The organism is Roseomonas indoligenes, assembly GCF_017813365.1.
GTDB lineage: Bacteria > Pseudomonadota > Alphaproteobacteria > Acetobacterales > Acetobacteraceae > Roseomonas > Roseomonas indoligenes.
Genome location: NZ_JAGIZA010000005.1, coordinates 53,311 through 165,612, shown reverse-complemented (window position 1 = coordinate 165,612; position 112,302 = coordinate 53,311). Strand labels below are relative to the sequence as shown.

Here is a 112,302-nt window from a genome sequence, read left to right as displayed (position 1 = left end):
GGCGGCGATGCCACCATTGCTGATCCAGGTCTTGCTGCCGTCGATGATCCAGCCGTCACCGTCGCGCAGGGCCGTGGTGGCCAACGCCGCCACGTCGGACCCCGCCTCGGGCTCACTGAGGGCGAAGGCGGCCAGGGCGGTTCCGGCGCGCGCGGCGGGAAGGTAGCGGGCCTTCAGTTCGTCGCTGCCGAAGAGGGTGATGGAACCGGTGCCCAGGCCCTGCATGGCGAAGGCGAAGTCGGCGAGGCCGGAATAGCGGGCCAGGGTTTCCCGCGCGATGCAGAGGGCGCGGACATCGAGCCTTCCGCTCTCCGGCGCGGCCATGCGGAGTAGCCCGGCCTCTCCCATGGAGCGGGCGAGGTTGCGGCAGGCCTCGTCGGTCTCTCCTTCGGAGAGGCGTTCGGCATGGGCGGCGGCCCAGGCTTCCACCTCCGCCGCCCATTCCCGGTGGCGGGGTTCGAGGAAGGGCCAGGAGAGGAAGTCGCGGTCGGGCATCAGTCGCCCTCGAAGACCGGGCGGCGCTTCGCGGCAAAGGCCTCGTAGGCGCGGCGGAAGTCCTTCGTCGTCATGCAGAGGGCCTGGGCGACGGCCTCGGCCTCAATCGCCTGCTCCACCGACATCGACCATTCCATGGCGAGCATCCGCTTCGTCATGGCGTTGGCGAAGCCAGGACCTTCCGTGATCTGCCGCGCCAGGTCCTGTGCGGTTTCCATCAGCGCCTCCGGCTCGACGGCGCGGGAGAAGAAGCCCCAGTCCAGGCCCTCCTGCGCGCTCATGGAACGGCCGGTGTAAAGGAGTTCCGAGGCACGGCCCTGGCCGATGATGCGGGGCAGGATGGCGCAGGCGCCCATGTCGCAGCCCGCGAGGCCGACCCTGTTGAAGAGGAAGGCGACCTTTGCGCGCGGAGTAGCGAGGCGGATGTCGGAGGCCATGGCGATAATGGCGCCGGCCCCGGCCGCGATGCCATCCACGGCAGAGAGGATGGGCTGCGGGCAGGCGCGCATGGCCTTCACGAGATCGCCCGTCATGGCCGTGAACTGCATCAGGCCCTTGGTGTCGCGGTCCAGCAGCGGGCCGATGATCTCGTGCACGTCGCCGCCGGAGCAGAAATTGCCGCCCGCGCCGGAGATGACGAAGGCGCCGATCGTGTCGTCCTGCACCGCTTCCCGGAAAAGGCGAACGAGCTCGGCGTAGGATTCGAAGGTCAGCGGGTTCTTCCGCTCCGGCCGGTCCAGCAGGATGGAGGCGACCTTGCCCTCCACCCTCAGGCGTACGTGCTGGGCGTTGAAGTCCTTCAGGCTCATGCGCCTGCCTCCGTGATTGCGGCGCGCACGCCGCGGCGGGTACGGTCCAGCAGGCGCAGCAGGGCGGCGCGGTCCGTGGCGGAAAGGCCGCCGAGAAGCTCGGCTACCCAGTCCTCATGCGCCTGGGTCTGTCGGGCGAAGTCGCGGCGGCCCTGGGGGGTGAGGCGGAGCGTGACGGCGCGGCGGTCCTGCTCCACCACGCGGCGTTCGATGAGCCCCTCCTCCTCCAGCCGGGCGGCAAGGCCGGTGACGTTGCCGCCCGTGACCATCATGCGGCGGCTGATCTCGCCAGGGGTCAGCCCGTCCTCGGCGCGCTCCAGCTGGGCGAGGAAGTCGAAGCGGGGGAGGGTGGTGTCGAAGTTCGCGCGCAGACGGCGCCGGATCTCGGCCTCGATCAGCCGCGCGCAGGAGAGCATGCGGAGCCAGAGGCGGAGGTCGTCCTTGTGGCCGGCGGGGGCGTCCGCCAGCGCCGTCTCGGCGTCGATGTGAAGGCTCACGGCACTTCGCCCCCGTCCACGGCCAGGGCGCGGCCGTTCACGGCGCTGGCGCCATCGCTGCACAGGAAGAGGACGGCGGCGGCCACCTCCTCCGGCTGCACCAGGCGGCCCTGGGGGTTGTGCTTCGCCAGCTCGGCGCGGGCCTCCGCCTCACTTCGGCCGGTCTTCGAGACGATCCGCGCGACGCTCTCGGCGACGATGTCGGTCTCGGTGAAGCCGGGGCAGACGGCGTTCACCGTGATGCCCTTGGCCGCCACCTCCAGCGCCAGGGCTCGGGTGAGGCCGAGCACGGCGTGCTTGGAGGCGACATAGGCCGAGACGTAGGGATATCCCCGCATCGCAGCGGTGGAAGCGATGTTCACCACCCGGCCCCAGCCCCCGGCCAGCATCCCCGGCAGGGCCGCCCGCGTGGCGGAGACGGCGCCGAGCAGGTTGACCCGCAGCATACGGTCCCAGAGCGCGTCGTCGGTCCTCAGGAAGGGGGCGCTCTCGGCGGCGCCGGCGGCGTTGACGAGGATGGCGGGGGTGCCGGCGCGGGCGATGGCAGCCGCTACGGCGCCTTCGGCCGTCACGTCCGCCACCTCGAAGCCTGCGGCCTTCCCGGCGGCCGTGGCGGCCTGAAGCGGGCCTTCGCGCCGGCCAAGGACGGTGACGCGGGCACCGGCGGCCGTCAGGGCAGCCGCGATCTCCAGGCCGATGCCCGTGCCGCCCCCCGTGACCATTGCGTGCCGACCGGCGATACCATCCATGATGCTTGAAGCCTAAAATGTTTTCCGGGCGGCCCGCAAGCGTGTTGAAAGCGCCTTTGCTTGAAGCCTAAACTATTTCCGGTTCGGTCATCCAGGAGGCTCCCCATGCGGATAGCAGTCATCGGCGGCGGGCCGGCCGGCCTCTACTTCGCGATCCTGATGAAGCGGGACCGGCCGGAGGCGCGGGTCACGGTGGTGGAGCGCAACCGGGCCGACGACACCTTCGGCTTCGGCGTGGTCTTCAGCGACCAGACCCTGGACACCTTCGAGCGGGCCGACCGCCCTTCCTACGAGGCGATCCGCGATGCGTTTGCCTACTGGGACGATATCGAGATCCACGCCAAGGGCGAGGTCCACCGGATCGGCGGCAACGGGTTCTGCGGCTGCTCCCGCCGCACTCTTCTCCTGCTGCTGCAACAGCGCGCGCGGGAGCTGGGGGTAGAGCTGGAGTTCCAGCGCGACGTGACGCCAGCCGACTTCCCCGATGCGGACCTGATTGTGGCGGCGGACGGCATCAACAGCGCCGTGCGGAACAGCGACCCCGTCCATTTCGAGCCCTCGGTGGACCTGCGCCCGAACCGCTTCACCTGGATGGGCAGCACCCGGCCCTTCGACGCCTTCACCTTCTTCTTCAAGGAGAGGCCGGAAGGCATCTTCATCGCCCATTGCTACCAGTACGAGGCGGGGGCGAGCACCTGGGTGCTGGAGGCGGACCCGGAGACCTTCGAGCGGGCCGGACTGGAAGGGAAGAGCGAGGCGGAGAGCGCGGCCTTCCTGGAGGAGGTCTTCGCGGAGGAACTGCAGGGCCATCGCCTGATCACCAACCGTTCCATGTGGCGGCAGTTCCCGATGATGCGCTGCAAGCGCTGGTCCAAGGGGAACGTGGTGCTGCTGGGGGATGCCAAGGCGACGGCGCACTTCTCCATCGGCTCCGGCACGAAGCTCGCCATGGAGGACGCCATCGCGCTGCATGGCGCCTTCATGAAGGGCGGCACGGTGGAGGAGGCGCTGCGGCGCTTCGAGACCGGGCGGCGCGTGGACGTTGAGAAAATCCAGCACGCGGCGGATGTCTCGCTGGTGTGGTTTGAGCACGTGGATCGGTTCTGGCACATGCCCGCCACGCGCTTCGCCTTCGGCGTGATGACGCGCGCCAAGGCGATCACCTGGGACAACCTCGCGCTGCGCGCGCCGGAGTTCGTGGAGGAGTCGCGCGAGTTGTTCGAGGAGGAGGTGCGTGCGGAGGGGCTTTCGCCGGCCGCCGGCGCGCCACCGATGTTCCAGCCGTTCAAGTTGCGCGACATGACCGTGCCCAACCGCGTGGTCGTTTCCGCCATGTGCCAGTACTCGGCAAAGGACGGCATGCCGGATGACTGGCACCTCATGCATTACGGCGCCCGCGCCACCGGCGGGGCGGGGCTGATCTTCACGGAGATGACCTGCGTCTCGCCGGAGGCGCGGATCACGCCGGGCTGCGCGGGGATCTGGAACGACGAGCAGGAAGCAGCCTGGAAGCGGATCGTGGACTTCTGCCACGCGCATGGTGCGGGGAAGGTGGCCCTGCAGCTCGGCCATGCCGGGCAGAAGGGTGCGTCCAAGCTGATGTGGGAGGGGATGGACCAGCCGCTGGAGGAGGGGGCTTGGCCCATCGTCTCCGCCAGCGCGCTGCCCTACTTCCCGAACAGCCAGGTGCCGCGCGAGATCACCCGCGCGGAGATGGACAAGGTACGGGACGACTTCGTGGCGGCGGCCAAGCGCGGCGCGCGAGCGGGCTTCGACATGCTCGAGTTCCACTGCGCCCACGGCTACCTGATGGCCAGCTTCCTCTCCCCGCTGACGAACCGCCGCACGGACGAGTATGGCGGCAGCCTGGAGAACCGGCTGCGCTACCCGCTGGAGGTGTACCGGGCCATCCGGGCGGTGTGGCCGGCGGACCGGCCGATGAGCGTGCGCGTCTCCGCCACGGATTGGGCGGAAGGCGGCACGACGGATGAGGACACGGTGGCGATCGCCCGGGCCTTCGCGGAGGATGGCTGCGACCTGCTGGACGTCTCCACCGGCCAGACGGTCGCGCGCAGCGCGCCGCAGTACGGGCGCATGTTCCAGGTGCCCTACTCCGACATGATCCGGAACGAGGCGAAGGTGGCCACCGTCGCGGTCGGCAGCATCACCAGCGCGGACCAGGTGAACACCATCCTGGCGGCCGGGCGCGCGGACCTTGTGGCTCTGGCGCGGCCGCATCTGGTGGACCCCGCCTTCACCATGGAGGCGGCAGCCCGATACGGCGTGCGGACCTTCTGCCCCCCGCAGTATCGCTGGGGTCAGGAGGCGCTTCTCCGCAACGCGGCGCGGGAGGAAGCGGACCTGATGGAACTGCGCCGCAAGGCCCGGCCGAAGCGCCACGCCAGGTAAAGGCGCCCGCTCCTCCGGCAACCCCGCCGCGACTCGGCCGTTTGTTGGGCGGGTCCATGATGAGGATGACATGCCGGACGAGGCGGGTGCCGAGACCGTGCTTCCCCTCGTCGAGGAAGTGCTCCGGATCGAGAAGCGCGCCGTGGAAACAGGGCGTGTCCGTGTCTCCCTCTCCACCGAGACGGTGGAGGAGGTGTTGCGCGAGACGCTACTGACGCGCGAGGCCGAGGTGGAGCGCCGGCCTGTGGGACGGACGGTGACCGAAGTCCCGAAGGTTCGCCAGGAGGGAGATGTCCTCATCATTCCCGTCGTCGAGGAGGTCCTCGTCGTCGAGAAGCGCCTTGTCCTGCGGGAGGAGATTCATCTCCGGCTCAGCAATGCGGAGCGGACTGTCGAGCATCCCGCCACGCGGCGCGTGCAGCGCGCCGTTGTGGAGCGCGTCCCGCCCGCGGCGGACTCCGCGGAATCCTGAGTCCGCAATTCGGAAGGCAGGGGCGGCTTTTCAGCCCCTGTCCACCCATCACGTCACGACAGGAGAGCACGCATGACCCGTACGATCACCGGTCTTTTCGACACGCGCGCCGAGGCCGACGCCGTCGTCGAGCACCTGCGCCAGCATGACGGCGTGAACCCCGGCAAGATTTCTGTCCACGGGGCGGCCACCACGGCTACGGGGGCAGGGGCGGCAGAGGATCGCGGCTTCTGGGCCTCGCTCCGCGATCTCTTCATCCCCGACGAGGATCGTTACGCCTATTCTGAAGGCATCCGCCGCGGCGGCTACGTGGTGACCGCCGAGCTGGATGACGCGCTGGTCGACCACGCCCTCGATATCTTTGAGCAGCACGGCGCGGTGGACCTGGACGCCCGCGAGGCCGAGTGGCGCGCCTCCGGCTGGAACGGCTATGAGGCCGACGACTCCGCCGGAACCGGCGTGCCGATGAACACCTCCGCCGCCGTGGGCGCCGCCACGATGGGCGGCACCTCCACCCCGGCCGTGGCTGGCACGCCGCTGCCGGTGGCCGGCGGAACGACGGCCGGTGGCGTGGGCACGAGCAGCACCGCGATGGGCGCAGGCGCCGCTGGGATGGGCAGCACCGCGATGGGCACGGACGCCGCTGGCATGGGCGCGATGGGTGCGAACGGCACGCGGGAGGAGCGCATCCCCGTCGTGGAGGAGCAGCTCCGCGTCGCCAAGCGCGAGATGAACAGCGGCCGAGTCCGTGTGCGGTCCTACATCGTCGAGACGCCGGTGAATGAGTCCGTGACGCTGCGCGACGAGCACGTGCAGGTGGAGCGCCGCCCGGTGGATCTGCCGCTCTCCGCCGCCGACGACGCCTTCCGTGAGCGGACCATCGAGGCCGTGGAGCATTCCGAGGAGGCCGTGGTCTCCAAGGAGGCGCGGGTGAAGGAGGAACTGGTCATCCGCAAGCAGGTGGAGGAGCGCACGCAGAACATCTCCGACACCGTGCGTCACACCGAGGTGGAGGTGGAGGACGACCGCAAGGCCGGCACCACTGCCGCCGGCACGACGACCACCGGCACGGGCCGTACGCCCGGCGTCTGAAGAGTTACCGAAATGGGGCAGGGGCCGTGGCCGAAGCCACGGCCCCTTCTCTATCCCAGCCCCGTGGCGCCCAGTACGGCGCGGGCGGCGGCCTCGCTGGGGCTGCCACCCTCGGCAGGGGCGAGCTGGTGCATCACGCGCCGAAAGCCCTCCCGCTGGGCCAAGGCCTCGGGACCGTCGGCGAGCAGGGCTTCGAGCCCGGCGGCCAGCGCGTCGGGGCGGCAATCCTGCTGGATGTATTCGGGGATGACGGCGGTGTCCGCCAGCAGGTTGACGATGCTGGCAAAGCGCACCTTGACCAGGCGCCGCGCAATGGCGGCGGTGATGGGGTTCACCTTGTAGCCCACCACCATCGGCACCCCCGCCAGCGCCACCTCCAGGGATGAGGTGCCGGATTTGATGAGGCCGACCGATGCGGCAGCATAGGCATCGTGCTTCTCCGCCACGTCACGGATCAGGATCGGACCGGGGGACCAGCCTCTTGCAGCCTCGCGCACGGCCTCCTCGACCGGACCGGCGAGGGGCACCACGGGGCGCAGCCCGGGGACGCGGGCGGAGAGCTGGCGCAGCGCCTCGCCGAAGACTGGCAACAGGCGGCGGATCTCCGTGCGGCGGCTGCCGGGCATGACGAGAATGACCCGCTCCTCCGGCCGCAGCCCATGGGCGGCGCGGAAGCGGGCGGCCTCACCCCGGTCCGCGCCGCTTTCCAGCACGGGGTGGCCGACGAAGGTCACGGGGATGCCTGCGCGCTCGAAGAAGGGCGGCTCGAAGGGGAGCAGGGCGAGGATGCGGTCCAGCCGGTGCGCCATCTCCTTCACCCGCCCCTGGCGCCAGGCCCAGACCTGCGGCGCGACGTAATGGATGACGGGGATGCCCAGCGGCTTCACGCGCTTCGCGAGCCGAAGGGCGAAGCCGGGGCTGTCGATCGTCACCAGAGCGGCCGGGCGGCGGGCGGTGATGTCCGCGACCGTCTCATTCATGCGGCGGGCGAGGCTGCGGAGGTTGGGCAAGACCTCCAGCAGCCCCATCAGGGCCAGTTCCCGCATGGGGAAAAGGCTCTCAATCCCCTCCTCGGCCATGCGGGCCCCGCCGACGCCGGCGAAAGCGAGTTCCGGCCGCATCTGCCGGAGCGCCGCGATCAGGCGGGCGCCGAGCACGTCGCCGGAGGCTTCCCCGGCGACGAGGTAGAGGAGGGGAGGCGGGGTCTCCGGCATGGCCGGATGCATAGGCGGCCCGGCGCGGCGGCGCGAGCCCCTACATGATCGGCGTGTAGCGGGCCATCTCGATGAAGATGTCGCGCACGGCATTCCCGAGCGAGCGGCTCAGTTCCTCCATGTTCGCCACCTGCTGGATCCGCGGCTCAGCCTGCTCCAGCGACTCCTCCGAGAGGATCAGCGGCAGCAACCCGGCGGCACGGCAGAGGCCGATGAGGAGGGAATCGCGCGGCTCGGGGATGTCGTCGTTGAAGATCACGCCGGTCAGGCGGGCCTTCACCTCACGCTCCTCCTTGTCGGAGATCATGGGGTAGCGGCGCTCCGGGAAGATCCAGAGGAAGCGCCCCTGCTCCTGTCGGAGGATGCCGTGGGCGACCAGCCGGGCGAAAATCTGGTCCCGATAGGTTTCCGCCTCGCGGCCGAGCGTCTCGATCCAGTAGCGGCTGTTATGGGGCATGTCCGCCTCCTCCGCGCCCGGGCCCGCATCCGCGGCGATCCGGGAGAGGACGGGGTCGAGAAGCGAATCGCCCGTGGGGGTAGGGTCGGCCACGAAGAGGCGCTGCGGGTCCGTGTCGATCCGGTTCCGCAAGGCGAGCTCCGCCAGGATGGCGCCGGCGACCGCGTACCCTGAGGCTGGGCCTGCCATCTCATGCAGGCGGCCGCTCCGGTCGTCGAGCATCAGGAGGATCAGCTCCTCCGGCATAGTGAGCGGCATCGGCCTTCCTTCCCGTCGGGTGGCGGAAGGAAGCCCCCGCCACCCGGGATCGTCAACCGGCGCTGCCGTAGAGCGCGGCGGGATCGGCCAGAACGGGTTCCAGCGGGCGGACCTCCTCCTCGGCCAGCCCCCAGGAGAAGCAGGAGCGGCGGCCGGTGTGGCAGGCCACGCCGTCCTGGTGGACGGTGGCGAGCAGCGCGTCCCCATCGCAGTCCAGGCGGAGGTCGATCAGGTGCTGCACCTGGCCGGAGGTCTCGCCCTTTCGCCACAGCCCCTTGCGGGACCGGCTGTAATAGGTGACCCGGCCCGTCCGCAGCGTCTCCTCTACCGCCTCCGCGTTCATCCAGGCGAGCATGAGCACCTCACCGGTGCCGTGGGCCTGGGCGATGGCGGCGACGAGGCCGTTCGAATCGGGCTTCAGCGCGGCCTGGAAGCGTGACCGAGCCTCGGGGGAGGGTGGGTTCCAGGCGGGAAGTCCGGCGGGGCGCAACGGTGATGCACCGGGCGCGCGGTTTGGCGGCGTGGTCATGGCGCCTATATAGGGCGGGCCCGCGCGGAAAGCCCGCGCGCGCCCGAGGACCGGATGCCCCACGGCGACCACCACCATCATGCCCCTTCGGACCCCGCCGGCGCCCTACGCGAGGCGGAAGCGGCCTGCCTGCGCCGCGGTGCCCAGCTGACCCCGCTGCGGCGGCGCGTGCTGGAGATGGTGCTCGAGGCGCCACAGCCCGTGGGTGCCTATGCGCTGCTGGACCGGTTGCGCGCCGAGCGGCCGGGCGCGGCGCCGCCCACCGTCTATCGGGCCCTGGACTTCCTGATGGCCCAGGGGCTGATCCACCGGATCGAGCGTCTGAACGCCTTCATCTCCTGCACCGAATCCGCGCATTCAGGAGGCGAGGAGCACCCGCACCAGTTCCTGATCTGCCGGAGTTGCGGGCGCACTGCGGAACTGTCCGACGATTCGGTGGTGGCGGCCGTGGCGGCCGCGGCGCTTGCCGCGGGCTTCAGCCCGGCACGGACCACGGTAGAGGTGGAAGGCACCTGCGGGGCTTGCGCGGCGTCGGATTGATCCAGGTGCAAGACGAGGTGTCGCCGAATTCACCTCTTCGCAAATATCACGGAATCGTGCGGATTGTTACCGTCTCCACCCGGCCGAAACGCGCCGGACATATCGGAGACGCTTATGAACTGTCGCATCCTCCCCACGCTCGGGCTTGCTCTGGCGCTCGGGGTTCCTGCCGCCGTGCAGGCGCAGACCCAGCTCGACTTCAGCCTCGTGAACCGCACGGGCGCCCAGATCGACGAGGTTCACCTCAGCCCCGTCAGCTCCAACTCCTGGGGCAGCGACGTGATGGGGCAGGACGCCCTGGCCGATGGCGGCTCCGTCGACATCCAGTTCAACCGCGGCGCGAACACCTGCAACTGGGATCTCAAGGTCGTCTACAATGACGGCGACCAGGCCGAGTGGCGCGGCCTGGACCTCTGCAGGATCTCCCGCGTGACGCTGTTCTGGGACCGCCAGGCAAACAGCACCCGTGCCGTGACGGAGTAAGAGGCGGGCGCCCCGCGCGCGGGGCGCCAATCCCGGATCGCGGCAGGACTCTCGAAGGCCATTCCTGCGGCTTCCCATTCGCGCAACAATCCCCATCGAAGAGGCTACGACGCCGTCCCGCGCCGCATTCCGCGGCAAGCGGGGCCCTTTCTGGGGAAACGACGCCATGCACGCGACCCGCCGCACCTTCCTTTCCCTGGCCGGAACCGGCCTGGGGGCCGGCATCGCCGCCTTGGCGCTGCCACAGGAGGCGGGGGCGCAGCCCACCGTGGCGGGCGCGCTGATCCGCAAGCCCATTCCATCCTCCGGCGAGATGATTCCGGTGATCGGGCTCGGCTCCGCCCGCCGCTATGAGGAGGTGAAGCCGGGCGAGGACGTCTCGCCGCTGCGCGACACCTTCCGCCGCTTCCACGAGCTGGGCGGGACGGTGGTGGACACCGCCCCTTCCTACGGCCAGGCCGAGGCGATCATGGGGGGGCTGATGGACGACCTGAAGATCCGGCCCTCCCTCTTTGTCTGCACCAAGGTCGGGGTGGACAACATCGAGCAGGGGCGGGCCCAGATCGATGCCTCCTTCAAGGCGCTGAGGACCGACCGGATCGACCTGCTGGCCGTTCACAACCTGCGCGACATCACCAATGAGCTGGCCTACCTGCGGGAGCTGAAGCAGGCGGGCTGGATCCGCTACCTCGGCGCCACCACGAGCTTCGACCGGCAGTACGAGGCCTTCGAGGCCATGATGCGCCGGGAGACGCTGGACGCCATCCAGATCGACTACGCCCTGGACAACCGCAACGCCGCCGAGCGGATCATCCCGCTGGCGAAGGAGCGGGGGATGGCGGTGTTCATCAACCTTCCCTTCGGCCGCGGCAGCGTGTTCCGCGCGACGCAGGGTAAGCCGCTGCCGGAATGGGCGGCGGAGATCGACGTGACGACCTGGGCGCAGTTCATGTTGAAGTACCTCGTCAGCCATGAGGGCGTGACCTGCGCCGTGCCGGGCATGGCCCAGGCCCGCTACGTGGACGACAACTTGCGCGCGGCCCAGGGGCGGATGCCGGATGCGGCGATGCGGCGCCGGATGGAGCAGTATGTCGATGCCCTCTGACAGCGGGGCCGGAGGGGACGGGATCGTCTACCGGGGCCTCAGGCGGATCATCGACCTGCGGCCGGAGGAGGCGGGCGCGCTGGCCTGGTCCTGGCTCTACGTCTTCGCGCTGTTCCTGGCCTATTCCGTGCTGCGCCCCATCCGCGATGAGCTTGGCGTGGCGGGCGGAACGGCAAATCTCGGCTGGCTCTTCACCGGCACGCTCCTCGCGATGCTGCTCGCCAACCCGCTCTACTCCAGCCTCATGCGGCGGATGTCGCGGGAACGGTTCATCGCCATCTCCTACCGCTTCTTCATGGCGAACCTGCTGGTCTTCTTCGTTCTGCTGCAGGTCGCGACGCCCGATCAGCATATCTGGATCGGGCGGGCCTTCTTTATCTGGATCTCGGTCTTCAACCTGTTCGTCGTATCGGTGTTCTGGTCCTTCGTCGTGGACTTCTTCGGCACGGAGCAAGGCAAGCGCCTCTTCGGCTTCCTGGCGACGGGCGCGACGGTCGGCGGCATCGCCGGCGCGAGCGTCACCTCCCTTCTCGTCGGCCTCATCGGACAGAACTGGCTGCTGCTCGTCTCGGTGCTCCTCATAGAGGTGAGCGTGCTGGCCGTGCATCGGCTGTCACGCTTCGGCACGGCACGCCGGGCCGCGGACGGATCCCCGGGCGAGGAACGGATCCCCGGCGGCATCTTCGCGGGGCTCACGCACACCCTCCGCTCGCCCTACCTGCTGGGGATCGCGGTCTTCATCCTGCTCTACTCCGTGACCTCCACCTTCCTCTACTCGCAGCAGGCCATCGCGGCGGCCGCCTATCCGAGCCGTGCGGCGCGGACCGAGTTCTTCGCGAACATCGACCTCATCGTGAACGTGCTGACGCTCGTGGCGCAGGTCTTCCTCACGGGCCGGGCGATCGCCTTCATGGGCGTGGCCCTGACCCTCTCGGTGCTGCCGCTCTTCAGCGTGATCGGCTTCGGGGCGCTGGCGGCGGTGCCCTCCGTTGCCGTGCTCGTGGCGGCCCAGGTCTCGCGCCGGGTCAGCAACTTCGCCCTGGCCCGGCCGACGCGGGAGGTGCTGTTCACCTCGCTTCCTCGGGAGGACAAATACAAGTCGAAGAACTTCATCGACACGGTGGTCTATCGCACGGGGGATCAGCTGGGCATCTGGACCGCCTCCCTCCTCACCTGGTCGGGCCTCGGCATGTCCGGCGTGGCGGTCTGGGCGGTGCCGATCTCGGTCGTCTGGCTTGTCGTCGCCTACTGGCTGGGCCGGCAGCAGGAACGGCGTGCCGCTCTTCCGCCCGCCATCGTCCCGGAGCACGGATGAGGCGGCCGGCGGCTATCCGATCGACTGGGAACGGATGCGGCCGACGCCGGCGGCCGCCATCTCCGCCCAGGCCTTGTCCAGGCTGCCATTGAGGTCGATGGCGCGGCAGGCGTCCTCGATCACGGTCGCTTCGAAACCGAGGCGGCGCGCGTCCAGCGCCGTCCAGGCCACGCAGAAATCGGTGGCGAGTCCGGCGACATAGAGCTTCCGGATGCCGCGGCTGTTCAGGTAGCCGTCCAGCCCTGTCCTCGTGGTCCGGTCGGCCTCCAGGAAGGCTGAGTAGGAGTCCACGCCGCGGTGATAACCCTTGCGGATCACCAGCTGCGCGTGCGGGATGGAGAGGGCCGGGTGCAGCGCTGCGCCCTCCGTTCCCATGACGCAGTGGTCGGGCCAGAGCACCTGGGTGCCATACGGCAGGCTGACCGTGCCGAAGGGCTGCTGCCCCTGGTGCTGGGAGGCGAAGGAGACGTGGTCCGGCGTGTGCCAGTCCTGCGTCAGCACCACGTTGGCGAAGTGCCGGGAAAGGGCGTTGATGACGGGCACCACGGCGTCCCCGTCCTTCACCGCCAGCGAGCCGCCGGGGGTGAAGCAGTTCTGCACGTCCACCACGATCAGGGCGGAATCGGCACCGGGGGTGATCGCGTGTCCCTTCGTGGTCAGCAAGGGAAGCCCGGCCAGGGCCGCGAACAGGGAACGGCGCCTCAGGGCCATGGAGGGCTTCCACTCGATCCGGTGCACGCCACGTGGCAAGCACGCGGCGTGCCGGATCAGCGCGGCAGGCGGTCCAGCGCCTGGGCGAGGTCGGCGATCAGGTCCTCCGGCTCCTCCAGCCCGATATGGATGCGGATGGCCGGGCCGCCGAGATTGGGGTCCTTCGCCGTGCGGGAGATGGAAGGCGCGGTGGGCAGGGCCAGGCTCTCATAGCCGCCCCAGGAGGCGCCGATGCCGAAGAGCCGGAGCGCATCCACCACCCTTTCCGCATCCGCCTCCGTGTAGCGGGGCTGCAGCACCATGCCGAAGAGCGAGCAGGCGCCGCTGAAGTCGCGCGTGAAGAGGGCGTGCTGAGGGTGGGAGGGCAGGGCGGGGTGCAGCAGGCGCAGCACCTCGGGCCGCGTCTCCAGCCAGCGCGCAACCGTTAGCCCGTTCTCCGCCTGCTGGCGCAGCCGCACGGGAAGGGTGCGAAGGCCGCGGAGGCAGAGCCAGCAATCATCCGGGCTGGCGAACTGGCCGAGCTGGCTCGCGGCGCCCTTCACGATGTGCCAGTCCTCAGGGTTGTTCACCGTCACGCTGCCGAGCAGCACGTCGGAATGGCCGCCGGCATACTTGGTCAGGGCCTGGATGGAGACATCCACGCCGTGCTGGAAGGGCTGGAAGGTGTGGAAGCCCCAGGTGTTGTCCATCAGCACCTTCGCGCCGGCCGCATGGGCGGCGCGGGCGATGGCCGGGATGTCTTGCAGCTCGAAGGTGTGGCTGCCCGGGCTCTCCGTATAGACGACCTTCGTGTTCGGGCGGATCAGCGCGGCCATCCCCGCCTCGTCCACGGTCGGGTCGTAGTAGGTGGTCTCGATCCCGAAGCCGGCCATCAGCCCATCCGCGAGGTTGCGGACCGGGCCGTAGACGCTGTCCGGCACCAGGCAGTGGTCGCCGGCCTTCAGATAGGCGAGGAGCGGGACCATGCAGGCCGCGAGGCCGGTGCCGACGATCAGCGCGCGGGTGCCGCCCTCGATCTCGGCGACCATATCCTCCAGCATGTGGTGCGTGGGGCCGCCGGCGGTGCCGTAGGTCAGGACCTGCTCGTAGCGCTGCGCCGCCGCGGACTTGCGGGATTCGCAGTCCGGGAACAGCACGGTGGAGCCGCGATGGACGGGCGGGTTGACGAAGCCGTGCGCCTTCGCCCCCGCGCGCCCGTGATGGGACATGCGGGTGGCGAAGCCGAGGTTCTGGTCCTTCGGATCGGCCATCAGGCGGTTCCCTTCGCGGCGTCGGGCGTCACCTTCGGCGTCTCCGGCCGAAGCCCCCACTCCGTCCAGGACCCATCATAGACGGAGCCCTCCGGAAGCCCGGCCTGAACGAGGCCGAGGGCCAGGACCGTCGCGGTGACGCCGGAGCCGCAGGAGAGGATCACGGGCTGCTCCCGCTCCACCCCGGCCTTCTCGAAGCGGGCGAGGAGCTGGTCCGGCGGCAGCATCGTGCCGTCCTCCGCCAGAAGCTCGGTGAAGGGAATGTTGGCGGCGCCGGGGATATGCCCGGCGACGAGGCCGGGGCGCGGCTCCGGCGCGGTGCCCTGGAAGCGGGCGGCGGCGCGGGCGTCGATGATCAGCGCCTCGCCGGAACCCTGGCGGACGATGCGCTTGATGTCGCCGATGCCGCGCAGGCGGTCGGCGCGGAAGTCCGGGACGAAGGTGGCGGCCGGGGCAGGGGCGGCCTCGCCGGACTCGGTCGGGCGGCTCTCCCGCTTCCACTTGGGCAGGCCGCCATCGAGGACGAAGGCCTTCTCATGCCCCATCAGCCGCATCAGCCACCAGCCGCGCGCGGCGGAGCGCAGCCCGTGCGCCCCGTCGTAGAAGACGACGCGGCTCTCATTCGAGATGCCAAGGTCACCCGCCAGCTTCGCGAAGCGCGCGGGGGTGGGAACCATATGCGGCAGCGTGCTGTCGGGGTCGGCGAAGACGTCGATGTCGAAGAGCCGCGCGCCGGGGATGTGCGCCTCGGCGAAGGCGGCCTTCTTGTCGCCGGGCTCGCCGGGCAGGACCAGGGAGCAGTCCAGCACCACGAGATCGGGCTTGCCGAGCTCGCCGGCCAGCCATTCCGTGGAAACCAGGGTGTTCTTCGCTTCGGTCGTCACTTGTCTTCCTCCACCAGCACGATGTGGATGCGCCGGTTCTGCTTGCCCTTGCTTTCCATCTTCGTCACCTCCACCCGGCCGATCTCTCCGGTGCGGCGGACATGGGTGCCGCCGCAGGGCTGGAGATCGACGGGGGCGTCCTCCGCGCCGATCCGCACCAGCCGGATCTGGCCGGCGCCGCGCGGGGGCTGGACGGAGAGGGTGCGGACGAGGCCGGGATTGGCGTCCAGCTCCGCCTCCGTGATCCAGCGCTCGCCGATCGGGTGGTCGCCCGCGATCAACTCATTCAGCCGCTCCGTCACCCATTCCTTCGTCGGCGGCTCGGGCAGGTCGAAGTCCAGGCGGGACTTCTCGGCGCCGATCTGGTTGCCGGTGGCGTAGATGCCGGGCATCGCCGCGCAGAGGAGGTGCAGCGTGGTGTGCATCCGCATGTGCCGGTGGCGGCGGTTCCAGTCCAGCCGCGCCGCGACCCTGGTGCCCGCGGGCGGGACCGTGGCGCCGGGGGCGGGCACGTGCAGCGCGGAGCCGTCCGGGCCTTTCACCGTGTCGGCCACAGCCATCTCGCCGCCGTCCCAGACCACGGTGCCGGTGTCGCCGGGCTGGCCACCGGCACGGGGGTAGAAGACGCTGGAGTCGAGGATCACCCCGGCCTCGGAGGATTCCAGCACGGTGGCCGGGTTCTCCGCGGCGTAGGCATCTTCCCGGAACAGGGGCTGTGTCGGCATCAGCGGGTCCATTCGTCGCGCAGCCGCGCGTGGTTCACCTGGAGCCAGAGAAGCGCCAGGGCGGTGGGGGCGTTCCGGATGCGGTTCTCCGCCACCATGGCGAAGGCTTCGGCGGCGTCCACCACCTGCACCGCCGTCTCCTCCTCCTCGCTGGCCAGGCCGCGCGTGCCGGCGGGGCCCTTCTCCAGCGAGACGCAGGCGAGGTGGAAGTGAACCCGCTCATCCGCATAGCCCTGGTGGAGCATGAAGGTGCCCATCGGCTCCAGCCGGGTGGGGGAAAGGCCGGCCTCCTCCTCCAGTTCGCGCCGCGCGGTGTCCGGCACGCTCTCGCCCGGCTCCACCAGGCCGGCGGGAAGCTCCACCATTCGCGGCTCCTCGCCGGCGGCGAGGGCGGGGAGGCGGAACTGCTCGATGAGGGCGATGCGGTCCGTCACCGGATCCCAGGGGAGGATCATCGTGGCCTCGCCGCGCCGGGCCAGTTCCCAGGTGAGGGGGCCGGAGAGGGTGCCGTCCCGCCGCCGGTAGCGGAAGCGCACGCGCTGCAGCGGGAAGCGCCCGTTCCAGACCACCTCGTCCGATTCCGGGTGATAGAGCGGGTGGGGCGGTACGGGCGGGGCCGTCTTCGGCCGCTCAGGGGGGCGTTCGGCGGGCCGGTCGGGGGCGGCCGGGCCGTCACTCTCGGTCTTGCGGGCGGTCATGCGGCGCGGAGGCTACAGCGGATCGGCAGCGGGCGTAATCACCCCCGCCCCGGGGCTTGCCCCCCGCGCCAGGGGACGTGAAGAGAGCCCTGCGGCCGCGCGACGGCCCTTTGGAGGCCCGTCCTGGAAGAACGTCCGATGACCCCCGCCCCCTCGGCACGCGCCGTGCGGCTGCGGGCGATCCTCTGCGTCACGGGCTCGGCCGGGTTCTTCGCCCTGGCGGCGGCGGCGGTGAAGGCGCTGCAGGGCGGCATCCCGCTGGCGGAGACGGTCTTCTTCCGCAACGCTCTGACCCTGCCCTTCCTGCTCGCGCTGGCGCACTGGACGGCGCCGGGCGGGCTGCGGAGGGCCTTCCGCACCCGCCATCCGCGCCGCCACCTGGAGCGGCTGGCGGGCGGGCTGTTGGGGATGTTCGGCTCCTTCTACGGCTACGTGCACCTGCCGCTCGCCACGGTGACGGCGCTGAACTTTACCATGCCGCTCTTCCTCATCCTGCTCTCCGTCCTGCTGCTGCGGGAAAGGGTGGGGGCGGGCCGCGTGGCGGTCATCCTGGTCGGGTTTCTCGGCGTGCTCCTGATGGTGCAGCCGGGCGGCGGGGGCGGGCTGCATCCCGGCGCGGTGGCGGCGGTGCTCGCGGCGGCGCTGGGCTGGGCCTATGCCATGGTCTCGATCCGCCTGATGGGGGAGACCGGGGAGCCGGGGATCACGATCGTGCTCTGGTTCGCGATCGGTGCCGCATTGGTGTCGGGGGTGCTCGCCCTTCCGGGCTGGGTGGCACCCACGCCCAGGCAATGGGGATTGCTGGTGGTGGTGGGGCTGCTCTCCGTGGTGGCCCAGCTCTTCATGACGGCGGCCTATCGCGCAGCGGAGACCACGCTGCTCGCGCCCTTCGAATATTCCGCCATCCTCTGGACGACGGCACTCGGCGTCGTCCTGTGGGGCGAGGTGCCGGACGGGTGGGACCTTGCGGGGTTCGCGCTGCTCGTCGGGGCAGGGCTGGCGATCTGGCGCATGGAGCTGGGCGGCAAGGGCTGACTGGCGGGCAGCCTACTAATCAGGGGTGGTGAGGTGGCTCGTCGGCACCGCCAAGGCCGATCGCGCCGCCCAGGCCCAGACCCCCGCCCATCGCCATGCCGCCGCCCATCCCGCCCCCGCCGCCCCCGGACCTGCCCTCGCCGCGGCCCTCGCCCTTTTCGCGGCCGCCCGCAGCGGAGGGACGGGCCGGGCCCTGCCTGGGAATCTGAAGGCTCGCCGGGATGGGATCGAGGTCCAGGGCCTCCCGGATGAAGTCGCGGAGCGCCACGACCAGCTCATGCGTGTGGACGGGCTTGCCGGCCACCAGCTCGCGCGCGGCGCGCTCGGCAAGGCGGACGTGCTGATCCGTGCCGAGGAGGATGATGTCCGACAGGGCGGCCTCCACCGCGTCCCGGATCCGTCGGGCGCGGTCCGAGCCCGCGGCCTCCAGATCGATCGCCGGGGCCGCTTCCCCGTCCCCGCGCAGGTCGCGCCGATGGCGGGGATCGACGGCCAGGTCGCCGGTAAAGGAGCCGCCGAGGGTCTTGTAGGCAGCGATCAGAGTCCGCAGCCGCTCGTTGATCTGGCGGTTCATCCGCTCCCGCCGCTGCTGGATCGTGGACATCACCAGCAGGCGGATGCCGACGCCGATCAGGGTCACGAGCGCCAGGCCGAGCAGCGTGCCGAGCAGGCCCTGCCAGGAGGTCAGGTCGATGTTCCGCAAGACCCGTCCTCCGGAGGTGGTCGCCTCCTCAACGCCGCCGGAGGAGGAAGTTCCCTACGAAGCTTCTCGCTGGATCGCCTCCGCCAGCGCGCGCGCCTCGACGGCGGCCTGGCCGCGGGGCGCGGATTCCACCACGCCCAGCCCTTCCGCAAAGGCGGCGGCGAAGGCGGTGCGGTTGCCGAAAGGCGAGGGGAGGAGGGGCAGCTTCCGTCCGACCAGGGCGGCCGCCACGTCCTGCGCCGCCCGGCCCTGGGCCGGCACGCGGTTGAGCATGAGGGCCACGGCCCGGCCTTCCGCCGCGGCCACTTCCAGCGTGGCCTCCATGGCCCAGACATCGGGCATGGAGGGCTGCAGGGGGATAAGGACGAGGTTCGCGGCGCGCATGGCGACGCGGCTGTCCGTATCCGCATGGGGCGGGGTGTCCAGGACGACAAAGTCCGCCTCCTTCCCCAGCCGGGTGACGGCCTGGGGCACGCGCCAGCCGGAGGGGCTCTCGAAGGCCAGGGGCGCGGCGTCCTTGGGGCGGAGCCCGTGCCAGCGGGTGAGGGTGGCCTGCGGGTCCGTGTCGGCCAGGGCGACCCGGGCGCCGGCTTCCACCAGGGCCACCGCCAGGTTGGCGGCGACGGTGGACTTGCCTGCCCCGCCTTTGCGCTGTGCCACTGCCACCACGAAGGCCATGATCCGACCCTTGCCGATTCCGGCATCACCCTAGACCTGTTTCGTCCGCGGCATGCATCCCGCGTTCCGGATGCGTTAGAGGGCCATGATCTCTCCTGCCCCAGCCCGGCCGGAATGGCCGCTCGATCTGCTCTCCCCTGCTGCCATGGCGCGGGCCGATGCCGCTTCCTCGGTCCCGGTGGGGGCGCTGATGCTGGCGGCCGGCCGGGCGGTCGCCCGGGCGGCCATGGAGCGTTTCCGGCCCTGCCGGACGCTGGTGCTGGCGGGGCCGGGCAATAATGGCGGGGATGGCTACGTGGCCGCACGGCTGCTGATGGAAGCCGGCTGGCCCGTGGCCGTCGCGGTGCTGGCGCCGCCCCGGCCAGGCGGGCCGGCCGCGGAGGCGGCCGCCCGCTGGAAGGGGCCGGTGGTTCCGGTCCGCCCAGAGGAGACGTCCCGGGCGGGGCTGGTGATCGACGCCCTGCTGGGTGCCGCCCCCACCCGCCCCTTACCGAAGGCGGTGGTCGAGACGCTGCGCGCGGCTGGAAGGCCGGTCCTGGCCGTGGATGTGCCGAGCGGGCTGGATGGCGGCACCGGGCAGCCACTTGGCGATGTGGCCCGGGCGGCGCTGACCGTCACCTTCGCGCGGCTCAAGCCCGGGCACCTGCTCATGCCGGGGCGGCTGCTCTGCGGTGAGTTGCGCCTCACCGATATTGGTCTTCCCGAGGCGGCGCTGGCGGCTGGACTGGAAGGGGAGGCGGCGCGGACCTTCCGCAACGCGCCCGGCTTGTGGGGGCTGCCGGCCGAGGACCCGGCCGGCCACAAGTACCGGCGCGGGCACCTCGTGGTGGCAGGTGGGGCCATGCCCGGGGCGGCCCGGCTGGCGGCTGCGGCCGGGCGCCGGGCCGGTGCCGGGCTGGTGACCCTGGCCGCGACCGAGCCGGAGGCGGCAGCGGCCTTCCGGGCCGGGGAGCCGGGGATCATCGTGGCCGGGCCTCCGGTGGAGCCCCTTTTGGAGGATGCGAAGCGCGGCACATGGGTGATCGGGCCCGGGCTGGCGCCGGATGGGACGGCGCGCTCCCTCCTCGCCGGCGCCCTGGCCGCCGGGCGGACGGTGGTGGCGGATGCGGGGGCGCTGGGCGCCTTTGCCGGAACTCCTGACGACCTGCGGGGTGTTGCCGTCCTGACACCGCATGAGGGGGAATTCGCCCGGCTCTTCGGGCCGGTCGGGCCGGATCGGGTGGCGGCGGCCCGGGGCGCGGCGGCGCGGCTCGGGGCCGTGCTGGTGCTGAAGGGCCCGGACACCGTGGTGGCGGCGCCGGACGGGCGGGCCGCAATCAACCATAACGCCCCGCCGAGCCTCGCCACCGCCGGCACGGGCGATGTGCTGGCAGGGATTCTCGGTGGGCTGCTCGCCCAGGGAATGGCGCCGTTCGAAGCGGCCTGTGCGGCGGTCTGGCTGCAGGGCGAGGCGGCGCCGGAAGGGCCGGGGGTGGTGGCGGAGGACGTGGTGGCCGGCCTCCCGGCCGCCTTGCGGGCAGCCGGGGAGGCGGCGCGCCGCGCGGCATGTTTCAGCGCGCCGCTTGGAAAGCGGGCGCCCTTGGGGTAAGGGCGCGCAATTCGGCGCTGCGCTATGCGGGCGTGGTGGAATGGCAGACACGCTGGATTTAGGTTCCAGTGGCGCAAGCCGTGGGGGTTCAAGTCCCTCCGCCCGCACCAATAGGCCCGGCGCCGACCTGAACGACCTTGATGTGGAACTGAGCGAATGCAGGTGACGGAGCTCTCGGCCGAGGGGCTGAAGCGGTCCTTCTCGGTGGTGGTGCCGGCGGCGGATATCGAGGCGACGCGCGACAAGCGGCTCGCCGCGCTGGGCCGCGACCTGCGGATCCCGGGCTTCCGGCCGGGCAAGGTGCCCATGTCCGTGGTGAAGAAGCGCTACGGCACCGCCGTGACCGGCGAGGTGCTGGAGGAGCAGGTGCAGACCGCCACGCGGGACCTGCTGACCGAGCGCGGCCTGCGCCCGGCCCTCCAGCCGAAGGTGGAGCTGGTCGGCGACTTTGCCGATGGCGCGGACCTGGCCTTCAACATCGAGATGGAGGTCCTGCCGGAGATCCCGATGCCGGACTTCTCCGGGATCGAGGTGGAGCGCCCCCGCGCCGAGGTCTCCGATGAGGAGGTCCAGAAGGCCGCGGACGGCCTGGCCGTGCGGAACGCCAAGCTCGAGGACGTGACCGAGGAGCGCCCGGCGACCAAGGGCGACGTCGTTGTGTCCGATTTCGTGGGCCGGTTGGTCGAGGGCGAGGGCGACGACGCCGTTGTCGGCGAGCCCTTCCCGGGCGGCACGGCGAACGACATGCCGATCGAGGTAGGCGGCGAGGGCTTCATCCCCGGCTTCACCGAGGGTCTGGAGGGCATCCGCCCCGGCGAGACCCGCAAGGTGCGCGTGAGCTTCTCCGAGAGCTACGGCTCCGCCGAGCTGGCGGGCAAGCCGGCGGAGTTCGAGATCACGGCCAAGGCGCTGAAGACCCGCGCCCCGGCGCCGGCCGACGACGAGTTCGCCAAGTCCTTGGGCCTGGAGAGCGCCGAGAAGCTCCGCGAGGAGCTGCGGAACTCCATCCAGGGTGAGTATGACGGGCTGGCCCGGCTGCGGGTGAAGCGCGCCCTGCTCGACCAGCTGGCCGACCGCGCCGACTTCGCCGTGCCCGAGGGCATGGTGGAGGCCGAGTTCGGCCAGATCTGGCAGCGCGTGGAGGAGGACCGCAAGGCGGGCCGTCTGGACGCCGATGATGCCGGCAAGGACGAGGAGACGCTGCGGGCCGAGTACCGGAAGATCGCCGAGCGGCGCATCCGGCTGGGCCTCCTGCTCTCCGAGATCGGGCGGACGAACAACATCCAGGTCGGCCAGGACGAGCTGTTCCAAGCCATGCGCCGGGAGGCCGGCCGCTACCCCGGGCAGGAGAAGCAGGTCTTCGAGTTCTTCCAGAAGAACCCCCAGGCCCTGGAGAACCTGCGCGCCCCGATCTTCGAGGAGAAGGTCGTGGACTTCATGCTGGAGCTGGCCAAGGTGACGGACAAGACCGTGACCGTGGAGGAGCTTCAGGCGGCCTGATCAGGCCTGCTTCCTCACCCCGCTGAATCCCGCGCCGCCCCCCTTTCGCAGGGGGGCGGCTTGCACCATCTTCGGGAGACATTGCCGGCAGAGGGAGCCGGAGGGGTGCCGCGGCATGACCGGGCGCCTATCCGGGCGGTGCCACTGGGGACGCGCTTCTCCGCCGGCGGGGAAGGAAGAACTGATGACCCGTTCCGTATTCGTCGATCGCGACCCGGTTGATGTCTACAACAACTCGCTGGTCCCGATGGTCGTCGAGCAGACGGCCCGGGGCGAGCGTGCTTTCGATATCTATTCCCGTCTCCTGAAGGAGCGGATCATCTTCCTGACGGGCCAGGTCTTCGACCAGGTCTCGTCCCTGATCTGCGCCCAGCTGCTGTTCCTTGAGAGCGAGAACCCCAACAAGGACATCGCTTTCTACATCAACAGCCCGGGCGGCGTGGTCTCGGCCGGTCTCGCGATGTACGACACGATGCAGTACATCCGCTCCCCCGTTTCCACCGTCTGCCTGGGCATGGCGGCCTCCATGGGCTCGCTGCTGCTGACGGCCGGTGAGAAGGGCAAGCGCTTCGCCCTGCCGAACAGCCGTATCATGGTCCACCAGCCCTCCGGCGGGGCCCAGGGGCAGGCGACGGATATCGAGATCCAGGCCCGCGAGATCCTGGACCTGCGCAAGCGGCTGAACCAGATCTACGTGCACCACACCGGCCAACCGGTGGAGGAAATCGAGCGCAAGCTGGAGCGCGACACGTACATGTCTGCCGAGGAGGCGCAGGCCTTCGGGCTGATCGACCAGGTGGTGGCGAAGCTGCCGGCAGGGGCCGCCGTGGCCGCGCCGGCGGTGGAGGGGCCGCGGGCCTGATGGGCGTGGGGCCTGCCGGACCCGTTGCGGGGGCACCCCCGTCCAGGGGTCCGGTAGCCTGCCTGTCACAAATTCTGGCCCAATCTTCCCCCGAGGGGGGAGGGGGGCTATCTTGCCTTCTTGACGCCCCGGATGGGCCGTGGTGCCCGGCCAGGGGCGAGGAGCGCGCATGAGCAAGTCCGGCGATTCCAAGAACACCCTTTACTGCTCGTTCTGCGGCAAGTCGCAGCACGAGGTCCGCAAGCTCATCGCCGGTCCGACGGTGTTCATCTGCGACGAGTGCGTCGAGCTTTGCATGGACATCATCCGCGAGGAGCACAAGACGCACCTCGTGAAGACCCGCGACGGGGTGCCGACGCCTAAGGAGATCTGCAAGGTCCTCGATGACTACGTCATCGGGCAGGAGCACGCGAAGAAGGTGCTCTCGGTGGCCGTGCACAACCACTACAAGCGGCTGCACCACGGCGCCAAGACCGGCGAGGTGGAGATCGCGAAGAGCAACATCATGCTCGTCGGGCCCACCGGCTCGGGCAAGACGCTGCTCGCCCAGACCCTGGCCCGCATCCTCGACGTGCCCTTCACCATGGCGGACGCGACGACGCTGACCGAGGCCGGCTATGTCGGCGAGGATGTGGAGAACATCATCCTCAAGCTGCTCCAGTCCGCGGACTACAACGTGGAGCGGGCGCAGCGCGGCATCGTCTATATCGACGAGGTGGATAAGATCAGCCGCAAGTCGGACAACCCCTCGATCACCCGCGACGTGTCGGGCGAGGGCGTCCAGCAGGCGCTGCTGAAGATCATGGAGGGCACGGTGGCCTCCGTCCCGCCCCAGGGTGGCCGGAAGCACCCCCAGCAGGAGTTCCTGCAGGTGGACACCTCCAACATCCTCTTCATCGTGGGCGGCGCCTTCGCCGGGCTTGAGAAGATCATCGCGGCCAAGGGCAAGGGCTCCGGCATCGGCTTCGGCGCCGAGGTGAAGGGGCCGGACGAGCGCCGCCAGGGCGCCATCCTGCGCGAGGTGGAGCCGGAGGACCTGCTGAAGTTCGGGCTCATCCCCGAGTTCATCGGCCGCCTGCCCGTCATCGCGACGCTGGAGGACTTAGACGAGAAGGCGCTGATCGAGATCCTCACCAAGCCGAAGAATGCGCTGCTGAAGCAGTACCAGCGCCTCTTCGAGATGGAGGGGACGAAGCTGACCTTTACGGAGGACGCGCTGAAGTCGGTGGCCACCCGCGCCATCCAGCGCAAGACCGGCGCCCGCGGGCTGCGCTCCATCATGGAGGGTATCCTGCTCACCACCATGTTCGACCTGCCCGGCCTGGATGAGGTCGAGGAGGTGGTGGTGAACAAGGAAGTGGCCGAGAACCGGGCGCAGCCGTTGTTCATCTACGGTGAACGCCCGGCGGAGCAGACGAGCGCCTGAGCCGGCGCTCCGGGCTCTAACCCCCGGAATGGGGCAGGGCCGGGGCCCTTTTATTGCATGGCCCCATTTGCCCGGGGCGCCCCTCCGCCGTTGTGGGAGAGGCGCCCCGGCACCACATAGGGTTCAATCCCGTGGCGACGGGGGCGTGCCCGATCGGGGCGCTTCCGCGCCGACTGTCTGAGCGAGGTCCCCATGGCGGATACTGGTAATCAGGGTGGAGCGGAGCTGGTCCGGGGCGAGGCACTGCCTGTCCTTCCCCTCCGCGACATCGTCGTCTTCCCCCACATGATCGTCCCCCTCTTCGTGGGGCGCGAGAAGTCCGTGCGCGCGCTGGAGAGCGTGATGCGCGAGGACAAGCAGATCCTCCTGCTGGCGCAGCGCAACGCGGCGCAGGACGACCCCGGCGCCGAGGACCTGTTCGAGGTCGGCACCGTCTCCACCGTGCTGCAGCTCCTGAAGCTGCCGGACGGCACCGTGAAGGTGCTGGTCGAGGGCGGTCGCCGCGCGAAGGTGGTGGGCTGGAAGGAGACCGGCAGCCATTTCGAGGCTTTTGCCGAGACGGTCGAGGAGGCCGCTCCCGAGGCCGCCGAGCTGGAGGCGCTGAGCCGCTCCGTCGTCGGGCAGTTCGAGGGCTACATTAAGCTCAACAAGAAGATCGCGCCTGAGGTGCTGGTCTCGATCAACCAGATCGAGGAGCCGGGCAAGCTGGCCGATACCGTGGCCGCCCACCTGAACCTCAAGATTGCCGAGAAGCAGGAACTGCTCGAGACGGTCGGCGTGACTGCCCGCCTGGAGCGCGTCTTTGGGCACATGGAGAGCGAGATCGGCGTCCTCCAGGTGGAGAAGCGCATCCGGAACCGCGTGAAGCGGCAGATGGAGAAGACCCAGCGCGAGTACTACCTGAATGAGCAGATGAAGGCCATTCAGAAGGAGCTGGGCGAGGGCGAGGAGGGCAAGGACGAGATTGCCGAGCTCGAGGCCCGGATCAAGAAGACGTCCCTCTCCGCCGAGGCGCGGGAGAAGGCGACCGGCGAGCTGAAGAAGCTGCGGGGCATGTCGCCCATGTCCGCGGAAGCCACGGTGGTGCGGAACTACCTGGACTGGATGCTGACGATTCCCTGGAAGAAGCGCACGAAGGTGCGGATCGACCTGGAAGAGGCCCAGCGCGTCCTGGATGCCGACCACTATGGCCTCGAGAAGGTGAAGGAGCGAATCATCGAGTACCTGGCCGTTCAGAGCCGGTCCAAGAAGATCCGTGGCCCCATCCTGTGCCTCGTCGGCCCGCCCGGCGTCGGCAAGACCTCGCTCGGCAAGTCGATCGCCAAGGCGGTGAACCGGAACTTCGTTCGCATGTCGCTGGGCGGCGTGCGTGATGAGGCCGAGGTGCGCGGCCACCGGCGGACCTATATCGGGTCCATGCCCGGCAAGGTCATCCAGGGCATGAAGAAGGCGAAGACGTCCAACCCGCTCTTCCTGCTGGACGAGATCGACAAGCTGGGTGCCGACTGGCGCGGCGACCCGTCCTCCGCCCTGCTGGAGGTGCTCGACCCCGAGCAGAACGGGACCTTCGCGGATCACTACCTGGAGGTCGATTACGATCTGTCGGACGTGATGTTCATCACGACCGCCAACTCGCTGAAGATGCCTCAGCCCCTGCTGGACCGCATGGAGATCATCCGCATCCCCGGCTACACCGAGGATGAGAAGATCGGCATCTCCCGCCGGCATCTTGTCGGCAAGGTGACAGAGGCCAACGGTCTGAAGCCGAACGAGTGGAGCGTCTCCGACGAGGCGATCCGCGACCTGGTCCGCTACTACACGCGGGAGGCCGGCGTTCGGAACCTGGAGCGCGAGATTGGTGGTCTGGCCCGCAAGGCCGTTCGCGAGATCGTCTCCGGCAAGGCGACGAAGGTGGAGATCACCGCCGAGAACCTTGGCAAGTATGCCGGCGTGCGGAAGTTCCGCTACGGCGAGGCCGAGGCCGAGGACATGGTGGGCGCCGTCACCGGCCTCGCCTGGACCGAGGTGGGTGGCGAGATCCTGACGATCGAGTCCGTGCTGCTGCCCGGCAAGGGCGCCGTGAAGCACACGGGCAAGCTCGGCGACGTGATGCAGGAGAGCGTTTCGGCGGCGGTGTCCTATGTCCGCAGCCGCTCGACCGCCTTCGGCATCAAGCCGACGATCTTCGAGAAGCGGGACATCCACGTCCACGTGCCTGAGGGGGCGACCCCGAAGGACGGGCCTTCCGCGGGCATCGCGATGGCGACGAGTATCGTCTCGATCCTGACGGGCATCCCCGTCCGCAAGGACGTGGCCATGACCGGCGAGATCACGCTCCGCGGGCGGGTCCTTCCGATCGGGGGGCTGAAGGAGAAGCTGCTGGCGGCCCTGCGGGCCGGCGTCGGCACGGTCTTCATCCCGAAGGAGAACGAGAAGGACTTGGTTGATATCCCGGAGAGCGTGACGAAGGTCTTGAAGGTGATCCCCGTCTCCCATGTGGACGAGGTGATCTCACAGGCCCTGGTCCGGCGGCCGGAGCCTATCGACTGGATCGAGCCGGAGGAGGTGCCCCCGACCAAGCCGGCGGCGGGCGACCCGGCAGGGGCCGGTCTCCCTCACTGATCGGTCGCAGGTTGCGGAAACAGGGGCGTCGGCGAGAGCCGGCGCCCCTTTCTCATGAGGTGATTGACGCCGCCAGGGGCGGCCCGGCATAGGTCGGGCCTTGGACCGGCCATGAGGGCGCTTAGCTCAGCGGTAGAGCGCCTCGTTTACACCGAGGATGCCGGGGGTTCGAATCCCTCAGCGCCCATTCCCCAGTCCGTTTTGTCTAGCAGAACCGGAGCGTGGCGATTTAGGGCCGGAACGTTCCGGAAGGTTGCGGTAAAAAGAAGCGGGTGAATAATCCCTCGACCGGCCTGATTCGGCCGCTGGTTCCGAGGGAAGCCGTCACATGAAGTTTCGCCATGGCCTGCTGGGCGCCGTCTCCGCTTTCGCGCTCGCGGGGTGCATCCAGCAGGGAACGGCCAGTGGCCCCGTGACCGGCGCCGCCGGGGGCGGCACGAGCGTCGGGGCGAGTAGCCTAGTTCGCTGCCCGGAAACGCTGGGCACGATCGCCGTCGACGATGGCCGCGCGGCGAGCTGGTTCGGGCCCTTCACCCAGGCCACCCAGATCACCACGATCGAGCCGATGGTGCGGCTGATTATTCAGCAGTCCAACTGCTTCGTCATCACGGCCATGGGCAATGACCGGCTGGAGGGCCGGATGCGTGGTATGATCGGCGACATGCGGAGCAGCGGCGAGTTCCGCGCCGGGTCCAACATGCAGCGCGGGCAGCGCGTGGCGGCCGACTACTTCATGGAGCCGGCCATCCTATTCTCGAACCAGAACATGAGCGGGCTTGGTGCGGGAATCGGCGGCTGGGGCGGCCTGGCAGCCGGGCTGGCCGGGGCGGCCATGTCCACCTCCGGTACGCAGGTCACGCTCTCGGTCTTCGACATCCGTGCCGGCGTGCAGATCGCGGCTTCGGAGGGGTCCTCCACAGCCTCCAACTTCGGCGCCGTGCTGGCCGGCTTCGGCGGCGGCGCGGCCGGTGCCCTGGGCGGCTATCAGCGCACGCCGGCTGGGCAGGCGACGGTCGCCGCCTTCGTGGACTCGTACAACAAGATGGTCGTGGCACTGCAGAACTACCGCGCGCAGGAGGTCCGGGGCGGTCTCGGCACCGGCGGCCGGCTGCGCGTGAACTGAGGCGGGCATGACGGCGCTCCACCGGGCCGCGCTGGCGTCCCTTCTGGGGCTGGGTGCCTGCGCCCAGTCCCAGCCCATGATGGCCCAGCCAGACGTGGTCGTGTGCCATCCCGGCATGCCCTGCCACGTCCAGCCGATCGGCGCCGTGACCGCGGAACTGGACGGGGATCGGCGAGGGCCGTCGATGGAGGCGCCCGAATCGGCGCGGGGCCTTGTCGCCGCGGCCGAGAGTGGATCGCCGGGGGCCGCGTATCGCCTGGCGACCTTGCTGTTCCGGGGCGGGGAGGGGTTCCGGCGCCAGCCCTACGCCGCCCTGCAATGGATGCGCCGCGCCGCCGAGGCCGGCGACGTCAGGGCGCAGCGCGCCGTCGGGCGCCTTTACATGACCGGGCTGGAGGAAATGGGCCAGGACCCGCGGGAAGCGCGCAACTGGCTTTCCATGGCCGCGTCGCGCGGCGATCGCCAGGCCGCGCGCGACCTCGCGGAGATCGATCGTGCGGAGCGATCCGAGCGGGATTTCCTTCGGGCCCTGGCGCTGCGGCAGGCGGAAACCCGCACGCTGTGGGTCGTCGTCGTTCGGTGATGCTTCCGTGAATGGCCCGTATTGACGGGTGCGGCGCCAGCCCATATACGGCGCCCACGTCGCGAGCGGGTGTAGCTCAGTTGGTTAGAGCGCCGGCCTGTCACGCCGGAGGTCGCGGGTTCGAGCCCCGTCACTCGCGCCACGACGCGATACAAGACGCCGTCCCTCGGGGCGGCGTTTTGCGTTTCAGGGATCCGTGGCGGCCCGCCGACGCATTCCGTAACACAGGTTGCAATCCGCTTGCGAACGGCTCGCAAGCATTGATTAAGCTGCATTCATTGTGCGAGGCTAGGTGGGGAGCCCTATGGCGAACCATCACTCTCGGCTATACATACTGCGTTGCGCTGCGGCATGGCCTCGGCGCCAATGGGCGCATCCGGCGGTCGCCTCCGGCCCGGGATGCCCGTAGCTCCGAGGGCATGATGACCCAGCCGCTGCTGGCCAACTACTTTCCGATCCTCGTCTTCCTGGGCATCGCTGCAACGATCAGCATTGCCATGGTGGGCGGGTCCGTGCTGGCCGCGCGGCAGAAACCGGACGCAGAGAAGAATTCGACTTACGAGTGCGGATTCGAGCCTTTCGAGGACACCCGGCACCGCTTCGACGTGCGTTTCTACCTCGTCGCGATTCTCTTCATCATCTTCGACCTGGAGGTGGCTTTCCTGTTCCCCTGGGCCGTGTCGCTCGGCGGGATCGGCTGGCTGGGCTTCCTCTCGATGATGGGGTTCCTGGGTCTGCTGACGGTCGGCTTCGTGTACGAGTGGCGCAAGGGCGCGCTGGATTGGGAATGAGCCGCGGCACTCGCGGCGAGACGGGCCCCGTGGCCCGCAAGAACATGACGCGCGATGACGCGCGGAGGGTGATGCGATGAGCGGCACCGGCAGCGAAATCTTCGGCCACCCGCATGTGGCCGACGTGTCGGCCAACGAAAAAGTGGCCTGGAACAAGCAGGCGCTTCCCCCGGGGCCGGATCAGGACGCGGTCCTGAACGGCGTGACGGGCGAGATCGAGGAAAAGGGCTTTGTCGTCGCCAACCTGGACAAGGTGGTGAACTGGGCCCGCACGGGCAGCCTCTGGCCGATGACCTTCGGCCTGGCCTGCTGCGCCGTGCCGATGATCCACGCCTATATGGCGCGCTACGACCTGGACCGCTTCGGGGTCATCCCGCGCGGGTCGCCGCGCCAGTCGGACGTGATGATCGTCGCGGGCACGCTGACCAACAAGATGGCTCCTGCTCTGCGCCGCGTTTACGACCAGATGAGCGAGCCGCGCTGGGTGATCTCGATGGGCAGCTGCGCCAATGGGGGCGGCTACTATCACTACTCGTACAGCGTGGTGCGGGGCTGCGACCGGATCGTGCCCGTGGACATCTACGTGCCGGGCTGCCCGCCGACCGCTGAGGCGCTGGTTTACGGAATTCTGCAGCTGCAGAAGAAGATCCGGCGGACGGGGACGATCCTTCGTGGCTGAGCACCTCGACATTCTTGGCGCCCAGGTTGCCGCCAGCCTTCCGCCCGGCGCGGTGACCGAGGCCTATGTGGCCCGGGGCGCCGAGCTGGTGATCCGAATCCGCCGCGACCAGGTGCGGACCGTGATGGCGATCCTGCGGGCCGATCCGCGCTTCGCCTTCGAGCAGATGATGGACCTCTGCGGCGTGGACTTCCCGGAGCGTGCGGAGCGCTTCGAGGTGGTGTGGAACCTCCTCTCCCTCACGCACAATCACCGCATCCGCGTGGTGACCACCACCGACGCCGAGACGCCGGTGGCGAGCGTGACCGCCATCTGGCCCGTGGCCGGCTGGTGGGAGCGCGAGGCCTGGGACATGTACGGCATCTCCTTCGACGGCAACGAGGACCTGCGCCGGATCCTGACGGATTACGGCTTCCAGGGTCATCCGCTGCGCAAGGACTTCCCTCTGACCGGCCATGTCGAGGTTCGCTACGACGCGGAGCGGCGCGAGGTGATCTACGAGCCGGTGAACCTGCCGCAGGACTTCCGCAACTTCGACTTCCTCTCCCCGTGGGAGGCCATGACCACCCTGCCGGGCGACGAGAAGGTGCACCTGAACCGCATCGCGCCGCCGCCCGCATCGCTCCTCGAAGGGCCCAAGGCCCTGCCGGACGCGGAGAAGCAGCCATGAGCCTAACGACTGGCGATGCCATCCCCGTGGACACCAGCACCGCCGACGCGCAGACGCGCCGGGTGGAGCTGGACAGCCACACCCTCAACTTCGGCCCGCAGCACCCGGCCGCGCACGGCGTGCTGCGCCTCATCCTCGAGCTGAAGGGTGAGGTGGTGGAGCGTGCCGACCCGCATATCGGCCTATTGCATCGCGGCACCGAGAAGCTGATCGAGTACAAGTCCTACCTGCAGGCCAATCCGTATTTCGACCGGCTCGACTATGTCAGCCCGATGTGCATGGAGCACGCCTTCGCGCTCGGCACGGAGCGGCTGCTGGGCATCACGGTGCCGGAGCGGGCTCAGTACATCCGCGTGATGTTCAGCGAGATCACGCGGCTGGCGAACCACCTGCTGAACATCACGACCTACGCGCTGGACTGTGGCGCCATCACGCCTTCCCTCTGGGGCTTCGAGCAGCGCGAGCATCTGCTGGAGTTCTACGAGCAGGTCTCCGGCAGCCACTACCACGCGAACTACTTTCGTGCCGGCGGCGTGTCCCGCGATCTGCCGCCGGGCCTGGCGGAGCGGATCCGCGCCTGGGCGAATCAGTTCCCGAAGTTTATCGACGAGCTGCACGGGCTGCTGACGGACAACCGCATCTTCAAGCAGCGCACGGTGGACATCGGCGTGATGTCGGCCGAGCAGGCTATGGAGTGGGGCTTCTCCGGCCCGTGCCTGCGCGCTTCCGGCGTGGCCTGGGACCTGCGCCGGCAGCAGCCCTACGACGTCTACGACCGCATGGAGTTCGAGGTGCCCGTGGGGCGCCACGGCGACTGCTACGACCGCTACCTCGTCCGCATGGCCGAGATGCGGGAGAGCCTGAAGATCATCCACCAGTGCCTGGACCAGATGCCGGCCGGGCCGATCAAGGTGGACGACAATAAGATTGCGCCGCCGAAGCGCGGCGAGATGAAGCGCTCGATGGAATCGCTGATCCACCACTTCAAGCTCTACACCGAGGGGTACCACGTGCCCCCCGGCGAGACCTACACGGTGGTGGAGGCGCCCAAGGGCGAGTTCGGGGTGTATCTCGTGTCCGACGGAACCAACCGGCCCTATCGCTGCAAGATCCGCGCGCCGGGCTTCGCGCATCTCCAGGCGATGGAGGTGCTGACCAAGGGCCACATGCTGGCGGACGCGGTCTCGGTGATCGGCAGCCTGGACATCGTCTTCGGGGAGATCGACCGGTGACCGACGGCGCGAAGGACCATCTCGACTCTAACCCCGACAACCCGCGGGAGGAGCCCACCAGCTTCGAGTTCGACGTGGAGAGCGAGGCCCAGATCGCGAAGATTCTGGCGCGCTACCCGGAGGCGAAGAAGGCCTCCGGTGTGATCCCGGTCCTCTACGTCGCGCAGAAGCAGATGGGTCGGCAAACCGGCTCCGCTTGGGTGCCGCGGATCGCCATGGATCGCGTGGGCGAGCGCCTGGGCATGGCGCCGATCCGCGTCTACGAGGTCGCCACCTTCTACTTCATGTTCAACACCAAGCCGATCGGGCGGTTTCACCTCCAGGTCTGCGGGACGACGCCCTGCATGCTGCGCGGGTCGGACGACGTGCTGCGCGCCTGCAAGGACGCCGGTGGCCTCAAGGGGTATGGCGACACCAGCGCCGACGGCCTTTTCACCATGTCCGAGGTCGAGTGCCTCGGCGCCTGCGTGAACGCGCCGATCCTGCAGGTGGACGACGACTACTACGAGGACCTGGACTACGGCCGCACCGTCCAGCTGATCGAATCGCTCAAGCGCGGCGAACGCCCGCAGCCCGGCAGCACCATCGGCCGCGAGACGAGCGCGCCGGAGGGTGGCCGCCTGACGCTGCTCGACGTTCCCGGAGGCAACTGACATGGCGCTTCAGGACAAGGACCGCATTTTTACCAACCTCTACGGCACCCAGCACTGGGGCCTGGAGGCGGCGCGGAAGCGCGGCAACTGGGACCGCACGGCGGAGCTGATCGCCAAGGGGCGGGACTGGATCATCGAGGAGGTGAAGCAGTCCGGCCTTCGCGGCCGTGGCGGCGCGGGCTTCCCGACCGGCCTCAAGTGGTCGTTCATGCCGAAGGCCAATGCGGATGGGCTGCCCTCCTACCTCGTCGTGAACTGCGACGAGTCGGAGCCGGGCACCTGCAAGGACCGCGACATCATCCGGCATGACCCGAGCACGCTGATTGAGGGCTGCCTCTACGCCGCCGTCGCGATGAATGCCTCGGCCGGCTACATCTACTGCCGGGGCGAGTACTTCAACGAGCAGAACATCCTGCAGGCCGCGATCGACGAGTGCTACGCGGCCGGGCTGCTGGGCAAGAACGCGGCGGGGTCGGGCTACGACTTCGATCTCTACGTCCACCGCGGTGCCGGTGCCTATATCTGCGGCGAGGAGACGGCCCTCATCGAATCCCTCGAGGGCAAGAAGGGCATGCCGCGGCTGAAGCCGCCGTTCCCGGCGGCGGTGGGCCTGTATGGCCGCCCGACGACCGTGAACAACGTCGAGACGATCGCGGTGGTCCCGGAGATCCTGCGGCGCGGCGCGAGCTGGTTCGCGGGCTTCGGCCGGCCGAAGAACTCGGGCACGAAGATCTTCTGCATCCAGGGCCACGTGAACAAGCCCTGCAACGTCGAGGAGGAGATGAGCATCCCGCTGCGGGAGCTCATCGAGCGCCATGCCGGCGGCGTGCGCGGGGGCTGGGACAACCTGCTCTGCGTCATTCCCGGCGGGTCCTCCACGCCGCTGTTGCCGAAGCACATCTGCGACGACGTGCTGATGGACTTCGACGCACTGCGCGAGCACAAGTCCGGCCTCGGCACGGCGGGGGTGATCGTGATGGACAAGTCCACGGACCTGATCCGCGCCATCGCCCGCCTGTCCAAGTTCTACAAGCATGAGAGCTGCGGCCAGTGCACGCCCTGCCGCGAGGGCATGGGCTGGGTCAGCCGCATGATGGACCGCATGGTCGAGGGGCGCGCCGAGCTCGACGAGATCGACGTGCTGGAGAATGTGACGCGGCGGATCGAGGGGCACACGATTTGTGCGCTCGCCGATGGCGGCGTCTGGCCCGTGCAGGGGCTGATCCGGCACTACCGGCCGATGATGGAAGAGCGGATCGCTGCTTATAAGCGCGATCATGCCGCACGGGTCTTCCCGATGGCGGCGGAGTAAAACCATGAGCGACGTGAAGCTCATCAAGGTCACGGTGGACGACGTCGAGGTCGAGGTGCCGCTCGGCGTCACGGCCCTTCAGGCGGCGGAACTGGCGGGGAAGGAGATCCCCCGCTTCTGCTACCATGAGCGCCTGTCCATCGCCGGCAATTGCCGCATGTGTCTCGTCGAGGTGGAGAAGGCGCCGAAGCCCGTCGCCTCCTGCCACTTTCCGGCGGCTGACGGCATGAAGATCATCACGGACAGCCCGGTCGTGCGGAACGCGCGCCGGGGCGTGATGGAATTCCTGCTGATCAACCATCCACTGGACTGCCCGATCTGTGACCAGGGCGGCGAGTGCGACCTGCAGGACCAGGCGATGGCCTACGGGTCCGACACCACGCGGTTCCACGAGAACAAGCGGGCGGTGAAGGACAAGTATCTTGGCCCGCTGGTGAAGACGATCATGACGCGCTGCATCCAGTGCACGCGCTGCGTCCGCTTCGCGACCGAGGTGGCGGGTGTGCCGGAGCTCGGCGCGGTGGGCCGCGGCGAAGGGATGGAGATCACCACCTATGTCGAGAAGGCGCTGTCCACCGAGCTCTCGGGCAACCTGATCGACATCTGCCCAGTGGGCGCGCTGACGAGCCGGCCCTACGCCTACGTCTCCCGCCCCTGGGAACTAGCGAAGACCGACAGCGTGGACGTGCTGGACGCGAACGGCACGAATATCCGCGTGGACAGCCGCGGGCCGGACATCCTGCGCATCATCCCCCGCGTGCATGAGGACGTGAACGAGGAGTGGATGGCCGATCGCGGCCGCTTCTCCTTCGACGCGCTGAAGAAGCGCCGCCTGGACCGGCCGTGGATCCGCGAGAGCGGCAAGCTGCGCGCGGCGACCTGGCCGGAGGCCTTTGCGGCGATCGCGGCGAAGCTGAAGGGCCTGCCAGGTGAGCGGATCGGCGCCGTGGCCGGCGGGCTTGCGGATGCGGAGAGCATCCTGGCGTTGAAGGAGCTGATGGCGGGGCTGGGTTCGCAGAACCTTGACTGCCGTGAGGACGGTGCGGCGCTGGATGCCTCGAACCGCGCCTTCTACCTGTTCAACACCAGCATTGCTGGGATCGACCAGGCAGATGCGGTGCTGATCATCGGCAGCAACCCGCGCGTCGAGGCGCCCGTGCTGAACGCGCGCATCCGCAAGCGGGCTATGGTTCGCGTGCCCGTGGGCGTGATCGGGCCGGACGTGGACCTGACTTATCCCTCGCAGCACCTGGGCAACGGACCGGATGCGCTGAGCGGCCTGATGGACGGCGCCTTCGGCGACGTGCTGCGGAACGCGAAGCGGCCGCTGATCCTGCTGGGGCGTGGCGCGCTCGCCCGGCCGGACGGCGCGGCGATCCTCGCCGCGGCCTGGGGGCTGGCGCAGTCGCTGAATGCTGTCTCGGCGGAGTGGAACGGCTTCAACCTGCTGCATCTCCAGGGCGGCCAGGTGGCTGCGCTGGATCTCGGCTTCCTGCCGGGGCAGGGGGGCAAGGACCTGGGCGCCATGCTCGGCGGCGGCGTGGATGCGCTGTGGCTGCTGGGCGCGGATGGGTTCGACCCCGGCCTGATCGCGCCGGGTACCTTCGTGGTCTACCAGGGCCATCACGGTGACCGTGCCGCGGCCCGGGCCGATGTTATCCTGCCGGGCTGCACCTACCTGGAGAAGGACGGCACCTACGTGAACACGGAGGGGCGGGTCCAGCGCGGCCGTCGCGCCGTCTTCGCGCCGGGTGACGCGCGGGAGGACTGGCGCATCCTGCGCGCCGCCAGCGAGGCGCTCGGCGTGACCCTTTCCTATGACGATCAGTTCGCGCTCCGCGCGCGGATGCAGGCGGTGAACCCGATTTTCCAGCGGTTGGACGAGACGCCGGCTCCGGCGCCGGTCTCCGCCAGCCCGGCGGGCGATGCCGGCGCGGTCGGTACTGCGGTGTTCTCCCTCGCCATCACCAACTACTGGCAGGCCGACGCGATCAGCCGCGCCAGTGAGGTGATGGCCGACTGCGCCCGCGCCCAGGCACCCACCCCTGCGATGGCGGCCGAGTGATGGCGGATTTCCTCAACACCCCGGTCGGCATCCTCGCGCTGACGGTTGCGCAGGCACTGGCACTCCTGGTGCCGTTGCTGATCGCGGTCGCCTTCATGACGCTGGCCGAGCGCAAGATCATGGCCGCGATGCAGCTGCGGAAGGGGCCGAACGTCGTCGGACCCTTCGGCCTGCTCCAGCCCTTCGCCGATGCCGGCAAGATGCTGATGAAAGAGACCATCGTGCCCACGGGCGCGAGCAAGGTCCTCTTCATCATGGCACCGATGCTGACCTTCGTGCTGGCGATGATCGCCTGGGCGGTGATCCCGGTGAACGAGGGCTGGGCGATCGCCGACATCAATGTCGGCGTGCTCTACCTCTTCGCGGTCTCCTCACTCGGCGTTTACGGCATCATCATCGCGGGCTGGGCGTCGAACTCGAAATACGCCTTCCTCGGCGCGCTCCGTTCCGCGGCGCAGATGGTGTCCTACGAGGTCTCGATGGGCTTCGTGATCGTCACCGTCCTGCTCTGCGTGGGATCGCTGAACCTGACGGATGTCGTGCTGGCGCAGAAGGGCCTGTGGTTCTTCATCCCGCTTTTCCCGATGTTCATCATCTTCTTCATCTCCACCCTGGCGGAGACGAACCGGGCGCCCTTCGATCTGCCCGAGGGTGAGTCGGAGCTGGTCGCGGGGTTCTTCGTAGAATACTCCGCGATGACCTTTGCCCTCTTTTTCCTCGGCGAGTACGCGAACATGTTCCTCATGTCCGCGCTCACCTCCACCCTGTTCCTCGGCGGCTGGCTGCCCCCTCTCGACGTGGCGCCGCTGAACCTTGTGCCGGGGCCGATCTGGTTCATCCTCAAGATCTGCTTCTGCATGTTCGTCTTCGTCTGGGTGCGCGCCACCCTGCCGCGCTACCGCTACGACCAGCTGATGCGGCTGGGCTGGAAGGTGTTCCTGCCCTTCAGCCTCGTCTGGCTGGTGCTGACGGCATTCGCGCTGAAGATCTTCGGGTGGCTGCCCGCATGACCCGACTCAACACTGCAATCGGAAAGGTCCGTCCCTGATGGCGACGCTCGACCGAGTGGCGCGAGGCTTCTTGCTCGGGGAAATCATCTCCGGGCTGGGGCTGACGCTGAAGGCCTTCTTCTCGAAGAAGGCGACGATCAACTATCCTTATGAGCGCTCTCCGCTGAGCCCGCGCTTCCGGGGCGAGCACGCGCTGCGCCGCTACCCGAACGGGGAGGAGCGCTGCATCGCGTGCAAGCTCTGTGAGGCGGTCTGCCCGGCCCTGGCCATCACGATCGAGGCCGAGCCGCGCGAGGACGGGTCCCGCCGGACCACGCGCTACGACATCGACATGACCAAGTGCATCTACTGCGGCCTCTGCGAGGAGGCCTGCCCGGTGGATGCTATCGTCGAGGGGCCGAACCTGGAGTTCGCCACCGAGACGCGGGCGGAGCTGATCTACCAGAAGGAGAAGCTCCTCGATAACGGCGACCGGTGGGAGCCGATCCTGGCCGCGCGCCTCCAGGCGGATGCGCCCTTCCGATGATCACTGATTCCGCAATCGCGGGCCTGGCCTTCTACGCCTTCTCGGCGGTGCTGATCGCCTGCGCCGTGATGGTCGTGACGAGCCGGAACCCCGTCCACAGCGTGCTGTTCCTGATCCTGGGCTTCTTCAACGCCGCCGCGCTGTTCCTGATCGCCGGCGCCGAGTTCCTGGCGATGATCCTGGTCATCGTCTATGTCGGCGCGGTCGCGGTGCTGTTCCTCTTCGTGGTGATGATGCTGGACATCGACTTCGCGCGGTTGCGCGAGGGCTTCCAGCGCTATGCCCCGATTGGGGCGGTCATCGGTGGCATTCTGTTCCTGGAACTGGTCTTCGTCCTCGCCACCTGGCAGTCGAGCGGCGAGGCGGGCGGGCTGCGCCTGAACCCGACGCCGTCGACGGTGAGCAACACCAGGGCGATCGGCCAGGTGCTGTACACGGACTACGTTTTCCTCTTCCAGGGCGCGGGGCTCATCCTGCTCGTTGCGATGATGGGCGCCATCGTCCTGACCCATCGCGACCGCGCGCGCAGTCGGCGCCAGGATATCCAGGCGCAGATCCACCGGCGCACGCAAATCGAGATGGCCGATGTCCCCGTCGGTGCCTCCATCGGCCAAATGGGCATCCTCCGCCCGCTGCCGCCCGAGGAGCCGAAGCCGAAGGCCGTCGCGCACGGACACGGGGCGCATGACGACCACGGGCATGGGGGAGGGCACCACTGATGCTCACCATCGGGCTGAGTCACTACTTAACCGTGGGCGCGATCCTCTTCGTGCTCGGGATCTTCGGCATCTTTCTCAACCGGAAGAACATCATCGTCATCCTGATGTCGATCGAGTTGATCCTGCTCTCGGTGAACCTGAACCTAGTGGCATTCTCCTCCACCCTGGGGGACCTCACCGGGCAGATCTTCGCGATGTTCATCCTGACCGTCGCGGCCGCGGAGGCCGCGATCGGTCTGGCGGTGGTCGTCATCTACTTCCGCAACCGCGGCAGCATCGAGGTGGAAGACGTGTCCACCCTGAAGGGTTAGGGCGCCATGTTCGTCGGTGCCGTTTTCTTCCCGCTCCTGGGCGCGACCCTCGCGGGCTTCTTCGGTCGCTGGCTGGGCGACCGCCTAACCATGTGGGTCTCTGTGGGCTGCATGGTGCTGGCCGCCATCTGCGGCGTATCCGCCTTCGTCCAGGTCGGGCTGCACGCGCAGCCGCAGACCGTCACCATCCTGAACTGGATCGATGTCGGCGGGCTGACCGTCGACTGGGCGCTGCGCTACGACACGCTGAGCGCCATGATGGTGGGGATGGTGACCTTCATCTCCACCTTCATCCACATGTACAGCGTCGGCTACATGTCCCATGACGAGACGCCGCCGCGTTTCTTCGCCTATCTCGGCCTCTTCACCTTCGCCATGCTGATGCTGGTGACCGCGGACAACCTGGTCCAGCTCTTCTTCGGCTGGGAGGGCGTCGGTCTCGCGAGCTACCTGCTGATCGGCTACTGGTACGAGCGCGAGAGCGCGAACCGCGCGGCGATGAAGGCTTTCATCGTGAACCGCGTCGGCGACCTGTTCTTCATGCTCGGCATGGCGCTGACCTTCTGGACTTTCGGCGCGCTGAACTTTGCGGACATCTTCCCGCGCGTGACGGAAATGCAGGGCGTGACCTTCGCCGGCATGCCGGTGCTGGAGGTGATCGCCGTCCTTCTCTTCCTCGGCGCCTGCGGCAAGTCGGCCCAGCTCGGTCTGCACACCTGGCTGCCGGACGCGATGGAGGGCCCGACGCCCGTCTCCGCCCTCATCCACGCGGCGACGATGGTGACGGCGGGCGTGTTCCTGCTGGCCCGCATGTCACCGGTCTTCGAGTACGCCCCGAACGCACTGACCCTGGTGACGATCGTGGGCGCCTCCACTGCCCTCTTCGCCGCCACGATCGGCTGCGTGCAGAACGACATCAAGCGGGTGATCGCCTACTCGACCTGCTCGCAGCTCGGCTACATGTTCTTCGCCATCGGTGTGGGCGCGTATCAGGCGGCGGTCTTCCACCTTTTCACCCACGCCTTCTTCAAGGCCCTGCTATTCCTGTCCGCCGGCTCCGTGATCCACGCGATGTCGGACGAGCAGGACATCCGGAAGATGGGTGGCATCTGGACCAAGATCCCCGTTACCTACGCGGTGATGTGGATCGGCAGCCTTGCCCTGGCGGGCGTGCCCTTCTTCGCCGGCTACTATTCCAAGGACATGATCCTGGAGAGCGCCTTCGCTGCGCATACGGGCGCGGGGATGTACGCCTTCGTGCTCGGCCTGATCGCCGCCTTCCTCACCGCCTTCTACTCCTGGCGCCTGATCATCATGACCTTTCACGGCAAGCCGCGGGCGGATCACCATGTGATGGAGCATGTCCACGAGAGCCCGGCGGTGATGCTGATCCCGCTGCTGGTCCTCGCGGTCGGCGCCATCTTCACCGGCGCAGTGTTCTACGAGTACTTCGTTGGTCACGACCAGGCGCACTTCTGGAATGGTGCGATCTTCAACGCCGAGCACAACCACGTGCTGCACAACGCGCATGAGGGACCGGAGTGGGTCGGGCTGGCGCCGACGGTAATTGGCGTGGTCGGGATCGTGCTGGCCTACGTCTTCTACATGTTCTTTCCAGCCATCCCGGCGCGCATCGCCGCCACCTTCCCGGGGGTGCACAAGTTCCTGCTGCACAAGTGGTACTTCGACGAGCTGTATGACTGGCTCTTCGTCCGGCCTTTCCGCCGCCTCGCGCAGGCGTTCTGGAAGACGGGCGATGCCACCATCATCGACGGCGTGCCGAACGGCGTGGCCGCGCTCACGGTCGATGCGGCGCGCGGGGTCGCGCGCTTCCAGACCGGACGCGTGGCGAACTACGCCTTCACCATGATCGCGGGCCTCGTGGTCTTCGTCTCGGTCATCTTCCTGGGCTTCACCCGATGAACGCCGCCGGCTTTCCGCTGCTCTCCCTCCTCACCTTCCTGCCTCTGGCCGGCGTGGTGGCGATCCTCTGCATCCGCGGGGACGAGGCGACCGTCGCCTCGAACTCCCGCTGGACAGCGCTCTGGACCAGTCTGATCGTCTTCGTCCTCTCGCTCATCCTGTGGTTCCAGTTCGACTCCTCGGTCGTGGCGCCGCAGTTTGTCGAGAACCTGAACTGGCTGCCGGATTTCGGCGTGAACTACCACATGGGTGTGGACGGCATCTCCGTGCTGTTCGTCCTGCTCTCCACGCTGCTGACGCCGATCTGCATTCTCGCCTCCTGGGAGGCGGTGCAGACCCGCGTGCGGGAGTACATGATCGCCTTTCTCGTCCTGGAGACGATGATGGTCGGCATGTTCTGCGCGCTCGACCTCATCATTTTCTACGTCTTCTTCGAGGGCGTGCTGATCCCGATGTTCCTCATCATCGGCATCTGGGGCGGGCAGCGGCGCGTCTACGCGGCCTTCAAGTTCTTCCTCTACACGCTGCTCGGCTCCGTGCTGATGCTGCTGGCCATCCTGGCGCTCTGGTACAATGCCGGCAGCACGGACATGGCGGTGCTCGTCCAGAAGGCGGTTCCCTCCTCCTGGCAGTACTGGATGTTCCTGGCCTTCTTCGCTTCCTTCGCCGTGAAGGTGCCGATGTGGCCGGTGCACACTTGGCTGCCCGACGCGCACGTGGAAGCGCCGACGGCCGGTTCCGTGATCCTGGCGGGCGTGCTGCTGAAAATGGGCGGGTACGGGTTCCTCCGCTTCTCCATCCCGCTGTTCCCGGAGGCGTCGCAATTCTTCGCGCCGATGATGTTCGCGCTTTCGGTCGTGGCGGTGATCTACACCTCCATGATCGCCTTTGCGCAGCAGGACATGAAGAAGCTGATCGCCTACTCCTCCGTTGCCCATATGGGCGTGGTCACGGTGGGTCTCTTCACCTTCAACCAGCAGGGTATCTCCGGCGCCATCTTCACCATGCTGGCGCACGGCGTTGTCTCCGGCGCGCTGTTCCTCTGCGTTGGCGTGGTCTACGACCGCCTGCACACGCGTGAGATCGCGCGCTACGGTGGGGTGGCGAAGGTCATGCCCTCCTACGCTCTCGTGTTCATGCTCTTCACCATGGCCAGCGTGGCGCTGCCCGGCACGGCAAACTTCCCGGGTGAGTTCCTGGTGATCACCGGTGCCTGGAAGTCCAACGGATGGGTCGCTCTCGGCACCGGCATGGGCATGATCCTTGGCGCAGCCTACATGCTGTGGCTGTACCGGCGCGTCGTCTTCTCCCGCATCACGCGGGATGAGGTGCGCGGCCTGCTCGACCTCTCTCCGCGTGAGATCGCCATCTTCGCGCCACTGATCGTCCTCACCCTCTGGATGGGGATCTATCCTTCTTCCTTCACCCATGTCTGGGAGGCCTCCGTCGCCGCGCTGATCGAGCGGCACGAGGCAGCCCTGGCGGTGCCGCGCGTGGCGGGGCTTTGAGACGATGAACTGGACCCTCGCCCTTCCTGAGATCCTCCTCGCGGTCTCGGGCCTCGTTCTCCTGCTCGCGGGTGTGATCCCGAAGCGGGACACGACCTTCCCGATCACCATGGGCACGCTCGGCGCGCTGCTGGTGGCTGCGGTGCTGGTCATGGCCACGCCGGATGGCCAGGCCTTCGGCAACCAGTTCGTATCGGACAGCTTCTCACGCTTCGCGAAGGTGCTGATCCTGCTGGGTGCCGCCTCCGGTCTGATGCTGGCGCTCGACTGGAACGTGCGGCAGGGCATCGCCCGCTTCGAGTTCCCGATCCTCGTGCTGTTCAGCACGATCGGCATGCTGGTGATGGTCTCGGCCTCCGACCTCATCACTCTCTATCTCGGGCTGGAGCTGCTCTCGCTCTCGCTCTACGTCATCGCGGCCTTCGACCGTGACAACGCGCGCTCCGCCGAGGCCGGGCTGAAGTACTTCGTGCTCGGGGCCCTGGCCTCGGGCCTCTACCTCTACGGCGCGAGCCTCACCTACGGCTTTTCCGGCTCCACGAACTTCGCCGCGGTTGCCAGCGCTGTATCCACCACGGAAGGGATCTCGCTCGGGCTGATCGTTGGCGTGACCTTCGTCATCGCCGCGCTTGCCTTCAAGATTTCGGCCGTTCCCTTCCACATGTGGACGCCCGACGTTTATGAGGGCGCGCCGACGCCGGTTACGGCCTTCTTCGCGTCCGCGCCGAAGGTGGCGGCCGTGTCCCTTCTCGTGCGCGTGCTGGCCGACCCCTTCGCCGACCTGGCGGAGCAGTGGCAGGGCGTGATCTGGCTGGCCTCGCTCGGGTCCATGCTGCTCGGCTCCTTCGCCGCCATCCGGCAGCAGAATATCAAGCGGCTGATGGCCTACTCTTCCATCGGCCATATCGGCTATGCCTTGATGGGCCTCGCGGTCGCCACCGATGTCGGGCTGCGCGGCGTGATGCTTTACATGGCGATCTACCTCGTGATGAACGCGGGCGTCTTCGCGGTGCTCGTCTCCATGCGCCGCCAGGGCAAGTCCTTGGAGCGGGTGGAAGATCTGGCTGGTCTTGGCCGAACCGATCCGGGCATGGCCGCAGCGATGACGGTCTTCATGTTCTCCATGGCCGGCATTCCGCCGCTCGCCGGGTTCTTCTCGAAGCTCTATGTTTTCCTCGCGGCGGTGCAGGAGGGCTTCTGGGTCCTGGCGACGGTCGGCGTGCTGACCAGCGTTGTGGGCGCCTACTACTACCTCCGCATTATTAAGGTGATGTACTTCGACAATCCGGCCGGTGCGCTGGATCAGCGGCCGGCGGCCGTCTCCATGGTGCTGGCGGGGGCGGGGCTGTTCAACGTGCTCTTCTTCCTCTTCCCGGCACCGATCGTCGCGGCGGCTGCGGCGGCGGTGGCCGCCCTGGCGGGATGAGCACGGCTCCGGCGGGCTGGCGGCTGCAGGTCCATGACCAGCTCCCCAGCACCGCCGACCTGATCCGGCGAAGCGCGGAGGATGGTGAAGCGGAACGCCTCGCCATCCTCGCGCGCCGCCAGACCGCCGGTCGCGGGACGCATGGCCGATCCTGGGAATCGCCGATCGGCAACCTCTACCTCTCTGTCCTGCTCCGCCCGACCGCTCCTGCGCGGGAAGTGCCGCAATGGGGACTGCTGGCGGCCGTGGCCCTGTACGATGCCCTGGCGCCTCTGGCCGGGCCCGACCTGACCCTGAAATGGCCGAACGACGTTCTGATCAGGGGGGCGAAGTGCGCGGGTATCCTTGCAGAAGCCAGCCTGGACGCGAGGGGCTGGTTGGACTGGCTGTCCTTTGGCTTCGGGGTAAACTTGGCACACGCCCCTCAGCTGTCCGGCCGCCGGACGGCAGCGCTGCCGCAGCCCGCGCCGGAGCCAGAAGTTGCTGCCGCGGCGGTGCTGGCTTCCTTGGATCGCTGGCGCGCCGTCCGGGAGACGGAAGGCTTCGAGCCGATCCGTGTGGCCTGGCTCGCGCGCGGCCATCGGCCTGGTGTGGCACTCACCGTCACGGCGGCCGGGGCACCTCTGGCCGGATTGTTCGATGGTCTGGACGATAGCGGCGCCCTGCGGCTCCGCACGGAGAGGGGACTGGAAACCGTCATCGCCGGGCAGGTGGACGCCTGAGTGCAGCCATCCCTTGCGGCCAGGGTGACCGGAAGGTGATCGTCTGCCGCCGTTCCGCCCCTTGTTACGCCCCGCGGGTCCCGGCATTCGAAGGATTGGCCTCGGATAGCGGCGCCGGACCGGGACGCCCCGTTGGCGACCCGCGGCGCACCCCCCATCTGTCACGAAACGATCGAAACCTGACTTCCTCAAGAACGAGAACGAATGACCTTCGATACTTCCGACGACCTCGCCTTCCTCCCGCTTGGGGGGACGGGGGAGATCGGCATGAACCTCAACGTCTATCGCCTGGACGGACAGCTTCTCGCCGTTGATTGCGGCATCGGCTTCGGCGGCGCCGAGGCACCCGAGGCCGAGATCCTCGTCCCCGATCCGGCCTGGCTGTCAGAGCGCCGGGACCGGCTGGTGGGGCTGGTGATCACCCACGCGCATGAGGATCATCTTGGCGCGGTCGCGCACCTCTGGTCCTTGCTGCGCTGCCCGCTTTACGCCAGCCCCTTCGCGGCCGCCGTGCTGCGCCGGAAGCTGGGTGAGGCCGGCCTGCTGCACGAGGTGACGATCCACACCGTGCCGCTCTCCTCCCGCGTGAAGATTGGGAACTTCGACCTGCAGTTCCTGCGCGTGGCGCATTCCGTGCCGGAATCGCAGGCCCTCGCCATCCGCACCCGCCACGGCATCGTGCTGCACACCGGCGACTGGAAGCTGGACCCAAATCCCCTGATCGGTCCGCCGACCGACGAGGCCGCCTTTGCCAAGCTGGGCGAGGAAGGGGTGTTGGCCATGGTCTGCGACAGCACCAATGCTCTCGTCGACGGGCATTCCGGCAGCGAGGCCACCGTGCTGGAGGCGCTTACGGCATTGATCGCGACGCTGAAGGGCCGGGTCGCCGTCTCCTGCTTTGCCACGAACATTGCGCGGGTCGATTCCATCACGCGGGCCGCCATGGCCGCCGGCCGGCGGGTGGCGCTATTCGGCCGGTCTCTCCGCAATGCCGACGCGGCCGCCCGCGAGACCGGGTACTTCAGCGACCTTCCGCCCTTCCTGGACGAGGAGGAGGCCGGCTACTTGCCGGATGACGAGTTGCTGATCATCTGCACGGGCAGCCAGGGCGAGCCCCGGTCGGCGCTGGCGAAGATCGCGGCGGACACCCATCCCCAGATTTCTCTAGGCGAGGGGGATACGGTGGTCTTCTCGTCCCGCATGATCCCCGGGAACGAGAAGGCGATCATGAACGTCGAGGCCGCGCTCTATCGGGCTGGGTGCCGCGTGATCACTCCGGATTCCGAGCATCCCGTGCACGTCTCCGGTCACCCCGCGAAGGACGAACTTCGCCGGCTCTATGACCTTGTGAAGCCGCGGCACGCCGTGCCCGTCCATGGTGAGTGGCGCCATCTGCAGGAGCACGCCGCCCTGGCCCGCGAGTTCGGCGCCGAGCCGCACCTCATTGAGGACGGGGACATGCTCCGCCTCGGCGGCGGTCCGGTCGAGGTGTGCGAGACCGTGCAGAGCGGCAAGCTGGCCGTGGACGGCACCCGCCTGCTGCCGCTCGACGGCGGCGTGCTCGGCGCGCGGCGTCGCATGCTGTTCAACGGCGTCGTCGTCGGCTCGCTCGCGGTGGACGAGAACGGCCGGGTGCGCGGTACGCCGCAGGTGTCCGCTCCCGGCCTGTTCGAGCAGGGCGAGGACGCGACCGCGCAAATTGCATCCGACCTTGCCCGGCTGGTCAATGACCTGCCGGCGCCGCTACGGCGGGAGGATTCGGCCTTGCGGGAGGCGGCGCGCACCGCTCTTCGCAAGGCCATCGGCCGCCGCGTGCGCAAGCGGCCCCTCGTAGAACTCCACCTGCTCCGGGTCTGAACCCGGAGCAGGCGGGGTGCTCAGCGGAAGGGAATGGCAATTGTCAGCCCAGGCTGGGCATAGGCAACCGGCGGCCCGTAGCCGTAACCCTGGCGGTAGGCACGGCGCTCATAGCGGTCCCGCCGCCAGGCCTGCTCGCGGCGCCACTCCCGGCGCTCATGCCGCCGCCAGGCCTGCTCCCGGCGGAACTCATGGTGCCGCCAGGCCCGCTCGCGCTCCCAGCCACCATGGGCGTCGGCAGTCTGGGGAATAGCCGGGACAGCCGCGAGGGCGAGTCCGGCGAGAAGAATGAAGCGACGCATCTTCGTCTCCCTTCGGATCGACATGGCGTAGAAACGCCGAGGACCCCGCCGGGATTACGGCGGATCCCGGGCAAGTGAGGGCAAGGTTGGGGCAGGATGGGCTGGGTCACCGGGATCGTCGTTTTCTTCCTCGTGTGGTGGACGGTGCTCTTCGCCGTTCTGCCCCTGGGGGTCAGCCCTGACCCCGAGGGCGCAGGCGCTGGGGGGTGGCGCGGCGCGCCACGCCAGGTCCGCGTTCTGCGGGTAGTCGTGCTCACTACGCTTCTGGCCATCCTTGTCTGGTTCGTTATCGAGTGGCTGGTTCGGGCGGACTGGCTATCCTTCCGGGAAGGCTGGCTTGCAATGCCTAACGATTAGCCAAAACGACGGAATCATGGGCATCGACGATGAAAATTGAAGCGCTATACGCACGATCAGCTCAATATTTCATCTTTCGCGAGCATAAACTGCTTCGCTTCCCGGCCGCACTGCAGCATCATCGGGACATGGAAGAGGGCTTTTCCTCTTCCGCCGTGTGACTGGCGTTTCCTCCCTAAACTCGGGCCGTCCCTTCGGGGCGGCCCTTCTTTTTTGCGCCGTCGCCGGGCGGATTGCGCCGCCCGCGCCATGCTCTAGGTTGCGCGCCTCTTCCCATCCGGAGCCCGCCGCCTTGCGCCTCTCTCGCGCCTTCCTGCCCACGCTCAAGGAAACGCCTGCCGAGGCGCAGATCGTCTCGCACCGGTTGATGCTGCGCGCGGGGATGGTTCGCCAGACCAGCGCCGGCATCTATGCCTGGCTGCCGCTGGGGCTGCGCGTGCTGCGCAAGGTCTCCGATATCGTGCGGCAGGAGCAGGATCTGGCGGGGGCGCAGGAGATCCTGATGCCCACCATCCAGGCCGCCGAGCTGTGGAAGGAGAGCGGGCGCTACGACGGCTACGGCAAGGAGATGCTCCGCATCATCGACCGGCACGACCGCGAGATGCTCTACGGCCCGACCAACGAGGAAATGGTCACCGACATCTTCAAGACCTATGCGAAATCCTACCGGGACCTGCCACGCAACCTCTACCACATCCAGTGGAAGTTCCGGGACGAGATCCGCCCCCGCTTCGGCGTGATGCGCGGGCGCGAGTTCCTGATGAAGGACGCCTATTCCTTCGACCTCGATGCCGATGGCGCACGGGAATCCTACCGGCGCATGTTCCGTGCCTATCTCCGTACCTTCGCGCGCATGGGGCTGAAGGCCATCCCGATGCAGGCGGATACCGGCCCGATCGGCGGCAATCTCTCCCACGAGTTCATCATCCTCGCGGAGACCGGCGAGAGCGTTGTGTACCTGCACAAGGACCTGCTGGAGTTCGACGTGCTGGCGCAGGACCCCTCGGGGACGGGTGAGGCCTCGGCGGTCATGGACTTCTGGACCAGCCGCTACGCCGCCACCGACGAGAAGCACGACGAGGCCGCCTGGGACGCCATTCCCGCCGAGAGCCAGATCACCGCGCGCGGGATCGAGGTGGGACACATCTTCTACTTCGGCACGAAGTACTCGAAGCCCATGGGGCTGACGGTCGCGGGGCCGGACGGCGCGACGGTGGTGCCGGAAATGGGGTCCTACGGGATCGGCGTCTCCCGCCTGCTGGGCGCGATCATCGAGGCGAGCCACGACGAGGAAGGCATCATCTGGCCGGACGCGGTGGCGCCTTTCGCCTGCGCCATCCTCAACCTCAAGCCCGGCGACGCGGCGGCGGACGCGCTCTGCGAGCAGATCTACGCCGCCCTGCCGAACGAGGCGGTCCTCGACGACCGCGGCGAGCGCGCCGGAGCCAAGTTCGCCGACGCCGACCTGATCGGCTACCCCTGGCAGGCCATCATCGGCCCGCGCGGCGCCGCCAAGGGCATCGTGGAGCTGAAGCGCCGCGCCACCGGCGAGCGGCTGGAGCTGCCGCTGGACGAGGCGATCGCCCGTATCAAGGCCACCATCGCCTGATGTTCTCGCCCTTCGAGCGCGCCGTCGCCTTCCGGTACCTGCGCGCCCGGAAGGGCGAGCGCTTCGTCTCCGTCATCGCGATCTTCTCCCTCGTCGGGATCGCGCTGGGGGTGGCGACCCTCATCATCGTCATGTCCGTGATGAACGGCTTCCGGCAGGAGCTGCTGGGCCGCATCCTCGGGCTGAACGGCCATCTCGGCGTCTACTCGCAGACGAACGAGGGGCTGCGCGACTACGACGACATTGCCGCCCGCGTGCGGCAACTGGCGGGCATCGTGTCCGCCACGCCGATCGTGGAGGGCCAGGTGCTCTTCACCAGCGAGAATGGTGGCGCGACCGGTGGCCTCGCGCGCGGCATCCGGCCGGAGGACCTGCGCGCCCGCCCGCTGATCGCGGAGAACATCCGCGCCGGTAGCCTGCAGCGCTTTGGGGAGCAGGACACGATCGTCGTCGGCACCCGCCTCGCACGGCGGCTTGGCCTGCGGATAGGGGACAAGATCACCCTCGTATCCCCCCAGGGCCGCGCCACCGTCGTCGGCACCGTCCCGCGCCTCAAGGCTTATGAGGTGGTGGCGATGTTCGAGGCGGGGATGCAGGAATACGATTCCAGCTACGTCTTCCTGCCGCTCGACGCCGCCCAGGTCTATTTCCAGCACCGCGACACGGCGACGCAGGTGGAGGTCTTCGTGGCGAACCCCGATCGCGTGAACGACGCGACCCGGGCCATCTACGCCGCCCTGTCCGGCCGCCCCGTGCGCGTGTTGGATTGGCAGGCCTCCAACTCCTCCTTCTTCGCGGCGGTGCAGGTGGAGCGGAACGTGATGTTCCTCATCCTCACCCTCATCATCATCGTTGCCGCCTTCAACATCATCTCGTCCCTGATCATGCTGGTGAAGGACAAGGGGCGGGACATCGCGGTGCTGCGGACGGTGGGCGCCACCAGCGGCGCCATCCTGCGGATCTTCCTGCTGGCCGGCGCCTCCATCGGCGTGGCGGGCACGCTGATCGGCTTCGGCATCGGCCTCGTCTTCTGCCTGAACATCGAGAACATCCGTCAGGCCCTGCAGTCCCTGACGGGCACGGAGCTGTTCAACGCCGAGGTCTACTTCCTCACGCGCCTGCCGGCGGTGGTGGAGCCGATGGAGGTGGCGCAGGTCGTGGGCATGGGCATGGGCCTGTCGCTGCTGGCAACGATCTACCCGGCCTGGCGCGCCGCGCGGCTGGACCCGGTGGAGGGTCTCCGCAATGGCTGATCCCGTACTGGCCCTGAGGGGCGTGGAGCGCCGCTACCGCACCGAGGCCGGCGAGCTTCCGGTACTGCGCGGCGCGGCGCTGGAACTGCATGCCGGGGAAATCGTGGCGCTCGTCGCGCCGTCCGGCACCGGAAAGAGCACGCTGCTGCACGTGGCCGGGCTGCTCGAAAAGCCTGATGCCGGCGCCGTGCTGGTGGAAGGGCGGGACTCCGGCGGCCTGGGCGACGATGCCCGCACCGCCCTGCGGCGGGAGACGATCGGCTTCGTCTACCAGTTCCACCACCTGCTGCCGGAGTTCACGGCGGAGGAGAATGTGGTGCTGCCCCAGCTCGCCGCCGGCAAGCCGCGCCGGGAGGCGGAGGCGCGGGCGCGGGAGCTGCTGGCCTCCTTCGGCCTGGAGAACCGCGGCGACCACCGCCCGAGCCGGCTTTCCGGCGGCGAGCAGCAGCGGGTCGCCATGGCCCGCGCCCTTGCCAACGCGCCGAAGGTTCTGCTGGCGGACGAGCCCACCGGCAACCTGGATGCCGGTACGGCAGACCGCGTCTTCGCCGAACTGCTGGCGGCGGCGCGGGGCAGGGGCCTCGCCGCCCTGATAGCCACCCATAATCCGGAATTGGCAGCGCGAATGGACCGCACCGTCACGCTGCGGGACGGGATGGTCGTTCCGGCCTGATCCCGCCGGAGGGCCTCAGCCCGGCCTGCGCTCGCCGGGGAGGGGGGTGATGAAGCTCATTCCCTCCTCCGCATCCCCCACCAGCTCGGCCCGCAGCCAGCGCTCTACGATGGCTTCCCGCGCCGGCTGATCGGCCCATGCGGCGCGCCGGTGCACGCCCATCACCCGGATTTTCGGCCGGTCAACGGAGCGCAGGAAGCCCTCGATGCTGTCGCGGGCGCCGAAGAAGGTGACGAAGTTCGGTTCCTGCATGCTGTGCAGCGCCTCCCAGTTCCGGCCGCAGGCCAGCATGAAGGCGGAGTAGAGGCGGAACTCCGTGAGGCCGACCGACTTGTCCAGCAGCACCCGGCCGACCCCGGCCTCGCCACGGGTCCGCATGGCCTGCTCCAGCGCGAGCACTTCTTCGCGCCAGAGCGGGAAGGGGGTGATGATGTTGAAGATCGTTTCCGGCCAGCGCTCCTCGGAGAGACCGAACCAGACCAGCTCCGCCGTCTGGCGGGGCAGCAGCCGCCGGGGCGCGGTGATGAGGCGGCCGTCCTCCGTCGCGAAGGCGTCGAGCCCCGTGGGCCGGATGAAGTGGTTCTTGCAGTCGAGGACGATGTAGGCAGGCGTCTCGATATGCCGCGCCACCGCCAGCTTCAGCACCTGCTGGCGGCGCCAGCCGGTGCCCCGCCAGAAGCTTTCACCGTCGGAGAACAGCGCCTCCGCGGGCAGCATCGAGACCTTGTCGCGGAAGGGGCCGTATTCTGGAAGGATCTCCGCCTCGAAGCGGCGGGCGAAGGAGTCCTGGTCCGGATCGTTGTTGATCACGAGAAACCGGCCGCAGATCGCCGGGTCGAGATAGCGCGCGATGGACCGGGCTTGGAGGCGCAGGAGGCCGGCGTCGCGGTGAAAGCCGACGGTCACGAAGTCCAGGATCATCCGCGCCATGCCCCGTTTCCGCCACCCGGCCATCCCTGCCACAACCGGTCTGGGCTTGCCATGGGGCCGGGGCGGACGCGCCCGCTACTCCTCCGGCTCGGTCGTGAAGCGCAGCGGATAGCCCTCCTTCACCGCCATCTCGGTCGCCCGGGTCGCCTTCTCCTCCGCGATCTCCCGGGTGAAGACGGCGACGACGCAGGATCCGCGCCCGTGCGCCGTCATCATCACCCGCAGCGCCGAACCCTCGTCCATGCGGAACTCGGCCTTCAGCACGCGCACGACGAAGTTGCGCGGCGTATAGTCATCGTTCAGCAGAATTACCTTGTGCAGGGGCGGGCGCGCGGGCTTCAGCGCGTCCTCGACGCGCGGCGGGCTGACGGTTTCCGGCATCCTGGTGGCCCCCCTCGCGCAATCCTGGAATCTGCTGCGGCGGGGCGACCGAGGGCCTATATTCCCCCGATGACCGGCAGCTTCGTCCATCTCCATGTCCATTCCGCCTACTCCCTGGCGGAGGGTGCCATCAAGGCCGACAAGCTCCCCGGCCTGGCGAAGAAGGCGGGGATGCCCGCCCTGGCGCTAACGGACACGGCCGTGATGTTCGGCGCGCTGGAATTCAGCCAGTACGCCATGAAGGAAGGTGTGCAGCCCATCGTCGGCTGCCAGCTCTGGCTCGCCCGGCAGAAGGAGCCGGAGCGGCCGGAGGCGGCGCGCCTTCCGCCCGACCCGGTGGTGGCCCTGGCGATGGACAGGCCGGGGCTGGAGAACCTGCAGCGCCTCTCCTCCCTCGGCTGGCTGGGGGAGGACCCCTCGGGCAAGCCCGCCATCTCCCTGGACCAACTCCAGTCCCACGCCTCCGGCATCTTCCTGCTGACCGGCGGCACGCTGGGTCCGCTGGGCCGCCTCCTGGCCGAAGGTCGGCGAGCTCAGGCCGAGGCGTTGCTGGCCGCGCTGCGCGAGGCCTATGGCGACAACCTGGCGGTGGAGCTGACCCGCCACGGCACGGAGCGGGACCGGGCGGTGGAGCCGGGGCTGCTGGCCATCGCCGATGCTGCCGCCCTGCCGATCGTCGCGGCCAATGACGTGTACTTCAAGGATGCGTCGGGGCACGAGGCGCACGATGCCCTGCTCTGCATCGCCGAGAGCCGGACGCTGGCGGAGCCCGACCGCCGCCGCCTGACGGCCGAGCACTGGTTCAAGCCGCCCGCCGCCATGCGGGCGCTGTTCAAGGACCTGCCGGAAGCCTGCGACAACACGCTGGCCATCGCTCGGAAATGCTCGGTGATGGCGGAGACGAAGAAGCCGGAGCTTCCCGTCAGCCGGAAGGTGCAGGAGGGGCTGACCGAGTCCGACATCGTGCAGGACATGGCCCGCAAGGGCCTGGAGAAGCGCCTGGACGCCCAGGCCACCCCCGACGAGGCCCGCCCCGCCTATCGCGAGCGCCTGGAGTTCGAGCTCGGCATCATCGATAAGATGGGCTTCTCCGGCTACTTCCTGATCGTGGCCGACTTCATCCAATGGGCGAAGGCGCACGATATTCCCGTCGGCCCGGGCCGCGGATCGGGCGCCGGATCGGTGGCGGCCTGGGCGCTGACCATCACCGACCTCGACCCCATGCGCTTCGGGCTGCTCTTCGAGCGCTTCCTGAACCCCGAGCGCGTGTCGATGCCGGACTTCGACATCGACTTCTGCCAGGACCGGCGCGAGGAGGTGATCGACTACGTCCGGCAGGAATACGGGCCGGACCGGGTAGGGCAGATCATCACCTTCGGCCGGCTGCAGGCGAAGGCGGTGGTGCGCGACGTCGGCCGCGTGATGGGCATGCCCTTCGGCCAGGTGAACAAGATCGCGGAGCTGATCCCCTTCAACGCCGCCAAGCCGCCCACGCTGCAGGAGGCGCTCGACGGCGAGCCGCGCCTGCGGGAGATGCGCGAGACGGACGAGAACGTGGACCGGCTGATGGAGACGGCGCTGCAGCTGGAAGGGCTGTACCGCAACGCCTCCACCCACGCCGCCGGCGTGGTGATCGGGCGCAAGCCGCTGATCGAGATCGTGCCGCTCTACCGCGATCCGCGCTCCGAGATGCTCGTGACGCAGTACTCCATGAAATACGTGGAGAGCGCGTCGCTGGTGAAGTTCGACTTCCTCGGCCTGAAGACTCTCACGGTAATCCAGCGCGCGCTGGACATCCTGAAGGAGCAGGGGGTGGAGATCGACATCACCACCATCCCGCTGGACGATGCCAGGTCCTACGAGATGCTCGCCAAGGGCGACGCGGCCGGCGTGTTCCAGTTCGAAAGCCAGGGCATGCGGGACGTCCTCCGCATGATGCGGCCGGACCGGTTCGAGGATCTGATCGCGGCGGTGTCGCTCTACCGCCCGGGCCCGATGGCGAACATCCCCGCCTACTGCGCCCGCAAGCACGGCCAGGCCTGGGAGCCGGTGCACCCGGCCATGCGCAGCCTGGTGGAGGAGACCTACGGCATCCTGGTCTACCAGGAGCAGGTGATGCAGATCAGCCAGGAGCTGGCGGGCTACTCGCTCGGCGGCGCCGACCTGCTGCGTCGCGCCATGGGCAAGAAGATCCGTTCGGAGATGGAGGCGCAGCGCAAGATCTTCACCGACGGCGCCGTGAAGAACGGCATCCCCGAGGACAAGGCGGGCGAGATCTTCGACCTGATGGAGCGCTTCGCGGAATACGGCTTCAACAAGTCGCACGCCGCCGCCTACGCGCTCGTCTCCTACCAGACCGCCTGGCTGAAGGCGAACCACCCGCACGAGTTCCTGGCAGCCATCATGTCGTTGGACATGACCAACACGGACAAGCTCGCCTCCCACCTCCAGGAGGCGTCGCGGCTCAACATCAAGGTGCTGCCGCCGGACGTGAACCGCAGCGACGCGGAGTTCGCGGTGGAGCCTCGAACCACGGAGGATGGCGCCGTGGTGAAGGACATCCGCTTCGCCCTGGCGGCAGTGAAGCGCGTCGGCCTCGGTGCCATGCAGGACCTCGTGCGGGCGCGGAAGGAGGGCGGGCCCTTCAAGTCCCTCACGGACTTCGCGGACCGCATAGACCCGAAGCTGTTGAACAAGATGCAGGTGGAGAACCTGGCCCGTGCCGGTGCCTTCGAATGCCTGGACCCGAACCGGGCGAAGGTGACGGAGGGCGCGGAGGCGATCATCCGCCGCGCACAGGCGGCGGCCGAGGACCGCTCCAGCGCCCAGATCGGCCTGTTCGGCGCGCCCGGCGCCTCCGCCGACATGCCGCCCCTGCGCCTGCGCGACATGCCGGATTGGCCGCAGCTGGAGCGGCTGGAGCGCGAGGCGGAGGCGATCGGCTTCCACCTCTCCGGCCACCCGCTTGACGCCTATAAGGACGCCCTCGCCAAGCTGCGCGTCTGCCCCATCGCCCGCATGACGGAGCGCGCCCAGGCCGGCGCCGGGCGCCTGAAGCTGGCCGGCACGGTGATCGGCACGAAGGAGCGCACGACGAAGACCGGCAGCCGCATGGCCTGGATCCGCATCTCCGACTTCTCCGGCAGCACGGAGGTGACCTGCTTCTCCGAGGTCCTCGGCAAATGCCGGGACATGCTGACGGAGGGGAACGCCGTTCTCTTCACGGCCGAGGTGAAGGTGGACGGCGAGGCGGTGCGGCTGACCGCGCTGGACTGCGAGCCGCTGGAAGCCGCCGCGCAGTCCCTTCCGGCCAGCCTGCGAATCGAGTTCGCCTCGATGGAGGTGCTGGAGACCCTGCGCGGCATTCTCGAGCGCGAGGGGCGGGGGAGGGGCGAGGTCGTCCTCATCCCCCGCACCGGGCCGGGGCAGGAGGTGGAACTGGCCCTGCCCGGGCGGTGGAACGTCTCCCCCCGGCTTGCCCAGGCGCTGAAGGTATTGCCGGGGATCGAGGCGGTGGATCTGGCGGCCTGACCGGCCCTACTTCAGCGGAAAGCCCATCGCGCGCAGCGTCTCCGTCATGGTGTGGCGCCCGCTGAGGGACTCGGGGCCGGCGACGCGCTTCAGCATCCGGCCCGTCCAGTCCGAGCGGCCCATGCCGTTCGCCTCGGAGAACTCGGCCAGGACCTGGTCGTAGCCCGCCACGGCGGTTTCCTCGCCCGCCGTGGCGTAGGTCTCGCGGTGAAGGACCAGGGACTGCGGCAGACGGGGCTTCACCTCCGCCCGGGCCTCGGGATCGGGCCAGCCGATGGCCAAGCCGAAGGCGCCGAAGGCCTTGGGCGGCAGGTTCAGCTCCGCCGCGACCTCGATCGGCTTGTTCCGCAGCCCGCCGACATAGACGCCGCCCAGCCCGATGGACTGCGCCGCCACCAGGGCGTTCTGGGAAGCCAGCGCGGCGTCCACCAGCGCCACCATGAAGCTTTCCAGGTAATCCAGCCCCGCCAGGCGCTGCTGGTGCGCTTCCCCCAGGCGTTCCAGCCGGGAAAGGTCCGCGATCCAGCACAGGAAGAGCGGGGCATGCCGGATGAAGCCCTGGTTCCCCGACAGCGTCGCCAGCCGGTCCTTACGGGCGGGGTCCTGCACGGCCACCACGCTCCAGGTCTGCATGTTGGAGGAGGAGGGAGCAGAGGAAGCGGCCGCCACGATGGTCTCCAGCGCGCCCGGATCCAGCGGCCGGTCGAGAAAGTTCCGGTAGGAGCGATGGGACAGCATCGCCTCGATCACCGGGCTGCTCGGCCCCGCGGGCAGGCCGGGGGCGCCGTAGCGGAGATCCAGGGCGGAGAGGGTGGCCTCGGAAGGGTCGGTCATCGTCGTTGTCCTATCGGCGCGTCGTGCCGCACCCTGCCACCGCACCCTTCGCGGGCCTACCCATTGGCAGCCGGGAGCCGCTGACCCAACCTCTCGTTTGTTAAGGGCACCTCCAGGAGGTGTCAGCCACGAGGGAGAGGGCCATGAGCAAGGATTTCCTGGACGACCGACGCCGCGCGCTGGAGGAGGCCTTCTTCGCCCAGCAGAGCGACGAACTGATCCGCCGCCTTCACGCCAAGGACCCGGCCAAGCCGGAGCGGGACCGGCTGGCCGAGGTTTCCGGGCTGAAGGAGACGGCGCTGCTGGACCGGCTGGAGGCCCAGGGCATCGGCAGCGGCACGGTTGCGGCCCTCTCCATCGTGCCGCTGGTCGTCGTGGCCTGGGCGGACGGGATGATGGGCGACCGGGAACGCCGGGCGGTGCTGGACGCGGCCCATGCCGTGGGACTCGATACCGGCAGCGACGGCCAGGCCCTCCTCGCCCGTTGGCTCGCCGAACCGCCGCCGCCCGCGCTGTTCGCCGCCTGGAGCGACTACGTCCATGCCCTGGGCACAGAGGCGCGTGGGGCGCTGCGGAAGCGGGTGATGGACCGGGCGCTGCACCTCGCGGAGGCCAAGGGTGGCCTGCTCGGGCTGCTGGGTGGGATCTCCGCGCCGGAGAAGGCCGCGCTGGCGCGGCTGGAGGCGGCCCTGGCCTCCTGAGGCCCCTCTGGGAGGTCTTGTCCGCCCGCGCCCTGCGTGCCATATGCGGCCCGCCGGGCGCGGGATCTTCCTGCGCCCGGCAAATCCGCACGCGGCGCGCCCTTCCGAGACAAGCGGCAAGGGTCCGGTCCCCCGGTTTTCCATAGGAAAATCCCGAGGGCGTAGCGCCGCGGAGGCCCAACCGGATCTGATCGGAAGGAAGGACACGCCCGATGGCGATGCCTGAGGTTACCCTGCGCGGCCTGCTCGAGGCCGGCGTTCACTTCGGCCACCACACCCGCCGGTGGAACCCGAAGATGGCCCCCTACATCTTCGGCGTGCGCAACCAGGTCCACATCCTGGACCTGCAGCAGACCGTGCCGCTGATGGACCGCGCCCTGCGCACCGTGCGCGACGTGGTGGCCGGCGGCGGCCGCGTGCTCTTCGTGGGCACGAAGAAGGCGGCAGCGGACTACGTGGCCGAGGCGGCGACCCGCTGCGGTCAGTACTACGTCAACCACCGCTGGCTGGGCGGCATGCTCACCAACTGGAAGACGATCACCGGCTCCATCAAGCGCCTGAAGCAGATGGACGAGCAGCTCGCCGGCAACACCACGGGTCTCACCAAGAAGGAGATCCTGATGCTGACCCGTGAGAAGGAGAAGCTCGACCGCGCGCTCGGCGGCATCCGCGAGATGGGCGGCCTGCCCGACGTCATCTTCGTGATCGACACGATCAAGGAGAAGCTGGCGATCGAGGAGGCCAACAAGCTCGGCATTCCCGTTATTGCCGTCTGCGACTCCAACGCTGACCCGAGCGGCGTGGCCTTCCCGATCCCGGGCAACGACGACGCCATCCGCGCCATTAACCTGTACTGCGACATGATGGCCGCAGCCGTGTTCGACGGCATCTCCGCCGAGCTCTCCGCCTCCGGCATGGATGTCGGCGCCCAGGCCGACCTGCCGACCGACGTGATGCCGGACGACAGCGGCCTGCCGGGTGCCGGCGCCGTCCCGGAGACCCTCGGCGGCGCCGAGGTGGCCGACGTGCCGGTGCTCGAGGGCGCGGTGCAGTCCTCCCCGACCTCGGGCGTGGATCGCGAGAGCCTGGAGCAGATGGTCCAGAACAACCGCGACGACGGCAACAACGCCGGCTGATCGCCCGCGGGCCGGGCGGGGATTCCCGCCGGGCTCGCAATGACATGAACGCGCCGGGGTGGCCTCGCTGCCCCGGCGTGTCGCATACAGCGGCGGCACGATTCGCCCGGGGCCGCCCCGGGTCAGCCGCCCCACAGACGGGAAGACGAGAGATGGCCGAGATCACGGCAGCCATGGTTCGCGACCTGCGCGAGAAGACCGGCGCGGGCATGATGGACGTCAAGAAGGCCCTGGTGGAGAGCAACGGCGACGCGGAGGCCGCGATCGACTGGCTGCGCAAGAAGGGCCTGTCCGCCGCCGCCAAGAAGTCCGGCCGCGTGGCCGCCGAGGGTCTGGTCGGCGTCGTCGCCGCCGGCACGAAGGCCGCGATGGTCGAGGTGAATGCCGAGACCGACTTCGTGGCCCGCAACGAGGCCTTCCAGGGCCTGGTCGAGGCGGTCGCGAAGGTCGCCCTCGAGGTCGGCCAGGACGTGGAGGCCATCAAGGCCGCCCCCTATCCCGGTGCCGGCCATACGGTTGCCGACGAGGTCACCCGCCTGATCGCCACCATCGGCGAGAACATGTCGATCCGCCGCGCCAAGGTGCTGTCGGTCTCCTCCGGCGCCGTCGCCACCTATGTCCACTCGGCCGTGAAGCCGGGCCTGGGCAAGATCGGCGTGCTGGCGGCCCTTGAGGGCCCGAACGGCGACGACACCGTGCTGACGCTCGGCCGCCAGATCGGCATGCACGTGGCCGCGACCCGCCCGGAGGCGCTGGACGTCTCCGCCGTGGACAACTCCGCCCTGGAGCGCGAGCGCGCCGTGCTGACTGAGCAGGCCCAGGCCTCCGGCAAGCCCCCCGCGGTCATCGAGAAGATGGTCGAGGGCCGGATCCGCAAGTACTACGAGGAAGTGGTGCTGTTGGAGCAGGTCTGGGTGCATGACGGTGAGAGCCGCGTGAAGGCCGTGGTCCAGAAGTCCGGCGCCACGCTGGTGGGCTTCGCCCGCTTCCAGCTCGGCGAGGGCATCGAGAAGGAGGTCTCCGACTTCGCCGCGGAGGTGGCTGCCGCCGCCGGCACTGCCGGCTGACCTGCCGGCGACCCAACGCGCCCGGATGCTTGCCGGGACCTTGTCGCCGGGCGCTGCTGCGCCCGGCGATCGCTTGCCGGCCGGTGCTTGCCGCGGCCGGCGGCGCCTTCTAATTTCGTCAGCCGCCCGGGACCGCAGAGAAGAATGACCTCCCCTCGCTACAAGCGCGTCCTGCTGAAGGTTTCCGGGGAGGCCCTGATGGGCTCCGGCCAGTATGGGCTGGACAGCGGCACGGTGAGCGCGATCGCCGAGGACATCGCGGCCGTCGCCCGGTTGGGAATCCAGGTCGGGCTCGTGATCGGCGGGGGCAACATCTTCCGCGGGGTCTCCGGCGCCGCGGCCGGGATGGACCGTGCCCAGGCCGACGGCATGGGCATGCTCGCCACCGTTATCAACGCCTTGGCGATGCAGAACGCGCTGGAGAAGGCGGGGGTGCCGACGCGCGTCCAGTCCGCTATTCCTATGGCCAGCCTCTGCGAGCCCTTCATCCGCCGCCGCGCCGTGCGGCACATGGAGAAGGGCCGGGCGGTGATCTTCGCCGCCGGCACGGGCAACCCGTTCTTCACCACCGACACGGCGGCCGCCCTCCGCGCCGCGGAAATGGGATGCGACGCCCTGCTGAAGGGCACGCAGGTGGACGGCGTCTACACCTCCGACCCCCGCAAGAACCCGGATGCGGAGCGCTATGACGCGCTGACCTATTTGGACATGCTGTCCCGCGACCTGGCCGTGATGGACGCCGCCGCCATCTCCCTGGCCCGTGAGAACAAGCTGCCGATCATTGTCTTCAATATCCACGAACCCGGTGCCTTCACCGCCGTCATGAAGGGCGAGGGCAAGTTCACGACGGTTCACGAGAGCTGAGGGACACGCCATGGCCGCCCCGCCGAACTTCCCCGACCTCCGGAAAGACCTGGTCCGCCGCATGGACGGCGCGATGGAGACGCTGAAGAAGGAATTCTCCGGCCTTCGCACCGGCCGCGCCAGCCCGGCGCTGCTGGAACCGATCCGGGTGGAGGCCTACGGCACGAACCAGCCGCTGAACCAGGTGGCCGGCATCTCCGTGGCCGGTCCCGGGCTCCTCTCCGTGCAGGTCTTCGACCGCTCCATCACCAAGCAGGTGGAAGTCGCGATCCGCGATGCGAATCTCGGCCTGAACCCGCAGGCCGAGGGGCAGGTGATCCGCGTGCCCCTGCCGCCGCTGACCCAGGAGCGCCGGAACGATCTTGCCAAGCAGGCCGCGCGGTACTCCGAGGCGACGAAGGTCGCCGTCCGCGGCGTGCGCCGCGACGGCATGGAGACGATCAAGGGCTGGGAGACCAAGTCCGAGATCTCCAAGGATGACGCAAAGCGGTGGTCCGACGACGTGCAGAAGCTGACGGACGAGTACGTGAAGAAAGTAGACGTGGCCTTGGCCGACAAGGAAAAGGACATCAAGGCCGTCTGAGCCGTCCACCTCCATGAGCGCCGCGACACAGCCCGTCCTGACAGCCGGGGGTAACACCCCGCCCGCCCCCGTCCATGTCGGGATCATCATGGATGGCAACGGGCGCTGGGCCGCGGCCCGTGGGGTACCGCGCGCCCTCGGCCACAAGGCCGGGGCGGAGGCGACCCGACGCGTCGTGGAGGCGGCGGCGGGGCAGGGCGTGTCCTGGCTCACCCTCTTCGCCTTCAGCAGCGAGAACTGGCGGCGCCCTGCCGACGAGGTGCGGGACCTGACGGGGCTGATGCGCCACTACCTCCGCCACGAGGTCCGGCAACTCGTAGAGAACGGGGTGCGGCTGCGCGTCATCGGTGACCGCACGGCCTTCGGCCCGGGGATGCTGGCCGAGATCCGGCGCGCCGAGGCCGAGACGGCGGGGAATACCCGGCTGAACCTCAACGTCGCCCTGTCCTATGGCGGGCGGGCGGAAATCACGGCGGCGGCTCGCCGCCTCGCCCTGCGCGCCGCGGCCGGGGAGATCGCCCCGGAGGCCATCGACGAGGCCGCCTTGGCGGGCGAGCTGGAGACGGCCGAGATGCCGGACCCGGACCTGATCATCCGCACCTCCGGGGAGAAGCGGATCTCCAACTTCCTGCTCTGGCAGGCCGCCTATGCGGAACTGGTCTTCCAGCCCGTGCTCTGGCCGGATTACGGCGCCGAGCACCTGCGAGAGGCAATCACCGAGTTTCATCGCCGCGATCGCCGCTTCGGCGCGCGGAATGGCTGACCCGGCACCAGGTCCCGGCCCGCAGCCGGGCACGAGGCCCGGAAAGGACTGGCGCGACCTCCGCAAGCGAGTCCTCTCCGCCCTTGTGCTGGGGCCGGCGGCGCTGCTCTGCGTCTGGCTCGGCGCCAATGCCTATACCCTGCTCCTGGCCGTAGCGGCGGCGATCCTGACCTGGGAATGGGTGCATCTCTGCGGGCTGCGGACCGCGCGCCTGCCGGGGGCCGGGGTGCCCGCGGCCGTCTTCGTCGCGGGCGCCCTCTCCGTCGCGGAGCATCCGCTGGCCGCCGCGATCGTGCTGGTGGGCGGCTTCCTGCTCACCTGGGCCTGGGCGGAACGGCTGCGCGGGCGGGACCGGCCGCACCAGCCGGCGCTGCGGCTGGCCTTGGGCGTGCTCTATATCGGCGTGGCTTTCCTCTGCCTCATCGAGTTGCGGCACGAGAACGAGGCGGGGCGGGCGAACCTTCTTTTCCTCCTGCTCACCGTCTGGGCCAGCGACATCGGCGGCTATGTGGCCGGCCGCGCCTTCGGCGGGCCGAAGCTCTGGCCGCAGGTCTCCCCCGGCAAGACCTGGACCGGTGCGGCTGGCGGGCTGTTGCTCGCGATGGCGATCGGCGCGGCGGCGGCGCCCTTCCTCGCGCCGGGCAGCGCTTGGCGCGCGGCGGCCGTGGCCGCTGTCCTCGCCGTTGCCACCCAGGCCGGCGATCTCTTCGAATCCGCCATCAAGCGCCAGTTCAAGGTGAAGGACACCTCCAGCCTCATCCCCGGCCACGGGGGCTTGCTGGACCGGCTGGACGGGCTGCTCGCCGCAGCGCCTGCCGCCATGCTCCTCGCCATTGTCCTGGGCTACGGTGGCGCCCTCTGGCGGTAACATGACCAAGACAGTCACCATCCTCGGCGCCACCGGATCGGTCGGGCGCAGCACCCTGGCCCTGCTGGACGAGGCGGCGGAGGGCGAGTTCGCCGTGGAGGCGCTGGTCGCCGGCCGCGACGCCGCCGCCCTGGCCGCCTGCGCCAGGAAGCACCGCGCCCGCGTGGCCGTGCTCGCCGATCCCGCCGGCCTGCCCGCGCTGCGGGAGGCGCTCTCCGGCAGCGGAATCGAGTCTGCGGCAGGCGAGGAAGCGGTGCTGGAGGCGGCGTCCCGCCCCGCCGACTGGACCATGGCCGCCATCGTCGGCGCGGCCGGTCTTGGCCCGACCCTGGCAGCTATCCGCCGCGGCGGCACGCTGGCCCTGGCGAACAAGGAGGCGCTGGTCTGCGCCGGCGAGATCGTGCTGGCCGCCGTGCGGGATGCAAGCGTCACGCTGCTGCCCGTCGACTCGGAGCACAACGCGGTCTTCCAGGCGCTCGATGCCCGCGACCCCGCGATGATCGAGAAGATCATCATCACTGCCTCTGGCGGCCCCTTCCGCACGGCGAGCGAGGCGGAGATGCGGGCGGCGACGCCCGAGCGCGCCCTGAAGCACCCGGTCTGGTCCATGGGCGCCAAAATCAGCATCGACAGCGCCACCATGTTCAACAAGGGGCTGGAGGTGATCGAGGCCGCCCGCCTCTTCCCGGTCGATCCCGCGCGAATTGAGGTGCTGGTCCACCCGCAATCCAGTGTGCACGGGATGGTGCAATACGCGGACGGCTCGCTGCTGGCCCATCTGGGTTCCCCGGACATGCGGACCCCGATCGCCCATGCCCTGGCCTGGCCCAATCGAATGCGGGCCGACGTGCCGCGCCTCGACCTTGCCGCGTTGGGCCGGCTGGAGTTCTCCGCCCCGGACGAGTTGCGCTTCCCCGCCCTTCGACTGGCGCGGGAGGCCTTGCTGGCGGGGGCAGGGGTCCCCACCATCCTGAACGCGGCGAACGAGGTGGCGGTGGAACGGTTCCTCTCCCGGCGTCTCGGCTTCCTGGACATCGCCCGGGTGGTCGAGGCGACGATGGAGCGGCTGGGGGCGCCCGCCCTGCCCACGCTCGAAGCCGTGCTCGCCCTCGATGCCGAGGTGCGGGCCGAGGCCGGCCGGATCGCCGGCCGGCTCGGCCTCGCCGCCTGAACCGCCCCTCTCAGGCCCGCCCTTCTTAGGACCGACCGTGGAATTCCTCCCCGACCCCTTCCGCACCGTGCTCGCCTTCGTGGTGGTGCTGGGCGTGCTCGTTTTCTTCCACGAGCTCGGCCACTACGCCGCCGCCCGCTGGCGGGGGATCTATGTGGAGCGATTCTCCATCGGCTTCGGCCGCTCCATCGCGGCCTGGACGGACCGGCGCGGCACGGAATGGCAGATCGGCTGGCTGCCGCTGGGCGGCTACGTCAAGCTCTATGGGCAGGACGGCGCCGGGGACGTGACCGATTCGGGCGATGTCGCCCCGGCGCATGACCCGCGTGGCCCGCGCTACCACGACAAGCCCGTGCTGGACCGCGCCATCGTCGTGGCGGCCGGGCCCATCGCCAATTTCATCCTGGCTGCGGTGCTCTTCTCCGCCCTGTTCATTGCGGTGGGGCGCCCGGTGGGGAACACCACCGTCGCCTCCGTGGTAGAGGGCGGAGCGGCGCAGGCGGCGGGGATCCTGCCCGGCGACCGGATCGTGGCGCTGGACGAGCAGCCCGTGACCCGCTTCGAGCAGGTCCAGGCCTACATCCAGCCACGCGCCAACCAGCGCGTGACCATCCGCGTGCTGCGCGAGGGCGAGGAGCGCAGCCTGAGCGCCACTCCCGCCCCGCGCCCCGGCACCGCGGAAGGGGCCGCGCCCGTCGGGATGCTCGGAGTCGGCGGCGGCGTGCCCTCCTACGAGAAGACGGATCCCTTCTCCGCGATCTGGGGCGGCATCGCCTACACCGGCGAGGTCACGGCGCAGACCTTGGGCGGGATCTGGCAGATGATCTCCGGCCAGCGCGGCACGGAGGAGATCGGCGGGCCGCTTCGGATCGCGCAGCTCTCCGGCCAGGTGGCGACTCTCGGGCTCGCCAGCCTCATCTCCTTCATGGCGATTCTCTCGGTGAACCTGGCCCTCATCAACCTCTTTCCCATCCCCGTGCTGGATGGCGGGCACCTCGTCTTCTACGCGCTGGAGGCCATTCGTGGCCGTCCCCTCCCGCCGCGCGCCGTCGAGTACGGTTTCCGGGCCGGGCTCGCCGTGCTGGCCACCCTGTTCGTCTTCGCCACCTGGAACGACCTCTCCAGCTTCGGCCTGTTCCGCTGGGTCCACGGGCTGTTCAGCTGAAGGGTTCCCAGCCTCCCGGACCGAAAGGCCACATTTTCCGGGAGATGTGACTGAAACCTTCGCGGGGGTGGCAACAGGTGGCCCCCTCCGCTAGGTTGCGGCCCCGCGAACCGGAACCGCCGGCACAGGATCACGCCTTGCACGCCTCGCCTTTCTCCCGGGCCCTCCTCCTGGCCGCCACCTGCCTTGTGCCGGTCCTCTCCATTGCTGAGGCCGAGGCGCAGACCCGCCGCGCCGCCCAGGCGCCGCAGCGTCCTCCTGCCAGGGCGGTGCGCGCCGCCTCCGGCACGGTCCAGGGCATCGACATCCAGGGCAACCAGCGGATCGAGGCGGATACGATCCGCTCCTACATGCTGCTGCAGCCTGGCGACGCCTTCGAGGGCGACCGGCTCGACCGCTCGCTCCGTACCCTCTACGCCACGGGCCTGTTCAAGGACGTGCGCGTGGCGCGGCAGGGCGACCGCATCCTGGTGACGGTGGAGGAGAACCCCATCGTCAACCGCGTTGCCTTCGAGGGGAACAGCAAGCTCTCGGACGACAACCTGCGCGACGCGACGCAGCTCCGCTCCCGCGCCGTCTTCACCACCCAGGCCGCGCAGGCCGACCGTGCGCGGATTCTAGAAGCCTATGCCCGTCGCGGCCGCCTTTCCGCGACGGTCGAGCCGAAGATCATCCAGCTCGACCAGAACCGCGTGGACATCGTCTACGAGATCAACGAGGCGGATGTGGCGCTGATCAGCCGCATCAACTTTGTCGGCAACCGCAGTGTCTCCGACAGCCGGCTGAAGGAAATTGTCGCCTCGCGCGAGGGGGCCTGGTACCGGCCCTTCTCCTCCAGCGACACCTACGACCCCGAGCGGCTGAACTTCGACCGCGAGCTGCTGCGTCGCTTCTACCTGCGCCAGGGCTACGCCGACGTGAACGTTACCGGCGCCGCGGCCGAGCTGGCGCCCGACCGCTCCGGCTTCTTCGTGACCTATACGATCAACGAGGGGCGCCGTTACCGGCTGGGCAAGGTCGAGACGACCTCCTCCCTCCGCAACGTCACCGCGGACCAGCTGCGCCCGACCGTCGATGTGTCGTCCGGCGATTGGTACGACGGGGACTCGATCGAGCGCATCTCCGAGACCATGTCCGACCGCGCCAACGCGCTCGGCGCCCCCTTCGTCGAGGTGACCCCGCGCATCGTCCGCAACACGGATGCGGGCACCGTGGACATCACCTTCGAGGTGAAGGAGGGCAACCGCCTCTACGTCGAGCGGATCGACATCACCGGCAACGTCCGCACGCAGGACCGGGTGATCCGCCGCGAGTTCCGCCTTGCGGAGGGCGACGCCTTCAACGCGGCCCTGGTCCGCCGCTCCCGCCAGCGCATCCGCGACCTCGGCTACTTCAACGACGCCACCATCTCCACCACGCCCGGTTCCGCGCCGGACCGCGTCGTGCTCGGCACCAGCGTCTCGGAGCGGGCGACGGGCGAGGTCTCGCTCGGCGGCGGCTACTCCACGGATGCCGGCGCGCTGGCGGATATCGGCCTGCGCGAGCGCAACCTGCTCGGCACCGGCATTGACAGCCGCATCAACGGCGTGATCGCGCAGAAGCGCAGCCAGCTCGACCTCTCGGTGACCGACCCGTCCTTCCAGGACCGCAACCTGGCCGTGGGCGCCGACATCTTCTACATCAACCGCAACCTGACGACCTATTCGGGTTATGAGGAGCGCCGCTACGGCTTCTCGCTGCGTGCCGGCTACGAGTTCAACGAGTACCTGCGCCAGTCCTGGGCCTATACGCTGTCCCACCGCAACATCTACAACGTGGACACCAACTCCTCGATCTACATCAAGGAGCAGGCGGGCGAGACGCTGCTCTCGCAGATCGGCCAGACCCTCACCTACGACCGCCGCGACAGCCGGCTGGACCCGCATAGCGGCTACCTGCTGCGTCTCGGCACCGACGTGGCCGGCCTCGGCGGCGATGTGAGCTACGTGCGCGGCCGCGTGGACGGGTCCTACTACATCCCCTTCGAGCGCTGGCTCGGCGACCCCAACTACGTGCTCGCGATCCAGGGCTCCGTCGGCTACCTGGAGCCCTTCGGCGGCAAGGACGAGCGCATCGTCGACCGCTTCTTCCTCGGCGGCGAGAACCTGCGCGGCTTCGAGGTGGCCGGCGCCGGCCCGCGGGACCTGAACACGCGGGACAGCCTCGGCGGCCGTCTGCTCTATACCCAGACCACCGAGTTCCGGTTCCCGTTGCCGATCCCGGACGAGATCGGCATCACCGGCCGCGCCTTCGTCGACGTCGGTGGGCTGAGCGGGAGCAGCAGCGGGAGCAACATTGCCGACACCTCCACGCCGCGTGTCGGCGCGGGCGTCGGCGTCTCCTGGCGGAGCCCCTTCGGCCTGATCAACCTCGACTTCGCTCAGGCCGTGGTGAAGGAATCCTATGACAAGACTCAGGTGTTCCGCTTCGGCTTCGGCACGCGGTTCTGAGAACGAGAGGACTGGAGTTCGCATGATGTCCGCGCGCCCCGCGCTCGCCGCCCTTGCGGCGCTCCTGATCCCTGCCGGCAGCGCACTGGCGCAGAGCGACCCGGGCTTCTTCATTCCGCCCCAGGGTGGCGGCGGTGGCGGGCAGGCCCGCCCGGCGCAGCAGCAGCAGCCGCAGCGCCCGCCGCAGCAGCGGCCCCCGCAGCAGGCCCAGCAGCGCGCCCAGCCCAACCCGGCGCCGCTTCCCCCGGGCCAGCCGCCGCCGGCGGCCGTGGTCGGCATCGTCGACGTGCCGGAGATCCAGCGGAACTCCACCGCCTTCAATACGGTGCGTGAGGAAATCGAGAAGCGGCGCCAGAAGCTGAACGATGACCTGCAGCGGGAGCAGACCCGCTGGCGCGAGGAGCAGCAGGCACTGGCTAACCAGCGCGCCACGATGAACCCCGAGCAGCTCCGTACGAAGGAGCGCGAGCTGCAGGAGCGCATCACGGACAGCCAGCGCGTCTTCCGCGACCGTTCCCGCGCGATCGAGCAGGTGGCCCAGGCCGCGCTGCAGGAGATCGAGCAGGCCCTGGCCGTGGTGATCCGTCAGGTGGCGGCCAGTCGCAACGTGAACCTCGTGCTGCCCCGCCCGCTGGTCATCTTCAACGATGCTCCGTTCGACCTCACGGACGAGATCAGCCAGCAGGTGAACCGCGTTCTGCGCAACGTGACCCTGCCGCCCGAGGGCCAGGCCCCGGCCGCCGCTCCGGCCACGGCCCAGGGAGCCGGGCAGCCGGCCTCGGCGCGTCCGGCGCAGCAGCCCCCGGCGCAGCAGCAGCGCCGCTAAGGGCGTGGCGGCGGATCCGCGCTTCCACGCCGTAGCCGGCCCGCTGCCGCTCTGGCGGCTGGCCGAGGTGGCCGAGGTGGAGGTGCCGGAGGGGGCGGGGGACCGCCTCTTCACGAGCGTGGCCACTCTCGGCGCCGCGGGGCCGGAGGATGTCTCCTTCCTCGACGCGCGCCGCTGGCTCGACAGCTTGCGGGAGACCCGGGCCGGCGCCGTCGTGCTGGCCGCGGAGAACGCCCGCGCGGTGCCAGAAGGCTGCATTGCCCTCGTCTCGCCCACGCCGGTGCTGGCCTTCGCCCGCATCGCTGCGTTGCTGCACCCGCCCGCTACCGCCAGCGGAAAGCGGCACCCGACCGCCGTGGTGGGTGAGGGAGCGACGATCGGCGAGGGCTGCGAGATCGGCGCCTATGCCGTAATCGAGGACGGGGCCGTGATTGGCCCCCGCTGCATTATCGGGCCCCACGCTCATATCGGCCGGAACTGCGTTTTCGGGGCGGATTGCCGCATCTTCTCCCATGTTACTGTCACCCACTGCCTGGCGGGCGACCGGGTGACGCTGAATCCGGGCTGCCGAATCGGGAGCGAGGGCTTCGGGTTTGCCACCACGCCCCGGGGTGGGCACGTCACGGTGCCTCAGCTCGGCCGGGTGATCCTCGGGGACGGGGTGGAGGTGGGGGCGAATGCCTGCATCGACCGCGGTTCGGGCAATGATACGGTGATCGGGCCGGGAACGCGGCTGGATAACTTGGTGATGCTGGGGCACAACGTCCGGACGGGGCAAGGCTGCATCATCGTGGCGCAGGCCGGCATCTCCGGCTCGACCACCCTGGAGGACTATGTCGTCGTGGCGGCACAGGCGGGGATGGTCGGGCACCTGACGATCGGCGCGAAGGCGCGGATCGGGGCGCAGGCGGGCGTGATGGCGGATGTTCCCGCCGGTATGGACGTTGTGGGCAGCCCGGCCCTGCCGGTGCGCGACGCGATGCGCGGCTTCAACGTCCTGCGGAAGCTGGGCCAGTCGAAGGCGGCGGCCACGGCGGAGAAGAAGACGGGCGATTGAAGATGGCGGACAGCGAAGACAAGGCGCCGGAGAGCGCGGGGGGCGAGACCCTCACCACCCTCGACGTCGGGCGGATCATGCAGGCGATCCCGCATCGCTTCCCCTTCCTGCTGGTCGACCGCGTGGTGGATCTCGTCCGCGGCCAGAGCTGCACGGGAATCAAGAACGTCACGATCAACGAGCACGTCTTCCAGGGCCACTTCCCCCGCCACCCCGTGTTTCCCGGCGTGATGATCATCGAGAGCATGGCCCAGACCGCGGGCGTGCTGGTGGTTGAGACCCTGGGGCCGGAGGCGCAGGGCAAGCTGGTCTACTTCATGTCCGTCGAGGGCGCGAAGTTCAGGAAGCCCGTGGTGCCCGGCGATCAGATGCGCGTGCATGTGACAAAGCTGCGCCAGCGCGGGAACGTCTGGAAGTTCTCGGCCGAGGCGAAGGTGGATGGCGCGGTCGTCGCCGAGGCCACTTATGCCGCCATGATCCTGGACAGCTGACCGTGCCGCAGATTCATCCCACCGCGATCGTCACCCCCGGGGCGACCATCGCGGAGAGCGTGACGATCGGCCCCTATGCCACCGTCGGTGCCGATGTGGTGCTGGGCGAGGGCGTGCAGATCGCGGCGCACGCGGTGGTGGACGGCATCACCACCCTGGCGGAGGGCGTGCAGATCCTGCCCTTCGCCTCGGTCGGCCTGCCTCCACAGGACCTGAAGTACCATGGCGAGCCGACCCGGGTGGAGGTCGGCCCTCGCACCATCATCCGCGAGCACGCGACCGTCCACCGCGGCAGCGTGGGCGGCGAGGGCGTGACGCGGATCGGCGCGGACTGCCTTATCATGTGCGTGGCCCATGTCGGCCACGACTGCCAGCTCGCGGACAAGGTGATCCTGGCGAACAACGTCATGCTCGGCGGCCATGTCCAAATCGGGGACAATGTCTTCGTCGGCGGCGGCACGGCGATCCACCAGTCTGTCCGCATCGGCCGGCAGGCGGTGATCGGCGGCATGAGCGGGGTGGAGCGGGACGTGATCCCCTTCGGCTCCTGCATGGGCAACCGCGCCCGACTGATCGGGCTGAATCTCATCGGTCTCAAGCGCCGCGGATTTAACCGCGAGGCCATTAACGCGCTGCGCCTTGCCTATCGCAGCCTCTTCCTGGGGCGCGGCACCTTCGATGCGCGTATGGCGCTGGTGCTTCAGGACCAGGGCACCCAGCCGCAGGTGGCGGAGGTGCTCGCCTTCATCGAAGCGTCTAGCCGCCGCGGCCTCATGCGGGCCGGCCGGCAGCTCGACGAATCGGCCGAGACCGAGGCGGCCTGACGCCTGTGTCGCAGGAGCCCGTCGCCATCATAGCGGGGGGCGGCGACATGCCGCTCCGCGTCGCAGCGGCCTGCCGCGCCACGGGGCGGCCCTTCGTGGTCGTGCAACTGGACGGCTTCGCGAACCCTGCCGATTGGGTGGGCGAGAAGACGATGACCTTCCGCCTGGGGGCGGCGGGCGCCGCCTTCGACTGGCTGAAGGCTGCCGGCGCGCGACAGCTCATCCTCGTGGGCAATGTGAAGCGTCCCTCCATCTTCTCCCTCCGGCCGGACGCGAAGGCGGCGAAGTACCTCGCCCGCATCGGCATGAAGGCCTTCAGCGGCGACGACTCCCTTCTCTCTGCCCTGCGCCAGGTGATGCGGGAGGAGGGGTTCGAGCCTATGGGCCCGACGCGCTTCCTGCAGGAAGCCCAGTCTCCCCCGGGGCTGTTGACCCGCACCGCGCCCGATGCGGGCGCTCTCGCCGATATTCGTCGCGGGATCGAGGTGGTGCGCGCGATCGGGGCGACCGATGTGGGGCAGGGCGCCGTGGTCCAGCAGGGCCTCGTCCTCGCCGTCGAGGCAATCGAGGGCACGGACGCCATGCTCGCCCGCGCCGGCGGCCTGCGGCGCGAGGGACCGGGCGGCGTGCTGGTGAAGCTGGTGAAGCCCGGCCAGGACCGGGAAGTGGACCTGCCTGCACTCGGCCCGCGCACGGTGGAGGGTGCCATCGCTGCCGGGCTGGCGGGGATCGCCTTCGAGGCGAATGGCGCGTTGCTGATGGATCGCGACGAGATGGTTTCGAAGGCGGATTCCGCCGGATTGTTCCTTCTCGCCATCCGGCCCGATGACCATGTGGGGCCGGAACCAGCAGGAGCCGCCACATGAGCGACGCAACCCCGACCCAGCCGACAGGCAAGTTCCTCCACACCATGATCCGGGTCGGTGACCTGGAGCGGAGCATCGAGTTTTACACCAAGATGTTCGGCATGCGGGAATTGCGCCGGAACGACGTGCCCGCCGGCCAGTACACCCTGGCCTTCCTCGGCTATGGCGAGGGAAACAAGGAAGGCTTCGGCGAGATCGAGCTGACCTACAACTACGGCGTCGAGAAGTACGAGATCGGCACCGCTTTCGGCCATCTCGCCATCGCCATGCCGGATGTCTACGCCGCCTGCGAGCGCATCAAGGCCCAGGGCGGCAAGGTGGTGCGTGAGGCCGGGCCGCTGAAGCACGGCACGACGATCATCGCCTTCGTCGAAGACCCGGACGGCTACAAGATCGAGCTGATTCAGCGCAGCTGAGGCCGGACGCGTGCCGCCCGACCCGCTCCGCCTCGTCGCCGACGTCGTCTCCCGGAGCGGGGAGGCGGCGCTGGCGCTCGCGGGGCGGGAGAGGGTGCGTCTGGCAGTTACCGGCCTGTCCCGTGCGGGCAAGACGGTGTTCCTCACCTCCCTCGTCGCCAATCTCGTGGCGGCGGGGCAGGGGCGGCGCACCCTGCCCGGGCTGGCCGCCGCCGATGGACGCCTGCGCGCCGTCCGCACAATCCCGCCCGGGGTGGAGGCGACGCCGCGCTTCGACGCGGAGGCGCATCTGGCCGCCCTGGCCGCCGACCCGCCGCACTGGCCGGCGCGGACGGAGGACCTCTCCACCCTTTCCCTTGCACTTACGCTGCGGCGAAGCGGCTTCTACGGGCAGGTGCTGCCGGACCGCGAGGTGACGCTGGACCTGCTGGACTATCCCGGGGAGTGGCTGCTGGACCTTCCGATGTTCGGCCAGGGCTTCGCCGAGTGGTCGGACGAGACCCTGGCCCGGCTGCGCCGCGGCGTGCGCGCCTCATCGGCCGCCGAGTTCCTGGCCTTCGTCAACGCCCTGCCCGCCACCGCGCCGGCCGAGGACTCCCTGGCGCGTCGGGGGCATGCCCTCTATCGCCGCTTCCTGCTCACGGCCCGTGACGAGTTGGGGCTGCGCTTTCTCCAGCCCGGCCGCTTCCTCAATCCAGGCCCGGGCGGCGACGCGCCGCTTCTCTGGTTCTTTCCGATGCCCGAGGCCATGCGCGCCTCGCCCCTGGGCGAGCTGATGGCGCGCCGCCACGGGGCCTATCTGCGCGACCAGCGCGACCGCTTTCTCGACCCGGTCTTCCGCCGTTTCGACCGGCAGGTGGTGCTGGTGGACGTGCTGGGCGCCCTCCATGCCGGGCGGGAGGCTTTCGAGGACACCGCGGAGGCATTGGCCGCGATTTCCGCCACCCTGCGCTATGGCCGCGGCTGGCTAGACCTGCTGACGGGCGGCGGCATCGCGCGGGTTGCCTTCGCGGCCACGAAGGCGGACCACGTGCCGGAGGTGAGCCGCGACAGCCTCGCCTCCCTCCTCTCCGATCTCGTCGACGCGCCGCGGCGCCGCGCGGAGATCGGGGGTGCTGCGGTTACCGTCCATCCCGTCGCAGCCATCCGTTGCACGCAGGAGGCGACGGCAACCCATGAGGGCCGCCCTTCCCCCGCCGTGCGCGGCATCCTGCTGGAGGGCGGGCGTTGGGCCACGGTGGATCCCGGCCTGGTTCCCGCCCGCCTGCCGCCGGAAAGCTTCTGGAACGCCGCCTATTTCGAGATGCCGGTCTTCCGCCCGCCGGGGCTGGAGGCGCAGGGGCGCGGCGGGGTGCCGCATCTCGGGCTCGATCCTCTGCTGCAGGCGCTGCTGGGCGACGCGCTGTAAACGGATCGCTTCCGGGCCATATGCCCGGCCATGAGCCAGACCGCCCCCCGCCCGCCCCGTATCCTCCTCGAGGAGGAGGCCGGCGCCGCCACGCGGCTGGACCACGGCTGGGAGGAGGGCACGCTGCCCGCCACCATCCCCTCCGCCGGCCTTTCCACCCTGTCCCTTCTGGGGTTCGGCGTCGCCACCCTGATCCTTGGTTTCGCGGCCCTCGCGGCCGCCAATTACGTGGCGGAGCAGTTCGCGCGCTCGGCGCCGCTGGGTTGGCTGACCCTTGCCGTCGCGGTCGCCGGCTTCGGGGCGATCCTCTGGGCCGTGGCGCGGGAGTTCGGCGCCCTGTTTCGCCTGCGCACGGTGGATGCGGCCCGGGCAGCCTTCGCGCGCGGCGACCTTCAGGCGGCGAAGGTTCGTTGCCTGGAATGGGCCGCCCCCATCCCTGTCGCCGAGCCCTTCATTCCCGCCCTCCGGGAGGCGCCGGACCTGCCGGCCCTGCGCGCCCTGCTGGAGACAGGCCCCCTGGCGGCGCTGGAGGAGGAGTCTCGCGCCCTCGGCCGATTGGCGGCGGTGCAGGGCTTCGCCGCCACGGCCATCAGCCCCGCCCCCGCGCTGGATGCGCTCGTGATCGGCTGGCGCGGGCTGCGGCTGGTGCGGCAGGTGGCCGCGCTGCACGGGATGCGGCCGGGGATCGCCGCCACCGCCTCCCTGCTGCGCCGCACCGCCTTCGATGCAGCGACCGTCGCGGCGACGGAAGTGGCCACGGACACGGCAGTGCGCGCCATCGTCTCCAACCCGCTGGTCGGGCACGTGGTGGGGGAGGCCGCCTCCGGCGCCGTGGCGGCCCGGCGGCTGATCACCCTATCCCGCGCCGCGGCCGCCGCTTGCCGGATCCTGCCGAAGGGCTGACCCGCCGGCCTAGCCGTATCGCGCCCGCGCCCAGCGCTCCACGCGCAGCGAGAGCAGGTAGAGCGCGAGCGAAATGGCGGCAACGATGAGGCTGGCCCCAAGCGCCCGCTCGGTGTTCAGTTCCGACTTGGCGGCGGCGAACATGGCGCCGAGGCCGGAACTGCCCATCAGGTACTCCGCCACCATCGCCGCCAGCAGCGCGTGCGCCGCCCCGATCCTGAGCGCGACGGCCAGGTTGGGCACCGCGGCCGGCAAGGCGAGGAGCGACAGCGTCTTCCAACGGGAGGCGCCGAGCACGCGGAGCAGGTCCGCACTGCCCGGCGGCAGAGCGCGCAACCCCGCTGAGGAGAAGACGAAGGCGGGGAAGAAGGAGATGATGACGGTGATCGCCACCACCGTGCCCGGCCCGTAGCCGAAGAGGCGGGCGAGGATGGGGATGAGGGTGACGACCGGGACGGATGAGAAGAGCACCGTCACCGGCGTGAGCATCCCCGCCGCGACGGTGGAGGCCCAGGTCACGATGCCCAGCCCGAGCCCGAGGGCGAAGCCGCCGACGAGGCCGGCGGCCGCAGCGGCAAGGCTGACGCCGAGGGCGGGCAAATAGACCGGCAGGTTCGTCGCGATATCCGCCACCACGTCCAGCGGGCGCGGCATGACGATGGCGTTCAGCCCGGAGAGCACCACCCAGGCCTGCCACGCGAGCAGCAGCAGGAGGATGCCCCACCAATCCCGGACCAGCGGCCTTAAAAACCGGTCCATCAGCGGAACCTCGCATGGACCGCGCGCTCGATGGCGCCGGCGATGAGATAGGCGGTGAGGGAGATGAGGGCGACCAGCAGGACGGCGCTCCAGAGCAGGACAATCTGGAAGTTCTGCATGCCGTTGACGATCAGCACGCCCAACCCGCGCGGCGCCCCGAACCATTCCCCGATCACCGCGCCGATCAGGGCGGCCGGCACGGCCAGCCGCAGGCCCGTGGCGATGGAGGGCAGGCCCGCCGGCAGGTCCAGCCGCAGGAGCCGCGCGGAGGGGCGGGACCCCAGCACCTGGAACAGGTCCCGGTGCGCCGCACTGGAGGCACGCAGCCCGGAGGCGGCGGCGACGTAGACGAGAAAGGCGACGCCTATCCCGGCCAGCGTCGGCGCCGTGCTGCCCGCGGGCAGGAGGATGAGGAAGACCGGGGCCAGCGCCACCGTGGGGATGGCGTGCATCCCCGCCGCCAGCCGGTCCGCGCCCGGGGCGAGGCGGGGCAGGAAATGGGTGAGCATCGCCAGCGCGATCCCGGCCAGGGCACCAAAGACATAGCCTTCCACGGCTGAGGCGAGGGTGGACCCGGCGGCCCGGCCGAAGAGGTCCCAGCGATCCGGATCCGCCAGCATCGCGATCACGCGGGACAGCGGCGGCCAAGTGAAGCCGCCGAGGCCGGTGGCGCCGATCGCCTCCCAGGCCAGGCAGAGCAGCAGCGTGCCCAGAAGGCCCAGGATCCGTAAATCGCGCGCCAGCCGCATCAGTCGTGCGCCTCGGGCTCGAGCGCGAGGACGAGGGAGTCCTGCATGCGGTGGAACTCCTCCTCGCGCATCACCTCAACGGGGCGGGGGCGGGCGAAGGGCACGGCCAGGTCCTGCGCCACGCGGCCGGGCCGGCCGGTCATGACCACGATGCGGTCGGCCAGGAACAGGGCCTCCTCCACCGCATGCGTCACCAGCAGGGTGGTGGTGCGCGTCTCCGTCCAGATGCGCTGGAGTTCCAGGTTCATGTGCCGGCGCGTCACGGCGTCCAGCGCACCGAAGGGTTCGTCCAGCAGCAGCACCTCGGGCTCCAGCACCAGGGCGCGGGCGATGTTCACGCGCTGGCGCATCCCGCCGGAGAGGTTCCGGGGGAAGGCCCCCTCGAACCCCGTCAGCTTCACCAGCGCGATCAAGGCGGCGATGCGGGCCGCGTTCACCGGTTTGCCCGCCACGCGGAAGGGCAGGGCGATGTTGTCCCGCACCGTCAGCCAGGGCAGCAGCGCGTGGTCCTGGAAGGCCACGCCGAAACCCTGGCGCCCGGCCACGGCGGCGGGCTCGTTCCCGCCCACGCGCACCGTGCCCGTGCTCGGCGCGTCCAGCCCGGCCGTCATGCGCAGCAGCGTGGACTTGCCGCAGCCGGAGGGACCGAGCAGCGCGACGAACTCGCCCGGGCGCACGTCCAGCGTCACGCGGTCCAGCGCCAGCACGCCGTCCGGCACGCCCTTCAACGGGAAGCGTCGGGTGACGTCGTGCAGCGCGATGGCGGCGCCCCCGGAGCCAGCCATTGAGCTGCTCATGCGACCTCGGTCTCGAAGCGGTGCATCAGGCCGGGGTGGCGTTCCCGCAGCAGCGCGGCCACGCGTTCCGTGTCCAGGGCGGTGAACTCGCGCTCCTTCATCACCACGCGCCCGTCCACGATGGCCGTCCGCACGTCGCGCCCCACGGCCGTGTTGGCCGCGGCGAACATGGGATCGTAGAGCGGCTGGTGGTCCGGGTCGTCCGCGCGCAGCAGGATGATGTCGGCGCGCCTGCCGACCTCCAGCGTGCCGATGTCCAGCCCCATCGCGCGGCCACCGCCGGCGCAGGTGGCGCGCAGCATCATCTCCCCGCTCACCGCGAAACGCTCGTGCCAGGAGGTGCCGGTGATGCATTGCTGCGCGATGCGGCCGCAGCGGGCCACCTGGAACATGTCCATCGTGCCCAGCGCGGCTGCGCCGTCCGTGCCGAGGCCCAGCCGCACCCCCTTATGCAGCATCTCCAGCACACGGGGATGGCCGATGGCGTAGTTGTTGAAGGCGCAGTGGGCGACGGAAACGTCGTTGTCCACCAGCAGGTCCATTTCGTGCTGGGAGAGCATGATGGCGTGCGCGGCGTGCAGGAACGGCCCGATGCAGCCGAGGCTGTCCAGGTACTCCGCCGGCCGCTTGCCGAAGCGCTCCAGCGCGAAGTCGATCTCGTAGGATCCCTCGCACAGATGGGTGTGCAGCATGGCACCCAGCCGCCGCGCCTCCTCCGCCATCATGCGGATCAGGTCGGTGGTGCAGACCATAATCTGGCGCAGGGAGAGCGCGGCCGTCACCAGTCCCTGGCCCTTCTGCTTCCAGCGCTCCACCAGATCCACGTTGCGGCGCAGCGCCTCGTCAGTGGAGAGCATCATGCTCGGCGGGATGCCGTTGCCCATGTCAACGGTGGAGAGGGCGATCACGCCACGGATGCCTGCCTCCAGCGCCGCCTCGCCCATGATGTCCGGGCGCGGGCCGCCGGCCTCGGCGAAGCAGGTGGTGCCGTTGCTCAGCAGGTCCGCGTAGCAGAGCAGGGCCGAGAGCCGCACCTCCTCCTCGTCCAGCATCCCCTCGAAGGGGATGTAGTAGTTCTTCCAGATCGGGTTGCGGATGCCCGTGCGGCGCGACAGCTCGAAGATCTTGCCGCGCAGCAGTTGCTGGCCGGTGTGCATATGGGCGTCCACCAGCCCGGGCATGGCGATGCGGTCGCGCCCGTCCAGCCGCTCGCGCGGTGCGAAGCGGGTGCGGGCCTCAGCGGCCGGGCCGATCCAGGCGATGGCGCCGCCCTCGATCGCGATGGCGGCATCGCGCAAGGTGGTGTCCGCGCGGTCGAAGGCGACGACGTCGCAGCCCTCGACCAGCAGGTCCACCGCGCGGGGCGGGGCGTTCTCCACGCCGCTCAGCCCTGGCGGAGGCCGCGGTGGACCTCCTCCATCACCGTGAGGTCGCAGAAGCGCTCCACCGGCGGAATGTTGGTGCGGCCGGTGGCGCGAACCGCCTCCAGCATCGGCCCTTCCAGCACCGCGCGATCCAGCGAGAGCAGCGGCTGGGACGGATTCTCCGGCGACTGCAGGAAGGAGTTCTGCACGGTATTCTGGCGGGTCTGCTGGTCCAGGTCGAGGCCGAGGTCACGGCCATAGGTCCGCACCGCCAGCCGCGCGCCCACCGCCGGGTCCTTGTTCTCTGTCCAGCCGCGGGTGACGCCGGAGAGGAACTTCACGACCGTCGCGCGCTCCGCCTCAAGGTAGCGCCGGGTGGTGAAGACCATGCTGGCGTAGGAGCGGAACTTCAGCGCGTCGAAGGAGACGAAGTGGAAGTCCTTGTCCCGCGCCATCCCCATCTTCTCCAGGGTGATGACCTGGTTCGTCTCGAAGGCCGTGTAGCCATCCCCGGCGCGCGCCAGCAGCGGCTCCGGCGAGAAGCCGGCGGGGACGAATTCCGGGGCGCTCGGCAGGTTGTTCAGCTTCACCACCGCGTCCAGCGCCGTGCGCTCGTTCGGCCCCTGCACGAGCATCTTCTTGCCCGGCAGGTCGGCCGCCGTGCGGATCGGCTTGCCCGGCAAGGAGAGGATGCCCAGAGGGGACCGCTGGAACACCGCCGCCAGCAGCACGAAGTCGTTGCCGCGCGACATGGCGTCGAGGAAGGGCAGGAGCTGGATCTCGCCCATCTCCGCGCCACCACCCGCCACCGTCACGGCGGAGGCCGGCGCATTCGGCCCGCCCTGCACCCAGCCGAACTCCTCCCCCTTCAGCCAGCCGCGGTCGAGCGCGATCCAGAGCCCGGCATACTGGACGTTCGGGATCCAGGTCATGGCGAAGCGCGCCTGCCGCGTCTGGGCGCGGGCAAGGCTGGGCAGGGCGAGTGCCGCCGGCGCGGCGAGGAGAAGGCGGCGGGAGAGGTGGGTCATGTCTGAATCTTCCTGCAATGCGGATGCCAGGATCAGCCGCGCCCCGCCGATCGGGGGCGGCGGGAGCGCACGGGGGCTTCAGCCCCCGACAAGCGAGACGCCTTCTGCCGCATCACCGATCCGGGCGAGGCTTTCATCCTTGCCAAGCGCGGCCAGCACGGCGTCGATCGGCGGAGACTGCAGGCTGGCCGTCAAGGCCGCGCGCAGCGGCTGGGCCACTTGGCCGAGCTTCACGCCCTCCGCCTCAGCGAATGCGCGCAGGGCGGCGTCCAGCCCGGCCCTCGTCCAATCCATGCCGGACAGGGCCGCCGAAAGCCGCGCCAAGCGGGCACGCACATCCGGGTGGTCCAGCGCCTCGGCGGCCTTCGGCTCGTATTTCAGCGGTCGCTCGGCCAGGGCGAAGCGGGCACCGTCCGCCATCTCCGCCAGGGTGCGCGCGCGCGGCTGCAGGTCCGGGATCAGGGCGGCCACCCGGGCGCGCTGCTCCCCGCTCACCTCGCCCAGGCGTGCCAGCACCGGCGGCAGCAGCGCATCCGGCGCGGCGGCGCGGATGTACTGTCCGTTCAGGTGGGACAGCTTGGCGTAGTCCATGCGGGAAGCGGCGCGGCCGACATCCTTCAGGTCGAAGAGTTCGATCGCACGATCCCGCGGCACGAACTCCTCGTCGCCATGGCCCCAGCCCAGGCGCAGCAGGTAGTTGCAGACGGCTTCCGGCAGGAAGCCCTGGTCCCGGAACTCCAGTGCGCCCACCGCGCCGTGGCGCTTGGAAAGCTTCGCGCCGTCCGCACCGTGGATCAGCGGGATATGGGCGAAGGCCGGCCGCTCCCACCCCATGGCGTCATAGACCATGATCTGGCGGAAGGTGTTGGTCAGGTGGTCGTCGCCGCGGATCACGTGCGTGATGGCCATGTCGTGGTCGTCCACCACGACGGCGTGCAGGTAGGTTGGCGTCCCATCGGAGCGGAGGATGATCATGTCGTCCAGCTCGGAGTTCTGAACGCGCACCTCGCCCTGCACGAGGTCGTTCACCACCGTCTCACCCTCCCGCGGGGCCTTGATGCGGATCACCGGCTTCACCCCCGCAGGCGCCTCGGAGGGGTCGCGATCCCGCCAGCTGCCGTCGTAGCGGGGCGGGCGGCCTTCGGCCTGGGCGCGCTCGCGCATCGCCACCAGCTCCTCGGCCGTGTCGTAGGCCTGGTAGGCCTTGCCCTCTGCGAGCAGTTGCCGCGCCACCTCCGCGTGCCGCGCCTCGCGGGAGGTCTGCATCACCGGCTCCTCGTCCGGGTTCAGGCCCAGCCAGTCCAGGCTTTCCAGGATCTGCCGCACGGCTTCCGGGGTGGAGCGGGCACGGTCCGTATCCTCGATCCGCAGCAGATACTGGCCGCCATGGTGGCGGGCGAAGAGGTAGTTGAAGAGCGCGGTCCGGGCCCCGCCAATATGCAGGTACCCGGTGGGGGAGGGGGCGAAGCGCGTGCGGACGGTCATCCCGCCCCATTAACACCGCGCATCCGGCCTGATCACCCCCTCACGCATTCGCGATCAGCTGGGCTAGCATGCCCGCCTTCATGTCCGCCCATGCCGGTCCAGCTCCGATCGCCGCCCCCGCTGTCCCGCTTGCCGAGCGGGCCTGGGGTTGGGTGGCCGCGGAATGGGACCGCTGGCCGCTCTGGCTACCGGTCGCAATGGGGATCGGTGTGCTGGCCTATTTTGGCCGGCTTGCCGAACCGGGTCCCGCCTGGTTGGCGCTTCCCCTGCCGTACCTGGCCGCGTCGCTGATCCTGCGTGGCCGCCGGCCCCTGGCCGCGGCGGCTCTGGCCCTCGTTGGCTGCACTGCGCTGGGATTCGCCGCGGCGCTCCTTCATGCCCGACTGGCAGCGCCCATGCCGGACCTGCCGCGCACCGCCGCGACCGTCACCGGCCGGGTGGTGAACCTGGACCTGTTGCCGGAGGGGCGGCGCGTGACACTGGATGCGCCGCGCATCAACGACGGTCCGCCCCTGGACCGCCAGCTTCGCGTCCGCTTGCGCGCGAATGATCCGACGCCCGTCCAGCCCGGCGACACCGTCTCGCTGCGCGCCCTGGTGCGCCCGCCCATGCCGCCCACCTATCCCGGCGCCTTCGACACGCAGCGCAACGCCTGGTTCTCCGGCCTCGGCGGCTCCGGCTTCGCGCTGAACGTGGCGGACATCGTGGAACGGCGCGACCCGCCGTTCTTTGCCGGATTGCGCGCCGCCATCGAGGCCCGGATCACCTCAGCCCTGCCCGGCGCCACGGGAGCGGTGGCCGCAGCGCTCCTTACGGGATCGCAGTCCGGCATCCCGGCCTCGGCCATCGCCGCGCTGCGCGATTCGGGGCTGGCGCATCTTCTTTCCGTCTCCGGACTGCATGTGGCGGTCGTGATCGGGATCGGCTTCACCCTCTCCCGGCTCGCCATCGCCGCGATCCCATGGCTGGCGCTGCGGATCGATTCGAAGGGCGGGGCGGCGCTGGCCGGGCTGGCGCTCGGCGCGGCCTATACGCTGCTCACCGGCTCCGGCGTGCCAATGCTGCGCTCATTCGCCATGGCGGCCCTCGCCACGCTGGCGATCCTAACGGGGCGCCGCGCCCTCTCCCTGCGCGCCCTGGCCCTTGCGGCGGGGGTCGTGATCCTGCTGAACCCGGCGGCGGTCGTCGGGCCGTCCTTCCAGATGTCCTTCGCCGCCGTGCTCGCCCTTATCGGTGCCGCGGCGGCGATGCGCGGGCCGATGCAGGCGCTGAAGAGCCGGGGGTGGCAGGGAAAGCTGGCGGTCGCCGTTTTGGGGCTGGCCGCCACCTCCATCGTCGCCGGCGCGGCCACCACCCCGTTCGGGCTGCACCATTTCGGGCGGCTGCAACTCTATGGCGTGGCGGCGAATGCCGTGGCGGTGCCGCTGACCTCCTTCGTCGTGATGCCGGCGGGGCTGCTTGCCCTTCTCCTGATGCCCTTCGGGCTGGAAGGGCCCGCCATGACGGTGATGGGCTGGGGGGTGGAGGGCACGCTCCTCACCGGCCGGATCGTCTCCGCCTGGCCCGGTGCGGCGCTGACCGCGCCGCCCATCCCGGCCTGGGGGTTAGGGCTCTTCACCCTGGGCCTCTGCTGGATCCTGCTCTGGCGCCTGCCCTGGCGATGGGCGGGGTTGCCAGTGATGGCGGCGGGGCTGCTCTCCGGGTTAGCGACCACCCCGCCCGATCTTCTCGTGGCGGCGGATGGCCGGATGCTGGCCCTGGCAACGCCGGGCGGGGTGCTGGTGGAGCGCGCCTCCGGCGCCAACCGCCTGACCCGCGAATCCTGGCTCCGCAGTTGGGGCGAGGACGAGGCCAGCCCCCTGCCGCGAGAGGGCGACGTGCCCGGCGCCGCCTGCACGGCCCTGTCCTGCCTGCTGCGGCCGCGGTTGGACGGCGCCGCCGCCATTCTCCTCCGCCAGCCGCCGCGGGAGCCTCGGCCACGCCGGGGCCCGGCCCCGCCGCCCCCGGCCGTCAATGCCGATACGGGCTGCGGCAAGGCGGCGGTGATGGTCTCGCTGGAACCCGTTCGCGGCCGCTGCCGCGAGACGCCGCGGGTGGACCGGTTCTCCGTGTGGCGGGACGGCGCCCATGCCGTCTGGCTGGGGCGGGATGCGGCGACCGTCCTCTCGGACCGGGCACATCGTGGCGACCGGCCCTGGGTGCCGCCGGTTCCCACGCCCCGCGCGCAGGCACCGGAGGAGCCGCCGGCGGAAACGGAGTAGGACGGCTCAGCCCAGCCGGACGAGGACGTGCCGCTTGCGCCCGGCGGAGAGCTTCGCCGCCCCGTCGCGCAGGTCGGACTCCGTCACCTCCCGCGCGAGGTCCGTCACCACCTCGTCGTTCAGCCGCAGCCCGGACTGGCCGACGAGACGCCGGGCCTCGCCCTTGCTGGAGGCAAGTCCCGCCGCCACGGCCAGGTCCAGCAGAGAAGCGGGGAGGCCGGAAGTGATGCTCGGCAGCGTCTCGGCGGCCTGGCCCGCCTCGAAGGTCGCGCGGGCCGTCTCGGCCGCGGCCTCGGCCGCCCGGCGGCCGTGAAGAAGCGCCGTCGCCTCGGTGGCGAGGATCTTCTTCGCGTCGTTGATCTCCGCACCTTGCAGGGCCGCGAGCCGGTCCGTCTCCGCGACGGGCATTTCCGTGAACAGGCGGAGGAAGCGGCCGACATCGGCGTCCTCCGTGTTCCGCCAGAACTGCCAGTAGTCGTAGGGGGACAGGCGGTCGGGGTTCAGCCACACCGCGCCGGAGGCGGTCTTGCCCATCTTCGCGCCGGAGGCCGTAGTCAGCAGCGGGGTGGTGGCGCCGAAGACCTCCGCGCCGTCGATGCGGCGGTTCAGCTCAACGCCCATGATGATGTTCCCCCACTGGTCGCTGCCGCCCATCTGCAGCGCGACGCCGTGCCGGCGGCGCAGCTCAAGGAAGTCGTAGGATTGGAAGAGCATGTAATTGAATTCGAGGAAGGAGAGCGGCTGGTCCCGCTCCAGCCGCAGCCGCACGCTGTCCATGGTCAGCATGCGGTTCACGCTGAAGTGGCGGCCCACGTCGCGCAGGAAGGGGATGTACTGCAGCCCGTCCAGCCAGGCGGCATTGTCGAGCATCACGGCATCGCCCGCGCCCTCCCCGAAGCGGAGAAAGCTGTCGAAGGTCCGGCGGATGCCGGTCTTGTTCACCTCGATCTGCTCGTCCGTGAGGAGCTGGCGGCCCTCGTCGCGGCCGGAGGGGTCTCCGATCTTCGTGGTGCCGCCGCCCAGCAGGGCCACGGGTTTGTGGCCGCAGCGTTGCAGCAGGCGCAACAGCATGATGGGCAGGAGGTGGCCGACATGCAGGCTATCCGCCGTGCAGTCGAAGCCGACATAGGCCGGAAGAACGCCCTGAGCCATGCGGGCGGTCAGCGCCGCCTCGTCCGTCACCTGGTGAATGTAGCCCCGCTCGCGGGCGAGATGAAGGAACTCGTTCATGGCGTTGTCACTCAAGGCCCTTGCAAAGCGCGCCGGCCGTAGCACAAGTGCCGGATGCTGCGAACCATCGGGCTTATGAGCGGAACCTCGCTGGACGGGGTGGACGCCGCCTATGTCGAGACGGACGGAGAGAGGATCGACCGCCTCGGCCCCTCCGTGACCATTCCCTACCCCTCAAGCCTGCGGCGGGAACTGCGGGCGCTGCTGGATGCGGCCCCCGCCCTGCATGACGAGGGGCGGCTGGCCGAGCCCGCCGTTCTGGAAGCCGCGCGGCGCTTGACGGAGATCCACGCACAGGCGGTGGCGAAGCTGAACCGCCCAGCAGACCTCATCGGCTTCCATGGCCAGACCGTGCTGCACCGCCCGGCCAAGGGGCCAGGACAGTCCGGCCATACCTGGCAGATTGGCGACGCCGCCCTGCTGGCCCGGCTGACGGGGGTGGAGGTGGTGCATGACTTCCGCTCCGCCGACGTGGCCGCCGGCGGCCAGGGGGCGCCGCTGGTCCCGGTGTTCCACCGCGTGCTGGCGGAATCCCTGCCGAAGCCGGTGGCAATCCTGAATCTCGGCGGGGTGGGCAACGTCACCTGGATCGGGCCGGATGGCGAACTGGTCGCCTTCGATACCGGCCCCGCCAATGGCCCACTGGATGACTGGGCGCGGCGCTCGCTCGGCGCCGATTACGACCGGGACGGGCATCTAGCCCTCGCCGGCTCGCCGGACGGGGCGGTGCTCGGGCGGCTGATGGCGCATCCCTATCTCGATACCCCACCTCCCAAGTCCCTGGACCGGCTGGATTTCGACGCGGCGCTGCGCGAGGCAGGGGCTGGGGCGCTCTCGCCCGCCGATGGGGCGGCGACGCTGGCGGCTTTCTGCGCGGTCTGCGTAGGCGCAGCGGCCCGGCACTTCCCCGACCCGCCGGTGCAGTGGCTGGTGGCGGGCGGCGGCCGCCGGAACCCGGCGCTGATGAAGGCGCTCGCCTCCATGCTGGAGGCTCCGGTGCGCCCGGTGGAGGTGGCGGGCTGGGACGGGGACGCGCTGGAGGCGCAGGCCTTCGGCGTGCTGGCCGCCCGCGTCGCACGGGGACTGCCGCTGACTTTCCCCGGCACCACCGGGGCGCCGCATCCGCTCACGGGCGGGCGCCGGGTGCCGGCCTACGCCTGACAGGAGGGGCGGGCAGACAGAAAAGGGGCGGCGACCGGAAGGACGCCGCCCCTCACTTAGCGGGAAGCGAGCTGGATCAGTCCGCCGCCATGGACATGCGGGCGCGGTTCAGAACCCCCATCACATGGTCCTGCGTGGCGTCCGCCACCTTCTCCGTCTGCTCCGGCGTGAAGACATGGCCGGCGCCGGGCATGGTGCGGTAGTCGATCTTGATGCCCTTCTGGGTGTTCAGCTTATCCACCAGCTTCCGGACCGAGGGTTCCGGCACCAGCTCGTCCGCTTCTCCGTGGAGGATGAGGCCTGAGCAGGGGCAGGGGGCCAGGAACCCGAAATCGTAGTGGCTGGCGGGTGCGGCGATAGAGACGAAGCCGCCCATCTCCGGCCGGCGCATCAGCACCTGCATGCCGACATACGCGCCGAAGGAGTAGCCGGCGACCCAGAGCATGGACGCCTGCGGATTCACGGCCTGGAGGAAGTCGAGCGCGGCGGTGGCGTCGGAGATCTCGCCGATCCCGCCATCGTAGCGGCCCTGGGACTTGCCGACGCCGCGAAAGTTGAACCGCAGCGTGGAGAAGCCCATGGCGCGGTACCGCTCATACAGCGCGTGCACCACCCGGTTGTTCATCGTGCCGCCGTGGAGCGGATGCGGGTGCAGGACGAGGGCAGTGGGGGCATTCGGCTGCTTGGAGTGGTGGTAGCGACCCTCGAGCCGGCCGTCGGGGCCTGCGAACATCACCTCGGGCATCATCACCTTCCGCCCCGTAGGGCGTTTTTCTGGGGCGGGCCGGGACCCTGCCGGCACCGCCGTAAAGGGACCGCCCCGCCTGTTTCATCGACGCTGGCACCCCGCCCCGGCGGAACGGGTTCCGTCCGGGCCCCGGGGAAGATGCCGGGGAGGCTCGGACGGGACCCGTTCCGCCGAACGGAAACCGGACCGGGACGCGCTAGGCGACAGGCAACACCTGTGCGAAGGGAAGCTTCGCATCAGCCGCGACCTCCAACCGGGCTCCGGGGACGCCATGTGACCCGCGCGGCCTTCCGGTCTGCGGGACCGGTCCAATATAGGCAGCGCTCCGCGAGAATCATAACCAAATCATGGCATGGCCTCACGTTTCAGCGCGCATGGCTGCCCTTGGCGGCAGTCCTGGCCCCCGGGGTGGTCCCCCGGCCGGGCGCCGGCGCCGCATGGCGGGGCGCCGCTGAGATGCGGCTCTCCACCCGCGGCCGCTACGCCGTAATGGCGCTGACGGAAATGGCCCGGCGCGGGGTGGAGGGAAGCGGTGCGCCCATGACCCTGGCTGAGGTGGCACAGTCGCAGATGCTCTCCCCGGCCTATCTGGAGCAGTTGTTCGGCCGGCTGCGGCGGGCCGGGCTGGTTCGGTCGGCCCGCGGGCCCGGAGGGGGATACCGGCTGGCGCGCCCGGCGGCGGAGATCACCGTCGCGGAGGTGGTGGACGCCGTGGAGGACACCATTGCAGGCCCGCCGGAGGCCACGGAATCGCCGGGCGTGCCGACCGAGCAGCGCGACCTCTGGCGGGAGCTGGGGGAGCAGGTGCGTCTGTTCCTTTCCGCCATTTCCCTGCAGGACGTGGTGGACGGCCGCACCCTCGGCCGTGCCGTGCCCGTGCCCTCGGCACTCGGGGGGGAGGAGGAGGGCGGGTGAGCCTCTACCTCGACGCCAACGCCACCGAGCCGCTGCGGCCGGAGGCGCGAGATGCCGCGATCGCGGCCATGGAGCTGCCGGGCAATCCCTCCTCCGTCCACGCGGACGGGCGGGCGGCGCGACGGGTACTGGAGACGGCGCGGGCGAGGGTGGCGGCCCGGTTCGGGGCATCGCCGCGGGACGTGGTCTTCACCTCCGGCGGGACGGAGGCGAGCGCGCTGGCGGTTGCTTCCCTCCGGCGCGGACGGCGGGTCCTCGTCGGTGCTACGGAACACCCGGCGGTGCTGCGCGCGGCAGAGGGCGCGGCGCTCCTGCCCGTGCTGGCGGACGGGACTCTGGACCTGGAGGCGCTGGGTTCGGCCCTGGCGAACGGGGATCCCGCCCTGGTCCTCCTGATGGTGGCGAACAACGAAACCGGGGTGATCCACCCGGTGACGGAGGCCGCGGCGCTCTGCCGGCGGCACGGCGCACTGCTGCACCTCGATGCGGTGCAGGCTGCCGGACGCATCCCGCTGGACGCCGTGGCGCTTGGGGCGGAGACGATGGCGATCTCCGGCCACAAGCTCGGCGGGCCGAAAGGTGCGGGCGCGCTAATCCTGCGCCCCGGTCTGGAACTTGCGCCCCTGGTGGCCGGGGGCGGGCAGGAGAGGGGGAGACGCGGCGGCACGGAGGCGCTGCCGGCCATCGCTGGGCTCGGCGCCGCGGCGGAGGCGGCGGATCCTGCGGCCTCGGCGCGGCTAGGCCCGATCCGCGACGCGATTGAGGCCGGCCTGGGCCTTCCCGTGGCCGGCGCCGGGGCGTCGCGCCTGCCAAACACCAGCTGCGTGGCCCTGCCCGGCGCGAGTGCCGAGACCCAGGTGATCGCGCTGGACCTGGCCGGGATGCGGGTCTCCGCCGGGGCCGCTTGCTCCTCCGGCAAGGTGGCGCGCAGCCCGGTCCTGGCGGCCATGGGGCTCGGGGAGTTGGCGGGCTCGGCCATCCGCGTCTCCCTGCCCTGGAACACCCCGGACGACGCGGCGGAGCATTTCCTTGCGGCTCATGCAGCCATGCGGGCCCGCTTGCGCGCCGAGGACCGGGGGAGCGCGGGGCAGGGCTGAAGCCCGCGCGGGCCGGATGTGCGCCGGCGCACCTCCCGCCCAGGCCTGGGATGTCCCATCTTCACGGCATGAGGGATGCCGCGAACCGCCCCGCCTACCTGGACAACCAGGCCACCACCCCCGTCGATCCGCGGGTGCTGGCGGCCATGCGGCCCTGGTGGGAGGCAAACTTCGCCAACCCCGCCAGCATCGAGCACGCCATGGGCCGGGAGGCCGAGGCGGCGGTGGAGGAGGCGCGGGCCCATGTGGCGGCGCTGATCGGGGCAGAGGCGCGGGAGGTGATCTTCACCTCCGGGGCGACCGAATCGAACAACCTGGCGATCAAGGGCGCGGCCCGCTTCGCGGCGGGGCAGGGTGGCGAGCGGCGGCGCGTGATTACCGTCGCCACCGAGCACAAATGCGTGCTGGAGAGCGTTCGCGACCTGGCGGCGGAGGGTTTCGAGCCGGTGGTCCTGCTCGTACGCCCAGACGGCCTGCTGGAACCTGAGGCGCTGCGCTCGGCGCTGGAGGTGCCGACGCTGCTGGTCAGCGTCATGGCCGTGAACAACGAGATCGGGGTGGTGCAGGACATCGCCGGCCTCGCCGCCACGGCGAAGGCGGCGGGCGCGCTGTTCCACACGGACGCGGCGCAGGCGGCCGGGCGCGTGCCGATCGACGTAGCGGGGACGGAGATCGACCTCCTCTCCCTATCGTCCCACAAGATCTACGGGCCGAAGGGGATCGGCGCCCTGTATGTACGCCGGCGGCCTCGGGTGCGGCTTGCGCCATTGCTTTCTGGTGGCGGGCAGGAGCGGGGGCTGCGCTCCGGCACCCTGCCGGCCCCCCTGATCGTCGGATTTGGGGAGGCGGCGCGGATCGCGCGGTTGGAGATGGCGCTGGACGAGGGGCGCATCGCCGGCCAGCGGGAGCGGTTCCTGGCGGCGCTGGAGGCGGGCATCCCCGGGCTGCGGGTGAACGGCAGCCGGGAGAGCCGGGTGGCGGGGAATCTCAACCTGACCCTGCCCGGCGGGGTGGATGCGCAGGACGTCATGCGGGCTGCGCCGGGCGTCTGCGTTTCCACCGGCAGCGCCTGTTCCTCGGCGAGCATCGAGCCGTCCTACGTGCTGAAGGCGCTGGGTCTGCCGGAGCCCGAGGCGCGTTCCACCTTGCGGATTGGCATCGGCCGCTTTACCTCGCCGGCCGAAGTGGACCGGGCGGCGGCTGAGCTGGCACGCGCCTGGCAGGGGCTGCGCCGCCAGGCGGCCGAGTAGGAGAGATCGATGCCGAAGATGACCTTCGTCGAGCGGAACGGCACGCGCCGCGAGGTGGATGCGCCGCTGGGTCTTTCGGTGCTGGAGATCGCCCACAAGCACGGCGTGGACATCGAGGGCGCCTGCGAGGGCAGCCTCGCCTGCTCCACCTGCCACGTGATCGTCGATGAGAGCTGGTTCGAGCGGCTTGAGAGCCCCACCGAGGACGAGGAGGACATGCTCGACCTCGCCTTCGACCTGCAGGAGACGAGCCGGCTGGGCTGCCAGCTCATCATGACGGACAAGCTGGACGGGCTGGTGGTGAAGCTGCCCGCCGGCAGCCGCAACGCGGGCTGAGAGCCGTGAACGCGCCCTATGGCCGCGAGGGCGGGCTGTTCCGCGCTCTGCGGCAAGGGGCGGCGCGGGAGTGGGACGCCTATCTCTGGCATCCCTTCGTGCAGGGGTTGGCCGAGGGCACGCTGCCGCTGGCGGCATTCCGGCGCTACCTCGTGCAGGACTACCTGTTCCTCGTGCAGTTCGCGCGCGCCCAGGCCCTGGCCGTGGTGAAGGCCGAGAGCTTGGAGGCGATGCGCGAGAAGGGCCGCGTGGTGCAGGCCATCCTGGACGAGACGAAGCTGCACCTCGTCTATTGCCGGGACTGGGGGCTGGACGAAGCCGCCGTGCTGGCCGAGGCGGAGGCGCCGGAAACGGTGGGCTACACGCGCTGGGTGATGGACCAGGGCTTCCGCGGCGACATCCTGGACCTGGAAGTCGCCCTGGCGCCCTGCACGGTCGGCTACGGCGAGGTGGCGCAACGGATCGAGGCCCATCCCGGCCGGGTGCGCGAGGGCAATCCCTACGAGAACTGGATCGTGCAATACGCCGGCGCCGAATATCAGGCGGTGGCGCGCGGCGCGGCGGCGCGGCTGGACGCGCTGGGCGAGACGCATGGCGGCGCCGCTCGGATTGCCGCCCTGACCCGCGTCTTCGCCGAGGCGTCCCGGCTGGAGGCCGATTTCTGGCAGATGGGGCTGAACGCGGCCGAGGCGCCCGCGCCGTGAGGATCATGGTCGCCATGTCCGGCGGCGTGGACAGCAGCGTCGTCGCCGGGCTGCTCGCGGAGCAGGGGCACGAGGTGATCGGCGCCACCCTGCAGCTCTATGACCACGGCGCCGCCGTGCAGAAAAAGGGTGCCTGCTGCGCCGGCCAGGACATCCACGACGCGCGCGACGTGGCGGACCGCCTGGGCATCGCCCATTACGTACTGGACCGGGAGAGTCGCTTCCGCGACGCGGTCATCGCCGATTTTGCCGACAGCTACGCGCGCGGCGAGACGCCGATCCCCTGCGTGCGCTGCAACCAGACCGTGAAGTTCCAGGACCTCGTGGCCCTGGCCCGGGAGCTCGGCTGCGAGGCGCTGGCCACCGGCCACTATGCCCGCCGTACGGACAGACCGGGCGGCCCGGAGCTGCGCCGGGCGGCCGATCCGGCGCGGGACCAGTCCTACTTCCTCTTTGCCACCACGCGGGCGCAGCTGGCCTTCGCCCGCTTTCCGCTGGGCGACATGCCGGACAAGGCGGCGGTGCGGCGGGAAGCCGTGCGGTTGGGCCTAGCGGTGGCGGAGAAGCCGGACAGCCAGGACATCTGCTTCGTCCCCCAGGGCCACTACCACGACCTCGTCGCGAAGCTCCGCCCAGATGCGGCGGAGGAAGGGGAGATCGTGGACGAATCGGGCCGCGTCCTCGGCCGGCACCAGGGCGTGGCGCGCTACACTGTGGGGCAGGGGCGGGGGCTCGGCCTCTCCCGCGATTCCGGGATGCGCGTGGCGTCGCTGGACCCGGCGCGGCGCCGCGTGGTGGTGGCCCCGGCCCGCGCGATTCCCGTGGCCGAGGTGCCGGTTGGCGAGGTGAACTGGCTCATTGATCCGCCGCAGGCGCCTTTCCGCGCGGAGGCGAAGTTCCGCGCCCGCGAGGTGCCGCAGCCCGTGACGGCGCGCTGGGATGCAGCCTCGGCGCGTCTGGTGGTAACCCCGGACGTCCCCGTCATCTCCGCCCCTGGCCAGGGATGCGTGCTGTACGAAGGCGACCGCGTCCTCGGCGGCGGCTTCATCCGCGCCAGCCGCGCCGCAACTGTTGACGCGGAAGCGCCGGCAGCCTAATTCGCGGCCACCCGGCAGGCGGCGCTTTGGCGGGGTAGCTCAGCTGGTTAGAGCACAGCACTCATAATGCTGGGGTCACCGGTTCAAGTCCGGTTCCCGCTACCATTACCCGCCGCCTGCCGGATTTCCCTCATCCTCTCGGACAACCCGCGTCACTCGTTTTGGCGCGCTGCTGTCGGTCAGCGGTGCGTGATTCGCTCCTGCGGGCACTGCCTGGAGCCAGAATTCATCCGGCGAAAAAAGGGGCTCCGCCAAGCAGCCGGAAGTTGTGGCGGGCTGCAGAAGGGCCGGGCTGAACCGCCCTGTCCCACAAGCCTTTGTTATCGAGCGCACGGGGGCGTGAGCCGCCGGGCGGTTACATCGGTCCCGTGAAACGCCCTTCTCTCCGTACCAGAACGAAAGAAGGAAAGAGGATGCGCTCGACCCTCCCCGTCCTGCTCGCCGGCCTCGTGCTCCCTCTGGCTGCCCTAGCGCAACCCACACCTCCCGGCACCTCCCACGCGGTGCCAGCGCCGGGCGTTGCGCCGGGGACGCGGCCCGGTCCGGTGGCGGAACTGCCGCGGCTCGTCATCGGCGCACCGGGGCGCTGCGAGCTTTCAACCGGCGGCCAGGCGCAGCCCTGTAGCAGCGGGCTGATCTACGTGCATCACCGGGACGGGGCCGTGCTGATCTCGGTGCAGTCCACGCCCACCAGCACGATCGGCTTCCAGGGCAACAGCGACACCCAGCCCGTGCGGGAGGAGTACACGCTGGAGCTGAACCGGATGCACACCAGCGTGGATGGCCGCACGGCCGCGAAGACGGTGCGGGGCACCTGCCAGATCAGCATGACGGCCGATGGCCGGACTTGGCACCGCGCGACCTGCCGGGCGACGGATGGGAACGGCATGGTGACGGTGATGAACTTCACCGGCGATGGCCGGCAGGTCACCGTCGCGCGCCCGGGCGAGGAGGGCGGGCAGGGAGGCAAGCCGGCCCCGGTACCCGCTCCGAAAGGCTGAGCTGCGGGCCCTTTGCCCCGGGGCGCGAAGGCCGCATCGTCAGGCCCGGCATCATGCAGGAGTCGCCCGTGAAGGTTCTCGTCCTCGGCAGCGGCGTCATCGGCGTGACCACCGCCTGGTATCTCGCCAGGGCCGGGCACGAGGTGACCGTGATCGACCGCCAGGACGGCGCGGGGAAGGAGACGAGCTTCGCCAATGCGGGGCAGCTCTCCTACGGCTACTCCTCGCCCTGGGCAGGACCGGGCGTGCCGATGAAGGCGGTGAAGTGGCTGCTGATGCACCACCGCCCCTTTGTCCTCTGGCCACGCCCGGACTGGAACATGCTTTCCTGGCTCGCCAGCATGGCCGCGAACTGCACGGAAAGCGCCTATCGCCGCAACAAGGGCCGGATGGTGCGCGTGGCCGAGTACAGCCGCGTGGCGCTGGCCGATCTTCGCGCGGAGACGGGGATCGAGTTCGACCACCGCGCGCGCGGCACCGTCCAGGTCTTCCGCACGCAGAAGCAGATGGACCATGTGGGCGACGACACCGCTGTGCTGGATGGGTACGGGGTGCCCTGGGAACTTCTGGATCCGGCCGGCTGCGTCGCGGCGGAACCGGCCCTGGCGCGGGTGCAGGAGAAGTTCGTCGGTGGTCTGCGCCTGCCCCAGGACGAGACGGGCGATGCCTTTCTCTTCACCCAGCGCCTGGCCGAACTTGCGCGCGGCAAGGGCGTGGACTTCCGCCTGGGTGTCAGCATCGCCTCGATCCACTGCGAAGGCGGGCGCGTGGCGGCGGTGGAAACGGACCACGGCGATTTCACTGCGGACGCCTATGTCGCCGCCCTCGGCAGCCATACCCCGGCGGTGCTGCGCCCGCTGGGGCTGCGCCTGCCCGTCTATCCCATCAAGGGCTATTCGCTGACCCTGCCCGTGACGGAGGAGGCGGCCGCGCCCGTCTCCACCGTGATGGACGAGACCTACAAGATCGCCATCACCCGCCTCGGCGACCGCATCCGCGTGGGCGGCACGGCGGAGATTGCGGGTTTCTCCACGAGCCTGCGCCGCCCGCGGCGGGAGACGCTGGAGCACTCCGTCCGTGATCTTTTTCCCGATGGCGGGGATATCGGGGCGGCCCGGTTCTGGACGGGGCTGCGGCCGATGACGCCGGACGGCACGCCGGTCATTGGCAAGACCCGCCTGCCCAACCTGTTCACCAATACCGGCCACGGCACGCTGGGCTGGACCATGGCCTGCGGTTCCGGACGGGCACTGGCGGATATCGTCTCAGGCCGCACGCCCGAGATCGACGTCTCCGATCTCGGCCTCTCGCGTTACGGTTGATCCAGGCATCTTGGAAGGCCCGGCCGGGGCGCCGACATGCGGTAGGGCCGTCTTGGACGCCCCTTTCGGGCCGTGTTAGCGTCGTTGAATAACGAATTCCACGGAGGATAGCCGCATGACTCTTCAGCTCGGGCAAACCGCCCCGGATTTCGAGGCCGATACCACCCAGGGCCGCATTCGCTTCCATGAATGGCTCGGCGATTCCTGGGGCGTGCTGTTCAGCCACCCCAAGGACTACACGCCGGTCTGCACGACGGAGCTGGGCTATACCGCCAAGCTGAAGCCGGAATTCGACAAGCGCGGTGTGAAGGTGATTGGCCTGTCCGTCGATACGCTGGACCGGCATGAAGGCTGGAACGCGGATATCGAGGAGACGCAGGGCACTGCGGTGAACTTCCCGATGATCTCCGACCACGACCGGCACGTTGCCACCCTCTACGGCATGATCCATCCGGAGGCGGATGCGACGGTGACGGTGCGGACGGTCTTCGTCATCGACCCGAAGAAGAAGATCCGCCTCATGCTGATCTATCCGCCGAGCGCCGGGCGGAACTTCGACGAGATCCTGCGCGTGATCGACAGCCTGCAGCTGACGGACAAGCACAAGGTCGCCACCCCCGTGAACTGGCAGAAGGGCGACAAGGTCATCGTCGCCGCCAGCCTGTCGGACGAGGACGCGAAGAAGCACTTCCCCCAGGGCTGGACGGCCGAGAAGCCCTACCTGCGCTGGGTCGATCACCTGGAGTGGACCTGAACCCCTCATGCCCAACATCGCCACTGACTTCTGGGACGCGGTCGGGAACACGCCGCTCATCCGGCTGCGCCGTGCCTCCGAGGAAACAGGGTGCGAGATCCTGGGCAAGGCCGAGTTCATGAACCCCGGCGGCAGCGTGAAGGACCGCGCTGCCATCGGGATCCTGGGAGAGGCCGTGACCCGCGGCCTTCTCACGCCCTTCCAACCCGGCACGGTGGTGGAGGGGACGGCGGGGAACACCGGCATCGGGCTGGCGCTGGCCGCCAATGCGCGGGGCTGGAAATCCGTCATCGTCGTGCCGCGCACGCAGAGCCAGGAGAAGCTGGATTTCCTGCGGATGATCGGGGCCGACCTGCGGCTGGTGGATCCCAAGCCGCTGGCGGACCCGGGCCACTACGTGAACTATTCCCGCCGCCTCGCGGAGGAGCTGGGCGCGGTCTGGGCAAACCAGTTCGGCAACTCCGCCAACGCCACCGCCCATGAGGCGACGACCGGCGTGGAGATCTGGGACCAGACGAGCGGGAAGGTGGATGCCTTCACCTGCGCCTGCGGCACGGGCGGCACGCTGCACGGCACGGCGCGGGCGTTGAAGGCGCGGAATCCCGGCGTGAAGATCGTGCTGGCGGACCCGCACGGCTCCGGCCTGTATTCCTGGGTGAAGACCGGCACCGTCTCGGCCGAGGGTAATTCCATCACGGAAGGGATCGGCCAGGCCAGCAAGGTGCCCGCCGTGCTGGAGGGTGCGCCGATCGACGACGCCGTGCGGATCTCCGACGCGGAGGCGCTGCAGCAGTGCTTCTCCCTCCTCGTGGAAGAAGGGCTGAGCGTTGGCGGATCGGCGGGGCTGAACGTGGCGGCGGCGATCCAGGTCGCGAAGGATCTTGGCCCCGGCCATACGGTCGTGACCGTGCTTTGCGACGGCGGGGCGCGCTATCAGTCCAAGCTGTTCAACCCGGACTTCCTGCGAGAGCGAGGACTGCCAGTACCGGGCTGGCTGGCGTGATCGGGGAGGCGCTGGAGATTGCGCGTGCCATCCGGGCGCGCGATCCGGCGCGACCGACCGTCGCGGAATCCATCCTCTGCTATGCCGGGCTCCACGCCGTGCTGTGGCATCGGCTGGCGAACCGGCTCTGGCGCACCGGCTTCCGGGCGCCGGCCCGCCTCGTCTCCCACTTCTCGCGATTTCTGACGGGGATCGAGATCCATCCCGGCGCCGCAATCGGCCGGCGGCTCTTCATCGACCATGGCATGGGCGTGGTGATTGGTGAGACTGCGGAGATCGGCGACGATGTGCTGATCTACCACGGCGTAACGCTGGGCGGCCTGACCCTGCGGCCGGGCAAGCGGCACCCGACCCTGGAGAGCGGCGTGGTGATCGGCGCCGGCGCGCAGGTGCTGGGCCCCATCCGCATCGGCCGGAACGCACGGGTCGGGGCGAATGCTGTCTGCGTCGATCCCGTGCCGGACGGGGTGACGGTGGTGGGGATCCCCGCCCGCCCGCCCGGCCGTCCCTGCGAGGAGGGGACGACGGGGTATGGGATCACGCCCGGCGCCCTGGAGTCCGTGGCGGAGCAGGTTGCCGCACTGCGGGCGGAGATTGAGGCCTTGAAGGAACGGGACTCGCTCCGGGCCTGACGGCCTGGCGAGATGAGAAAGGGGCGGGACCTTTCGGTCCCGCCCCCTTCCAAGTTCCGTGACCGGGATCGTGCTGCTCAGCGCAGGACGATCTCGACGCGGCGGTTCTGCGGCTCGCGCACGCCGTCCGCGGTCGGCACCAGGGGGCGGCTCTCGCCGAAGGCCTGGATGGACATGGCGGAGCGGGGCACACCGCGGCGCGTCAGCTCGGCAGCGACGGCCTCGGCGCGGCGCATGGAGAGACGCTGGTTGTACTGCGGGGTGCCGGAGCGGTCGGCGTGGCCGGCTACCTCGATGCGGGTCGTGCCCGTGGAGGACACGGCCTGGGCGGCCTCGGCGATGATCTGGCGGGCGCGGTCCGTCAGGTCGGCGCGGTCGAAGTCGAAGAACACCAGGTAGGTGCGGGCCGGAGCCGGAGCAGCGGCCGGCATCGGCGCGGCGATCGGCGCGGGCGCCGGGCGCGGCTGGTTGAAAGCGTAGCGAAGGCCGAGCATGGCGGAGTGGTTGTAGTTCTCGGACCGGGTGCCGCCGCGCCCGACGGTGAAGCTGCCGCCGCTGCTCGTCGTGTCGATGCTGTGCTCCAGCGTGCCGAGGAAGCGGTACTCGGCCGTCAGCGTCAGGCCGGGCACGCCGAGGCGGGTGAGCGGGAAGGCGAGGCCCGCGATACCCTGATAGGCGAAGCGGCCATCGGTGCCGCTGTCGCGGATCCGGGCACCACCGGCTCCCGGGAAGGTCAGGCCGACATCGTCGAACTCGCGCCAGACATAGCCGACACCGGCGCCGAGATAGGGCTGGACATAGCTCGGCACTCCCCACTGGGCGAGGTCGAGATCGTAGAAGACGTTGCCCATCACGCCGTAGCTGCGGGAGGTGCCCTGGACGCGGCTGGTCGTGATGCCGTTGAAGCCGCGGATCTTGTTCACGTCGTTCTCGCGGTAATTGCCCTCGACCTCAGCGCGGAGGCCGTTGCCGAAGCCCCAGCCGAGGCTGCCGACGACGACCCAGCCCGTCTCGAAGCCGACCTTGCCGCGCGGGTTGACCCCGCGAAGGCGAAGCTCCTCCGCGAGGGGACCGGTAGCGGCGATGTTGGACTCCTGGAGCCAGTTCGCGCCTGCGCCGACGCCGATATAGAGGCCGGAGACGGGCTGCGCCTGCGCGGCGACGGGGAGGCTGAGGACTGTCGCGGCCAGGAGGGCCTTGCGGAGTGACATGGCGATGTTTCCTTGATGCCGGCGGTAGCGCCAGGATCTCGAGGAAGCAGGTGCAGCGAGATCGCAACCGCCGGCATTCACCTCCGTCAGGTTCCGCGCCCTCGGAATCAACTCCTCTGGCACTGTGTCATTCGTGCATCAGTACAGTCTGTTAACAAATGATGGGGCGGGACCTTTCGGTCCCGCCCCTTTCCAAGTCCCGTGACCGGGATCGTGCTGCTCAGCGCAGGACGATCTCGACGCGGCGGTTCTGCGGCTCGCGCACGCCGTCCGCGGTCGGCACCAGGGGGCGGCTCTCGCCGAAGGCCTGGATGGACATGGCGGAGCGGGGCACACCGCGGCGCGTCAGCTCGGCAGCGACGGCCTCGGCGCGGCGCATGGAGAGACGCTGGTTGTACTGCGGGGTGCCGGAGCGGTCGGCGTGGCCGGCTACCTCGATGCGGGTCGTGCCCGTGGAGGACACGGCCTGGGCGGCCTCGGCGATGATCTGGCGGGCGCGGTCCGTCAGGTCGGCGCGGTCGAAGTCGAAGAACACCAGGTAGGTGCGGGCCGGAGCCGGAGCAGCGGCCGGCATCGGCGCGGCGATCGGCGCGGGCGCCGGGCGCGGCTGGTTGAAAGCGTAGCGAAGGCCGACCATGATGGAGTGGTTGAGGTTCTCCACATCCGTGCGGCGCCGCACGACGGTGTTGGCGGCAGGGACGTAGTTGGACGGCACCTCCTGGTCCAGCGTGCCATAGAAGCGGTACTCCGCCGTCAGGGCCAGCCCCGGTACGGCGCGGATCGGGAAGCTCACGCCACCGATGGCTTGGTAGGCGAAGTCGCCGCTGGTGCCGAAGATATCCAGCCGCGGCCCGCTCGCGCTCTGCACGCGGACGTTCTGGTAATTCACCCAGCCATAGCCGGCTCCGAGGCCGACATAGGGCTGCACGGGCCAGTTCGGGACCGCGAAGTCGTAGAAGACATTCGCCATTACACCGTACTGGAGCACGTGGCCGGAGGTCCGCCTCGGCGGGGCGATGAAGCCCATCCGGCCGCTGTCGACATCGTTGTTGCGGTAGTTGCCCTCGATCTCTGCCCGCAGCCCGTTGCCGAAGCCATAGCCGAGGCTGCCCACGAAGCCGTAGCCGGTCTCGAAGCCAATCGACCCGCTACCGAACTGGGCCCGGGCGGCGCCGTTGGTGGGTTCGAGATCGGACCGTTGCGTCCAGTTTACGCCGCCACCGCCGGCAATGTAGAGGCCGGACACGGGCTGCGCCTCGGCTGCGACGGGGAGGAAGGTGGCAGCGGCGGTTAGAAGCGCATGCTGCAATCTGTTCATCAGCGTCTCCCGAGGTTGCTGGAGAGCAGCGTACCGGCTGGGAGGTCTGGCCGGCTGCCACGTCTCTTTTGCAACCGCAGGTAATATCAATCGTGAAGATTAGGCAAAAACACAACCTCGTGCACTTAATAAGTACCGAAACACACGCATAAGGCGAGCAAGAATCCGTCCGTGGATGACGGAATCTGCGCAAAACCGCCAGTTTCCCCGCCATGCTGGTGTGCTCGGGCGAAGCGGTCCCTCCCACTCCGCAGTGCCAGGGCTGAGCATCCCCCTCGCCGACGACAAATGACCCCGGACCATAAGGGTCCGAGGCCTGTTTCCAGACGAGGCTGCGGGAGATGGAGCGGGGTCTACCCGGCCTTAGCCTCGCGCCGACGGCGGTGCAGCACGAACTCGGTATAGCCGTTGGGCTGCGCCGCACCCTCGAAAACAAGGTCGCAAGCCGCCCTGAAAGCCACGCCGTTGAAGCCCGGCGCCATTGGCGTGTAGTGCGGATCGCCGGCGTTCTGCTTGTCCACCACGCCCGCCATGCGGCGCAGCGTCTCCTTCACCCGCTCCCGCGTCACGATGCCGTGGCGCAGCCAGTTGGCGATGTGCTGGGCGGAGATGCGAAGCGTCGCGCGGTCTTCCATCAAGCCAACATCGTGGATGTCCGGCACCTTGGAGCAGCCGACGCCCTGGTCGATCCAGCGCACCACGTAGCCGAGGATGCCCTGGGCGTTGTTGTCCAGCTCCGCCTGGATGTCCTGGTCGGCGAAGTTGGTATTCTCCGCCAGCGGGACCGTCAGCAGGTCTGCCAGCTTCGCGCGCGCGCCGCCGGAGGCCAGCTCGGCCTGCCGCGCCCCCACGTCCACCGTGTGGTAGTGCAGCGCGTGCAGCACGGCGGCGGTGGGGGAGGGGACCCAGGCCGTGCTGGCACCGGATTTCGGATGGCCCACCTTCTGCTCCAGCATCGCCGCCATCGCGTCCGGCGCGGCCCACATGCCCTTGCCGATCTGGGCATGCCCGCGCAGCCCGCAGGCCAGGCCGACATCGACGTTGTTGTCCTCATAGGCGCCGATCCAGGCGGCCTTCCGCATGTCGTTCTTGCGGACGACGGGGCCGGCCTCCATCGAGGTGTGGATCTCGTCGCCGGTGCGGTCGAGGAAGCCGGTGTTGATGAAGAACACGCGGGACTTCGCCGCCTCGATGCAGCGGGCGAGGTTGAGGGTGGTGCGCCTCTCCTCGTCCATGATGCCCATCTTCAGCGTGTTCGCGGGCAGGCCGAGCGCCGCCTCCACCTCGCCGAAGAGCGACACGGCCCAGGCCACCTCGGCCGGCCCGTGCATCTTCGGCTTCACGATGTAGACGCTGCCCGCGCGGCTGTTCAGCCGCTTGCCGCGCAGGTCGTGCAGGGCGATCAGGCTCGTGACATAGGCGTCGAGCACCGTCTCCGGCGTCTCCGCTCCGTCCAGCGTCACCGCATCCGTCATCATGTGGTGGCCGACGTTGCGCACCAGCATGAGGGAGCGGCCGTGCAGGGTGAACTCGCTCCCGTCCGCGGCCTTGTAGGAACGGTCGGGGTTCAGGCGGCGCACCAGCGTCTCGCCGGCCTTCTCGAAGCTCGCGGAGAGGTCGCCGCGCATCAGGCCTAGCCAGTTGCGATAGACGCCCACCTTATCCTCCGCATCGACGGCGGCGACGGAGTCCTCGGCGTCCATGATGGTGGAGAGCGCGGCCTCCAGCAGCAGGTCGGCGACGCCGGCCTTGTCCATGCGCCCGATCGGGTGGCCGCGGTCGATCACGATCTCCAGGTGCAGGCCGTTCCGGACCAGCAGGACGGCGCTGGGCTCGCTCTCGCTGCCGTTGTAGCCACGGAACCCGGCGGGGTCCTTCAGCCCCACGGTGCGGCCGCCCCCCGTCACCGCGCTCAGCCGCCCGGCCTCCACGCGGTAGGCCGAGACATCGGCGTGGCTGCCGGATTCCAGCGGCGCCGCGGCGTCCAGCACGGCGCGGGCCCGGGCGATCACGGCCGCGCCGCGGGCCGGGTCGTAGCCCCGGACCTTCGGGCCGTCCTGCGGGATCGCATCCGTGCCGTAGAGCGCGTCGTAGAGGCTGCCCCAGCGCGCATTGGCTGCGTTCAGCGCGTAGCGGGCATTGTTCACGGGCACGACGAGCTGCGGGCCGGCCATGCGGGTGATCTCGTCGTCCACATCCGCCGTCTCCACGGCGAAGGGGGCGGGCGGGTCCAGCAGGTAGCCAATCTCGCGCAGGAAGGCCTCGTAGGCGGCGCGGTCCATCGGGCGGGCGGGATTGGCGCGGTGCCAGGCATCGATCTTCGCCTGCAGCGCGTCGCGCTCCGCCAGAAGGGCGGTATTGCCGGCACCGAGACCGCGCAGCGTGGCCTCCATGGCGGCCCAGAAGGCGCCGGCCTCGACGCCCGTGCCCGGCAGGGCCTCGTCCTCGATGAAGCGACGGAGGACGGGGGAGACCTCCATGCCCTGACCCGTTCCAGCCATGCCGTGTCCCTCCTCTTGCAGCCCTCCGCAATAGTCTGGTGCCGGACGGCGGGCAAACCGGTCGGTCATGCCGGCACGGCCTTTCGGGGCGGTCTTGCCGCCGCGCCGTTCCGGCGCGACGCTCCCGCGCCCTTCCTCCAGGTGTCCGATGCCCGAGCTTTCCGCCTACGTCCCCCCGCCGCACACCAGCCAGCACTGGAACCTGACGAAGCCCGGTGCCTCCGGCCGGCGCGGGATCGTCGCCTCCCAGTCCCGCGCGGCTGCCGAGGTCGGGGTGGCGGTGCTGGAGGCGGGTGGCAACGCGGCGGATGCGGCTGTGGCCGCGGCCTTCGCCCTGGCGACCGCCGAGCCCTGGAACAGCGGCCTCGGCGGGATCGGCTTCGCCATCGTCCACAAGCCCGGCGCCGCGCCGAAGGTCGTGGATTTCGGGCCCGTGGCACCGGCCGGGGTGGACCCCTCTGCCTACCCGCTGACCGGCAAGTGGAAGCAGGACCTCTTCGCCTGGCCGGAGGTGGTGGGAGACGTGAACATCCACGGCCCGCTCTCCTTCGTCATCCCCTCCTCCGTCGCCGGCTACGACCTGCTGCGGACGGAGTTCGGCTCGGGACGGATCGGGCTGGATGCCCTTCTCGGCCCGGCCATCGCCCTGGCCCGGCGCGGGCTGGCGCAGGACTGGTTCACCACGCTGAAGGTCTCGGCCTCCGCCAAGGTGCTGCGGCTCTATAAGGAGAGCGCGCGGATCTATCTGCCGGACGGGCTGCCGCCCAACCCGCCCTACCAGGGCAAGCCCGGGTTCCTGCAGCAGGGCGCCCTGGCGGAGACCCTGACTCGGCTGCGCGACCACGGCCTGCGCGATTTCTATGAGGGCGGGCTGGCGGCCGATCTCGTCGCCGACTTCCAGGCCATGGGCAGCGCGGTCGGCGCGGCGGACCTCGCGGGCTGCCGGGCCGTGGTGCGGGACGCGATGCCGATCGACTGGCGCGGCACCCACACGATCCACACCGCGGGCGGGCTGACCGCCGCTCCCACCATGGCGGCAGTGGCGAAGGAAATGGCGGGCATGCCCACCCCCGCGGGGCTCGACGCGGCCTGGTACCGCGGCTTCGCGCGCGCCATGCGCGGCGGCTACGCGGATCGGCTTGCCGGGCTGGGCGCGGGGGAGGGGGCGAAGGAGACAGCGGAGACCTGCACCACCCACCTGACGGTCTGCGACGGGGACGGAATGATGGTCACCGTCACGACCACCCTGCTCTCCTCCATGGGCAGCCGCGTCGTGCTGCCGCGGACGGGCGTGCTGATGAACAACGGGATGATGTGGTTCGACCCGCAGCCCGGCAGCGCGAACGCCATCCGTCCGGGCGCCCGACCGTTGTGCAATATGAGCCCGGTGACGGTCACGCGCGCCGGGGACGACACCAACCCGATCCTGGCCGGCGGCGCCTCCGGCGGGCGCCGCATCCTGGCGAGCGTGATGCAGATGCTCGCCTTCCAGCTGGACTTCGGCATGGGGCCTGAGGAAGCGGCCCACACGCCGCGCATCGACGTCTCGGGCCCAGATTCCGTCACGGCGGACCGGCGCCTGGGCGACGAGGTGCTGGGCGGGCTGGCGCAGGACGGCGAGCTGGAGGTGGTGGAGCACGCCGTCCTGCCCGTGAACTTCGCCTGCCCCAACTTCATCGCGCGTGACGCGAACGGCGCGGCGACGGGGATCACCGACGTCCTGTCGCCCTGGTCCGCCGCCCTGGCGGCACGGGCCTGAACTGGCGGGTGCGCGGCATGGGGATTGCAAGTCCGTAACGTGACGCGGGGTCCCGTCCCGGGACGCCCGACCGTGACGAAGGACCGCGCATGATCCATCGCCGCTCTCTCCTGGCCGCCGGTGCGGCCGGGCTGGCCCTGCCCGCGATAGGCCAAACCGCCTGGAAGCCCCGCCAGCCCATCCGCCTGATCGCCACCTTCCCGCCGGGCGGGCTGGCGGATGTGGTGGCGCGGCTGGTGGCGCCGGCCATCGGCAGCAATCTCGGCGCAACGGTGGTGGTCGAGAACCGGCCGGGCGCCGGCGGCACAATCGGCGCCGACGCGGCCGCCAAGGCGGCGCCGGACGGCCATACGCTCGTGATCAGCCACGCCTCGCCGCACGGCATCGCGGCCGGCGTCTATCCCAGCCTGCCCTACGACCCCGTGGCCGACTTCACCCATGTCGCCATGCTCTGCGAGACGGCGAACGTGCTGCTGGTGAACAAGGGTTCGGCTACCCCCACCCTCGATGCGTTCCTGGGCAAGGCCCGCAAAAACGGGGCGCGCTACGGCTCCTCCGGCATCGGTTCCATCACCCATCTGCTGGGTGAGGTCCTGATGCGGGAGGCGAGCGTGCCGAGGCTGGACCACGTGCCCTATCGCGGCAGCGCCCCGGCCATGCAGGACCTCTTCGCCGGCCATATCGAGAGCGTCTTCGACCCGCTGACGACGAATGTGGTGATGATCCGGGACGGGACCGTGACGGCCCTGGCCGTCTCGTCCGCGGCGCGGGTGCCGGCCACCCCGGACGTGCCGACCTTCGCGGAGCTCGGCCTGCCCGCCCTGACCTGCACGGCGTGGATCGGCGTCTCGGGGCCGAAGGGCCTGCCCGCCCCGGTGGCGGCGGCGGTGCAGGAAGCGGTGCTCGCCGCGGTGGCGCAGGCGGAGATCCGCGCAAAGATGGCCGACCTCGCCTCCTACCCTCCGGAGAAGCCCTTGGTCGGCGCGGACTACGCCGCCATGATCGCGCGCTACGCGGCGAGCTGGAGCGCGGTGGCGAAAGGGGCGGGCATTACCGTGTCCTGACCCGACCGGCCGACCCCGCCGGAACGAAGGGCGCGATGCTGACGATGCCGGAGGAGGTGCTCCTCCTCAGCCTTGACGACGTGACGGGCCGGCCGCTGGACCTTCCGGCGGCCGCTCTCTCGCTCGCCCTGTCAGGCGCGGTGCTGATGGAACTGGCCCTCCGCGGGCGCCTGGACAGCGATCCGGACCGCCTCTTCGTCGCCGACCCGACCCCCTGCGGCGACGCGCTGCTGGACCCGGTGCTGGAGCGGATCGCCGCCGCGCCGGAGCCGCAGGACAGCCGCTGGTGGATGGGCCAACTCGCCCCCGGAGCCCCGGCCCTGCGCCACGCCCTGCTGGACCGGCTGGTGGCGCGGGGGGTGCTGCGGGAGGTGATGGCCCGGCGCCTGCTCGTGCTGCCGGACCGGCGCTACCCGAAGGCGGACCGGGCCGCCTCGGCGGGTGCGCGGGAAAGGCTGCGGGCGGTGATCCTGGCCGGCGAGATGCCGGAGCCGCGGGATTCCCTGATGGCGGGGCTGTGCCGCGCCACGGGGCTGGTCGCCCTGCTCCTTTCCGAGGAAGAGGCACAGGCCGCCCTGCCGCGCATCGCCGCGCTGGCGGCGCTGGAGGAGATGAGCCGCTCTCTCGTCGCGGAGACGCGGGACCGGCTGGCCTCCGGGCACTGAGGCGCCCAGGGGAACGGTTCGCCGGCCCTGCCCAGGGGTTCCGCCGGGCGGCGGGCGGGTCCATACCGCCGCCAGCACAGGTTCCAGGCCCCGCATGACCGCCACCGACCCCGCGTTGATGGACGCGGAAACCCTTATTGCCCTCTATGCCCGCCGGGCCCTCAGCCCCGTGGAGGCGCTGAAGGCGGTGATGGAGCGGGTCGCCCGCTACAACCCCGCCATCAACGCCTTCGCCGCCATGAACCCGAACGCGCTGCGCCAGGCCGGGGAGAGCGAGGCGCGATGGGCCGCGGGCCGTCCGATCGGGCCGCTGGACGGCGTGCCCGCCACGGTGAAGGACGTGCTGAACCTGGCGGGCTTCCCCACACGCCGGGGCAGCCGCACCACCGATCCCCGCCCGCAGGCGGAGGATGCGCCGGTTGTGCTGGGGCTGAAGTCGGCTGGCGCCGTGATCCTTGGCAAGACCACGACCACGGAATTCGGCTGGAAGACGCCGGGCGACTGCCCGCTGCACGGCATCACCCGCAATCCCTGGAACAACCGGCGCACCACCGGCGGCTCCTCCTCGGGCGCGGGGGCGGCGGCCTCGGCGGGGTTCGGGGCGCTGCATGTCGGCACGGATGCGGGCGGCTCCATCCGGATCCCCGCCGCCTTCTGCGGTGTGGTCGGCTTTAAGCCCAGCTACGGGCGCGTGCCGCAATGGCCGCACGGCGCCTTCTCCTCCGTCTCCTGCGCGGGACCCATGACGCGGACGGTGCGGGATGCCGCGCTGATGCTGAATGCGATCGGCCGCGCCGACGCGCGGGACCCGCTCTGCCTGCCCGACGATGCGCGGGAATGGCGCGCGGGGATCGAGGACGGGGTGCGCGGCATGCGGATCGCGCTGGTCCGCCGTTGGGGCTTCGAGCCGCTGCTGGACGCGGATGGCGAGGCGGCGCTGCAGCGCGCGGCGGAGACGCTGCGGGCGGAGGGCGCGCTGGTGGAGGAGGCGGATCCCGGCCTGCCCGACACGCGCCAGGTCTTCGGCCGCGTCTGGGGCGTGGCGCTGGCGAAGCTCGTTGCCTCCGTGCCCGAGGCCCAGCGTGGCGACCTGGACTCCGGGCTTGAGGAGGTGGCGCGACGCGAGTCCGGGCTGCCCGCCACCGAGTTCCTGGTCGCCGACGCGATGCGTGTGGAGGCAGCGCACCGCATGGCGATGTTCCACCTGAAATACGACCTGGTGCTGACGGCCGCGACCCCGACCGCGGCCTTTGCCGCCGACCAGCCGACCATCCGGCCCACCGAGGCGCTGTGGCGGGATTGGGCGCCCTGGACCTTCGCCCAGAACCTGACCCGCCAGCCCGCCATTACCGTGACCACCGGCCTGGACGAGCACGGCATGCCGCGGGCCGTGCAGGTCGTGGCCGGGCAGGGCCGGGACGACCTGTGCCTGCGCGGCGCGCGGGCGTTGGAGCGGGCGCTGGAGATGCCGGAGACGGATCCGCTCGCCGCGTGAGCCTTGCACATCCCCACCCGCCGGGTTCATCCCGGCCCTCTGGCATGGAGTTGAGACGATGAGCGCCACCACCGAATCCCGCTTGCTGGACTGGCTGGCTGGCCGCCAGGACGAGATGCTGGCGGCGTTGGAGGCCATGGTGAACACCGATGGCGGCTCCTACGACAAGGCCGGCGTGGACGCGGTCGGCGAGCAGGTCCGCGCCTTCTTCTCCGCCCACGGCATCCCCGTGGAGACGATGCCGCAGGCCCGCTTCGGCGACTGCATCCGCGCCACGCTGGACGCGGAGGGCGCCGAGGCGAACGAGGGCAATGCCCGCCGCAACATCGTGCTGATGGGGCACCGCGACACCGTTTTCCCCAAGGGCGAGCCGGAGCGCCGCCCCTTCCGGGTGGAGAACGGCATCGCCACCGGCCCGGGCGTGGCCGACATGAAGGCAGGGCTGGTGATGAACATGTTCGTCATGGCCGCCTTCAAGGCCGTGGGCGGCGCGCCGGGTCCCATGGTCGCGCTCTTCACCGGCGACGAGGAGATCGGGTCGCCGGAAGGCCGCCCGGTGATTGAGGCGGAGGCCCGCCGCGCCCGCGTGGTGTTCAACTCCGAGCCGGGCCGCGCCAATGGCGGGGTGGTGACGGGCCGCAAGGGCGGCGTCTTCATGGCCGTGGAGATCGAGGGCCGCGCCGCCCATTCCGGCGGCAACTTCGAGGCGGGGATCAGCGCCATCGGCGAGCTGGCGGAGAAGGTGCGCGCCATCCACGCGCTGACGGACCTGCCGCGCGGCATCACGCTGAATGTCGGCCTGATCAGCGGCGGGCAGAGCGTGAACACGGTGGCGCCGCACGCGCAGATGCAGATCGACCTGCGCTACGTGGAGCCGGGCGACCGCGAGGAGATCATGGGCCGCATCCACGAGATCGTGGCGAAGTCCTTCGTGCCGGGCACGCGGGCCGAGATGACGATCCGCGGCGAGTTCCTGCCCCTGACCCAGACACCCGCGGCCGCGCGGGTCTTCGAGATGTACCGGGAGGCGGCCTCGGAAGCCGGGCTGTCCATCACCGGCGACTTCTCCGGCGGCTGCGCCGACAGCGGCTTCACCGCGGCGATGGGCGCTCCCACGCTCTGTGCGGTGGGCCCGGTGGGCGGCAAGGCGCATTCCCCTGAGGAGTACCTGGAGGTGGCGAGCATGGTGCCGCGCGCCCAGGCCCTGGCCCGCGCCATCCTGCGCCTGGACCGGGCGGGGCTGTAGTCGCATTCCCATTGCCCGCATCCGGCGCCGCGCGCTGGCCCTGCCGCTTCTGGCCCTGGCCGCGCTGGGCCCTTCGCCCGGCCCGGCCTGCGCGGCGGGCGGCGCCCCCCTGGCGCAGGAGCAACCCGCACCGCCGCGGCGCAGCTGCGCGGGCGGGCGCGAGACGGTGGCCTTCGGGCGCCTGCTTCTGCACTACGGGCTGCAGACGCTGCAGTACGGGATCGGCATCGTTCTCGTCTTCCTTGGCCTCGTCGTGATGGCGCTCGGCTACATGCTGCTGCTCATCGAGCTGCTGATCTGCTGGAGCTGAGGCCCTGCATCCCTTTCGCCTCTTCGCCAATCCCCGCCACGGCGTGCCGGGCGTCGTCGTGCTGCCGGAAGGCGGGTGGCGGCGGGCAAGGGCGGCGATCACCGCCTGGCCGGGCTATGCGCCCACCCCGTTGCGCGCGCTACCGGAGGTAGCGGAGGCGCTCGGGCTGGATTGCGTCTGGCTGAAGGATGAAGCCGAACGCTTCGGGCTCGGCTCCTTCAAGGCGTTGGGCGGGGCCTATGCCGTGGCGGGCGTGCTGGCACGGGTACTGGCGAGGACCGGCGTGGCGAACGCCGCCAGCGCCGCCGACCTTGAATCCGGGCGTTTCGCCACGGCGACGGCGGGAATCACCGTGACCTGCGCGACGGACGGCAACCACGGCCGCAGCGTGGCCTGGGGTGCCCGGCGCTTTGGTGCGCGCTGCGTGATTTTCGTCCATCCCGGCGTCACCTCCAACCGCCGTGCCGCGATGGAGGCATTCGGCGCGCAGGTGCGGGAGGTGCCGGGCAACTACGACGACAGCGTGCGCGCCGCCGAGGCCGCCGCGCGGGACAGCGGCTGGCATATCGTCTCCGACACATCCTGGCCCGGCTATACCGAGGTGCCGCGGGAGGTGATGCAGGGATACCGCCTGATGGCGGAGGAGGCGCTGGACGCGATACCCGCGCCGCCGACCCATGTCCTCGTCCAGGGCGGGGTAGGGGGCGTGGCAGCGGCGGTCTCGGTCGCGCTCCGGGCCCGGCGCACGGGCGCGCGGCTGGTCGTGGTGGAGCCGGAGCGGGCCGCCTGCCTGCTCGCCAGTGCCGAGGCCGGGGCGCCCACGACGGTCGCGGGTGAGCTGGACACGATCATGGCCGGGCTAGCCTGCGGCGAGCCGAGTCTGCTGGCCTGGCAGGAGCTGGAACGGGCCGCCTTCGCCTTCATGGCCATTCCGGACGAGGCCTGCATCGCTGCCATGCGGCACCTGGCCTGGCGCGGGGAGCCGGTTGTGGCCGGGGAAAGCGGGGCGGCTGGGCTGGCCGCACTCGCGCTCGCGGGGAGAGATGGCACGGCTCGCGAGATGCTCGGGCTGCAGAAGGATTCACGCGTGCTGGTGTTCAGCACGGAAGGATCGACCGACCAGGATCTGTATCAGGCGCTCGTTTCCCGGGTTGCGGTTGACAGGGGAGGTCCGTCTCCCCTTCTGGTGGCGGATCCATTGCATCCAGTTCAGGAAAGACGTCCCGCATGATTCTGCGCCGCCACCTCATCGCCGGGGCCGCCGGCCTGGCCGCCGCGCCTCTCGCCGCGCCTGCCGTCCATGCCCAGGGTGCGGGCTGGCCGAACAACCCCGTGCGCCTGATCGTGCCCTTCGCCGCCGGCGGCCCCACCGACATCCCCGCGCGACTGCTGGCCGACGAGTTGTCCAAGACCCTGCCGCAGCGCGTGATCGTGGAGAACCGCACGGGCGCGGGCGTCGTGGTCGGGTCCGACGTGGTGGCGAAGGCGCCGAAGGACGGGCAGGCGCTGCTCTACACCACCATCGCGCACTCCACCCTGCGCGCCATCTTCCCCAAGCTGCCCTTCGATCCGATCGCGGACTTCACCCCCGTCGCGCTGACGGGCGTGATCCCGATGATCGTGATGGTGAACAAGGAACTGCCGGTAAACTCGCTGCAGGAGCTGATCGCGCTCTTCAAGGCGAATCCCGGCAAGTACGACTATGGCTCCACCGGCAATGGCGCGGCGCTGCACCTGGCGACCGAGCTCTTCCTGCGCCAGGCGGGCGGGCTGAAGGTCAACCACGTGCCCTATCGCGGCGAGTCCGCGGCCATGCCGGACCTGCTGAGCGGCACCATCGCGATGATGATCAGCATCGCCAACAACGCGCTGCCCTTCGTGACGCGTGGCGAGGTGAAGGGGCTGGCCGTGACCTCCACCCAGCGCCTGCCGCAGCTGCCGGACCTGCCCACCGTGCAGGAGGCGGGGGTGCCGGGCTACGAGGCCTATACCTGGCACATGGTGATGGCGCCCTCCGGCACTCCGCAGCCGATCGTGAATGCGATCAACGAGGCGGTGAACAAGGTGATGGCGATGGACAGCGTGAAGCAGCGCCTCTCCGACCTCACCCTCACCACCAGGTCCGACACCACGCCCGCGACGGCGAAGAAGTGGCTGGACGACGAGATCGCGAAGTGGGAGCCGATCATCCGCGCCGCCGGCATCAAGGCGGACTGAGACAAGTCGGGGCGGGAGGCGATGCCTCCCGCCCCGCTTTGCTTCACACGCCCTGGCCCATGGCCCTGATCGGCGGGGCCAGATCCTTCGGCAGCGGGCTCTCATAGGGCTTCCCGCCCGTCCGCTCCTTGAACTCCGCCTTGGCCTTCTCGACCAGCGCGGGATCGCGGATGGCGTCGACCGCAGTGCCCGCCATCACCTTCGCCACATGCACCATGCCCTTGTGCGCGTGCGGCGACTTCCCCTGAGCGGTGAGCTGCCAGGAGTGGAAGGGCGTCCCGATCGCGCAGGTGGCGCCGCGGGCCTGCACCGTGGGCACGGCCCAGGAGACGTCGCCCACATCGGTGGAGCCCACGCCGCCGCCATCGCCCTTGCTTTCCAGGGGCACGACGATGTCGCAGAGCACCTTGCCCGGCTCCACCTTCAGCCCGTGCCGGCGATGGGCGTTGAGGATGTCCTGCTCCGTCAGCGTCGCCTGGATCTCCGCGGCGTACTGACGGTCCGTGTCGTCGAACTGCGGCGGGCCGAGGCGCTGGAAGTTGTCGTACATCGCCTTCTCCAGCGGCGTGTTACCGAGGAGGTTGGAGACGGCGGAGACCACGCTCGTCTCCACGCGCGTCTCCGTCATCAGCGCGGCGCCATCGGCGATCTTCCGCACGCGCGCCACGAGCATGTTCAGCTCCGGCAGGTCCCGCGCGCGGATGAGGTAGCGGACCTTGGCGCGGGCCTGCACGACGTTCGGCGCGATGCCGCCGCCATCCAGCATCGCGTAGTGGATGCGCGCGTGGTCGGGCATGTGCTCGCGCATGTAGTTCACGCCCACGTTCATCAGCTCCACCGCATCCAGCGCGGAGCGGCCCAGTTCCGGCGCGGCGGCGGCATGGGCGGACTTGCCGTGGAAGGTGAAGTCGATGCGCGTGTTGGCGAGGGAGACGGGGTCGTTCACGCCGGAGAAGGAGGCGGGGTGCCAGGAAATGGCGATGTCCACGTCGTCGAATACGCCGTCGCGCGCCATGAAGCCCTTGGCGGCGCCGCCTTCCTCGGCGGGGCAGCCATAGTAGCGGACGCGGCCCGGGATGTTGTTTTCCTTCAACCAGTCCTTCACCGCGGCGGCCGCGAGGAGGGAGGCGGCGCCGAGCAGGTTGTGCCCGCAGCCATGACCGGGGCCGTTCGCCACCACCTCCTTGTGCTCGGCGATGCCGGCCTCCTGGGAGAGATTGGGCAGGGCGTCGTACTCGCCGAGGATGGCGATCACCGGCCCGCCCTCGCCCCACTCGCCCATCACGGCGGTGGGGATTCCGGCGAGATCGCGCGTGATCCGCGCGCCCTCCTTCTCCAGCATCTCGATGTGCTCGGCCACCGAGCGCGTTTCGGTATAGGCGATCTCCGGCATGTCCCAGACCCGATCGGAGAAGGCCGCGTAGTCCTCCTTCCTCTCATCCACGGCGCGCCAGACGAATTCGTCGTTCCTCATGGACCGCTCTCCTCTAGTCGGTTCCCAGTCGGTTGCGGGGCAGGGCCACCGCCGCCGCTTCCGGGTGAATGGTGACGAGCCGCCCGTCCTGCCACTGCATAAGCCAGGGGCGGGCACGCGTGTTCTGCCCGCGCTCGTCGAAGGCGGCGCCCCAGCCGGCGGGGGTGGTGCCGTCCGGTACGTCGGTGGCAAGCATCGCCGCCCGCAGCCTGTCCTTCTCCGCCCCGCCCGCCCGGGCGATGGTGTCGAGGGCGATCCGGGCGCCGAAGAAGTTCGCCAGGGAATGGCCGGAGCGGGGATCGGCCCCGTAGCGGCGCTTATAGGCTTCCGCGAAGGCGGCATTCCCCGGTGCGGCGCGGTCCGCGATGGCAAAGCCGGTGAAGCCGATGTTCATTACCCCATCGAAGGCGGGGCCGATGGCGCGGGCCGTGTCGGCCAGGCTGTAACCGCCGCCGGAGCCGATGATCATGCGCGGCCGCCACCCCGCTTCCCGCAGGTTGCGGAACAGCAGGATCACGTCGTTCTGGCCGGCCGCGTGCAGCAGCACGTCCACGAAGGCCTCGCGCAGCCGCTGCACGGCGGGGGCCAGGTCGGCGGGGCGGGCGGGGTAGGGCACGCGCTCCGCTACGGGAATGCCGGCCTCGGCCAGCCGCAGGGCCTGCAACTCCGCGACGGAGCTTCCATAGGCGCTTTCCTCGTGCAGCAGCCCCACCCGCAGCGACTCCCGCGGGCGCCCCAGCAGGGTCGGCAGGACGGAGGAGACCGCCTCCGCCGCGACCGCGGCGAAATCCGCCGCCCGCGGGCAGGTGCGCCAGAGATTGCGGAAGCCGCGATCCGTGATGCCCTCCGCCACCGCGCCGAGCTCGAAATAGGGGATGCCCGCCGCATCGCTGGCCTGGCTGGCGGCGAGGGAAACGGCGGAATCGCTGCTGCCGATCAGGACCGAGGCCTTCTCCGCCCCCATCAGCCGCCGCGCCTCCGCCACGGCGGCGGCCTGATCGATGGCGTCGGCGCGGAGGAGGCGGACGGGCCGGCCGATCAGCCCGCCGGCGGCGTTGCGCTCCTCGACCGCCATCTCGAGCCCGCGGAAGGATTCATCCCCCAGCAGGCCGGGTACGCCGGAGAGGGGATAGACCGCCCCGATGCGCCACTCCGCCCCGGCCGGGGAGACGGCCGGCGCGGCCGGCTGCGGCGCCGGCGGCGCGGGCGCCTGGGCACGGGCCGCCCCGGCTGCCAACGGCAGGGCAAGCGCGGCCAGGAGGCTGCGGCGCGGCGCGGCCGGACGCATGGTCCCTCATTACCTCGCATTCCGTGGAGTGATCCGATGGTCGCCCCTCGAACCGCCCCGCGCAAGGCCGGTGGGCGGTTGATCCTGTCACGCATCGGTGCCCCGCCTCGCGCTTCCCCGCCTTGCGCTTGACGGCCCGCGCCCCCGCGACGACCTTCCGCCGCCCCCCCCCGCCCGGAGAGCCCGATGCACGACCTGCCCGAGAGCATGACCTTCATCGACCACGGCGCCGGGGGCGAGCCGGAGGTTCTGGTGGCCACCACCGGCCCCGTGCCCCGCCCCGCCCCGGGCGAGGTGCTGATCCGGGTGATGGCCGCGGGCGTGAACCGGCCGGACGTGCAGCAGCGCAAGGGCCTCTACCCGCCGCCGAAGGGGGC

107 protein-coding genes and 4 tRNA genes (2 of these 111 cut by a window edge) are annotated in these 112,302 nt (G+C 70.0%); 80 read left to right on the top strand and 31 right to left on the bottom strand.

The window, feature by feature from the left end:
- The 4 genes in view from J5Y10_RS10430 to J5Y10_RS10415 are tightly spaced (each overlapping or abutting the next) and all read right to left on the bottom strand, a layout consistent with a single transcriptional unit that may run on beyond the window.
- A protein-coding gene (locus tag J5Y10_RS10430) for an acyl-CoA dehydrogenase family protein (protein ID WP_209373311.1) crosses the window boundary here: on the bottom strand, positions 1–495 show its 5' end (the start). It extends 684 nt beyond the left edge of the window; only the first 495 of its 1,179 coding nucleotides appear in the window; the start codon lies at positions 493–495; its stop codon lies off the left edge, out of view.
- Entirely contained in the window at positions 495–1,304 is an 810-nt protein-coding gene (locus tag J5Y10_RS10425; RefSeq protein WP_209373309.1) for an enoyl-CoA hydratase family protein, read from the bottom strand. The genes J5Y10_RS10430 and J5Y10_RS10425 overlap by 1 nt, the downstream gene beginning before the upstream one ends.
- On the bottom strand, positions 1,301–1,801 hold the full coding sequence (locus J5Y10_RS10420) for a MarR family winged helix-turn-helix transcriptional regulator (protein WP_342452890.1): 501 nt from the start codon (positions 1,799–1,801) through the stop codon (positions 1,301–1,303). The genes J5Y10_RS10425 and J5Y10_RS10420 overlap by 4 nt, the downstream gene beginning before the upstream one ends.
- Positions 1,798–2,550: an SDR family NAD(P)-dependent oxidoreductase gene (locus J5Y10_RS10415; RefSeq protein WP_209373307.1), complete on the bottom strand. Its 753-nt coding sequence runs from the start codon at positions 2,548–2,550 to the stop codon at positions 1,798–1,800. Before J5Y10_RS10415 ends, J5Y10_RS10420 begins: the two co-directional genes overlap by 4 nt.
- Positions 2,551–2,655: 105 nt before the next feature.
- On the opposite strand from J5Y10_RS10415, the gene J5Y10_RS10410 reads away from it, so the two are divergent.
- From J5Y10_RS10410 to J5Y10_RS10400, 3 genes are all read left to right on the top strand, one after another.
- Positions 2,656–4,959, top strand: a complete 2,304-nt coding sequence (locus J5Y10_RS10410; protein WP_209373305.1) for a bifunctional salicylyl-CoA 5-hydroxylase/oxidoreductase — start codon at positions 2,656–2,658, stop codon at positions 4,957–4,959.
- 70 nt (positions 4,960–5,029) lie between these two features.
- Positions 5,030–5,431: a DUF2382 domain-containing protein gene (locus J5Y10_RS10405; RefSeq protein ID WP_209373303.1), complete on the top strand. Its 402-nt coding sequence runs from the start codon at positions 5,030–5,032 to the stop codon at positions 5,429–5,431.
- A gap of 72 nt (positions 5,432–5,503) precedes the next feature.
- Complete coding sequence (locus J5Y10_RS10400; protein WP_209373301.1) at positions 5,504–6,523, top strand: YsnF/AvaK domain-containing protein; 1,020 nt, start codon at positions 5,504–5,506, stop codon at positions 6,521–6,523.
- 50 nt (positions 6,524–6,573) lie between these two features.
- Here J5Y10_RS10400 and lpxB read toward each other — a convergent pair whose 3' ends face one another.
- The 3 genes from lpxB to hisI are packed head-to-tail and all read right to left on the bottom strand — an operon-like array spanning position 6,574 to position 8,981.
- Positions 6,574–7,737: a lipid-A-disaccharide synthase gene (gene lpxB / locus J5Y10_RS10395; protein WP_209373299.1), complete on the bottom strand. Its 1,164-nt coding sequence runs from the start codon at positions 7,735–7,737 to the stop codon at positions 6,574–6,576.
- A gap of 40 nt (positions 7,738–7,777) precedes the next feature.
- A complete protein-coding gene (locus J5Y10_RS10390; protein ID WP_209373297.1) occupies positions 7,778–8,452 on the bottom strand; it encodes a GOLPH3/VPS74 family protein in 675 nt (224 codons plus the stop codon).
- Positions 8,453–8,504: 52 nt separating this feature from the next.
- Complete coding sequence (gene hisI, locus J5Y10_RS10385; protein ID WP_209373295.1) at positions 8,505–8,981, bottom strand: phosphoribosyl-AMP cyclohydrolase; 477 nt, start codon at positions 8,979–8,981, stop codon at positions 8,505–8,507.
- 54 nt (positions 8,982–9,035) lie between these two features.
- Between hisI and J5Y10_RS10380 the strand changes: the two genes are divergently transcribed.
- The 4 genes from J5Y10_RS10380 to J5Y10_RS10365 all read left to right on the top strand — a co-directional run bounded on the left by J5Y10_RS10380 (position 9,036) and on the right by J5Y10_RS10365 (position 12,424).
- Positions 9,036–9,521: a Fur family transcriptional regulator gene (locus J5Y10_RS10380; protein ID WP_209373293.1), complete on the top strand. Its 486-nt coding sequence runs from the start codon at positions 9,036–9,038 to the stop codon at positions 9,519–9,521.
- Between the two features lie 114 nt (positions 9,522–9,635).
- Positions 9,636–10,004: a hypothetical protein gene (locus tag J5Y10_RS10375; protein WP_209373291.1), complete on the top strand. Its 369-nt coding sequence runs from the start codon at positions 9,636–9,638 to the stop codon at positions 10,002–10,004.
- Positions 10,005–10,170: 166 nt separating this feature from the next.
- Complete coding sequence (locus J5Y10_RS10370) at positions 10,171–11,109, top strand: aldo/keto reductase (RefSeq protein ID WP_209373289.1); 939 nt, start codon at positions 10,171–10,173, stop codon at positions 11,107–11,109.
- Positions 11,093–12,424, top strand: a complete 1,332-nt coding sequence (locus J5Y10_RS10365) for an NTP/NDP exchange transporter (protein WP_209373287.1) — start codon at positions 11,093–11,095, stop codon at positions 12,422–12,424. The genes J5Y10_RS10370 and J5Y10_RS10365 overlap by 17 nt, the downstream gene beginning before the upstream one ends.
- Before the next feature lie 12 nt (positions 12,425–12,436).
- Here J5Y10_RS10365 and pncA read toward each other — a convergent pair whose 3' ends face one another.
- Genes pncA through J5Y10_RS10340 form a run of 5 tightly spaced genes read right to left on the bottom strand, consistent with a single transcriptional unit; the run spans position 12,437 to position 16,692 of the window.
- Complete coding sequence (pncA, locus tag J5Y10_RS10360) at positions 12,437–13,135, bottom strand: bifunctional nicotinamidase/pyrazinamidase (RefSeq protein ID WP_209373285.1); 699 nt, start codon at positions 13,133–13,135, stop codon at positions 12,437–12,439.
- A 56-nt stretch (positions 13,136–13,191) separates the two neighbouring features.
- On the bottom strand, positions 13,192–14,385 hold the full coding sequence (metC, locus tag J5Y10_RS10355) for a cystathionine beta-lyase (protein WP_209373283.1): 1,194 nt from the start codon (positions 14,383–14,385) through the stop codon (positions 13,192–13,194).
- Positions 14,385–15,269, bottom strand: a complete 885-nt coding sequence (locus J5Y10_RS10350) for a sulfurtransferase (RefSeq protein ID WP_209373281.1) — start codon at positions 15,267–15,269, stop codon at positions 14,385–14,387. The genes metC and J5Y10_RS10350 overlap by 1 nt, the downstream gene beginning before the upstream one ends.
- Positions 15,266–15,994: an alanyl-tRNA editing protein gene (locus J5Y10_RS10345; RefSeq protein WP_245214528.1), complete on the bottom strand. Its 729-nt coding sequence runs from the start codon at positions 15,992–15,994 to the stop codon at positions 15,266–15,268. The genes J5Y10_RS10350 and J5Y10_RS10345 overlap by 4 nt, the downstream gene beginning before the upstream one ends.
- Complete coding sequence (locus J5Y10_RS10340) at positions 15,994–16,692, bottom strand: NUDIX domain-containing protein (RefSeq protein WP_209373277.1); 699 nt, start codon at positions 16,690–16,692, stop codon at positions 15,994–15,996. Before J5Y10_RS10340 ends, J5Y10_RS10345 begins: the two co-directional genes overlap by 1 nt.
- A 138-nt stretch (positions 16,693–16,830) precedes the next feature.
- On the opposite strand from J5Y10_RS10340, the gene J5Y10_RS10335 reads away from it, so the two are divergent.
- Positions 16,831–17,727, top strand: coding sequence for a DMT family transporter (locus J5Y10_RS10335; RefSeq protein WP_209373274.1), 897 nt, complete (start codon positions 16,831–16,833; stop codon positions 17,725–17,727).
- Positions 17,728–17,746: 19 nt separating this feature from the next.
- Here J5Y10_RS10335 and J5Y10_RS10330 read toward each other — a convergent pair whose 3' ends face one another.
- Both J5Y10_RS10330 and parA read right to left on the bottom strand, forming a co-directional pair.
- Positions 17,747–18,430: a hypothetical protein gene (locus tag J5Y10_RS10330; RefSeq protein WP_209373272.1), complete on the bottom strand. Its 684-nt coding sequence runs from the start codon at positions 18,428–18,430 to the stop codon at positions 17,747–17,749.
- Positions 18,431–18,484: 54 nt separating this feature from the next.
- Entirely contained in the window at positions 18,485–19,108 is a 624-nt protein-coding gene (gene parA, locus J5Y10_RS10325; protein WP_209373269.1) for a ParA family partition ATPase, read from the bottom strand.
- Between the two features lie 85 nt (positions 19,109–19,193).
- On the opposite strand from parA, the gene J5Y10_RS10320 reads away from it, so the two are divergent.
- From J5Y10_RS10320 to J5Y10_RS10195, 26 genes are all read left to right on the top strand, one after another.
- The gene (locus J5Y10_RS10320) at positions 19,194–20,696 is read left to right on the top strand and encodes an NAD(P)H-hydrate dehydratase (RefSeq protein ID WP_245214525.1); all 1,503 of its coding nucleotides are present in this window, start codon (positions 19,194–19,196) and stop codon (positions 20,694–20,696) included.
- A 26-nt stretch (positions 20,697–20,722) separates the two neighbouring features.
- Positions 20,723–20,806, top strand: a tRNA-Leu gene (locus tag J5Y10_RS10315).
- A 46-nt stretch (positions 20,807–20,852) separates the two neighbouring features.
- On the top strand, positions 20,853–22,196 hold the full coding sequence (gene tig / locus J5Y10_RS10310) for a trigger factor (RefSeq protein ID WP_209373267.1): 1,344 nt from the start codon (positions 20,853–20,855) through the stop codon (positions 22,194–22,196).
- A 184-nt stretch (positions 22,197–22,380) separates the two neighbouring features.
- Positions 22,381–23,058: an ATP-dependent Clp endopeptidase proteolytic subunit ClpP gene (gene clpP / locus J5Y10_RS10305; protein WP_245214523.1), complete on the top strand. Its 678-nt coding sequence runs from the start codon at positions 22,381–22,383 to the stop codon at positions 23,056–23,058.
- 169 nt (positions 23,059–23,227) lie between these two features.
- Entirely contained in the window at positions 23,228–24,484 is a 1,257-nt protein-coding gene (clpX, locus tag J5Y10_RS10300; RefSeq protein WP_209373264.1) for an ATP-dependent Clp protease ATP-binding subunit ClpX, read from the top strand.
- A 192-nt stretch (positions 24,485–24,676) separates the two neighbouring features.
- Positions 24,677–27,106 carry an endopeptidase La gene (gene lon, locus J5Y10_RS10295; RefSeq protein ID WP_209373262.1) on the top strand — a complete coding sequence of 810 codons (2,430 nt, stop codon included), beginning with the start codon at positions 24,677–24,679 and terminating at the stop codon, positions 27,104–27,106.
- A gap of 115 nt (positions 27,107–27,221) precedes the next feature.
- Positions 27,222–27,293, top strand: a tRNA-Val gene (locus tag J5Y10_RS10290).
- Positions 27,294–27,434: 141 nt separating this feature from the next.
- Complete coding sequence (locus tag J5Y10_RS10285) at positions 27,435–28,229, top strand: CsgG/HfaB family protein (RefSeq protein ID WP_209373260.1); 795 nt, start codon at positions 27,435–27,437, stop codon at positions 28,227–28,229.
- A 7-nt stretch (positions 28,230–28,236) separates the two neighbouring features.
- Positions 28,237–28,812 (top strand): tetratricopeptide repeat protein, encoded by a 576-nt coding sequence (locus J5Y10_RS10280; protein ID WP_209373258.1) that lies wholly within the window; start codon positions 28,237–28,239, stop codon positions 28,810–28,812.
- A gap of 65 nt (positions 28,813–28,877) precedes the next feature.
- Positions 28,878–28,954, top strand: a tRNA-Asp gene (locus J5Y10_RS10275).
- Positions 28,955–29,234: 280 nt separating this feature from the next.
- The gene (locus J5Y10_RS10270; protein WP_209373256.1) at positions 29,235–29,603 is read left to right on the top strand and encodes an NADH-quinone oxidoreductase subunit A; all 369 of its coding nucleotides are present in this window, start codon (positions 29,235–29,237) and stop codon (positions 29,601–29,603) included.
- A 76-nt stretch (positions 29,604–29,679) separates the two neighbouring features.
- Positions 29,680–30,282 (top strand): NuoB/complex I 20 kDa subunit family protein, encoded by a 603-nt coding sequence (locus J5Y10_RS10265; RefSeq protein ID WP_245214521.1) that lies wholly within the window; start codon positions 29,680–29,682, stop codon positions 30,280–30,282.
- Positions 30,275–30,952 carry an NADH-quinone oxidoreductase subunit C gene (locus J5Y10_RS10260; protein ID WP_209373255.1) on the top strand — a complete coding sequence of 226 codons (678 nt, stop codon included), beginning with the start codon at positions 30,275–30,277 and terminating at the stop codon, positions 30,950–30,952. Before J5Y10_RS10265 ends, J5Y10_RS10260 begins: the two co-directional genes overlap by 8 nt.
- Entirely contained in the window at positions 30,949–32,184 is a 1,236-nt protein-coding gene (locus J5Y10_RS10255) for an NADH-quinone oxidoreductase subunit D (RefSeq protein WP_209373254.1), read from the top strand. Before J5Y10_RS10260 ends, J5Y10_RS10255 begins: the two co-directional genes overlap by 4 nt.
- The gene (locus tag J5Y10_RS10250; RefSeq protein ID WP_209373253.1) at positions 32,181–32,837 is read left to right on the top strand and encodes a complex I 24 kDa subunit family protein; all 657 of its coding nucleotides are present in this window, start codon (positions 32,181–32,183) and stop codon (positions 32,835–32,837) included. The genes J5Y10_RS10255 and J5Y10_RS10250 overlap by 4 nt, the downstream gene beginning before the upstream one ends.
- 1 nt (position 32,838) lies before the next feature.
- Positions 32,839–34,149 (top strand): NADH-quinone oxidoreductase subunit NuoF, encoded by a 1,311-nt coding sequence (gene nuoF / locus J5Y10_RS10245; protein WP_209373252.1) that lies wholly within the window; start codon positions 32,839–32,841, stop codon positions 34,147–34,149.
- A gap of 4 nt (positions 34,150–34,153) precedes the next feature.
- Positions 34,154–36,214 carry an NADH-quinone oxidoreductase subunit NuoG gene (gene nuoG, locus J5Y10_RS10240; protein ID WP_209373251.1) on the top strand — a complete coding sequence of 687 codons (2,061 nt, stop codon included), beginning with the start codon at positions 34,154–34,156 and terminating at the stop codon, positions 36,212–36,214.
- Positions 36,214–37,224, top strand: a complete 1,011-nt coding sequence (gene nuoH, locus J5Y10_RS10235; protein WP_209373250.1) for an NADH-quinone oxidoreductase subunit NuoH — start codon at positions 36,214–36,216, stop codon at positions 37,222–37,224. The genes nuoG and nuoH overlap by 1 nt, the downstream gene beginning before the upstream one ends.
- Before the next feature lie 37 nt (positions 37,225–37,261).
- Entirely contained in the window at positions 37,262–37,750 is a 489-nt protein-coding gene (gene nuoI / locus J5Y10_RS10230; protein WP_209373248.1) for an NADH-quinone oxidoreductase subunit NuoI, read from the top strand.
- Positions 37,747–38,469 carry an NADH-quinone oxidoreductase subunit J gene (locus J5Y10_RS10225; RefSeq protein ID WP_209373246.1) on the top strand — a complete coding sequence of 241 codons (723 nt, stop codon included), beginning with the start codon at positions 37,747–37,749 and terminating at the stop codon, positions 38,467–38,469. The genes nuoI and J5Y10_RS10225 overlap by 4 nt, the downstream gene beginning before the upstream one ends.
- A complete protein-coding gene (nuoK, locus tag J5Y10_RS10220; protein WP_209373243.1) occupies positions 38,469–38,780 on the top strand; it encodes an NADH-quinone oxidoreductase subunit NuoK in 312 nt (103 codons plus the stop codon). Before J5Y10_RS10225 ends, nuoK begins: the two co-directional genes overlap by 1 nt.
- Before the next feature lie 6 nt (positions 38,781–38,786).
- Positions 38,787–40,703 carry an NADH-quinone oxidoreductase subunit L gene (gene nuoL, locus J5Y10_RS10215; protein ID WP_209373242.1) on the top strand — a complete coding sequence of 639 codons (1,917 nt, stop codon included), beginning with the start codon at positions 38,787–38,789 and terminating at the stop codon, positions 40,701–40,703.
- Positions 40,700–42,211: an NADH-quinone oxidoreductase subunit M gene (locus J5Y10_RS10210; RefSeq protein WP_209373240.1), complete on the top strand. Its 1,512-nt coding sequence runs from the start codon at positions 40,700–40,702 to the stop codon at positions 42,209–42,211. Before nuoL ends, J5Y10_RS10210 begins: the two co-directional genes overlap by 4 nt.
- Before the next feature lie 4 nt (positions 42,212–42,215).
- Entirely contained in the window at positions 42,216–43,637 is a 1,422-nt protein-coding gene (gene nuoN / locus J5Y10_RS10205; protein ID WP_209373238.1) for an NADH-quinone oxidoreductase subunit NuoN, read from the top strand.
- Positions 43,634–44,359, top strand: a complete 726-nt coding sequence (locus J5Y10_RS10200; protein WP_209373236.1) for a biotin--[acetyl-CoA-carboxylase] ligase — start codon at positions 43,634–43,636, stop codon at positions 44,357–44,359. Before nuoN ends, J5Y10_RS10200 begins: the two co-directional genes overlap by 4 nt.
- 204 nt (positions 44,360–44,563) lie before the next feature.
- On the top strand, positions 44,564–46,216 hold the full coding sequence (locus J5Y10_RS10195; RefSeq protein ID WP_209373234.1) for a ribonuclease J: 1,653 nt from the start codon (positions 44,564–44,566) through the stop codon (positions 46,214–46,216).
- A gap of 20 nt (positions 46,217–46,236) precedes the next feature.
- On the opposite strand, the gene J5Y10_RS10190 is transcribed toward J5Y10_RS10195, so the two are convergent.
- A complete protein-coding gene (locus J5Y10_RS10190; protein ID WP_209373232.1) occupies positions 46,237–46,518 on the bottom strand; it encodes a hypothetical protein in 282 nt (93 codons plus the stop codon).
- Positions 46,519–46,614: 96 nt separating this feature from the next.
- On the opposite strand from J5Y10_RS10190, the gene J5Y10_RS10185 reads away from it, so the two are divergent.
- From J5Y10_RS10185 to J5Y10_RS10170, 4 genes are all read left to right on the top strand, one after another.
- On the top strand, positions 46,615–46,875 hold the full coding sequence (locus J5Y10_RS10185) for a DUF1467 family protein (protein ID WP_209373230.1): 261 nt from the start codon (positions 46,615–46,617) through the stop codon (positions 46,873–46,875).
- A gap of 292 nt (positions 46,876–47,167) precedes the next feature.
- Positions 47,168–48,484 carry a proline--tRNA ligase gene (proS, locus tag J5Y10_RS10180; protein ID WP_209373226.1) on the top strand — a complete coding sequence of 439 codons (1,317 nt, stop codon included), beginning with the start codon at positions 47,168–47,170 and terminating at the stop codon, positions 48,482–48,484.
- Positions 48,484–49,737, top strand: a complete 1,254-nt coding sequence (locus J5Y10_RS10175; protein ID WP_209373224.1) for a lipoprotein-releasing ABC transporter permease subunit — start codon at positions 48,484–48,486, stop codon at positions 49,735–49,737. The genes proS and J5Y10_RS10175 overlap by 1 nt, the downstream gene beginning before the upstream one ends.
- Complete coding sequence (locus J5Y10_RS10170) at positions 49,730–50,410, top strand: ABC transporter ATP-binding protein (RefSeq protein ID WP_209373223.1); 681 nt, start codon at positions 49,730–49,732, stop codon at positions 50,408–50,410. Before J5Y10_RS10175 ends, J5Y10_RS10170 begins: the two co-directional genes overlap by 8 nt.
- A gap of 15 nt (positions 50,411–50,425) precedes the next feature.
- Here J5Y10_RS10170 and J5Y10_RS10165 read toward each other — a convergent pair whose 3' ends face one another.
- Together J5Y10_RS10165 and J5Y10_RS10160 are read right to left on the bottom strand one after the other, a co-directional pair.
- Complete coding sequence (locus J5Y10_RS10165) at positions 50,426–51,340, bottom strand: DUF6492 family protein (protein ID WP_209373221.1); 915 nt, start codon at positions 51,338–51,340, stop codon at positions 50,426–50,428.
- A gap of 75 nt (positions 51,341–51,415) precedes the next feature.
- Positions 51,416–51,721 (bottom strand): ATP-dependent Clp protease adaptor ClpS, encoded by a 306-nt coding sequence (locus J5Y10_RS10160; RefSeq protein WP_209373219.1) that lies wholly within the window; start codon positions 51,719–51,721, stop codon positions 51,416–51,418.
- A 69-nt stretch (positions 51,722–51,790) separates the two neighbouring features.
- Between J5Y10_RS10160 and dnaE the strand changes: the two genes are divergently transcribed.
- Entirely contained in the window at positions 51,791–55,252 is a 3,462-nt protein-coding gene (gene dnaE / locus J5Y10_RS10155) for a DNA polymerase III subunit alpha (RefSeq protein ID WP_209373218.1), read from the top strand.
- Between the two features lie 6 nt (positions 55,253–55,258).
- On the opposite strand, the gene J5Y10_RS10150 is transcribed toward dnaE, so the two are convergent.
- A complete protein-coding gene (locus tag J5Y10_RS10150; RefSeq protein ID WP_209373217.1) occupies positions 55,259–56,086 on the bottom strand; it encodes a nitroreductase family protein in 828 nt (275 codons plus the stop codon).
- Positions 56,087–56,229: 143 nt separating this feature from the next.
- Here J5Y10_RS10150 and J5Y10_RS10145 point away from each other — a divergent pair, with 143 nt between their 5' ends.
- From J5Y10_RS10145 to J5Y10_RS10060, 18 genes are all read left to right on the top strand, one after another.
- Positions 56,230–56,787 (top strand): hypothetical protein, encoded by a 558-nt coding sequence (locus tag J5Y10_RS10145; protein WP_209373215.1) that lies wholly within the window; start codon positions 56,230–56,232, stop codon positions 56,785–56,787.
- Between the two features lie 212 nt (positions 56,788–56,999).
- Complete coding sequence (gene rpsB, locus J5Y10_RS10140; protein ID WP_209373213.1) at positions 57,000–57,923, top strand: 30S ribosomal protein S2; 924 nt, start codon at positions 57,000–57,002, stop codon at positions 57,921–57,923.
- A 152-nt stretch (positions 57,924–58,075) separates the two neighbouring features.
- Entirely contained in the window at positions 58,076–58,990 is a 915-nt protein-coding gene (tsf, locus tag J5Y10_RS10135) for a translation elongation factor Ts (protein WP_209373211.1), read from the top strand.
- Positions 58,991–59,134: 144 nt separating this feature from the next.
- Entirely contained in the window at positions 59,135–59,854 is a 720-nt protein-coding gene (pyrH, locus tag J5Y10_RS10130) for a UMP kinase (protein WP_209373209.1), read from the top strand.
- Positions 59,855–59,864: 10 nt separating this feature from the next.
- On the top strand, positions 59,865–60,437 hold the full coding sequence (gene frr / locus J5Y10_RS10125) for a ribosome recycling factor (RefSeq protein WP_209373207.1): 573 nt from the start codon (positions 59,865–59,867) through the stop codon (positions 60,435–60,437).
- Between the two features lie 13 nt (positions 60,438–60,450).
- Positions 60,451–61,200: a polyprenyl diphosphate synthase gene (uppS, locus tag J5Y10_RS10120; RefSeq protein WP_209373205.1), complete on the top strand. Its 750-nt coding sequence runs from the start codon at positions 60,451–60,453 to the stop codon at positions 61,198–61,200.
- Complete coding sequence (locus J5Y10_RS10115) at positions 61,193–62,068, top strand: phosphatidate cytidylyltransferase (RefSeq protein WP_209373203.1); 876 nt, start codon at positions 61,193–61,195, stop codon at positions 62,066–62,068. Before uppS ends, J5Y10_RS10115 begins: the two co-directional genes overlap by 8 nt.
- Before the next feature lies 1 nt (position 62,069).
- On the top strand, positions 62,070–63,239 hold the full coding sequence (dxr, locus tag J5Y10_RS10110) for a 1-deoxy-D-xylulose-5-phosphate reductoisomerase (protein WP_209373201.1): 1,170 nt from the start codon (positions 62,070–62,072) through the stop codon (positions 63,237–63,239).
- A gap of 37 nt (positions 63,240–63,276) precedes the next feature.
- Positions 63,277–64,404, top strand: coding sequence for an RIP metalloprotease RseP (gene rseP, locus J5Y10_RS10105; RefSeq protein WP_342452889.1), 1,128 nt, complete (start codon positions 63,277–63,279; stop codon positions 64,402–64,404).
- A gap of 137 nt (positions 64,405–64,541) precedes the next feature.
- Complete coding sequence (gene bamA / locus J5Y10_RS10100; RefSeq protein WP_209373197.1) at positions 64,542–66,893, top strand: outer membrane protein assembly factor BamA; 2,352 nt, start codon at positions 64,542–64,544, stop codon at positions 66,891–66,893.
- A gap of 25 nt (positions 66,894–66,918) precedes the next feature.
- Positions 66,919–67,719: an OmpH/Skp family outer membrane protein gene (locus tag J5Y10_RS10095; RefSeq protein WP_245214520.1), complete on the top strand. Its 801-nt coding sequence runs from the start codon at positions 66,919–66,921 to the stop codon at positions 67,717–67,719.
- Positions 67,720–67,723: 4 nt separating this feature from the next.
- On the top strand, positions 67,724–68,776 hold the full coding sequence (gene lpxD, locus J5Y10_RS10090) for a UDP-3-O-(3-hydroxymyristoyl)glucosamine N-acyltransferase (protein WP_209373194.1): 1,053 nt from the start codon (positions 67,724–67,726) through the stop codon (positions 68,774–68,776).
- 2 nt (positions 68,777–68,778) lie between these two features.
- On the top strand, positions 68,779–69,267 hold the full coding sequence (gene fabZ / locus J5Y10_RS10085) for a 3-hydroxyacyl-ACP dehydratase FabZ (RefSeq protein WP_209373193.1): 489 nt from the start codon (positions 68,779–68,781) through the stop codon (positions 69,265–69,267).
- Positions 69,268–69,269: 2 nt separating this feature from the next.
- Positions 69,270–70,091, top strand: a complete 822-nt coding sequence (gene lpxA / locus J5Y10_RS10080; RefSeq protein WP_209373192.1) for an acyl-ACP--UDP-N-acetylglucosamine O-acyltransferase — start codon at positions 69,270–69,272, stop codon at positions 70,089–70,091.
- Complete coding sequence (locus J5Y10_RS10075) at positions 70,088–70,957, top strand: LpxI family protein (protein WP_280855191.1); 870 nt, start codon at positions 70,088–70,090, stop codon at positions 70,955–70,957. Before lpxA ends, J5Y10_RS10075 begins: the two co-directional genes overlap by 4 nt.
- Positions 70,954–71,373, top strand: a complete 420-nt coding sequence (gloA, locus tag J5Y10_RS10070) for a lactoylglutathione lyase (protein ID WP_209373190.1) — start codon at positions 70,954–70,956, stop codon at positions 71,371–71,373. Before J5Y10_RS10075 ends, gloA begins: the two co-directional genes overlap by 4 nt.
- A 10-nt stretch (positions 71,374–71,383) precedes the next feature.
- Complete coding sequence (locus tag J5Y10_RS10065) at positions 71,384–72,781, top strand: YcjX family protein (RefSeq protein WP_209373189.1); 1,398 nt, start codon at positions 71,384–71,386, stop codon at positions 72,779–72,781.
- Positions 72,782–72,811: 30 nt separating this feature from the next.
- Positions 72,812–73,684, top strand: coding sequence for a DUF697 domain-containing protein (locus tag J5Y10_RS10060; RefSeq protein WP_209373187.1), 873 nt, complete (start codon positions 72,812–72,814; stop codon positions 73,682–73,684).
- A gap of 9 nt (positions 73,685–73,693) precedes the next feature.
- Here the strand turns inward: J5Y10_RS10060 and J5Y10_RS10055 are convergent, their stop codons facing one another.
- The 6 genes from J5Y10_RS10055 to gltX form a co-directional block, all read right to left on the bottom strand.
- Positions 73,694–74,443: an ABC transporter permease gene (locus tag J5Y10_RS10055; protein ID WP_209373185.1), complete on the bottom strand. Its 750-nt coding sequence runs from the start codon at positions 74,441–74,443 to the stop codon at positions 73,694–73,696.
- Positions 74,443–75,192 (bottom strand): ABC transporter permease, encoded by a 750-nt coding sequence (locus J5Y10_RS10050; RefSeq protein ID WP_209373183.1) that lies wholly within the window; start codon positions 75,190–75,192, stop codon positions 74,443–74,445. The genes J5Y10_RS10055 and J5Y10_RS10050 overlap by 1 nt, the downstream gene beginning before the upstream one ends.
- The gene (locus tag J5Y10_RS10045; RefSeq protein WP_209373181.1) at positions 75,192–75,977 is read right to left on the bottom strand and encodes an ABC transporter ATP-binding protein; all 786 of its coding nucleotides are present in this window, start codon (positions 75,975–75,977) and stop codon (positions 75,192–75,194) included. Before J5Y10_RS10045 ends, J5Y10_RS10050 begins: the two co-directional genes overlap by 1 nt.
- Before the next feature lie 8 nt (positions 75,978–75,985).
- Positions 75,986–77,368: an amidohydrolase family protein gene (locus tag J5Y10_RS10040; protein WP_209373179.1), complete on the bottom strand. Its 1,383-nt coding sequence runs from the start codon at positions 77,366–77,368 to the stop codon at positions 75,986–75,988.
- Between the two features lie 5 nt (positions 77,369–77,373).
- Entirely contained in the window at positions 77,374–78,381 is a 1,008-nt protein-coding gene (locus J5Y10_RS10035; RefSeq protein WP_209373178.1) for an ABC transporter substrate-binding protein, read from the bottom strand.
- Positions 78,382–78,459: 78 nt separating this feature from the next.
- Positions 78,460–79,866 carry a glutamate--tRNA ligase gene (gltX, locus tag J5Y10_RS10030; RefSeq protein ID WP_209373177.1) on the bottom strand — a complete coding sequence of 469 codons (1,407 nt, stop codon included), beginning with the start codon at positions 79,864–79,866 and terminating at the stop codon, positions 78,460–78,462.
- Positions 79,867–79,934: 68 nt separating this feature from the next.
- Here gltX and J5Y10_RS10025 point away from each other — a divergent pair, with 68 nt between their 5' ends.
- Complete coding sequence (locus J5Y10_RS10025; RefSeq protein ID WP_209373176.1) at positions 79,935–82,127, top strand: ComEC/Rec2 family competence protein; 2,193 nt, start codon at positions 79,935–79,937, stop codon at positions 82,125–82,127.
- Positions 82,128–82,133: 6 nt separating this feature from the next.
- Here the strand turns inward: J5Y10_RS10025 and tyrS are convergent, their stop codons facing one another.
- Positions 82,134–83,357 (bottom strand): tyrosine--tRNA ligase, encoded by a 1,224-nt coding sequence (gene tyrS / locus J5Y10_RS10020; RefSeq protein ID WP_209373175.1) that lies wholly within the window; start codon positions 83,355–83,357, stop codon positions 82,134–82,136.
- A 57-nt stretch (positions 83,358–83,414) separates the two neighbouring features.
- Between tyrS and J5Y10_RS10015 the strand changes: the two genes are divergently transcribed.
- Positions 83,415–84,518: an anhydro-N-acetylmuramic acid kinase gene (locus J5Y10_RS10015; protein ID WP_209373670.1), complete on the top strand. Its 1,104-nt coding sequence runs from the start codon at positions 83,415–83,417 to the stop codon at positions 84,516–84,518.
- A 76-nt stretch (positions 84,519–84,594) separates the two neighbouring features.
- Here the strand turns inward: J5Y10_RS10015 and J5Y10_RS10010 are convergent, their stop codons facing one another.
- Positions 84,595–85,263, bottom strand: a complete 669-nt coding sequence (locus tag J5Y10_RS10010) for an alpha/beta hydrolase (RefSeq protein WP_209373174.1) — start codon at positions 85,261–85,263, stop codon at positions 84,595–84,597.
- A gap of 459 nt (positions 85,264–85,722) precedes the next feature.
- On the opposite strand from J5Y10_RS10010, the gene J5Y10_RS10005 reads away from it, so the two are divergent.
- The 12 genes from J5Y10_RS10005 (at position 85,723) to cysE (ending at position 95,377) form a co-directional block, all read left to right on the top strand.
- The gene (locus tag J5Y10_RS10005; protein WP_209373172.1) at positions 85,723–86,181 is read left to right on the top strand and encodes an Rrf2 family transcriptional regulator; all 459 of its coding nucleotides are present in this window, start codon (positions 85,723–85,725) and stop codon (positions 86,179–86,181) included.
- Entirely contained in the window at positions 86,178–87,278 is a 1,101-nt protein-coding gene (locus J5Y10_RS10000; RefSeq protein WP_209373170.1) for a cysteine desulfurase family protein, read from the top strand. Before J5Y10_RS10005 ends, J5Y10_RS10000 begins: the two co-directional genes overlap by 4 nt.
- Positions 87,279–87,346: 68 nt before the next feature.
- A complete protein-coding gene (locus J5Y10_RS09995; RefSeq protein WP_209373168.1) occupies positions 87,347–88,528 on the top strand; it encodes a cysteine desulfurase family protein in 1,182 nt (393 codons plus the stop codon).
- A 9-nt stretch (positions 88,529–88,537) separates the two neighbouring features.
- A complete protein-coding gene (locus J5Y10_RS09990; RefSeq protein WP_209373166.1) occupies positions 88,538–88,864 on the top strand; it encodes a ferredoxin family 2Fe-2S iron-sulfur cluster binding protein in 327 nt (108 codons plus the stop codon).
- A 5-nt stretch (positions 88,865–88,869) separates the two neighbouring features.
- Positions 88,870–89,568: a thiaminase II gene (tenA, locus tag J5Y10_RS09985; RefSeq protein ID WP_209373164.1), complete on the top strand. Its 699-nt coding sequence runs from the start codon at positions 88,870–88,872 to the stop codon at positions 89,566–89,568.
- On the top strand, positions 89,565–90,665 hold the full coding sequence (gene mnmA, locus J5Y10_RS09980; protein ID WP_209373162.1) for a tRNA 2-thiouridine(34) synthase MnmA: 1,101 nt from the start codon (positions 89,565–89,567) through the stop codon (positions 90,663–90,665). The genes tenA and mnmA overlap by 4 nt, the downstream gene beginning before the upstream one ends.
- 28 nt (positions 90,666–90,693) lie before the next feature.
- Positions 90,694–90,770 (top strand) — tRNA-Met (locus tag J5Y10_RS09975).
- Between the two features lie 308 nt (positions 90,771–91,078).
- Complete coding sequence (locus tag J5Y10_RS09970) at positions 91,079–91,666, top strand: hypothetical protein (protein ID WP_209373160.1); 588 nt, start codon at positions 91,079–91,081, stop codon at positions 91,664–91,666.
- Positions 91,667–91,734: 68 nt separating this feature from the next.
- On the top strand, positions 91,735–92,988 hold the full coding sequence (locus J5Y10_RS09965) for a D-amino acid dehydrogenase (RefSeq protein ID WP_209373158.1): 1,254 nt from the start codon (positions 91,735–91,737) through the stop codon (positions 92,986–92,988).
- 115 nt (positions 92,989–93,103) lie between these two features.
- Positions 93,104–93,742: a peroxiredoxin gene (locus J5Y10_RS09960; RefSeq protein ID WP_209373156.1), complete on the top strand. Its 639-nt coding sequence runs from the start codon at positions 93,104–93,106 to the stop codon at positions 93,740–93,742.
- A gap of 7 nt (positions 93,743–93,749) precedes the next feature.
- Positions 93,750–94,745 (top strand): cysteine synthase A, encoded by a 996-nt coding sequence (locus J5Y10_RS09955; protein WP_209373154.1) that lies wholly within the window; start codon positions 93,750–93,752, stop codon positions 94,743–94,745.
- Positions 94,742–95,377 (top strand): serine O-acetyltransferase, encoded by a 636-nt coding sequence (gene cysE, locus J5Y10_RS09950; RefSeq protein WP_408901577.1) that lies wholly within the window; start codon positions 94,742–94,744, stop codon positions 95,375–95,377. Before J5Y10_RS09955 ends, cysE begins: the two co-directional genes overlap by 4 nt.
- 77 nt (positions 95,378–95,454) lie before the next feature.
- On the opposite strand, the gene J5Y10_RS09945 is transcribed toward cysE, so the two are convergent.
- The 3 genes from J5Y10_RS09945 to J5Y10_RS09935 all read right to left on the bottom strand — a co-directional run bounded on the left by J5Y10_RS09945 (position 95,455) and on the right by J5Y10_RS09935 (position 100,407).
- Positions 95,455–96,588, bottom strand: coding sequence for an OmpA family protein (locus J5Y10_RS09945; RefSeq protein WP_209373152.1), 1,134 nt, complete (start codon positions 96,586–96,588; stop codon positions 95,455–95,457).
- A 220-nt stretch (positions 96,589–96,808) separates the two neighbouring features.
- The gene (locus tag J5Y10_RS09940; RefSeq protein WP_209373150.1) at positions 96,809–97,906 is read right to left on the bottom strand and encodes an OmpA family protein; all 1,098 of its coding nucleotides are present in this window, start codon (positions 97,904–97,906) and stop codon (positions 96,809–96,811) included.
- Between the two features lie 353 nt (positions 97,907–98,259).
- On the bottom strand, positions 98,260–100,407 hold the full coding sequence (locus J5Y10_RS09935; protein ID WP_209373149.1) for a malate synthase G: 2,148 nt from the start codon (positions 100,405–100,407) through the stop codon (positions 98,260–98,262).
- 148 nt (positions 100,408–100,555) lie between these two features.
- On the opposite strand from J5Y10_RS09935, the gene J5Y10_RS09930 reads away from it, so the two are divergent.
- From J5Y10_RS09930 to J5Y10_RS09895, 8 genes are all read left to right on the top strand, one after another.
- Entirely contained in the window at positions 100,556–102,166 is a 1,611-nt protein-coding gene (locus J5Y10_RS09930) for a gamma-glutamyltransferase (RefSeq protein WP_209373146.1), read from the top strand.
- A gap of 89 nt (positions 102,167–102,255) precedes the next feature.
- Complete coding sequence (locus J5Y10_RS09925; protein ID WP_209373144.1) at positions 102,256–103,230, top strand: Bug family tripartite tricarboxylate transporter substrate binding protein; 975 nt, start codon at positions 102,256–102,258, stop codon at positions 103,228–103,230.
- A 35-nt stretch (positions 103,231–103,265) separates the two neighbouring features.
- Positions 103,266–103,895, top strand: coding sequence for a GOLPH3/VPS74 family protein (locus tag J5Y10_RS09920; protein ID WP_209373142.1), 630 nt, complete (start codon positions 103,266–103,268; stop codon positions 103,893–103,895).
- A 94-nt stretch (positions 103,896–103,989) separates the two neighbouring features.
- Complete coding sequence (locus tag J5Y10_RS09915) at positions 103,990–105,390, top strand: amidase (RefSeq protein WP_209373140.1); 1,401 nt, start codon at positions 103,990–103,992, stop codon at positions 105,388–105,390.
- Positions 105,391–105,448: 58 nt separating this feature from the next.
- Complete coding sequence (locus J5Y10_RS09910; RefSeq protein ID WP_209373139.1) at positions 105,449–106,636, top strand: M20 family metallopeptidase; 1,188 nt, start codon at positions 105,449–105,451, stop codon at positions 106,634–106,636.
- A 166-nt stretch (positions 106,637–106,802) separates the two neighbouring features.
- Positions 106,803–106,946 (top strand): hypothetical protein, encoded by a 144-nt coding sequence (locus J5Y10_RS09905; protein ID WP_209373138.1) that lies wholly within the window; start codon positions 106,803–106,805, stop codon positions 106,944–106,946.
- Between the two features lie 43 nt (positions 106,947–106,989).
- Positions 106,990–108,177, top strand: coding sequence for a diaminopropionate ammonia-lyase (locus J5Y10_RS09900; RefSeq protein ID WP_342452888.1), 1,188 nt, complete (start codon positions 106,990–106,992; stop codon positions 108,175–108,177).
- Positions 108,174–109,163 carry a Bug family tripartite tricarboxylate transporter substrate binding protein gene (locus tag J5Y10_RS09895; RefSeq protein ID WP_209373137.1) on the top strand — a complete coding sequence of 330 codons (990 nt, stop codon included), beginning with the start codon at positions 108,174–108,176 and terminating at the stop codon, positions 109,161–109,163. The genes J5Y10_RS09900 and J5Y10_RS09895 overlap by 4 nt, the downstream gene beginning before the upstream one ends.
- Before the next feature lie 43 nt (positions 109,164–109,206).
- On the opposite strand, the gene J5Y10_RS09890 is transcribed toward J5Y10_RS09895, so the two are convergent.
- Both J5Y10_RS09890 and J5Y10_RS09885 read right to left on the bottom strand, forming a co-directional pair.
- Positions 109,207–110,637 carry a M20 family metallopeptidase gene (locus J5Y10_RS09890; protein WP_209373136.1) on the bottom strand — a complete coding sequence of 477 codons (1,431 nt, stop codon included), beginning with the start codon at positions 110,635–110,637 and terminating at the stop codon, positions 109,207–109,209.
- A gap of 13 nt (positions 110,638–110,650) precedes the next feature.
- Positions 110,651–111,925 carry an ABC transporter substrate-binding protein gene (locus J5Y10_RS09885; RefSeq protein ID WP_209373135.1) on the bottom strand — a complete coding sequence of 425 codons (1,275 nt, stop codon included), beginning with the start codon at positions 111,923–111,925 and terminating at the stop codon, positions 110,651–110,653.
- 186 nt (positions 111,926–112,111) lie between these two features.
- On the opposite strand from J5Y10_RS09885, the gene J5Y10_RS09880 reads away from it, so the two are divergent.
- Positions 112,112–112,302 carry the 5' portion of an NAD(P)H-quinone oxidoreductase gene (locus tag J5Y10_RS09880; RefSeq protein WP_209373134.1) on the top strand. The gene runs 814 nt beyond the window's last position, so 191 of the gene's 1,005 nt are visible here — the first part of the coding sequence; it begins with the start codon at positions 112,112–112,114; the stop codon falls past the right edge of the window.

Coding starts and splice junctions, on each gene's coding strand:
- J5Y10_RS10035 (WP_209373178.1), bottom strand. CDS start 78,381: ATGACCCACCTCTCCCGCCGCCTTCTCCTCGCCGCGCCGGCGGCACTC.
- J5Y10_RS10150 (WP_209373217.1), bottom strand. CDS start 56,086: ATGACCGACCCTTCCGAGGCCACCCTCTCCGCCCTGGATCTCCGCTAC.
- J5Y10_RS09890 (WP_209373136.1), bottom strand. CDS start 110,637: ATGAGGAACGACGAATTCGTCTGGCGCGCCGTGGATGAGAGGAAGGAG.
- J5Y10_RS10170 (WP_209373223.1), top strand. CDS start 49,730: ATGGCTGATCCCGTACTGGCCCTGAGGGGCGTGGAGCGCCGCTACCGC.
- J5Y10_RS10400 (WP_209373301.1), top strand. CDS start 5,504: ATGACCCGTACGATCACCGGTCTTTTCGACACGCGCGCCGAGGCCGAC.
- J5Y10_RS10340 (WP_209373277.1), bottom strand. CDS start 16,692: ATGACCGCCCGCAAGACCGAGAGTGACGGCCCGGCCGCCCCCGACCGG.
- J5Y10_RS10145 (WP_209373215.1), top strand. CDS start 56,230: ATGAGCAAGGATTTCCTGGACGACCGACGCCGCGCGCTGGAGGAGGCC.
- J5Y10_RS09885 (WP_209373135.1), bottom strand. CDS start 111,925: ATGCGTCCGGCCGCGCCGCGCCGCAGCCTCCTGGCCGCGCTTGCCCTG.
- clpP (WP_245214523.1), top strand. CDS start 22,381: ATGACCCGTTCCGTATTCGTCGATCGCGACCCGGTTGATGTCTACAAC.
- J5Y10_RS10345 (WP_245214528.1), bottom strand. CDS start 15,994: ATGCCGACACAGCCCCTGTTCCGGGAAGATGCCTACGCCGCGGAGAAC.
- J5Y10_RS09895 (WP_209373137.1), top strand. CDS start 108,174: ATGATTCTGCGCCGCCACCTCATCGCCGGGGCCGCCGGCCTGGCCGCC.
- J5Y10_RS10255 (WP_209373254.1), top strand. CDS start 30,949: ATGAGCCTAACGACTGGCGATGCCATCCCCGTGGACACCAGCACCGCC.
- J5Y10_RS10025 (WP_209373176.1), top strand. CDS start 79,935: ATGCCCGCCTTCATGTCCGCCCATGCCGGTCCAGCTCCGATCGCCGCC.
- J5Y10_RS10390 (WP_209373297.1), bottom strand. CDS start 8,452: ATGCCGCTCACTATGCCGGAGGAGCTGATCCTCCTGATGCTCGACGAC.
- hisI (WP_209373295.1), bottom strand. CDS start 8,981: ATGACCACGCCGCCAAACCGCGCGCCCGGTGCATCACCGTTGCGCCCC.
- nuoK (WP_209373243.1), top strand. CDS start 38,469: ATGCTCACCATCGGGCTGAGTCACTACTTAACCGTGGGCGCGATCCTC.
- J5Y10_RS10115 (WP_209373203.1), top strand. CDS start 61,193: ATGGCTGACCCGGCACCAGGTCCCGGCCCGCAGCCGGGCACGAGGCCC.
- J5Y10_RS10270 (WP_209373256.1), top strand. CDS start 29,235: ATGACCCAGCCGCTGCTGGCCAACTACTTTCCGATCCTCGTCTTCCTG.
- J5Y10_RS10210 (WP_209373240.1), top strand. CDS start 40,700: ATGAACGCCGCCGGCTTTCCGCTGCTCTCCCTCCTCACCTTCCTGCCT.
- tyrS (WP_209373175.1), bottom strand. CDS start 83,357: ATGAACGAGTTCCTTCATCTCGCCCGCGAGCGGGGCTACATTCACCAG.
- J5Y10_RS09990 (WP_209373166.1), top strand. CDS start 88,538: ATGCCGAAGATGACCTTCGTCGAGCGGAACGGCACGCGCCGCGAGGTG.
- nuoN (WP_209373238.1), top strand. CDS start 42,216: ATGAACTGGACCCTCGCCCTTCCTGAGATCCTCCTCGCGGTCTCGGGC.
- gloA (WP_209373190.1), top strand. CDS start 70,954: ATGAGCGACGCAACCCCGACCCAGCCGACAGGCAAGTTCCTCCACACC.
- dxr (WP_209373201.1), top strand. CDS start 62,070: ATGACCAAGACAGTCACCATCCTCGGCGCCACCGGATCGGTCGGGCGC.
- J5Y10_RS10285 (WP_209373260.1), top strand. CDS start 27,435: ATGAAGTTTCGCCATGGCCTGCTGGGCGCCGTCTCCGCTTTCGCGCTC.
- nuoH (WP_209373250.1), top strand. CDS start 36,214: ATGGCGGATTTCCTCAACACCCCGGTCGGCATCCTCGCGCTGACGGTT.
- parA (WP_209373269.1), bottom strand. CDS start 19,108: ATGGCCTTCGTGGTGGCAGTGGCACAGCGCAAAGGCGGGGCAGGCAAG.
- J5Y10_RS09945 (WP_209373152.1), bottom strand. CDS start 96,588: ATGTCACTCCGCAAGGCCCTCCTGGCCGCGACAGTCCTCAGCCTCCCC.
- J5Y10_RS10200 (WP_209373236.1), top strand. CDS start 43,634: ATGAGCACGGCTCCGGCGGGCTGGCGGCTGCAGGTCCATGACCAGCTC.
- frr (WP_209373207.1), top strand. CDS start 59,865: ATGGCCGCCCCGCCGAACTTCCCCGACCTCCGGAAAGACCTGGTCCGC.
- J5Y10_RS10380 (WP_209373293.1), top strand. CDS start 9,036: ATGCCCCACGGCGACCACCACCATCATGCCCCTTCGGACCCCGCCGGC.
- J5Y10_RS09970 (WP_209373160.1), top strand. CDS start 91,079: ATGCGCTCGACCCTCCCCGTCCTGCTCGCCGGCCTCGTGCTCCCTCTG.
- J5Y10_RS10005 (WP_209373172.1), top strand. CDS start 85,723: ATGCGGCTCTCCACCCGCGGCCGCTACGCCGTAATGGCGCTGACGGAA.
- gltX (WP_209373177.1), bottom strand. CDS start 79,866: ATGACCGTCCGCACGCGCTTCGCCCCCTCCCCCACCGGGTACCTGCAT.
- J5Y10_RS10265 (WP_245214521.1), top strand. CDS start 29,680: ATGAGCGGCACCGGCAGCGAAATCTTCGGCCACCCGCATGTGGCCGAC.
- J5Y10_RS10060 (WP_209373187.1), top strand. CDS start 72,812: ATGAGCCAGACCGCCCCCCGCCCGCCCCGTATCCTCCTCGAGGAGGAG.
- nuoG (WP_209373251.1), top strand. CDS start 34,154: ATGAGCGACGTGAAGCTCATCAAGGTCACGGTGGACGACGTCGAGGTC.
- J5Y10_RS10195 (WP_209373234.1), top strand. CDS start 44,564: ATGACCTTCGATACTTCCGACGACCTCGCCTTCCTCCCGCTTGGGGGG.
- fabZ (WP_209373193.1), top strand. CDS start 68,779: ATGGCGGACAGCGAAGACAAGGCGCCGGAGAGCGCGGGGGGCGAGACC.
- J5Y10_RS10225 (WP_209373246.1), top strand. CDS start 37,747: ATGATCACTGATTCCGCAATCGCGGGCCTGGCCTTCTACGCCTTCTCG.
- dnaE (WP_209373218.1), top strand. CDS start 51,791: ATGACCGGCAGCTTCGTCCATCTCCATGTCCATTCCGCCTACTCCCTG.
- rpsB (WP_209373213.1), top strand. CDS start 57,000: ATGGCGATGCCTGAGGTTACCCTGCGCGGCCTGCTCGAGGCCGGCGTT.
- J5Y10_RS10185 (WP_209373230.1), top strand. CDS start 46,615: ATGGGCTGGGTCACCGGGATCGTCGTTTTCTTCCTCGTGTGGTGGACG.
- nuoF (WP_209373252.1), top strand. CDS start 32,839: ATGGCGCTTCAGGACAAGGACCGCATTTTTACCAACCTCTACGGCACC.
- J5Y10_RS09940 (WP_209373150.1), bottom strand. CDS start 97,906: ATGAACAGATTGCAGCATGCGCTTCTAACCGCCGCTGCCACCTTCCTC.
- J5Y10_RS10425 (WP_209373309.1), bottom strand. CDS start 1,304: ATGAGCCTGAAGGACTTCAACGCCCAGCACGTACGCCTGAGGGTGGAG.
- J5Y10_RS09935 (WP_209373149.1), bottom strand. CDS start 100,407: ATGGCTGGAACGGGTCAGGGCATGGAGGTCTCCCCCGTCCTCCGTCGC.
- J5Y10_RS10415 (WP_209373307.1), bottom strand. CDS start 2,550: ATGGATGGTATCGCCGGTCGGCACGCAATGGTCACGGGGGGCGGCACG.
- J5Y10_RS09915 (WP_209373140.1), top strand. CDS start 103,990: ATGACCGCCACCGACCCCGCGTTGATGGACGCGGAAACCCTTATTGCC.
- J5Y10_RS10160 (WP_209373219.1), bottom strand. CDS start 51,721: ATGCCGGAAACCGTCAGCCCGCCGCGCGTCGAGGACGCGCTGAAGCCC.
- J5Y10_RS10280 (WP_209373258.1), top strand. CDS start 28,237: ATGACGGCGCTCCACCGGGCCGCGCTGGCGTCCCTTCTGGGGCTGGGT.
- J5Y10_RS09925 (WP_209373144.1), top strand. CDS start 102,256: ATGATCCATCGCCGCTCTCTCCTGGCCGCCGGTGCGGCCGGGCTGGCC.
- J5Y10_RS10320 (WP_245214525.1), top strand. CDS start 19,194: ATGATCTCTCCTGCCCCAGCCCGGCCGGAATGGCCGCTCGATCTGCTC.
- J5Y10_RS10055 (WP_209373185.1), bottom strand. CDS start 74,443: ATGGACCGGTTTTTAAGGCCGCTGGTCCGGGATTGGTGGGGCATCCTC.
- metC (WP_209373283.1), bottom strand. CDS start 14,385: ATGGCCGATCCGAAGGACCAGAACCTCGGCTTCGCCACCCGCATGTCC.
- nuoI (WP_209373248.1), top strand. CDS start 37,262: ATGGCGACGCTCGACCGAGTGGCGCGAGGCTTCTTGCTCGGGGAAATC.
- J5Y10_RS10375 (WP_209373291.1), top strand. CDS start 9,636: ATGAACTGTCGCATCCTCCCCACGCTCGGGCTTGCTCTGGCGCTCGGG.
- nuoL (WP_209373242.1), top strand. CDS start 38,787: ATGTTCGTCGGTGCCGTTTTCTTCCCGCTCCTGGGCGCGACCCTCGCG.
- J5Y10_RS10365 (WP_209373287.1), top strand. CDS start 11,093: ATGTCGATGCCCTCTGACAGCGGGGCCGGAGGGGACGGGATCGTCTAC.
- J5Y10_RS10370 (WP_209373289.1), top strand. CDS start 10,171: ATGCACGCGACCCGCCGCACCTTCCTTTCCCTGGCCGGAACCGGCCTG.
- J5Y10_RS10095 (WP_245214520.1), top strand. CDS start 66,919: ATGTCCGCGCGCCCCGCGCTCGCCGCCCTTGCGGCGCTCCTGATCCCT.
- J5Y10_RS09920 (WP_209373142.1), top strand. CDS start 103,266: ATGCTGACGATGCCGGAGGAGGTGCTCCTCCTCAGCCTTGACGACGTG.
- tig (WP_209373267.1), top strand. CDS start 20,853: ATGCAGGTGACGGAGCTCTCGGCCGAGGGGCTGAAGCGGTCCTTCTCG.
- J5Y10_RS10045 (WP_209373181.1), bottom strand. CDS start 75,977: ATGGCTGGCTCCGGGGGCGCCGCCATCGCGCTGCACGACGTCACCCGA.
- J5Y10_RS10405 (WP_209373303.1), top strand. CDS start 5,030: ATGCCGGACGAGGCGGGTGCCGAGACCGTGCTTCCCCTCGTCGAGGAA.
- J5Y10_RS10050 (WP_209373183.1), bottom strand. CDS start 75,192: ATGCGGCTGGCGCGCGATTTACGGATCCTGGGCCTTCTGGGCACGCTG.
- J5Y10_RS10335 (WP_209373274.1), top strand. CDS start 16,831: ATGACCCCCGCCCCCTCGGCACGCGCCGTGCGGCTGCGGGCGATCCTC.
- pyrH (WP_209373209.1), top strand. CDS start 59,135: ATGACCTCCCCTCGCTACAAGCGCGTCCTGCTGAAGGTTTCCGGGGAG.
- J5Y10_RS10010 (WP_209373174.1), bottom strand. CDS start 85,263: ATGCCCGAGGTGATGTTCGCAGGCCCCGACGGCCGGCTCGAGGGTCGC.
- clpX (WP_209373264.1), top strand. CDS start 23,228: ATGAGCAAGTCCGGCGATTCCAAGAACACCCTTTACTGCTCGTTCTGC.
- J5Y10_RS09910 (WP_209373139.1), top strand. CDS start 105,449: ATGAGCGCCACCACCGAATCCCGCTTGCTGGACTGGCTGGCTGGCCGC.
- J5Y10_RS10190 (WP_209373232.1), bottom strand. CDS start 46,518: ATGCGTCGCTTCATTCTTCTCGCCGGACTCGCCCTCGCGGCTGTCCCG.
- J5Y10_RS09995 (WP_209373168.1), top strand. CDS start 87,347: ATGAGGGATGCCGCGAACCGCCCCGCCTACCTGGACAACCAGGCCACC.
- J5Y10_RS09930 (WP_209373146.1), top strand. CDS start 100,556: ATGCCCGAGCTTTCCGCCTACGTCCCCCCGCCGCACACCAGCCAGCAC.
- uppS (WP_209373205.1), top strand. CDS start 60,451: ATGAGCGCCGCGACACAGCCCGTCCTGACAGCCGGGGGTAACACCCCG.
- tsf (WP_209373211.1), top strand. CDS start 58,076: ATGGCCGAGATCACGGCAGCCATGGTTCGCGACCTGCGCGAGAAGACC.
- lpxB (WP_209373299.1), bottom strand. CDS start 7,737: ATGCCGGAGACCCCGCCTCCCCTCCTCTACCTCGTCGCCGGGGAAGCC.
- lon (WP_209373262.1), top strand. CDS start 24,677: ATGGCGGATACTGGTAATCAGGGTGGAGCGGAGCTGGTCCGGGGCGAG.
- J5Y10_RS09960 (WP_209373156.1), top strand. CDS start 93,104: ATGACTCTTCAGCTCGGGCAAACCGCCCCGGATTTCGAGGCCGATACC.
- J5Y10_RS10410 (WP_209373305.1), top strand. CDS start 2,656: ATGCGGATAGCAGTCATCGGCGGCGGGCCGGCCGGCCTCTACTTCGCG.
- J5Y10_RS10175 (WP_209373224.1), top strand. CDS start 48,484: ATGTTCTCGCCCTTCGAGCGCGCCGTCGCCTTCCGGTACCTGCGCGCC.
- J5Y10_RS10165 (WP_209373221.1), bottom strand. CDS start 51,340: ATGGCGCGGATGATCCTGGACTTCGTGACCGTCGGCTTTCACCGCGAC.
- J5Y10_RS09955 (WP_209373154.1), top strand. CDS start 93,750: ATGCCCAACATCGCCACTGACTTCTGGGACGCGGTCGGGAACACGCCG.
- pncA (WP_209373285.1), bottom strand. CDS start 13,135: ATGGCCCTGAGGCGCCGTTCCCTGTTCGCGGCCCTGGCCGGGCTTCCC.